At 68.7% G+C, this 110,907-nt stretch carries 112 protein-coding genes and 1 pseudogene (2 of these 113 running past the window's edge); 51 read left to right on the forward strand and 62 right to left on the reverse strand.

What is annotated here, in order from left to right; all coding sequences use genetic code 11:
- On the reverse strand, positions 1–2,395 hold the 5' portion of the coding sequence (locus ACGFH6_RS27355) for a BTAD domain-containing putative transcriptional regulator (RefSeq protein ID WP_393389437.1). The gene continues 1,685 nt to the left of window position 1, outside the view; 2,395 of the gene's 4,080 nt are visible here — the first part of the coding sequence; it begins with the start codon at positions 2,393–2,395; the stop codon falls past the left edge of the window.
- Positions 2,396–2,619: 224 nt separating this feature from the next.
- The gene (locus ACGFH6_RS27360) at positions 2,620–3,915 is read right to left on the reverse strand and encodes a hypothetical protein (protein WP_393389440.1); all 1,296 of its coding nucleotides are present in this window, start codon (positions 3,913–3,915) and stop codon (positions 2,620–2,622) included.
- Between the two features lie 135 nt (positions 3,916–4,050).
- On the opposite strand from ACGFH6_RS27360, the gene ACGFH6_RS27365 reads away from it, so the two are divergent.
- Positions 4,051–4,884 (forward strand): carbonic anhydrase, encoded by an 834-nt coding sequence (locus tag ACGFH6_RS27365; protein WP_393389443.1) that lies wholly within the window; start codon positions 4,051–4,053, stop codon positions 4,882–4,884.
- On the opposite strand, the gene ACGFH6_RS27370 is transcribed toward ACGFH6_RS27365, so the two are convergent.
- Genes ACGFH6_RS27370 through ACGFH6_RS27380 form a run of 3 tightly spaced genes read right to left on the reverse strand, consistent with a single transcriptional unit; the run spans position 4,877 to position 6,740 of the window.
- Positions 4,877–5,491 carry a hypothetical protein gene (locus ACGFH6_RS27370; protein ID WP_393389446.1) on the reverse strand — a complete coding sequence of 205 codons (615 nt, stop codon included), beginning with the start codon at positions 5,489–5,491 and terminating at the stop codon, positions 4,877–4,879. The two genes, ACGFH6_RS27365 and ACGFH6_RS27370, sit on opposite strands and share 8 nt — an antisense overlap.
- 2 nt (positions 5,492–5,493) lie before the next feature.
- Entirely contained in the window at positions 5,494–6,114 is a 621-nt protein-coding gene (locus ACGFH6_RS27375; protein ID WP_393389449.1) for a hypothetical protein, read from the reverse strand.
- Positions 6,111–6,740, reverse strand: a complete 630-nt coding sequence (locus ACGFH6_RS27380; RefSeq protein ID WP_393389452.1) for a TetR/AcrR family transcriptional regulator — start codon at positions 6,738–6,740, stop codon at positions 6,111–6,113. Before ACGFH6_RS27380 ends, ACGFH6_RS27375 begins: the two co-directional genes overlap by 4 nt.
- A 60-nt stretch (positions 6,741–6,800) precedes the next feature.
- Here ACGFH6_RS27380 and ACGFH6_RS27385 point away from each other — a divergent pair, with 60 nt between their 5' ends.
- Positions 6,801–7,097, forward strand: a complete 297-nt coding sequence (locus ACGFH6_RS27385) for a hypothetical protein (protein ID WP_393389454.1) — start codon at positions 6,801–6,803, stop codon at positions 7,095–7,097.
- On the opposite strand, the gene ACGFH6_RS27390 is transcribed toward ACGFH6_RS27385, so the two are convergent.
- The 8 genes from ACGFH6_RS27390 to ACGFH6_RS27425 all read right to left on the reverse strand — a co-directional run bounded on the left by ACGFH6_RS27390 (position 7,094) and on the right by ACGFH6_RS27425 (position 18,315).
- Positions 7,094–9,142 (reverse strand): beta-L-arabinofuranosidase domain-containing protein, encoded by a 2,049-nt coding sequence (locus tag ACGFH6_RS27390; protein WP_393389457.1) that lies wholly within the window; start codon positions 9,140–9,142, stop codon positions 7,094–7,096. The genes ACGFH6_RS27385 and ACGFH6_RS27390 overlap by 4 nt on opposite strands.
- Complete coding sequence (locus ACGFH6_RS27395) at positions 9,142–9,639, reverse strand: beta-class carbonic anhydrase (RefSeq protein ID WP_393389460.1); 498 nt, start codon at positions 9,637–9,639, stop codon at positions 9,142–9,144. The genes ACGFH6_RS27390 and ACGFH6_RS27395 overlap by 1 nt, the downstream gene beginning before the upstream one ends.
- Complete coding sequence (locus tag ACGFH6_RS27400) at positions 9,636–10,577, reverse strand: sucrase ferredoxin (RefSeq protein WP_393389463.1); 942 nt, start codon at positions 10,575–10,577, stop codon at positions 9,636–9,638. Before ACGFH6_RS27400 ends, ACGFH6_RS27395 begins: the two co-directional genes overlap by 4 nt.
- A 46-nt stretch (positions 10,578–10,623) precedes the next feature.
- Positions 10,624–12,321, reverse strand: a complete 1,698-nt coding sequence (locus ACGFH6_RS27405; RefSeq protein WP_393389466.1) for an MFS transporter — start codon at positions 12,319–12,321, stop codon at positions 10,624–10,626.
- Entirely contained in the window at positions 12,318–13,025 is a 708-nt protein-coding gene (locus ACGFH6_RS27410; protein WP_393389469.1) for an LppX_LprAFG lipoprotein, read from the reverse strand. The genes ACGFH6_RS27405 and ACGFH6_RS27410 overlap by 4 nt, the downstream gene beginning before the upstream one ends.
- A 4-nt stretch (positions 13,026–13,029) precedes the next feature.
- The gene (locus tag ACGFH6_RS27415) at positions 13,030–15,492 is read right to left on the reverse strand and encodes a DNA topoisomerase (ATP-hydrolyzing) subunit A (protein WP_393389472.1); all 2,463 of its coding nucleotides are present in this window, start codon (positions 15,490–15,492) and stop codon (positions 13,030–13,032) included.
- A 133-nt stretch (positions 15,493–15,625) separates the two neighbouring features.
- Entirely contained in the window at positions 15,626–17,548 is a 1,923-nt protein-coding gene (locus tag ACGFH6_RS27420; RefSeq protein ID WP_393389476.1) for an FtsX-like permease family protein, read from the reverse strand.
- The gene (locus tag ACGFH6_RS27425; protein ID WP_393389479.1) at positions 17,548–18,315 is read right to left on the reverse strand and encodes an ABC transporter ATP-binding protein; all 768 of its coding nucleotides are present in this window, start codon (positions 18,313–18,315) and stop codon (positions 17,548–17,550) included. The genes ACGFH6_RS27420 and ACGFH6_RS27425 overlap by 1 nt, the downstream gene beginning before the upstream one ends.
- A 121-nt stretch (positions 18,316–18,436) precedes the next feature.
- On the opposite strand from ACGFH6_RS27425, the gene ACGFH6_RS27430 reads away from it, so the two are divergent.
- From ACGFH6_RS27430 to ACGFH6_RS27445, 4 genes are read left to right on the forward strand one after another with little or no spacing between them, the layout of a single operon-like run.
- Positions 18,437–19,714 (forward strand): sensor histidine kinase, encoded by a 1,278-nt coding sequence (locus tag ACGFH6_RS27430; RefSeq protein WP_393389481.1) that lies wholly within the window; start codon positions 18,437–18,439, stop codon positions 19,712–19,714.
- A complete protein-coding gene (locus ACGFH6_RS27435) occupies positions 19,696–20,349 on the forward strand; it encodes a response regulator transcription factor (protein WP_131357711.1) in 654 nt (217 codons plus the stop codon). The genes ACGFH6_RS27430 and ACGFH6_RS27435 overlap by 19 nt, the downstream gene beginning before the upstream one ends.
- A 21-nt stretch (positions 20,350–20,370) precedes the next feature.
- Positions 20,371–20,772 carry a CoA-binding protein gene (locus ACGFH6_RS27440; RefSeq protein WP_360448890.1) on the forward strand — a complete coding sequence of 134 codons (402 nt, stop codon included), beginning with the start codon at positions 20,371–20,373 and terminating at the stop codon, positions 20,770–20,772.
- A gap of 18 nt (positions 20,773–20,790) precedes the next feature.
- A complete protein-coding gene (locus ACGFH6_RS27445) occupies positions 20,791–21,213 on the forward strand; it encodes a TIGR03667 family PPOX class F420-dependent oxidoreductase (RefSeq protein ID WP_393389485.1) in 423 nt (140 codons plus the stop codon).
- A gap of 48 nt (positions 21,214–21,261) precedes the next feature.
- Here the strand turns inward: ACGFH6_RS27445 and ACGFH6_RS27450 are convergent, their stop codons facing one another.
- From ACGFH6_RS27450 to ACGFH6_RS27465, 4 genes are all read right to left on the reverse strand, one after another.
- The gene (locus ACGFH6_RS27450) at positions 21,262–21,510 is read right to left on the reverse strand and encodes a DUF2630 family protein (RefSeq protein WP_393389488.1); all 249 of its coding nucleotides are present in this window, start codon (positions 21,508–21,510) and stop codon (positions 21,262–21,264) included.
- Entirely contained in the window at positions 21,507–22,274 is a 768-nt protein-coding gene (locus tag ACGFH6_RS27455; RefSeq protein ID WP_393389491.1) for an ABC transporter permease, read from the reverse strand. The genes ACGFH6_RS27450 and ACGFH6_RS27455 overlap by 4 nt, the downstream gene beginning before the upstream one ends.
- A gap of 43 nt (positions 22,275–22,317) precedes the next feature.
- A complete protein-coding gene (locus tag ACGFH6_RS27460; RefSeq protein ID WP_393389494.1) occupies positions 22,318–24,039 on the reverse strand; it encodes an AMP-binding protein in 1,722 nt (573 codons plus the stop codon).
- 91 nt (positions 24,040–24,130) lie between these two features.
- Positions 24,131–25,174 (reverse strand): SLC13 family permease, encoded by a 1,044-nt coding sequence (locus tag ACGFH6_RS27465; RefSeq protein WP_393389496.1) that lies wholly within the window; start codon positions 25,172–25,174, stop codon positions 24,131–24,133.
- A 43-nt stretch (positions 25,175–25,217) separates the two neighbouring features.
- Between ACGFH6_RS27465 and ACGFH6_RS27470 the strand changes: the two genes are divergently transcribed.
- Positions 25,218–27,917 (forward strand): GNAT family N-acetyltransferase, encoded by a 2,700-nt coding sequence (locus ACGFH6_RS27470; RefSeq protein ID WP_393389499.1) that lies wholly within the window; start codon positions 25,218–25,220, stop codon positions 27,915–27,917.
- On the opposite strand, the gene ACGFH6_RS27475 is transcribed toward ACGFH6_RS27470, so the two are convergent.
- Positions 27,918–28,427, reverse strand: coding sequence for a DUF2087 domain-containing protein (locus ACGFH6_RS27475; RefSeq protein ID WP_393389502.1), 510 nt, complete (start codon positions 28,425–28,427; stop codon positions 27,918–27,920).
- Positions 28,428–28,500: 73 nt separating this feature from the next.
- Between ACGFH6_RS27475 and ACGFH6_RS27480 the strand changes: the two genes are divergently transcribed.
- The 5 genes from ACGFH6_RS27480 to ACGFH6_RS27500 all read left to right on the forward strand — a co-directional run bounded on the left by ACGFH6_RS27480 (position 28,501) and on the right by ACGFH6_RS27500 (position 33,813).
- On the forward strand, positions 28,501–29,556 hold the full coding sequence (locus ACGFH6_RS27480) for a P1 family peptidase (RefSeq protein WP_393389505.1): 1,056 nt from the start codon (positions 28,501–28,503) through the stop codon (positions 29,554–29,556).
- A gap of 108 nt (positions 29,557–29,664) precedes the next feature.
- Positions 29,665–30,375, forward strand: a complete 711-nt coding sequence (locus tag ACGFH6_RS27485; protein WP_393389507.1) for an ABC transporter ATP-binding protein — start codon at positions 29,665–29,667, stop codon at positions 30,373–30,375.
- The gene (locus ACGFH6_RS27490) at positions 30,372–32,021 is read left to right on the forward strand and encodes an FtsX-like permease family protein (protein ID WP_393389510.1); all 1,650 of its coding nucleotides are present in this window, start codon (positions 30,372–30,374) and stop codon (positions 32,019–32,021) included. The genes ACGFH6_RS27485 and ACGFH6_RS27490 overlap by 4 nt, the downstream gene beginning before the upstream one ends.
- 57 nt (positions 32,022–32,078) lie before the next feature.
- The gene (locus ACGFH6_RS27495; RefSeq protein ID WP_393389514.1) at positions 32,079–32,687 is read left to right on the forward strand and encodes a DUF5998 family protein; all 609 of its coding nucleotides are present in this window, start codon (positions 32,079–32,081) and stop codon (positions 32,685–32,687) included.
- 4 nt (positions 32,688–32,691) lie between these two features.
- Positions 32,692–33,813, forward strand: a complete 1,122-nt coding sequence (locus ACGFH6_RS27500; protein WP_393389516.1) for an alkaline phosphatase family protein — start codon at positions 32,692–32,694, stop codon at positions 33,811–33,813.
- Here the strand turns inward: ACGFH6_RS27500 and ACGFH6_RS27505 are convergent.
- The gene (locus tag ACGFH6_RS27505; protein WP_393389519.1) at positions 33,810–35,453 is read right to left on the reverse strand and encodes a S8 family serine peptidase; all 1,644 of its coding nucleotides are present in this window, start codon (positions 35,451–35,453) and stop codon (positions 33,810–33,812) included. The two genes, ACGFH6_RS27500 and ACGFH6_RS27505, sit on opposite strands and share 4 nt — an antisense overlap.
- A gap of 114 nt (positions 35,454–35,567) precedes the next feature.
- On the opposite strand from ACGFH6_RS27505, the gene ACGFH6_RS27510 reads away from it, so the two are divergent.
- The 3 genes from ACGFH6_RS27510 to ACGFH6_RS27520 all read left to right on the forward strand — a co-directional run bounded on the left by ACGFH6_RS27510 (position 35,568) and on the right by ACGFH6_RS27520 (position 38,214).
- Positions 35,568–36,221 carry a thymidine kinase gene (locus ACGFH6_RS27510; protein WP_360448853.1) on the forward strand — a complete coding sequence of 218 codons (654 nt, stop codon included), beginning with the start codon at positions 35,568–35,570 and terminating at the stop codon, positions 36,219–36,221.
- Entirely contained in the window at positions 36,218–37,036 is an 819-nt protein-coding gene (locus ACGFH6_RS27515) for a sulfurtransferase (RefSeq protein WP_393389522.1), read from the forward strand. The genes ACGFH6_RS27510 and ACGFH6_RS27515 overlap by 4 nt, the downstream gene beginning before the upstream one ends.
- A 116-nt stretch (positions 37,037–37,152) precedes the next feature.
- Positions 37,153–38,214 carry a DUF4185 domain-containing protein gene (locus ACGFH6_RS27520; RefSeq protein ID WP_393389525.1) on the forward strand — a complete coding sequence of 354 codons (1,062 nt, stop codon included), beginning with the start codon at positions 37,153–37,155 and terminating at the stop codon, positions 38,212–38,214.
- Here ACGFH6_RS27520 and ACGFH6_RS27525 read toward each other — a convergent pair.
- Both ACGFH6_RS27525 and ACGFH6_RS27530 read right to left on the reverse strand, forming a co-directional pair.
- Positions 38,211–38,687: a GNAT family N-acetyltransferase gene (locus ACGFH6_RS27525; RefSeq protein WP_393389528.1), complete on the reverse strand. Its 477-nt coding sequence runs from the start codon at positions 38,685–38,687 to the stop codon at positions 38,211–38,213. The genes ACGFH6_RS27520 and ACGFH6_RS27525 overlap by 4 nt on opposite strands.
- 37 nt (positions 38,688–38,724) lie before the next feature.
- A complete protein-coding gene (locus ACGFH6_RS27530; protein ID WP_393389531.1) occupies positions 38,725–39,105 on the reverse strand; it encodes a VOC family protein in 381 nt (126 codons plus the stop codon).
- Between the two features lie 63 nt (positions 39,106–39,168).
- Between ACGFH6_RS27530 and ACGFH6_RS27535 the strand changes: the two genes are divergently transcribed.
- From ACGFH6_RS27535 to ACGFH6_RS27570, 8 genes are all read left to right on the forward strand, one after another.
- Positions 39,169–39,945, forward strand: coding sequence for an alpha/beta fold hydrolase (locus ACGFH6_RS27535; RefSeq protein WP_393389534.1), 777 nt, complete (start codon positions 39,169–39,171; stop codon positions 39,943–39,945).
- Between the two features lie 130 nt (positions 39,946–40,075).
- Positions 40,076–41,458 carry an ABC transporter substrate-binding protein gene (locus tag ACGFH6_RS27540; protein ID WP_393389537.1) on the forward strand — a complete coding sequence of 461 codons (1,383 nt, stop codon included), beginning with the start codon at positions 40,076–40,078 and terminating at the stop codon, positions 41,456–41,458.
- Between the two features lie 4 nt (positions 41,459–41,462).
- On the forward strand, positions 41,463–42,389 hold the full coding sequence (locus ACGFH6_RS27545; protein WP_393389539.1) for a carbohydrate ABC transporter permease: 927 nt from the start codon (positions 41,463–41,465) through the stop codon (positions 42,387–42,389).
- Positions 42,386–43,267, forward strand: coding sequence for a carbohydrate ABC transporter permease (locus ACGFH6_RS27550; protein ID WP_393389542.1), 882 nt, complete (start codon positions 42,386–42,388; stop codon positions 43,265–43,267). Before ACGFH6_RS27545 ends, ACGFH6_RS27550 begins: the two co-directional genes overlap by 4 nt.
- Positions 43,264–44,139 (forward strand): NAD-dependent epimerase/dehydratase family protein, encoded by an 876-nt coding sequence (locus ACGFH6_RS27555; protein ID WP_393389545.1) that lies wholly within the window; start codon positions 43,264–43,266, stop codon positions 44,137–44,139. Before ACGFH6_RS27550 ends, ACGFH6_RS27555 begins: the two co-directional genes overlap by 4 nt.
- On the forward strand, positions 44,140–45,393 hold the full coding sequence (locus ACGFH6_RS27560; protein WP_393389548.1) for an enolase C-terminal domain-like protein: 1,254 nt from the start codon (positions 44,140–44,142) through the stop codon (positions 45,391–45,393).
- Between the two features lie 56 nt (positions 45,394–45,449).
- The gene (locus ACGFH6_RS27565; RefSeq protein WP_393389550.1) at positions 45,450–46,730 is read left to right on the forward strand and encodes an ROK family transcriptional regulator; all 1,281 of its coding nucleotides are present in this window, start codon (positions 45,450–45,452) and stop codon (positions 46,728–46,730) included.
- Positions 46,727–47,284, forward strand: a complete 558-nt coding sequence (locus ACGFH6_RS27570; RefSeq protein ID WP_393389552.1) for a GNAT family N-acetyltransferase — start codon at positions 46,727–46,729, stop codon at positions 47,282–47,284. Before ACGFH6_RS27565 ends, ACGFH6_RS27570 begins: the two co-directional genes overlap by 4 nt.
- A gap of 74 nt (positions 47,285–47,358) precedes the next feature.
- Here the strand turns inward: ACGFH6_RS27570 and ACGFH6_RS27575 are convergent, their stop codons facing one another.
- On the reverse strand, positions 47,359–48,447 hold the full coding sequence (locus ACGFH6_RS27575) for a Gfo/Idh/MocA family protein (protein WP_393389554.1): 1,089 nt from the start codon (positions 48,445–48,447) through the stop codon (positions 47,359–47,361).
- Positions 48,448–48,454: 7 nt separating this feature from the next.
- On the reverse strand, positions 48,455–52,273 hold the full coding sequence (locus ACGFH6_RS27580; protein ID WP_393389556.1) for a discoidin domain-containing protein: 3,819 nt from the start codon (positions 52,271–52,273) through the stop codon (positions 48,455–48,457).
- Positions 52,274–52,404: 131 nt separating this feature from the next.
- Between ACGFH6_RS27580 and ACGFH6_RS27585 the strand changes: the two genes are divergently transcribed.
- Together ACGFH6_RS27585 and ACGFH6_RS27590 are read left to right on the forward strand one after the other, a co-directional pair.
- Complete coding sequence (locus ACGFH6_RS27585) at positions 52,405–53,277, forward strand: helix-turn-helix transcriptional regulator (RefSeq protein ID WP_393389559.1); 873 nt, start codon at positions 52,405–52,407, stop codon at positions 53,275–53,277.
- A 39-nt stretch (positions 53,278–53,316) separates the two neighbouring features.
- On the forward strand, positions 53,317–54,294 hold the full coding sequence (locus ACGFH6_RS27590) for a zinc-binding alcohol dehydrogenase family protein (protein WP_393389562.1): 978 nt from the start codon (positions 53,317–53,319) through the stop codon (positions 54,292–54,294).
- Here ACGFH6_RS27590 and ACGFH6_RS27595 read toward each other — a convergent pair.
- Positions 54,284–55,651, reverse strand: coding sequence for an MDR family MFS transporter (locus tag ACGFH6_RS27595; RefSeq protein WP_393389565.1), 1,368 nt, complete (start codon positions 55,649–55,651; stop codon positions 54,284–54,286). The two genes, ACGFH6_RS27590 and ACGFH6_RS27595, sit on opposite strands and share 11 nt — an antisense overlap.
- Positions 55,652–55,745: 94 nt before the next feature.
- On the opposite strand from ACGFH6_RS27595, the gene ACGFH6_RS27600 reads away from it, so the two are divergent.
- Positions 55,746–56,306 (forward strand): TetR/AcrR family transcriptional regulator, encoded by a 561-nt coding sequence (locus ACGFH6_RS27600; protein ID WP_393389568.1) that lies wholly within the window; start codon positions 55,746–55,748, stop codon positions 56,304–56,306.
- Here ACGFH6_RS27600 and ACGFH6_RS27605 read toward each other — a convergent pair.
- Positions 56,299–57,117, reverse strand: a complete 819-nt coding sequence (locus ACGFH6_RS27605) for an NAD(P)H-binding protein (protein ID WP_393389570.1) — start codon at positions 57,115–57,117, stop codon at positions 56,299–56,301. The genes ACGFH6_RS27600 and ACGFH6_RS27605 overlap by 8 nt on opposite strands.
- Positions 57,118–57,206: 89 nt before the next feature.
- Here ACGFH6_RS27605 and ACGFH6_RS27610 point away from each other — a divergent pair, with 89 nt between their 5' ends.
- Positions 57,207–57,590: a winged helix-turn-helix transcriptional regulator gene (locus ACGFH6_RS27610; RefSeq protein ID WP_393389573.1), complete on the forward strand. Its 384-nt coding sequence runs from the start codon at positions 57,207–57,209 to the stop codon at positions 57,588–57,590.
- A 14-nt stretch (positions 57,591–57,604) separates the two neighbouring features.
- On the opposite strand, the gene ACGFH6_RS27615 is transcribed toward ACGFH6_RS27610, so the two are convergent.
- From ACGFH6_RS27615 to pepN, 4 genes are all read right to left on the reverse strand, one after another.
- Positions 57,605–58,045, reverse strand: a complete 441-nt coding sequence (locus ACGFH6_RS27615; RefSeq protein WP_393389574.1) for a VOC family protein — start codon at positions 58,043–58,045, stop codon at positions 57,605–57,607.
- 88 nt (positions 58,046–58,133) lie between these two features.
- Positions 58,134–58,547, reverse strand: coding sequence for a hypothetical protein (locus ACGFH6_RS27620; RefSeq protein WP_393389577.1), 414 nt, complete (start codon positions 58,545–58,547; stop codon positions 58,134–58,136).
- Positions 58,548–58,747: 200 nt separating this feature from the next.
- A complete protein-coding gene (gene sepH / locus ACGFH6_RS27625; protein WP_393389580.1) occupies positions 58,748–60,115 on the reverse strand; it encodes a septation protein SepH in 1,368 nt (455 codons plus the stop codon).
- Between the two features lie 188 nt (positions 60,116–60,303).
- On the reverse strand, positions 60,304–62,760 hold the full coding sequence (gene pepN / locus ACGFH6_RS27630; RefSeq protein WP_393389582.1) for an aminopeptidase N: 2,457 nt from the start codon (positions 62,758–62,760) through the stop codon (positions 60,304–60,306).
- A gap of 34 nt (positions 62,761–62,794) precedes the next feature.
- Between pepN and ACGFH6_RS27635 the strand changes: the two genes are divergently transcribed.
- The 4 genes from ACGFH6_RS27635 (at position 62,795) to ACGFH6_RS27650 (ending at position 66,231) form a co-directional block, all read left to right on the forward strand.
- Complete coding sequence (locus ACGFH6_RS27635; RefSeq protein WP_393389584.1) at positions 62,795–63,739, forward strand: aldo/keto reductase; 945 nt, start codon at positions 62,795–62,797, stop codon at positions 63,737–63,739.
- On the forward strand, positions 63,739–64,497 hold the full coding sequence (locus ACGFH6_RS27640) for a YaaA family protein (protein ID WP_393389587.1): 759 nt from the start codon (positions 63,739–63,741) through the stop codon (positions 64,495–64,497). Before ACGFH6_RS27635 ends, ACGFH6_RS27640 begins: the two co-directional genes overlap by 1 nt.
- A 163-nt stretch (positions 64,498–64,660) precedes the next feature.
- Positions 64,661–65,473, forward strand: a complete 813-nt coding sequence (locus ACGFH6_RS27645) for an MBL fold metallo-hydrolase (protein WP_393389590.1) — start codon at positions 64,661–64,663, stop codon at positions 65,471–65,473.
- Positions 65,474–65,601: 128 nt separating this feature from the next.
- Positions 65,602–66,231: an HNH endonuclease family protein gene (locus tag ACGFH6_RS27650; RefSeq protein ID WP_360448784.1), complete on the forward strand. Its 630-nt coding sequence runs from the start codon at positions 65,602–65,604 to the stop codon at positions 66,229–66,231.
- A 1-nt stretch (position 66,232) separates the two neighbouring features.
- Here the strand turns inward: ACGFH6_RS27650 and ACGFH6_RS27655 are convergent, their stop codons facing one another.
- Positions 66,233–67,180: a transcriptional regulator TrmB gene (locus tag ACGFH6_RS27655; protein ID WP_393389593.1), complete on the reverse strand. Its 948-nt coding sequence runs from the start codon at positions 67,178–67,180 to the stop codon at positions 66,233–66,235.
- Between the two features lie 348 nt (positions 67,181–67,528).
- On the opposite strand from ACGFH6_RS27655, the gene ACGFH6_RS27660 reads away from it, so the two are divergent.
- On the forward strand, positions 67,529–68,944 hold the full coding sequence (locus ACGFH6_RS27660) for an APC family permease (protein ID WP_393389596.1): 1,416 nt from the start codon (positions 67,529–67,531) through the stop codon (positions 68,942–68,944).
- On the opposite strand, the gene ACGFH6_RS27665 is transcribed toward ACGFH6_RS27660, so the two are convergent.
- Positions 68,886–70,115, reverse strand: coding sequence for a Cmx/CmrA family chloramphenicol efflux MFS transporter (locus ACGFH6_RS27665; protein ID WP_393389599.1), 1,230 nt, complete (start codon positions 70,113–70,115; stop codon positions 68,886–68,888). The genes ACGFH6_RS27660 and ACGFH6_RS27665 overlap by 59 nt on opposite strands.
- A gap of 82 nt (positions 70,116–70,197) precedes the next feature.
- Between ACGFH6_RS27665 and ACGFH6_RS27670 the strand changes: the two genes are divergently transcribed.
- On the forward strand, positions 70,198–70,821 hold the full coding sequence (locus ACGFH6_RS27670) for a rhomboid family intramembrane serine protease (RefSeq protein WP_393389602.1): 624 nt from the start codon (positions 70,198–70,200) through the stop codon (positions 70,819–70,821).
- Here ACGFH6_RS27670 and ACGFH6_RS27675 read toward each other — a convergent pair.
- Positions 70,814–71,734: a threonine/serine dehydratase gene (locus tag ACGFH6_RS27675; RefSeq protein ID WP_393389605.1), complete on the reverse strand. Its 921-nt coding sequence runs from the start codon at positions 71,732–71,734 to the stop codon at positions 70,814–70,816. The genes ACGFH6_RS27670 and ACGFH6_RS27675 overlap by 8 nt on opposite strands.
- A gap of 51 nt (positions 71,735–71,785) precedes the next feature.
- On the opposite strand from ACGFH6_RS27675, the gene ACGFH6_RS27680 reads away from it, so the two are divergent.
- On the forward strand, positions 71,786–73,663 hold the full coding sequence (locus ACGFH6_RS27680; RefSeq protein ID WP_393389607.1) for a propionyl-CoA synthetase: 1,878 nt from the start codon (positions 71,786–71,788) through the stop codon (positions 73,661–73,663).
- Here the strand turns inward: ACGFH6_RS27680 and ACGFH6_RS27685 are convergent.
- Positions 73,657–74,427 carry an alpha/beta fold hydrolase gene (locus tag ACGFH6_RS27685; protein ID WP_393389609.1) on the reverse strand — a complete coding sequence of 257 codons (771 nt, stop codon included), beginning with the start codon at positions 74,425–74,427 and terminating at the stop codon, positions 73,657–73,659. The two genes, ACGFH6_RS27680 and ACGFH6_RS27685, sit on opposite strands and share 7 nt — an antisense overlap.
- 42 nt (positions 74,428–74,469) lie before the next feature.
- Between ACGFH6_RS27685 and ACGFH6_RS27690 the strand changes: the two genes are divergently transcribed.
- A complete protein-coding gene (locus ACGFH6_RS27690) occupies positions 74,470–75,120 on the forward strand; it encodes an SDR family oxidoreductase (protein WP_393389611.1) in 651 nt (216 codons plus the stop codon).
- 30 nt (positions 75,121–75,150) lie between these two features.
- Positions 75,151–75,585 (forward strand): OsmC family protein, encoded by a 435-nt coding sequence (locus tag ACGFH6_RS27695; protein ID WP_393389614.1) that lies wholly within the window; start codon positions 75,151–75,153, stop codon positions 75,583–75,585.
- On the opposite strand, the gene ACGFH6_RS27700 is transcribed toward ACGFH6_RS27695, so the two are convergent.
- The 3 genes from ACGFH6_RS27700 to ACGFH6_RS27710 are packed head-to-tail and all read right to left on the reverse strand — an operon-like array spanning position 75,582 to position 77,695.
- Positions 75,582–76,358 (reverse strand): SDR family oxidoreductase, encoded by a 777-nt coding sequence (locus ACGFH6_RS27700; RefSeq protein ID WP_393389617.1) that lies wholly within the window; start codon positions 76,356–76,358, stop codon positions 75,582–75,584. The genes ACGFH6_RS27695 and ACGFH6_RS27700 overlap by 4 nt on opposite strands.
- Positions 76,355–77,200, reverse strand: a complete 846-nt coding sequence (locus ACGFH6_RS27705) for a hypothetical protein (RefSeq protein ID WP_393389620.1) — start codon at positions 77,198–77,200, stop codon at positions 76,355–76,357. The genes ACGFH6_RS27700 and ACGFH6_RS27705 overlap by 4 nt, the downstream gene beginning before the upstream one ends.
- A 33-nt stretch (positions 77,201–77,233) precedes the next feature.
- Positions 77,234–77,695, reverse strand: coding sequence for an Lrp/AsnC family transcriptional regulator (locus tag ACGFH6_RS27710; RefSeq protein ID WP_393389623.1), 462 nt, complete (start codon positions 77,693–77,695; stop codon positions 77,234–77,236).
- 94 nt (positions 77,696–77,789) lie between these two features.
- On the opposite strand from ACGFH6_RS27710, the gene ACGFH6_RS27715 reads away from it, so the two are divergent.
- Positions 77,790–78,641 (forward strand): TIGR03619 family F420-dependent LLM class oxidoreductase, encoded by an 852-nt coding sequence (locus tag ACGFH6_RS27715; RefSeq protein WP_393389626.1) that lies wholly within the window; start codon positions 77,790–77,792, stop codon positions 78,639–78,641.
- Positions 78,638–79,063 (forward strand): nucleoside deaminase, encoded by a 426-nt coding sequence (locus ACGFH6_RS27720; RefSeq protein ID WP_393389629.1) that lies wholly within the window; start codon positions 78,638–78,640, stop codon positions 79,061–79,063. The genes ACGFH6_RS27715 and ACGFH6_RS27720 overlap by 4 nt, the downstream gene beginning before the upstream one ends.
- A 30-nt stretch (positions 79,064–79,093) precedes the next feature.
- On the opposite strand, the gene ACGFH6_RS27725 is transcribed toward ACGFH6_RS27720, so the two are convergent.
- The gene (locus ACGFH6_RS27725; RefSeq protein WP_393389632.1) at positions 79,094–80,050 is read right to left on the reverse strand and encodes a toxin-antitoxin system, toxin component; all 957 of its coding nucleotides are present in this window, start codon (positions 80,048–80,050) and stop codon (positions 79,094–79,096) included.
- Between the two features lie 93 nt (positions 80,051–80,143).
- On the opposite strand from ACGFH6_RS27725, the gene ACGFH6_RS27730 reads away from it, so the two are divergent.
- Entirely contained in the window at positions 80,144–80,578 is a 435-nt protein-coding gene (locus ACGFH6_RS27730; protein WP_393389635.1) for a GNAT family N-acetyltransferase, read from the forward strand.
- Here the strand turns inward: ACGFH6_RS27730 and ACGFH6_RS27735 are convergent.
- Positions 80,563–81,507, reverse strand: a complete 945-nt coding sequence (locus tag ACGFH6_RS27735) for a helix-turn-helix transcriptional regulator (RefSeq protein ID WP_393389638.1) — start codon at positions 81,505–81,507, stop codon at positions 80,563–80,565. The two genes, ACGFH6_RS27730 and ACGFH6_RS27735, sit on opposite strands and share 16 nt — an antisense overlap.
- A 40-nt stretch (positions 81,508–81,547) precedes the next feature.
- Positions 81,548–82,084, reverse strand: coding sequence for a DinB family protein (locus ACGFH6_RS27740; protein WP_393389640.1), 537 nt, complete (start codon positions 82,082–82,084; stop codon positions 81,548–81,550).
- Positions 82,085–82,136: 52 nt separating this feature from the next.
- On the opposite strand from ACGFH6_RS27740, the gene ACGFH6_RS27745 reads away from it, so the two are divergent.
- On the forward strand, positions 82,137–83,108 hold the full coding sequence (locus ACGFH6_RS27745; RefSeq protein WP_393389643.1) for a helix-turn-helix transcriptional regulator: 972 nt from the start codon (positions 82,137–82,139) through the stop codon (positions 83,106–83,108).
- 35 nt (positions 83,109–83,143) lie between these two features.
- A complete protein-coding gene (locus ACGFH6_RS27750; RefSeq protein ID WP_393389646.1) occupies positions 83,144–83,695 on the forward strand; it encodes an isochorismatase family protein in 552 nt (183 codons plus the stop codon).
- On the opposite strand, the gene ACGFH6_RS27755 is transcribed toward ACGFH6_RS27750, so the two are convergent.
- On the reverse strand, positions 83,688–83,897 hold the full coding sequence (locus ACGFH6_RS27755) for a hypothetical protein (RefSeq protein WP_393389648.1): 210 nt from the start codon (positions 83,895–83,897) through the stop codon (positions 83,688–83,690). The two genes, ACGFH6_RS27750 and ACGFH6_RS27755, sit on opposite strands and share 8 nt — an antisense overlap.
- Complete coding sequence (locus ACGFH6_RS27760; RefSeq protein WP_393389651.1) at positions 83,894–84,760, reverse strand: LysR family transcriptional regulator; 867 nt, start codon at positions 84,758–84,760, stop codon at positions 83,894–83,896. Before ACGFH6_RS27760 ends, ACGFH6_RS27755 begins: the two co-directional genes overlap by 4 nt.
- Positions 84,761–84,834: 74 nt before the next feature.
- Between ACGFH6_RS27760 and ACGFH6_RS27765 the strand changes: the two genes are divergently transcribed.
- A complete protein-coding gene (locus ACGFH6_RS27765; protein WP_393389653.1) occupies positions 84,835–85,344 on the forward strand; it encodes a hypothetical protein in 510 nt (169 codons plus the stop codon).
- Here the strand turns inward: ACGFH6_RS27765 and ACGFH6_RS27770 are convergent.
- Complete coding sequence (locus tag ACGFH6_RS27770; protein ID WP_393389656.1) at positions 85,335–86,177, reverse strand: aldo/keto reductase; 843 nt, start codon at positions 86,175–86,177, stop codon at positions 85,335–85,337. The genes ACGFH6_RS27765 and ACGFH6_RS27770 overlap by 10 nt on opposite strands.
- A 173-nt stretch (positions 86,178–86,350) precedes the next feature.
- Between ACGFH6_RS27770 and ACGFH6_RS27775 the strand changes: the two genes are divergently transcribed.
- Entirely contained in the window at positions 86,351–87,187 is an 837-nt protein-coding gene (locus ACGFH6_RS27775; protein WP_393389658.1) for a phosphotransferase, read from the forward strand.
- Here the strand turns inward: ACGFH6_RS27775 and ACGFH6_RS27780 are convergent.
- Together ACGFH6_RS27780 and ACGFH6_RS27785 are read right to left on the reverse strand one after the other, a co-directional pair.
- Complete coding sequence (locus tag ACGFH6_RS27780; protein ID WP_393389661.1) at positions 87,176–87,634, reverse strand: NUDIX hydrolase; 459 nt, start codon at positions 87,632–87,634, stop codon at positions 87,176–87,178. The genes ACGFH6_RS27775 and ACGFH6_RS27780 overlap by 12 nt on opposite strands.
- A 41-nt stretch (positions 87,635–87,675) precedes the next feature.
- Positions 87,676–88,398: a VOC family protein gene (locus ACGFH6_RS27785; protein ID WP_393389664.1), complete on the reverse strand. Its 723-nt coding sequence runs from the start codon at positions 88,396–88,398 to the stop codon at positions 87,676–87,678.
- Positions 88,399–88,539: 141 nt separating this feature from the next.
- Between ACGFH6_RS27785 and ACGFH6_RS27790 the strand changes: the two genes are divergently transcribed.
- Entirely contained in the window at positions 88,540–89,112 is a 573-nt protein-coding gene (locus ACGFH6_RS27790) for a DinB family protein (RefSeq protein ID WP_393389667.1), read from the forward strand.
- A gap of 3 nt (positions 89,113–89,115) precedes the next feature.
- Here ACGFH6_RS27790 and ACGFH6_RS27795 read toward each other — a convergent pair whose 3' ends face one another.
- The 4 genes from ACGFH6_RS27795 to ACGFH6_RS27810 all read right to left on the reverse strand — a co-directional run bounded on the left by ACGFH6_RS27795 (position 89,116) and on the right by ACGFH6_RS27810 (position 93,360).
- A complete protein-coding gene (locus tag ACGFH6_RS27795) occupies positions 89,116–90,357 on the reverse strand; it encodes an RNA polymerase sigma factor (protein WP_393389670.1) in 1,242 nt (413 codons plus the stop codon).
- Positions 90,358–90,536: 179 nt separating this feature from the next.
- The gene (locus ACGFH6_RS27800; RefSeq protein WP_393389673.1) at positions 90,537–91,358 is read right to left on the reverse strand and encodes a MarR family transcriptional regulator; all 822 of its coding nucleotides are present in this window, start codon (positions 91,356–91,358) and stop codon (positions 90,537–90,539) included.
- 102 nt (positions 91,359–91,460) lie between these two features.
- Positions 91,461–92,639, reverse strand: coding sequence for an amidohydrolase (locus tag ACGFH6_RS27805; RefSeq protein WP_393389675.1), 1,179 nt, complete (start codon positions 92,637–92,639; stop codon positions 91,461–91,463).
- A 223-nt stretch (positions 92,640–92,862) separates the two neighbouring features.
- Positions 92,863–93,360 (reverse strand): GNAT family N-acetyltransferase, encoded by a 498-nt coding sequence (locus ACGFH6_RS27810; RefSeq protein ID WP_393389676.1) that lies wholly within the window; start codon positions 93,358–93,360, stop codon positions 92,863–92,865.
- 74 nt (positions 93,361–93,434) lie between these two features.
- Here ACGFH6_RS27810 and ACGFH6_RS27815 point away from each other — a divergent pair, with 74 nt between their 5' ends.
- Positions 93,435–94,193 carry a class I SAM-dependent DNA methyltransferase gene (locus ACGFH6_RS27815; protein ID WP_393389678.1) on the forward strand — a complete coding sequence of 253 codons (759 nt, stop codon included), beginning with the start codon at positions 93,435–93,437 and terminating at the stop codon, positions 94,191–94,193.
- Positions 94,194–94,310: 117 nt separating this feature from the next.
- Here ACGFH6_RS27815 and ACGFH6_RS27820 read toward each other — a convergent pair whose 3' ends face one another.
- Positions 94,311–94,973 carry a hypothetical protein gene (locus ACGFH6_RS27820; RefSeq protein WP_393389680.1) on the reverse strand — a complete coding sequence of 221 codons (663 nt, stop codon included), beginning with the start codon at positions 94,971–94,973 and terminating at the stop codon, positions 94,311–94,313.
- Between the two features lie 155 nt (positions 94,974–95,128).
- Between ACGFH6_RS27820 and ACGFH6_RS27825 the strand changes: the two genes are divergently transcribed.
- Entirely contained in the window at positions 95,129–95,941 is an 813-nt protein-coding gene (locus tag ACGFH6_RS27825; RefSeq protein WP_393389681.1) for a class I SAM-dependent methyltransferase, read from the forward strand.
- A gap of 458 nt (positions 95,942–96,399) precedes the next feature.
- Here ACGFH6_RS27825 and ACGFH6_RS27830 read toward each other — a convergent pair whose 3' ends face one another.
- Positions 96,400–97,107: a class I SAM-dependent methyltransferase gene (locus ACGFH6_RS27830; RefSeq protein ID WP_393389684.1), complete on the reverse strand. Its 708-nt coding sequence runs from the start codon at positions 97,105–97,107 to the stop codon at positions 96,400–96,402.
- A 222-nt stretch (positions 97,108–97,329) separates the two neighbouring features.
- Between ACGFH6_RS27830 and ACGFH6_RS27835 the strand changes: the two genes are divergently transcribed.
- Positions 97,330–97,884 (forward strand): dihydrofolate reductase family protein, encoded by a 555-nt coding sequence (locus ACGFH6_RS27835; protein ID WP_393389686.1) that lies wholly within the window; start codon positions 97,330–97,332, stop codon positions 97,882–97,884.
- Positions 97,885–97,921: 37 nt separating this feature from the next.
- On the opposite strand, the gene ACGFH6_RS27840 is transcribed toward ACGFH6_RS27835, so the two are convergent.
- Together ACGFH6_RS27840 and ACGFH6_RS27845 are read right to left on the reverse strand one after the other, a co-directional pair.
- Positions 97,922–98,590 carry a class I SAM-dependent DNA methyltransferase gene (locus ACGFH6_RS27840; RefSeq protein WP_393389687.1) on the reverse strand — a complete coding sequence of 223 codons (669 nt, stop codon included), beginning with the start codon at positions 98,588–98,590 and terminating at the stop codon, positions 97,922–97,924.
- 48 nt (positions 98,591–98,638) lie between these two features.
- Positions 98,639–99,154 carry a putative immunity protein gene (locus tag ACGFH6_RS27845; protein ID WP_393389690.1) on the reverse strand — a complete coding sequence of 172 codons (516 nt, stop codon included), beginning with the start codon at positions 99,152–99,154 and terminating at the stop codon, positions 98,639–98,641.
- 127 nt (positions 99,155–99,281) lie between these two features.
- Here ACGFH6_RS27845 and ACGFH6_RS27850 point away from each other — a divergent pair, with 127 nt between their 5' ends.
- Both ACGFH6_RS27850 and ACGFH6_RS27855 read left to right on the forward strand, forming a co-directional pair.
- Positions 99,282–99,629: a YciI family protein gene (locus ACGFH6_RS27850; protein ID WP_393389693.1), complete on the forward strand. Its 348-nt coding sequence runs from the start codon at positions 99,282–99,284 to the stop codon at positions 99,627–99,629.
- Entirely contained in the window at positions 99,623–100,840 is a 1,218-nt protein-coding gene (locus tag ACGFH6_RS27855) for an RNA polymerase sigma factor (protein WP_393389696.1), read from the forward strand. The genes ACGFH6_RS27850 and ACGFH6_RS27855 overlap by 7 nt, the downstream gene beginning before the upstream one ends.
- A 221-nt stretch (positions 100,841–101,061) precedes the next feature.
- Here ACGFH6_RS27855 and ACGFH6_RS27860 read toward each other — a convergent pair.
- The 8 genes and pseudogenes from ACGFH6_RS27860 to ACGFH6_RS27895 all read right to left on the reverse strand — a co-directional run.
- Positions 101,062–101,433, reverse strand: a pseudogene (locus ACGFH6_RS27860) (class I SAM-dependent methyltransferase); the annotation flags it as partial.
- Positions 101,433–101,771 (reverse strand): putative quinol monooxygenase, encoded by a 339-nt coding sequence (locus ACGFH6_RS27865; protein ID WP_393389699.1) that lies wholly within the window; start codon positions 101,769–101,771, stop codon positions 101,433–101,435. The gene ACGFH6_RS27865 and the pseudogene ACGFH6_RS27860, both read right to left, overlap by 1 nt.
- Positions 101,772–101,785: 14 nt before the next feature.
- Positions 101,786–102,772: a serine hydrolase domain-containing protein gene (locus tag ACGFH6_RS27870; RefSeq protein WP_393389701.1), complete on the reverse strand. Its 987-nt coding sequence runs from the start codon at positions 102,770–102,772 to the stop codon at positions 101,786–101,788.
- A gap of 49 nt (positions 102,773–102,821) precedes the next feature.
- A complete protein-coding gene (locus tag ACGFH6_RS27875; protein WP_393389704.1) occupies positions 102,822–103,217 on the reverse strand; it encodes a tautomerase family protein in 396 nt (131 codons plus the stop codon).
- 27 nt (positions 103,218–103,244) lie between these two features.
- Positions 103,245–104,318 (reverse strand): HAD family hydrolase, encoded by a 1,074-nt coding sequence (locus ACGFH6_RS27880; RefSeq protein WP_393389706.1) that lies wholly within the window; start codon positions 104,316–104,318, stop codon positions 103,245–103,247.
- A 91-nt stretch (positions 104,319–104,409) separates the two neighbouring features.
- Positions 104,410–106,785: an ATP-binding cassette domain-containing protein gene (locus ACGFH6_RS27885; protein WP_393389708.1), complete on the reverse strand. Its 2,376-nt coding sequence runs from the start codon at positions 106,783–106,785 to the stop codon at positions 104,410–104,412.
- Between the two features lie 61 nt (positions 106,786–106,846).
- Positions 106,847–107,257, reverse strand: a complete 411-nt coding sequence (locus tag ACGFH6_RS27890; RefSeq protein ID WP_393389711.1) for a VOC family protein — start codon at positions 107,255–107,257, stop codon at positions 106,847–106,849.
- A gap of 5 nt (positions 107,258–107,262) precedes the next feature.
- Positions 107,263–107,712 (reverse strand): helix-turn-helix transcriptional regulator, encoded by a 450-nt coding sequence (locus tag ACGFH6_RS27895; protein WP_393389714.1) that lies wholly within the window; start codon positions 107,710–107,712, stop codon positions 107,263–107,265.
- A gap of 80 nt (positions 107,713–107,792) precedes the next feature.
- Between ACGFH6_RS27895 and ACGFH6_RS27900 the strand changes: the two genes are divergently transcribed.
- The gene (locus ACGFH6_RS27900; protein WP_393389716.1) at positions 107,793–108,497 is read left to right on the forward strand and encodes an alpha/beta fold hydrolase; all 705 of its coding nucleotides are present in this window, start codon (positions 107,793–107,795) and stop codon (positions 108,495–108,497) included.
- A 28-nt stretch (positions 108,498–108,525) separates the two neighbouring features.
- Here ACGFH6_RS27900 and ACGFH6_RS27905 read toward each other — a convergent pair whose 3' ends face one another.
- Both ACGFH6_RS27905 and ACGFH6_RS27910 read right to left on the reverse strand, forming a co-directional pair.
- On the reverse strand, positions 108,526–108,846 hold the full coding sequence (locus ACGFH6_RS27905) for a hypothetical protein (RefSeq protein ID WP_393389718.1): 321 nt from the start codon (positions 108,844–108,846) through the stop codon (positions 108,526–108,528).
- A gap of 19 nt (positions 108,847–108,865) precedes the next feature.
- Positions 108,866–109,876 (reverse strand): saccharopine dehydrogenase NADP-binding domain-containing protein, encoded by a 1,011-nt coding sequence (locus tag ACGFH6_RS27910; RefSeq protein ID WP_393389719.1) that lies wholly within the window; start codon positions 109,874–109,876, stop codon positions 108,866–108,868.
- Between the two features lie 96 nt (positions 109,877–109,972).
- Here ACGFH6_RS27910 and ACGFH6_RS27915 point away from each other — a divergent pair, with 96 nt between their 5' ends.
- On the forward strand, positions 109,973–110,907 hold the 5' portion of the coding sequence (locus tag ACGFH6_RS27915; RefSeq protein WP_393389721.1) for a helix-turn-helix domain-containing protein. 7 nt of this gene lie beyond the right edge of the window; only the first 935 of its 942 coding nucleotides appear in the window; it begins with the start codon at positions 109,973–109,975; the stop codon falls past the right edge of the window.

A 110,907-nucleotide genomic window follows, 5' to 3' on the forward strand; every position in this document is an offset into this window, starting at 1 on the left:
GACTGAACCGGGGGCGGGTGGAGACGAGCGCGTCGTCGGCGACCGGAGACAACGTGTGCGAGTCGAGCACCCGGCCCGACGCTGCGTCGTACAGCTGGAAGGTGGCACGGCTGTCGCCGGAGACGATCCGCGTGCCGTCCGGGGAGATGTCGACGTTCTCGGTCCGGCCCAGCGGTGCGGAGATCGATCGGATCAGGGACGGATGCCGGTTGATCGCGGCCACCAGGTTCGCCCGGGTGTCGGGGGAGTCGTCGAAGCGGACGCCTTGGGCGGCCAGCAGGAGGGACGGGCTGATGTCCTCGGTCACCAGCGCGCGAGCACCTACCTGGCGGGCCAGTTCCTGGTCGGCGGCGACTTCGGCGCGTCCTGCCTGGCGTACGGCGACGAAGCCGGCGATGAGAGCGCCGACCAGAAGGACGGCCGCGGTGGCGAGGGCGGCGCGGAGGCGGCGGTTGGCCCTCGACTGGAGCCGGGCTCTGGTCTCGGCCGCGCGGAGTTCGGTCTCGGATAGTCGTTTGCTCGCGGCAAGGAAGTCTTCCTCGGTCGCAGTCAGCGCGGGCGTCGTACGCTCACGCCAGTCCAGCGCCTTGGCCAGGCGCACGCCACGATAGAGCTCACTGCCGGGCCGGTCGAGGTCGTTCCAGGAGTCGGCGGCGACCGCGAGATGATGCAGGATGCGCTGGCCTTCCAGGTCGTCCTCGAGCCAGCCGCGGAGCCGGGGCCAGGCCCGGACCAGAGACTCGTGGGCGATCTCGACGACTCCGGCGTCACTGGTGAGCAGCCGCGAAGCGACCAGCAGGTCGATCATCTGGTCGTCCTCGGGACGCGTCACGACCAGGCGACGCGGCAAGCGGCTGCGGGTCGGTTCACCCTCCGGTCCCGGCGCGACCAGGCGCAGCAACAGGCCGTGCAGGACCGTGCGTTGCTCCGGTGAGAGCCGCTCGTGGACCGCTTCGGCGGTTTGCGCGACCGCACTCCGGATGCCGCCGGAGGCGTTGTAACCGGCGACCGTGAGAGTGCGTCCCTCGCGACGTTGCCAGGTCTCGCGCAAGGCGTGCGACATCAGTGGCAACGCGCCCGGCTGGTCCGCGATCTCGTTGACGAGCAGGTCGACCAGGCCCGGTTCGACGACCAGCGATGCCAACCGGGCGGGTTCCTCGATCGCCGCCCTCAGGTTGTCCGGTGTCATGGCCGGCAGCAGGTAGAGGCCGCGCTCGACCAGTCGCGCGAAGGTCGGAGACTCCGAGACATCGGCCAGGCGGTCAGTGCGGATCGAGATGATCAGTGGTGCCTCATGGGCTACCAGCGCGGTCAGAAAGGCGACACGCTCGGCCTTGTCCTGGCACAGCGAGAACACCTCCTCGAACTGGTCCACGAGGAGTACCGGCGCCGTCGTACCGGACAGGGCCGCTGCGAGCGCTGCGACCGGATGCGGCCCCGGTGTCATCACCACGACCTGCCGGCCGTCTCGGCGCAACGTGGCGGCGACGCCGGCGCGGATCAGCGAGGACTTGCCGCAGCCGGAGGGTCCGGCGACGGCCAGCACCGATTCGTCGGCGAGTCTGCGCAGGCCGGCCGCGATGTCGGCGTCACGACCGAAGAAGGAGTCCGCGTCGTCGACGTCGTACGGCTTGAGCCCCGGATACGGGCAATCTGGGCTCGGCTGAGGCAGGATGCTCTCCGCGACGAGCGACGAGTCCTCGCGCAGGATCGCTTGCTCGAGTGCGTCCACCTCCGCAGTGGAGCCCACGACCGCCTTCGAGCGACGGATCGTCCGCAAAGCTTCACCTTGCCGGCCGGACTGGTACTGCGCGGTGGCGAGCAGGATCCAGCGTCGTTCGCGCAACGGCTCCTCGGCCACCAAGGCCTGTGCCTCGGCGAGGACCTGCTCGTGCCGGCCGGATCGCAGCGCCGACTCGACGTACAACTCGTCGGCCGTGTGCCGCAACTCGATCAGTCGCGACGCCTCGATGCGGGCGGTGTCCCAGCCGCCCACCTCGGTGAGGGGCCGGCCACGCCACAACGTGAGAGCCTCGGCGAGGACCATCGCCGATCGCTCGGGTTCGTACGACGCGAGCAAGGCCCGCGCTCGGACCACGGCACGATCGAAGCGCTGAGCGTCGATCTCGTCGAGTGGTACGGCGAGCCGGTACCCGAGCGGCTGCGTCTCGATCGCGTGCGTGCCGAGGACCTTGCGGAGCCGGACCACGCATCCCTGGACGACCTTCTGCCATGACGGCGGCGGCCGCTCGCGCCACAGCACGTCGGCCAGCTGCTCTGCGCTGACGACCTCCCCGGGGTGGACGGCCAGCGCTGCGACCACGATCCGATCACGTCGCCCGAGAACCTTCTGATCGCCCTCGACCGTGAGCGGACCGAGTACGTCGATACCCACCTCTCGACTCTCGTGCCCGGCCGGGGCCCCGTCAATGGCGGCGCTACCGCCGGGATACGCCGACCCCCTGCCCCGGCGCCGCTCGTTTCGGTTGATCGAGCGACTGCTCTCGACACCAACTCCGTCGCGCTGGGCGCACTGGGTGGTATCTCCCTGGGCGCGGTCGCGCTCGGCGTCACGCTGATCGTTCTACGCCGCCGCGACCAGCACGGCCTCTCTGAGTCCTAACGCAGGGCTTGACGGAGTACGGCCTGGGCGCCGCGGACGATGTCCTCGCGGTTCGTCTCGTACGTCGGGTCGGTGATCTCGGTCTTGTTGGCCGGGTCGAACGACAGCACCGGGACATGCAGGTGACCGGCGGGCATCGACGGGTCGAGCAGGTCGCGCTGGAGAGTGTTGCGGTAGGCAACCTCGTTCGACAGGTAGCCGCCACCGGTGCCTTCCGACGCGATCGAGCCGGGTGTCGGGCCCAGCGGCTGCCGCACCGGCGCGGTCTGCCCGGCCGGGATCTCCAGCACCGAGGTGTTCACACGGGTCCGGAACGGTGTGACATCGGCCTGCGCCATCCGTGCCAGCGGGAGGCTCGAGGTCAGCCACTCCGGGCCGGCCGGCATGCTGGGGGAGACGACCGGGGCGTTGATGGTGCCGCCACCCCAGAGGTTGTTGTTGTCACCGATCGAGCTGACCGACCGGCGCCGGCCGTTGTAGACCTCGAGGTCGAAGATGCCGACCCGGCCCTGGCTGGCCGTCATCACCAGGTCCGCGCGCTGCGGGCCGGGGCGATAGTGCGGGGCGAGGGCGTTCTCGACCATGTTCTCGTCGAAGTCTGTGTAGCGGACCGGGAACATCACGGTCTGGATCTGGTAGGTCGTGCCGTTGATCGTCCAGCGCTGCCCGTCCAGCGTCAGTGCGTTCGCTCCGGACGGGTTGCCGATCCGGATGTCCGCGTTGAGCGTGAACGGATCGAAGCCGGTGACCAGGATCTTCCGTACGCCGGGGGAGAAGCGGCTACTGGTGATGCCGCGTGAGGTGTACTCGAGCGATCGGATCAAGTCGGCGCGTTCCGTCGTACCGAGGCCGAAGCGGGGTTGCCACTGGCGGAGGGCCAGGGCCATCGAGAGGCGGGCCCAGTACAGGCCGCGGTCGTCGGTGGCCGGCAGTGCGTCAGTGCCGGTGACCGGGTGCTGGGCACGGTGGGTCGCCGTACGCCAGAGAGCCTCGCCCTGTGCGTGGACGAGGATCGCGGCGGCCCGCGAGTTCGGCGTCGTGCAGAGCAGGCGGGTGAAGAGCGCGACCTGATGGTCGAAGCCGGATCGCTGCAGGATCTGGGCCGGGACCGACGGACCGCCGGCGACGCCGTTGTCCAGGCGTTGTTCCTCGACGCTGCCGGTGACGGACTGGTCGAGGCAACCGGTGACGACCGGCGCCGCGTGCACGATGGGCGCGCCGGACAGGACGGTGGTCAGGGCCACGGCGCCGACGAGCAGGGATCGGGAGAATGAGCTGGGGCGGAGTCTCATAAGGGGTATCTATCAGATTTCGGCCCGGGAACCGAGAGATCCGAACATGTCGCGGGTATTGCAGACTGTATGCAATCAGCTACCTTCGGAACAGGCGGCGTCGCCCCACGCCGCACTCCTGTGAGGAGCTCTCCGTTGAACACACCGCCCCATCTGTCCTTGCGCACGCCGTCCGCCAGCACGCCATCCGCCGGTACGCCGTCGCGGAGTCGGCCGTCGCGTCGCCGGATGCTGGGTCTGCTCGCGGCCGGAGCTGCCGGCGCGGTCTTCACCGGCTGCGCGGACGACGCCGCGCCTGAGGTGACGCCTGCCGCCGAGCAGATCCCCGGCGGGACGGTGCCCCCGGCAACGGGTCCGGCACCCTCGCCGCCTTTGCCAGTTGTTGATGGCAACCAAGCGCTGCAGCGGCTGCTGGACGGCAATGCCCGCTTCGTGGCTGAGCGGGACGAGGATCTCGACGAGGGAATCGCGCGCAGGGTCGCGGTGAGCAAGGCGCAGCATCCGTTCGCGACCGTGCTCGGGTGCGTCGACTCGCGGGTCCCGATCGAGCTCGTCTTCGATCAAGGGCTCGGCGATCTGGTCGTCGTACGCAGTGCGGGCGAGGCGCTCGACCACTCCGTCACCGGCAGCGTGGAATTCGGGGTCGCGGAACTGCACACTCCCCTTCTCGTCGTCCTGGGCCATCAGCGCTGTGGTGCGCTCGACGCGACGATCAAGGCGCTGGACTCGCGCCGGCGAACTGCGGAAGCCGGCGAGCTGGGGTACATCGTCGATACCCTGGCGCCGGCTGTCCGTCAGGTCGCCGGGAAGGCGGGCGACCGCCTGACGAACGCCGTCCACGCGAACGTCGACCTGGTGCTGGCGAGGCTGCGCCAGTCGCCCGTGATCGGTCCGCTGGAGAAGTCCGGCAAGGTCAAACTCGTCGGCGCGTACTACGAACTCGACACCGGAAAGGTCACCGTCAGGTAGGCGGCGCCTGGAAGAGCGGCAGCAGGTAGCGCGTCCAGACGGCGTGCTGGACGACGAGCACGGTGACCCACACTGCGGCCGGGACCAGTGCGCGAATCCACCACGCCAGCCGGTTGACGAGCAGAGCCATCACGATCATCACGATCGCGGTCAGCACGCCTGGTGCGAGGTTCGCGGCGATCTGTTGGTGCAGTGGCCAGCAGGAGGTGTACGTGCAGCGATCGTCCGGGCCCCAGAAGTACATGCTGGTGAGCGCGGTGCCGGCCAGAGCCCAGAAGGCGACGGCCAGGCCCCCGATGACCTGGGCAACTGCGCCTGGGAGCGAACCGCGCCCGGCCAGGCGGCCGACGGGGAGTCCGGTGACGAGCATCAGGAGGAGTGCGGAGAGCAACGCCTGCGCGATCCACCGGTGATCGATGCCTGAACCCGAGTAGGTGACTCCGTGCCCGAGTTGGGAGGGATCGACCTGCGGGAGCGCGTCTATGAGGACGAAGGTGGGATACACGAGGACCACCAGTCCGATCGCGCCGAGCAGCAGAAGAGCAGCTTCGCTCCAGCGACGTGCGCGAGTGGCAGTCGGTTCTGCCGCGCTGACTTCGGCGGGCACGCTCACCTGGGCGGGCCCTGGAAGATGTCCAGCAGGTACAAGGTCCAGGCCCAGTGCTGGATCAGTACGGTACCGAGCCACACCACCACCGGGACGAGCGCACGGATCCACCACGCCAGTCGGTTGACGAGCAGAGCCATCACGATCATCGTGATCGCGGTCAGCACACCCGGCGCGAGAGTGGCGGCGATCTGTTCGTACATCGGCCAGCAGGATGCATAGGTGCAGGCCTCGTCGGGAGGGTTGAACAGGTTCAGGATCGCTGTGCCCGCGAGCGCCCAGAAGCCGACAGCGAGCCCACCGATGCCCTGGGCAACTGCACCCGCGAGCGAACCAGAGCCGGTCGGGCGGCGAACGGGCAGGCCCGCGACGAGGATCAGCAGCAGCGCGGAGATCAGGGCGTTGATGATCCACCGGGAGTCGATCTCTGGCGGTCTGGCCGCATAGACGTTCCCGTGCCCGGCCAGCCGGGGATCGACCTGTGGCAGGTACTCCAGGAGAACGAAGGTCGGATACACGAGGCAGATCAGGCCGATCGCGCCGAGCAGCAGGAGGGCGGCTTCGGTCCAGCGTCGGGCTCTGGTGGCGGTGGATGCGAGAGGTCCGCTGACGTCGGTCGTCACGCGCAGAGCTGGGTCCGGAGGGTCTGGGTGGCCCATTTCACCCAGCGGTCGTGGAACCAGCCGCGGTCGCGGACGAAGAGCAAGTAGAGCTCAGGGCTGAGGATGCCGTAGAGCAGATCAGCGGCCTCGTCGACAGTCAGGCCTCTCCTGCGGCCCGACTTGGTGACGAGAGCCTCCGCGGCCGCGCGTTGTACGACGTACCGCAGGTCCTCGTCGGGTGGCCAGAGGGCGGAGACCTCCGGATCGTTCGCGACGGCGGACTCGAGGACGCGCATGATCGGTGCGACCCGGGCGAGGACGGCGCTGGAGCCGGGGACGTATTCAGCCAGCATGTCCGGGGCCGTGCGCATCGCGACCGCGTCGGTGAACCAGGGGCGCTCCATGGTCGCGACCGGCTCGGTGTCGCCGGCGATCGTGACGTCGACCAGTTCCTTCAGCAAAGCCCGCTTGTTGCCGAAGACGAAGTAGATCGTCTGAACCGCGACACCGGCCCGGTCGGCCACGTCCTGCAGGTTGGTCGCGCCGTATCCGTCGGCGACGAAGAGCTCTGTCGCGGCCTGGATGATCCGGCGGCGGGTCTCCTGCGCTTTCTCGGTCCGCTTGCTCGGTCGCTTGACAACGGTCATGACTAGAGTCTATCTCTAGATTCGTTCGCTATAAGGCAACTCTAGAGAAGGGCACTAGTCATGTCGCTGATCGCGATCACGAAGTTCGAAGCTGTGACGGAGGACGCGGGGGAGGTGCTGGACCGGCACAATGCGCTGGTCGATGCGGTCCGGGCGTCGATCCCGGGGCTGACGGAGGCACGTCTCGGCCGGGTCGGGGAGAACCAGTGGGCCGGCGTGTGGCGCTGGGAGTCGGCCGACGACCTGAAGGCCGCGCGCGAGCTCGCGCCCACCCTGGCGGAGACGAAGGCAGCCTTCGCGCTGGTCCGCGAGGGCACGTCGGCCGTGGACGAGATCGAACTGATCGAGGAGCGCTAGACCGCCGGCAACTCGGTCACCCGAAGCGTCGTACACCCATAAGGAATGAAGGTGAGCTCCTCCACCTCCAACCCAACCGAGCTGCGCAGGCCGGCGGAACCCGGCGTGACCGGGTCCGGAGTGGTCTCGGCCTGTGCGGTCTGGTGGCGGGTGTGGGTGGGTGGGGGTGCTGCTGCGGCGCCGTGTTCTAGGGGCCAGGGGATTTGGTGGGCCTGGACTTGGAGGTGGAGTGGGGCGGTGGTGGGGGAGAACGGGTTGGAACTGATCGGTTTCCGGAAGAGGTGGGTGTGCTCGGGGTCGATCGCGTAGTTCCAGGCGGTGGTGGGGTGGATCTCCCAGGTGGCGTGGGGTTCTTCGCCGCCGATCTGGCGCCAGTCTTCGCCGATGGGGAGTGAGAACACCAGGGGACCGCGCTCCAGGGTGATCGCTCCACCCGAGCGAGGTACTGCCTGGACGTTCGCGCCGAGATGCAGACGCAGGGTCTGATCGCCCGACACCTCGACCTCATGCACGGATCCAGGGACAAGTGCAGCCGCCTCATGGGCGGATCCGGGGGTGGTCCCAGTCGCGTGCTGGGCGGAATCGCGGGTGGGTCCGGCCGTGTCCTGGGTGGGGGTGGGGTCGGTCGCGTGGTGGGGGGCTGGGTTGGGGTTGGTGGGGGTGGCGATGGTCAGGGTGGGGTTGGTTGCCCAGGTGGGGATTCGGAGGTGGAGTCGGCCGGTGCCTCGGGTGGTGATTTCGATGTCGTCGGAGAAGGGGTAGGCGCCGACTACGGAGACCGTCAGGCCGTCGGACTCGAAGGAGCAGGGGGCGTAGGAGAGGGCGGTGAAGGCGCCGTCAGGTGAGCGCATCCAGAGGTGGGAGGTGAAGCGGGGCCAGCCTTGGTGGCGGTTGGCGGTGCAGCAGCCGAAGTGGGGTTCGAGGCCGAAGACGTTCGCGTCCGGGCCGTTGTTCGTGTAGATGCGATCGTCGGTGACGTGGCAGATCACCTGGTTGGCCTGCTGGACGTACTGATGGGTCCACTCGTCGGGCGTCGTACTGGCGGGCAGCGCGTTGAAGGCGAGCCGTTCGAGGCGGTCGGCGAGCGGCTCGACCGGACCGAAGGATTCGAGTGCGACCTCGAGCGAGGCGAGGTACTCGACGACTGTGCAGGTCTCGGTGCCCTGGCTCGGATGACGGCCGGCCAGGTGTTCGTCGCAGCTGAAGAGTCCGTTCGCCTGGCCGTGGCAGGCGTCCAGCTGAGCGATCAGGTGAAGCAGCCGCGCCTGCTGGTCGACCGACGTGTCATGACGTTGCCACACCGGCATCGCCTTCAGGCCCATGGCGACGTTGACGCCGTGGGACGACAGGTGGCCGTCGTTCATCCAGTTGCCGTCATGCTGCGCCTGGAACGCACGTAACGTTGCCTCAGGCACCTTCCCGGTGAACGGCAGCCGATCGGCATACCCGAACCAGTCGAACCCCTGCTCCTTGCACTTCGCGGCCAGCCCCAGCAGCCAGTCCTCACCAGTCAGGTCGTGGAGCTGGTTGATCACCCACACGACGTCGGTCCACCGAGACCGCGCCCACTCCCGCAGCGGCCACTCGTCCAGCATCCCGTCGAGCAGGCGAAGGAACCTCAGCGCAGCCGGGACAACGCGCGGATCACCCGTCGCGTCGAGGTGCTGCAGCAGCGCCTTGAGCACAATGATCCGCGGCCAACTGTCGTGATCGGCGTACGTCGCCTCGCCGCTGCGCGGACCGAACCACCCGTCCTCGTGCTGGTGCTCGAGGATGTAGTCCACCCAGCGCCGCACCTTCGCCTTCAAGCGGTCATCGTCCAGCAGGTAGGCGACGCCGACGATCCCGTCGAGCCAGTACGGACCGCGCTCCCAACCCTCCGCATCGCCGCCGATCCAGCCACTGCGGGCCACGTCCGGCCAGAATTCGTCCAGATGCCCGGCCATCCCGTCCGCCTGCAGTCGCAGCCGTTCCAGCAACCACCCCTGTGGGCGGAGGGTTGCCAGCGGCAACGGCCGGAGCGCGGGCCCGGTCAGCCCCGGCATCAGTCGATCTGGGTGAGGCGGCCGGTGTCGACGTCGTACATGAAGCCGCCGACCAGGATGTCCTCGCCGATGAGCGGGTGCTCACGGACGGCGGCGACGTCGCGGCGGAGCGCCTCGAGCTGGTCGGGGATGACGTTGATCGGCAGGTAGCCGGCCGGCTTGCCGGCAGCCTTCTCCACCTGGGCGCGCAGGTCGTCCTCGGACATCGCGGCCATCGCGCAGCGGGTGTGCGGGATGACCATGATCCGGCGGACGCCGAGCAACTGGACGCCGAGCACCAGCCCGGTCATGGTGATCTCGGTGACCCGGCCACCGGCGCTGCGCAGGACCTTCGCGTCGCCCGGCTTCAGCCCGAGCATCTCCAGCGGTGGGATCCGCGAGTCCATGCACGTGACGACGCCGATGCCGGCGTGGGCCAGACCGTCGAAGCCGCCGTAGTGGAAGTCGGCGGCGTACTCGGCGTTGGCGGCCAGCAGGTCCTCGAACCCGGTGTTCATCGGGCCTCACCTGGCACAGGGGTTCCGGCTTGCAGGATCGACATCGCGAACGGCTCCTTTCCGCAGGACTCCGGACGGGGTGGATCGGCGGCGACGCTGGTCACCGGAACAGTCCAGGACCGGCCGTCGCGATGCCACACCGTCACGGCTTCAGGGTCTTCGCCCGCGACTCTGAGGGCATCCAGTGAGACTTCGCCGATCAGACGGCGTACGGCGATCTCCGCGGCCTGACCGTGCTTGGTCCAGGTCGACCGGCCACGCAGTCCGGTCAGGACGGTCTCGCCGCGATCCGCGGCCGCGAGCACGGTGACGGCGGCCTCGGCGGTGAGGTGTCCGTGCATGGTGCCCGCGGGGAGCACGGTTGCGGTCGGCGCGAAGCGGTGGCCGCCCAGGTGGTTCGCCTCCCAGACCCGGCCCGGCGCGGCGGCGGACAGTGCGTTCACCAGCGGCCGTCCGAGCAGCGCGCAGCACTCGTCACGCCTGCCATTCGTGCAGACCAGCATCACCGGATGGTCGACCAGGCTCAGCCCGGGCAGCGAGGCAACGACCGCATCCCGATCGCCGCGGGCAACCGCATCCAGGTCCAGCGTCCGCAGCTCGTCCGGATCGTCGACCAGGCCGCCGAGCAACCAACTCCGCCCGGGCATCGTCGAGGCGACGTACACCTGGTGGGACCGTTCGGGAAAGTCCGAGTGCCGGCCGGGAGCGCGGATCAGGCCGAACCTGACGTCCGCCTTCTTGCAGGCGTCGTCGAACTTCCCACCGAACTCGGGATCGAGGTGACTGTGCGTCGGTGCCTTCGCACCCCACGGACCCGGCTGCTCGACGACGACCCAGCCGCTCGCGACGACCGCCGTACCGGCGAGCGGCTCGCGCAACTCCCGGCAGAACGTCGAGCACAAGCCGGGCATTCCGGTCGCGTCGGGTCGAACAGTCACGTGATCACGGTACGCGAGGTGAGACGGCTGTCCGGCGTGATGCTCATCATCTGTGCACAACGCCACGTCGGCCGAGCAGCAGGACGGCCAGGATCGCGGCGAGGAACGCGCACACGGCGGCTCCGGCGAAGATCGCGTGAACTTGTGAAATTGCCGCGTCGCGGAGCGCGTCCACGAAAGGCCGGCAGGAACCGGGCGCCGACGGGCACAACTCATTGGGAGACGGGATGTCGTCGGCGATCGAGAAGTACCGCCGCAGTCCGATCGCTGTCAGCGCGGACACCCCGACCAGCATGCCGACCATGCGCGCCACCACGACGAGCGCGCTGACCAGACCGTGGGTGTCTGCGGGGGTCGCGCCGAGCATCGCCGTGTTGACCGGCGACAACGCCAGCCCGAACCCGAAGCCGCACAGCAGCAGTACGACGGTCGCCGGGAAGTGATCGAGCGCGTTCCGCCCCCAGAAGGCCATGACGACGAACATCGCCCCAGCCAGCGCCAGACCAGCGCCGGTGATGAGACCAAGCCCGAAGCGCCGGGTGAGCCACCCGCCGACGACCGCGCCCACGGGCAATGCGATCAGGAACCGCAGCAGTACGAGCGCCGCGGCCAACTGCCCGCCGCCCTGAGTGGTCCGCGCGAAGACCGGTACGTCGACCAGCGCCGCGATCAACGCACATCCGACCAGGAAGCTGACCGCCAGCGAGCCCCACGCCGGCCGGGCACCCAGCAGATCTCGCGGCACGATCGCTCGCGTCGTACGGCGTTGCCAGATCGCGAAGCCGACCGCAAAGGCCGCGGCAGCTACCAGCAGCCACGGACCGGCAGGCGCCATCAGTTCACGCTCGGGGTCAGCAGTGGCGAACGCCAAGACCACTCCGGCCAGCGCGAGAGCCAGCAGAAGAGCACCGACGAGGTCCACCTGCGACAACACAGCGCTCAACTGACCGCGAGTCCGCCACAACACCAACCCAAGCCAGAGCAGCGCCAGGACGAGCGTGACCACACCGATCGGCGTGAGCAGGCGGGACGACCCGGTGAACGGTACGAAGGGCAAGCCCAGCGTGACTCCGGTCGCGAGTCGCTCAGGCGCGGTGATGGTCAGCCCGAGTGCAATGCAGGCGAGAACGCCGACCGCGGCTGACAGCGGTGGAGGCTTGAGGCCGCGGAGGAGGAGCGCGAGAAGAACCGCGACGGTCAGATTGAGCCAGAAGATGTAGCGCCAGTCCGCGACCGCCAGCACCGCCGCACCGAGCAGCGGCCCGAGCACCGCCCCCAGTTCCTGGACCGCGCCGACGACGCCGAGGGGGAGTCCACGCCGGTCAGCCGGCCACAGGTCGGCGACCAGGGCCAGCGTCGCGGGCACGAGCCCACCACCACCCACACCCTGAAGAAACCGACCGGTTACCACCAGCGAGAGGTCGTACGCCCCGGCCGTGATGAGTGATCCGACCGCGAACAGAATCAGCGCGCCGACGAGCACCGGCGTACGCCCGACCACGTCGGCGATCCGCCCGATCAGCGGCAGTACGGCGATGTAGCCGAGCAGGAACCCCGAGATGATCGGCGCGGCCCGCTGCAGTTCGTCCACCGACAGCCCGACGCCCGCCATCATGTCCGGCAGCGCCAGGACGACGACGTACGTGTCGGCCGCGGCGAACGCCACCGCGATCGAGGCCAGGGTGAGCCTGGTCCTCGGGCTGCTCACCGGCGCCGCACGGCCGACGGGCGAGTCCTCGCTCACGGCTTGGTGATCTCGACCGTCTCGCCGTACTTGTCCAGGGTGACGTCGTAGCTGCTGGTGGCGCCGTCGTAGAACGGACCGGTGATGGTCGCCGCGACCAACTGCTTGGTGTCGTTGTCGATCTTGAACGAGCTCGGGAAGTCCTGGTCGGCGGGCGCCTTCGGGAAGATGCCCTGCAGTGACTTGCCCTGCACCGTGCCGGTGATCTCGGTCAGGACCTTGGCGCCGTCCCGGGTCTCGCCCTTGATCTTCGGGTCCTTCACCGTCGGCAGGATCGAGGTCAGGCCCTTGGCCGGGTCGAGCAGGATGGCCGGGTCGGGCGCGCCGAGGCCGGCCAGTTGGGACGGGGTCAGCTCGAGGAACCGGCCGGTGAGCGGGAGCTTCGCGTAGACCTTGCTGCCGACCGCGACGACCTCCGCGTCGATGGGCGAACCGGCCGCGCGCACGGTCAGCTTCCCCTTGAACGCCGGGGCATGGGTCGCGACGCCGTCACCGGACGCCAGCGTTTGCGCGGTCTCCGGCAGGTCCCGGCCGGTCAGCACGATGTGCACGCTGGCCGCCTCGTCGATGGCCTTCTTGGCCGCCGTGAGCATCGCGACCGGGTCGTCACCGGACTGGCCGCCGCCGTCCCCGGAATCCTTCTTGTCGCTGCACCCCGCCAGCGCCAGTACCAGCACCGCGCCGAGCGCGACGAGTCTCTTCATGGGGTCAGCCTGCCATGTAACTGACACTGTCTGGAGCACACGCGGCAATCGGTTGGGCCACGGGTACGCCGGAGCCGTCGCGCCGTGGGTCGATCGGAGGCAACTCGACCGGCGCACCGCTGCTCGCACTGGCCCGGACCGGAGCCGCCCCGACGAATCCGAGCAGCAGCCCGTCCTCACCCTTGAGCAGCCGCTGGCACCGCACACCACCAGTGCCGCGACCCTTGCCCGGGTACTCGCTGAACGGCGTCACCTTCACCGCACCGACCTCGGTCCCCGGCAGCGCCGACGACGAGCCGGCGATGGTGACGACCTGCGCGTCGCGACCAGCGTTCACCGCACCGAAGAAGACCACCTTCGCGCCGGCGGCCAAGCGGACGCCCGCCATGCCACCCGCCGTTCGTCCTTGCGGCCGAACCGCGGACGCCGGGAAGTGCAGCAACTGGGCGTCCGACGTGATGAAGCACAGCTCCTCGTCGCCGGTGGTCAGCTCGACGGCACCGATCACCTCGTCACCCTCCTTGAGGCCGACGATCTCCCACGAGTCGCGGTTGCTCAGGTGGTCCGGGACGACCCGCTTGACCACGCCACCCGTCGTACCCAGGGCGACGCCGATCGAGTCCGGGTCCATCGTGGTGAGCGCGAGCGCCCTCTCGCCGGGCTCGAGCGACACGAACTCGGCCACCGGCGCGCCACCCTGCAGGTTCGGCGCGTTCGCGGTCGTCGGTACGGCGGGCAGGTCCAGCGACTCGAGCCGGATCAACCGGCCCGCGCTGGTGATCAGGCCGTACTGACCGCGCGCCGTGCTCTTCACCGCGGACACGATCGCGTCGTGCTTCGCCCTGGTGTCGCCGGTCCCGAACGGCTCGACGCCGTTCGTCCGGGCGAGCAGGCCGGTCGAGCTCATCAGGACCCAGCACGGGTCGTCGCTGACCTCGAGCGGCACGGCCGCGGTCTTGGTCGCACCCGACGACTCCAGCAGCACGGTCCGCCGCGGCGTGCCGTACGTCTTCGCGACCTCGGCCAGCTCGTCCGAGACCGTCTTCTTCAGCAGCGCCTGGTCCTCGAGGATCGCGGTCAGTCGCTCGATCTCGCGCTCCAGTTCGCCCTTCTCGGTCTCCAGCTCGATCTTGGAGAACTTCGTCAGCCGGCGCAGCGGCATGTCCAGGATGTAGTTGGTCTGCACCTCGGTGAGGTCGTAGATCTCCATCAGCCGGGTCCGGGCGGCGGGCGCGTCGTCGCTGGTCCGGATGATCTGGATGACCTCGTCGATGTCCAGGATCGCGATCAGCAGGCCGTCGACGATGTGCAGCCGGTCCTGCGCCTTCTTGCGGCGGAACTCGCTGCGCCGCCGCGTCACGTCGTACCGGTGGTCGAGGTAGACCTCGAGCAGGGCCTTCAGACCGAGGGTGCGCGGCTGGCCGTCGACCAGGCAGACGTTGTTGACGTGGAACGCGTCCTCGAGCGGGGTCAGCTTGTAGAGCTGCTCCAGCAGCGCCTCGGGCACGAAGCCGTTCTTGACCTCGATCACCAGCTGGGTGCCGTGGGTGCGGTCGGTCAGGTCCTTGACGTCGGCGATGCCCTGCAGCTTCTTGGACTGGACCAGGGTCTTGATCTTCTCGATCACCTTCTCCGGGCCGACGGAGTACGGCAGCTCGGTGACGACGATGCCCTTGCGCCGCGGGGTGACGTTCTCGACCCGGGCGGTGGCGCGCATCTTGAAGCTGCCGCGACCGGTTGCGTACGCGTCCTTGATGCCCTCCAGGCCGACGATCTTGCCGCCGGTCGGCAGGTCCGGGCCGGGGATGAACCGCATCAGGTCGTCGAGGTCGGCGGCCGGGGTCTTGATCAGGTGCCGCAGGGCCTGGATCACCTCGACCAGGTTGTGCGGGGCCATGTTGGTCGCCATCCCGACCGCGATGCCGGAGGCGCCGTTGACGACCAGGTTCGGGAAGGCGGCCGGCAGCACCGACGGCTCTTCCTCCTGGCCGTCGTAGTTCGGCTTGAAGTCGACGACGTCCTCGTCCAGGCCGGTCGTCATCGCCATCGCCGGCGGCGCCATCCGGCACTCGGTGTACCGCATCGCGGCGGGACCGTCGTCGAGCGAGCCGAAGTTCCCGTGGCCGTCGATCAGCGGGACCCGCATCGACCAAGGCTGCGCGGTCCGGACCAGCGCGTCGTAGATCGCGCCGTCGCCGTGCGGGTGGTACTTACCCATGACCTCACCGACGACGCGGGCGCTCTTCACATGTCCGCGGTCGGGGCGGATGTTGTTCTCCGCCATCGAGAACAGGATCCGCCGCTGGACCGGTTTCAGCCCGTCCCGCGCGTCCGGCAGCGCCCGGGAGTAGATCACCGAGTAGGCGTACTCCAGGTAGCTCGCGCGCATCTCGTCGGAGACATCGACGTCGAGGATGTGCTCCTCGAAGTCCTCGGGCTCGGCGGTGGTGCTGGAACGGCGTGCCATGCGGGTTTTACTGCTCCTCGATCGAACCGGTACGGCGCCGCGACGGTCCGGCGCCGTGCCCATTGTCGCTGGTGAACGGCCTTTTGCCTGGCCACGACCCACCGTTGCGCCGGTCGATCCGCCCGATACCGGTCTATTCCACCGCAGCGGACGGCTGCGACCGGCGCAGGATGTACGTCGTCGGGGCCAGAGCGGACCCTACCGCCAGCGTCAGACAAAGTCCGGCGATACCCAGCAGCACACCCCACGGCACCGTCACCGGTACGTCGGTCATGCCCGACGTCATGGCGTGCCGGAGAAGTATCCCGACGGTGACGGTGATCGCCGTACCGAGGCTGAGGGCGGCCGCGCCGACCAGCGAGGACTCCCACAGGACCATCCGGCGGATCTGCGCCGGCGTGGCCCCCAGCAGCCGCGAGGTGACGAATTCGTGGCGCCGCTGCAGGCTGCCCATCAGGAGCGTGTTGGCGATCGCGATGGCGCTGTACAGCGCGGCCGGGCCGAGCAGCATGATCAGCCCGAACTGGTTGCCCTTCCGTACGCCCTCGGCCTGCTCCGCTTCCCACTCGGCCGCCGGTACGGCGTGGTCGACCGTGCCGAGCAGATCGACACCGGGAGCAGGCAGAACGAAGCTCCGGTCGGGTACGGCGGACGGAGCGTGCTTGCGGGCAAGGTCGAGCGGGATCAGGAACGACGGGTTGACGCCGAAGGCGTCCGGGACGATCGCGACGATCCGGAGCTTGGCGGCGGTCTTGTCCAGGAACGTCACCGGCAGCTCGTCGCCGACCTTGTAGTGCTCGAAACTGGATATTTCCTTGCTAATAGCAACAGTATTTCCGGTGAGCTTGCCCAGATCACCGGACAGCGGGGTGAGATTGCGGGTCTGCGTCGCGATCGCGGGGACGATCCCCTCGGCGTCCTCGAGTTCGGCGTAGTCCTGGCCGATCCGGATGAATTGAACCGGCAACCCGGCGTCCACCGTGCCCACACTGGCGTCGAGCTCGGCGGCACCAGTTACGACGATCGGTGCACGAACGTAATCGCGGATCGTCGCCTCGGCGCTGTCGGCGGCGAAGCTGAGGCTGAGCACCATCGACCCGGCGACCGCCGAGATCGCCAGAATCGGTGCTGCCAGCGACGCGCTGCGCCTCGGCGCGGCGACCACGTTGCTGCGCGCGAGACTCCCGGACACCCGGGTCCAGGCGGTCAGCGGAAGCGCCCACAGCCGGCTGATCCACGGGACGACCAGCGGTGCGAGCAGGGTCAGCCCGATGACCAGGAGCATCGGCGTGAACATGGCCAGCGGCATCACGCCCTCGCCGGTCGACGGCCGGATCAGTGTCAGCAGCGTGATCGACCCGGCCATAAAGAGCAGCCCGAACACGATCCGGACGGGCCCGATCCGCGGTGGCTCCAGTGCGGACTCCCGCAGTGCGTCGATCGGCCCGACCCGTCCAGCCCGCCGGGCGGCGGACCGGGCGCCGAGCATGGCCACGAGCAGTCCGGCACCGACCGCGATCGCCAGCGGCACCCACGGCGGGGCCGGCTCCAGTTTCACCGGCGCCAGTTCGGTGTACGACGCTTTGCGCAGCAGCAGGGGAGTCGCCAACTGCGCCAGCACCGCACCGGTCAGCGCGGCCACCAGCGCGACCGCGAACGCTTCGCCGAGGATCATCCGCCGTACCTGCCGCGGTGTCGCGCCGATGAGCCGGAGCAGACCGAGCTCGCGGCGCCTGGACGCCACCGCGAAGGCGAACGTGCTGGCGATGACGAAGATCGTGATGAATCCGCTGATCGTCCCGACCATGCTGAGGACGACCTGCAGCCCGGACGTGTCCGCGGCCGACGTCGGCACCCGGACCTGCGTCGGTGCGGTGTCGTTGCCGCCCAGCGTCGTCACGGTGATGCTGTCGGCGAGCGGGCCGCGGTAGGCGATCGTGGCGGCCGTCGCGGTGGCTGCGAGTCCGAGGAGGAAGACCCCGACGGCCAATGCCACGAACGAACCGGCGTACAGGGAGCGGTGACGGCTGACCGTCTGGCGGCTGAGGTAGAACATCAGCGTTCCAGGTCGCTCATGGCGGCGGAGATCTGGCCCGGCGTGCCGCGGTCGAGGTGACCCGCGATCAGCCCGTCGGACAGGAACAGCACCCGCTCGGCGTACGCCGCGGCCACCGGATCGTGCGTGACGATCACCACCGTCTGCCCGGCCCGGTCGGTTGCCTCGCGCAACAGCCCGAGGATCTGCCGGCTCGTCCCGCTGTCCAGCGCACCGGTCGGCTCATCGGCGAAGAACACCGATGGCCGGGTGATCAGCGCTCGCGCGATCGCGACCCGCTGCTGCTGCCCACCGGACAACTCAGCCGGCCGGCGCTTGGCCTTCCCCTCCAGCCCGACCTGCTCGAGCACCCGATGGACGTCGCCCCGGCTCGGGCGGCGACCGGTCAACCGCAGTGGCAGTGCCACGTTGTCGTACACGGTCAGCGAAGGGAGCAGGTTGTACGCCTGGAAGACGAACCCCATCTCCTCACGCCGCAGCTTGGTGAGCGCGACCTCGTCGAGCCCGTTCAGCTTGGTCCCGCCCAGGACGACGGTCCCGCCGGTGGGCTGGTCGAGTCCCGCCGCGCACTGGAGCAGGGTCGACTTGCCGGAGCCGGACGGACCCATGACGGCCGTGAACGAGCCGCGGGCGAAGTGGTACGTCACGCCTCGCAGCGCGTCGACCGCCCCGGCTTTGGAGCGGTAGGTCTTGGTGATGCCGTCCAGCAGCAAGGCCGGCGCTTCGGTGGGTACGACGCTCGGATACGTCGGCGCGGTAGCGGTCATGGTTCCAGCCAACCGCCGGTACGGCGTTTCCACCCTGGCCTGTGGAGGAGACCTGTAGTAGCGCACACGCTACCGTCCGGCGGGCCACGCCGGACCTAGGGTTGGCAAGGTGAACGGACCCGTGACGACCAGGCCGATGACGCCGTGGGCAGCGCTCGCGTCACCGAGCTACATGGTGTCGTCCTGGCCGTGGCGCAGCTACGCCTATCTGTTCACCTCGGTACCGGTCGGTGTACTGACCATCGCCATCCTCATCGTCGCGGCCGCGGCCAGCATCGTCCTGAGCCCGATCCTGATCGGGGTGCTGCTGCTGACGGCGTTCCCGCTGATCGGCGTCGCGATCGGCAGGGTCGAGCGGTGGCGTGCCGGACTGGTGCTGGTCGACGGCATCAAGACTCCGCACGCGGACATGCCCGCGTCGCTGTCGGTGCGGGAGAAGCTGAAGTTCCGCCGTCGCGAGCAGGCGTCGCTGCGGTCCGTCGGGTACGGGTTCGTCCTCGGCGTCTTCGTCTGGCCGCTCAGTCTGGCGGTGGCCGGGCTGAGCGCGGCCACCCTGCTCACCACGCTGGCCGCGCCGATCATCGCCGGCATCGACGAGATGGGGATGGGGCCGTGGATCCTGGACTCGACCCAGGAAGGGCTCATCTTCCTGGTCGCGTTCGGGCCGCCGTTCTTCGTCGTGAGCTCCTACCTGGTTGGTGTGGTCGCCGGAGCGGAAGCGTCGCTGGCGAGGGCGATGCTCGGTCCGCGGCAGGACGAACTGCGGCGGAACCTGGCCGAGTTGCGGCGGTCGCGGCTGGATCTGGTGGACGCGTTCGAGACCGAGCGGGCCCGGATCGAGCGGCATCTGCACGACGGCGTACAGCAGCGGCTCGTCGGGCTCACGATGACGCTCGGACTGGCCGAGCTGGACGTGCCCGAGGGGGAGGGCCGGCGGCTGGTGGAGAAGGCGCATGCCGAGGCGGAGGCGGCGCTGGCCGATCTGCGCGAGGCGGTCCGCGGGATCCACCCGCGGGTGCTGGTCGACCACGGGCTGGAGGCCGCCGTACGGGAGGTGGCGGACCGAAGTCCGCTGCCGGTGACTGTGCAGATGGCGTTGCCCTCGCGGTTGCCGTCGCCGATCGAGGCGGCGGCGTATTTCGTCGTCAGTGAGGCGCTCGGGAACGTCGCGAAGCACGCTCAGGCCACGCACTGCGAGGTGGCCGGGTGGGTCGATCGGCAGCAGTTGGTCATCACGGTCACCGACGACGGGATCGGCGGCGCGCGGGTCGGTACCGGGACCGGACTGACCGGGTTGGTGACCCGATTGGACGCGTTGGGAGGCACACTCGTCATCGACAGCCCATCCGGTGGGCCGACGCGACTGAGGATGGAGTGCCCGTGCCGACTCGGCGACTGAGCATCGTGCTGGCCGAAGACTCGCTGCTGTTGCGGGAGGGGCTGGCCAGCATCCTGGATCGCGCCGGGCACGAGGTACGGGACACCGTCGGAGACGGGGACACCCTGCTCGCCGTCGTCCGCAAGGACCCTCCGGATGTGGTGATCACCGATGTCCGGATGCCGCCGGGGCACAGCGACGAGGGGCTACGGGCGGCCGCCGCGATCCGGGCCGAGCTGCCGTCGATCGGGATCCTCGTGCTGTCGCAGTACGTCGCGGATGCGTACCTGTCATCGTTGCTCGAGACAACGACCGGCGGGATCGGCTACCTGCTGAAGGACCGGGTCGGGCATGTCGCGGAGTTCCTCGAGTCGCTCGACCGGGTCGCCGACGGCGGGATGGTGGTCGACCCCGAGGTGGTGCGTCAGCTGCTGGCCCGGCGCCGGAACGACGGGCCGCTGTCCGCGCTCACGCCGCGGGAGCTGGAGGTGCTCGCGCTGATGGCCGAGGGCCGGGTGAACGCGTCGATCGCGGAGCAGCTGGTCGTCAGCGAGGCCGCCGTACGCAAGCACGTCGGCAACATCTTCGCGAAGCTGCAGCTCGACGAAGGACTGGACCGGCGCGTCTCCGCCGTCCTCACCTACCTGCGGGGTTGAAGCTCGCGAGAGGATCTAGGTATGGACAGTGATATCCGGAAGATCCTGGCGGACTGCCAGACCTGGGCCGTGGTGGGGTTGTCGAACAACACGAGCCGGGCGGCGTACGGCGTGGCGCGGTTCCTGCAGGGGCACGGCAAGCGGATCGTGCCGGTGCACCCCGCGGCCGAGACCGTGCACGGCGAGCAGGGGTACGCGACGCTGGCGGACATCCCGTTCCCGGTGGACTGCGTGGACGTGTTCGTCCGGTCCGAGCTGGCCGGCGACATCGCGGACCAGGCGGTGGGAATCAACGCCAAGGCGGTGTGGTTCCAACTCGATGTAGTGGACGATGACGCCTACGCCCGGACGACGGCCGCGGGACTCACGATGGTGATGAACCACTGCCCGGCCATCGAGTGGGGGCGCCTCGGTCCGTCCTGACCAAACCCAAGGGGCCTGATGTTCACGATCGACACTTCCACCGACTTCGGCAAGCGGATCGCACGGCAGCTGGACGACGAGATCGTGGTGTGGCTGACCACGGTCGGCACGTCCGGTACGCCGGCGCCGACCCCGGTCTGGTTCCTCTGGCACAACGGCGAGCTGCTGATCAGCAGCCAGCCGAACAAGGCCAAGCTGCGCAACATCGCCGCCCGCTCGCAGGTGGCGCTGAACTTCAACGCCACCCACACCGGGGGAGACGTCGGCGTCATCTCCGGTACGGCGGTGATCGACGATCAGCCGATCTCCGGCGACGCCCTGGCCGCCTACAACGCGAAGTACGCCGACGACATCGCCGGCCTCGGGATGACCACCGACGGCTTCCACCAGGACTACTCGGTCCTGATCCGCATCACGCCCGAGAAACTCCGCGGTTTCTGACCCTCAGACCAGCGGTAGCAGGCACCGTCGCCAGGAACCCCCAGGTGTTCAGTTGAGGTAGCCCTCGACGGTGTCGGCGGAGCGGGGCTGGGCGGTGTCGGGGTTCTCGCCGAACTCGCGCTTGGCGCGGCGCTGCCGGAGGAGGTCCCAGCACTGGTCGAGCTCGACCTCGAGGGCCCGCAGGCGGGCGTGCTCGTCGGCGTCGTTGATCTTCCCACCGGCGTGCTTGGTGCGGAGCTCGTGCTCTTCGGCGACCAGCTCGTCGATCCGGCTGAAGAGGCTCTTGTCATCGGTCATGAGGAAACCGTACGCCCGTCCGGAAGCCGGGCGCGGGCGAGGAGTTCGGTGATGGCCAGGATCGCGATCGACTCGGACGCGATCAGGCCGAGCAGGACCACGAGCTGCAACGCGGCGGCCTCGGTGGGCGACGCGCCGCCGAGCACCATCCCGACGAACGCCCCGGGCAGCGACACCAGCCCCACGGTCCGGGTCTGGTCGAGTGCGGGCAGCAGCGCGTCGCCCGCCACCGGGCCGACCACCAGCTTGAACGCGTCCGGCGGGAGCAGCCCGATCGACAGCCCGGCCTCGAACTCGCCGAACCGGGTCCCGTACTCGCTCAGCATCCGGCGTCCGGCCAGCGTGGTCGCGGTCATCGTGCCGCCGATGATGATGCCGCCCATCGGCAGGATCGTCGCCGGGTTGCGCGGTACGACGCCCGGCCCGATCAGCAGCAGGAGTACGACGAGCGCACCGAGACCGATCGCGGTCCCGCAGTACATCCACTGCTGTGGGATGACGGCGGTCTGATGGAGCCGCCGCGTGCTGGTGAAGGTCGCGACCACGAACATCACCAGCACGAACGCGATCGCCCCGAGCGTGTGCTGCAGGGCGACCCCGACCACCGCGCCGACGGCGGCCAGCTGGACGACGGCGCGCAGGGCCGCGGTGACGATCCCCTTGTCGTGCCGGGTTCCGGCGTACCGGGACGCGGCGACGCCGATCACGATCAGCAGCGGCAGGACGACGACCGCGGCGAGGCCCAGGCCGGTGTCGAGGGACATCCGCCCATTTCAGCACGCACCCCCTCGTCCGGGGTGCGCTGACTCACCCTTGCTTGAAGTCGGCCTCGTCGTACGTGTGCTCGCCGCCGGACCCGCTCTCCACCTTCGACGCCTCGTCCGCGCGCAGCTCGACCCGCCGGATCTTGCCCGAGATCGTCTTCGGCAGCTCGGCGAACTCGATCCGCCGGATCCGCTTGTACGGCGCCAGGTGCTCGCGGCAGAACCGCAGGATCTCGCCGGCCAGCTCGCGCGACGGCTGGTGGCCGGCGGCCAGTACGACGTACGCCTTGGGCACCGCGAGCCGGACCGGATCCGGCGACGGTACGACGGCCGCCTCGGCCACGGCGGGATGCTCGATCAGCACGGACTCCAGCTCGAACGGCGAGATCCGGTAGTCACTGGCCTTGAACACGTCGTCGGAGCGCCCGACGTACGTGATGTAGCCGTCCTCGTCCCGGCTCGCGACGTCGCCGGTGTGGTAGTAGCCGCCGCGCATCACCTCGTCGGTCAGCTCCCGGGCGTCGCGGTAGCCGCGCATCAGCGGGACCGGCGCCGGGGCCAGTTCGATGGAGATCTCGCCGTCGTCGCCGATCTCGTCGGTGGTCGGGTCGATCAGCGCGATGCTGTAGCCGGGCAGCGGGCGGCCCATCGAACCGAGCTTGACCGGCTGACCGGGCGGGTTGCCGATCTGGGCGGTCGTCTCGGTCTGGCCGTACCCGTCCCGGATGGTGATGTCCCACGCGGTACGGACCTGCTCGATCACCTCGGGGTTGAGCGGCTCGCCCGCCGAGATGCACTCGCGGATCTGTACCTTCACCGCGGACAGGTCCGCCTGGATGAGCATCCGCCACACCGTCGGCGGCGCGCAGAACGTGGTCACGCCGTACGTCGGCAGGACCCGCAGCATCTTCTCGGCGTCGAAGCGGGTGTAGTTGTACAGGAACACGGTCGCGCCGGCGTTCCAGGGCGCGAAGACGTTGCTCCAGGAGTGCTTCGCCCAGCCGGGGGAGGAGACGTTGAGGTGGACGTCGCCGGGCTGGAGACCGATCCAGTACATCGTCGACAGGTGACCGACCGGGTAGCTGACCTGCGTGTGCTCGACCAGCTTCGGCTGGCTCGTCGTACCCGAGGTGAAGTAGAGCAGCAGCGAGTCGTCGGCCGCCGTGTCGACTTCGGGGACCGGTCCGTCGTACGTCGCCGCGTCGTCGTACTGCAGCCAGCCCTCGACCGGTGCGCCGACGGCGACGCGGATGCAGTGGTCGGCGATACCGGCGTACCGGCCGGCCTCCGCACTGCTGGTGACGACAGCTCGAACACTGCCGCGGGTGATCCGGTCCGCTAGATCGGCGTCGGTGAGCAGCGTGGTGGCGGGGATCATGACAGCGCCGGCCCGGATGCAGCCGAGCATGGTCTCCCAGAGCGGGACGGTGTTGCCGAGCACGATCAGCACCCGATCGCCCGGCTTCAGACCGGCCTCGGTGAGCCAGCCGGCGACCTTGCGGGACTGCTCGGCCATCTCGGCGTACGTCCGTGAGTTGACCTCGCCGTCCTCCTCGACGATGGTCAGCGCGGCCACCTCGGGCTGCTCGACCGCCAGCGCGTCGAACCAGTCCCGGGCCCAGTTGAACCGCTCGAACCGCGGCCAGCTGAAGTCCCGGTACGCCGTCTCGTAGTCCTCCCGATGCGCCACCAGGAAGTCCCGCGCCGCCCGGAACTCCCGCGTCACGTCCGCCGTGCTCTGCTCACTGCTGTCCGCTGGGCTCATGACCGCACTATTGCCCAACCACTACCGCCCGGTAAACCGTGCCACTCCGGGTGTCTGACCTGCGGACACGCCGCTTCGAACCCTGGGACCGTCAGCCGAGCGCCAGCACTGCGCCCGTGACTACGAGCGGGGTCAGGATCAGGCCGCGCCACAGGAACGACCACCAGGTGATGTCGACGCGGGCGGCGTCGCAGCGGGCTCGCCACAGCAGAGTGGCCAGGGACCCCCAGAGGGTCAACAGGCAGCCGCAGTTGACGCCGATGAGCAGCGCCATCATCCGGTGGGCGTCGTTCGACGCGACCGGCTCCATCGCCAGGTACGCCGGGAGATTGTCGACCAGGTTGGCCCCGAGGGCTGCGGTCGCACTCAGCCGGAGCTGGGACGTGGTCCCGGCGACCCGGTTCAGCAGGTCCTCCAGCCCGTGGTCGGTGAGGAATCCGACGACGGTGAACAACACCACCACGGTGATCACAAGCTTCGCCGGGATCAGCGACCACCTGAGCGTCGACCGTCGCCGTACCGCGAACAGCACGACAAGCACCACCGCTCCGATACTCGCGGGCACTGCCACCTCGATCCCGGACACGAACGCCGGTCCGAGCAGCACGCACACGCCGGCCGAGCCCCAGAACAGCACCTTGTCGTCCACCTGAGGAGTCGGCGGTACGACGTACGTCCGGCCGAGATCCCGGTGGAACAGGATCGCGAGCACGGCGACCGTGATCACGATCGCGGCGATCGCCGGCCGCCAGCTCACCGAGAGGTAAGCGACGTCGAGCTTGCGGAACTGATGGAGCGCGAGCAGGTTGGTCAGGTTCGACACCGGCAGTAACAAGGAGGCGGTCCCGGCCAGCCAGACGGTGGTGAACGCGAACAACTTCGGCGGGACGTCCAGCTGCCGGGCCATCGCGAGCACGACCGGCGTGAGCAGGACCGCGCACGTGTCGAGGGACAGCACGATCGTCAGCCCGGTGGCGAGCACGACCACGAGCAGCCACAGCCGCCAGACCTTGCCCCGGGCCAGGTGGGCCGCCTCCCGGGCCGCGACGTCGAACAGCTTCGCCTCGTCGGCCAGCTCGGCGATGACGGTCACCGCGATCAGGAACACCAGCACAGGCGCGATTCGCGCGATCAAAATGCACGACCTCCCGCCGGGCTGGTTGAGTAGGCTGGGCCGGGTGACCCCGCCGGAGCAGGACCTCCACCACCCGGCCGGATACCCCGACGGCTACGAGGCGGACGTCGTACTCCGGGACGGCGCTACCGCCCATCTGCGGCCGATCACTCCGGGTGACGCCGAGCTGCTGGTGGCGTTCTACGCCCGCGTGTCCGAACAGTCGAAGTATTACCGCTTCTTCGCCCCGTACCCCCAGCTGTCGGACCGGGATGTGGCGCGATTCACGCAGGTCGACTACCACGACCGGCTGGCACTGATCGTCACCGTCGGTAGCGAGATGATCGGCGTCGGGCGGTACGAGCGGACCGGCCGGCGGACCGCGGAGGTCGCGTTCCTGATCGAGGACGCGCACCAGGGCCGCGGCCTCGGGCAGCTGTTACTCGAGCATCTGGCCCAGGCCGCCCGGGAGAACGGGATCCACCGGTTCGTCGCCGAGGTGCTGCCGGACAACCGGAAGATGATCACCGTCTTCGCCGAGGCCGGCTACAAGGTGGCCCGGGAGTTCGAGGACGGCGTGATCGTGGTCGAGTTCGACATCGCGCCGACCGACACCTCGTTCGGCGTGATGCAGGCCCGGGAACAGCGCTCCGAGGCCTTGTCGATCGCGCGATTGCTGACGCCCAACGCGGTCGCGGTGATCGGTGCGAGCCGGCGCGAGGGCACGATCGGGAACGCGCTGCTGCGCAACCTGCGCGACGGCGGATTCCCCGGCCGCCTGTACGCCGTCAACACCGACACGAAGGCCACCGAGATCGAAGGCGTTCCGGCGTACCCGACGATCCGGGACGTAGACGACACGGTCGACCTCGCGGTGGTCGCAGTACGCGCGGAGTTGGTGGCGGACGTCGTACTGGACTGTGCCGCGAAGGGTGTGCGCGGGCTCGTCGTGGTGTCGAGCGGGTTCGCCGAGATCGGTGGTGAAGGCCGGAAGCTCCAGCGGTACCTGGTCGGTCTGGCCCGGTCCTACGGGATGCGGGTGATCGGGCCGAACGCGCTCGGTCTGATCAACACCGCGCCCGGGGTGTCGCTGAACGCGACGTTGTCACCGTTGATGCCGAGCAAGGGCCGGGTCGCCTTCTTCTGCCAGTCGGGTGCGCTCGGCGTGCCGATCCTGGCCGACATGGTCGGCCGTGGCCTGGGGTTGTCGACCTTCGTCTCGGCCGGCAACCGGGCCGATGTGTCGGGCAACGACCTGATGCAGTTCTGGTATTCCGACGAGGCGACCGAGGTCGTGCTGCTGTACCTGGAGTCGCTGGGCAACCCACGCAAGTTCAGCCGGGTCGCGCGCCGGCTCGCCCGCCGCAAGCCGGTGATCGCGCTGAAGTCCGGTCGCGCCACGCAAGGAGTGCCGCTGGGCCAGATGGTCCGGCGCAGTCAGTTGCCTGCCGCCACCATCGAGTCGCTGTTCCGGCAGAGCGGGCTGATCGGCGTGGACACCACCGGCGAACTGTTCGACGTCGCTCAGCTGCTGGCCCACCAGCCGTTGCCGAAGGGCCGCCGGGTCGCGGTCGTCAGCAACTCCGATGCCCTGACTCTGCTCGCGCTCGACACGATGGCGGGGTGTGGGCTGGATGTGGCGGGGGAGCCGCGCAACCTCAGCGCGGACGCGACCGCCGAGGACTTCGGGCTGGCACTGTCGGAGGTGTTCGACGACGACCGGGTGGACTCGGTCGTGGTGATCTACACCCCGCCGGTGCAGTCGAACGGCGCCGAGGTCGCTCAGGTCCTCGCGGCGGCCGCGGCCGGATCGGACAAGCCCGTGGTCTCCACGTTCCTCGCCTCGCGCAGCGTGCCCGAGGCGCTCCGCGTCCCGGACGACCACGGCGGTGCGGCCCGCGGTTCGATCCCGTCGTTCCTCAATCCGCAGTACGCCGTGGGTGCCCTGGCGAAGGCGACGCAGTACGGCGAATGGCGGCGGCGGTCGGACAGCCGGATCCCGGACCTGGCGGACGTGGACACCCCTGGGGCCGAGGACTTCGTCGCCGAGTTCCTGCAGCGGCATCCGAGTGGCGCCGACCTGGACGACGCGGACCGGCAGCGGCTGCTCAGTTTCTACGGGATCAACGTGCTTCCCGCGTTCCCGGTGCTGAGCGCGGACGAGGCCGTGGCGCGCGCGGCGGATCTCGGGTTCGAGGTGATCCTGAAGGCGACCGCGGAGCAGTGGCGGATGCGGCCGGACCTGGCCGACATCTGGCGCCACATCCACGACGAGGACGACATGCGCGCGGCCTGGGCGGAGATGACGCAGATGTTCGGGGTCGCCGCCGATCCGGGCCGGGCCCAGTTCGTCGTACAGAAGATGGCGCCGCCCGGCGTACCCGTGGTCATCTCCGCGCTCGAGGACGTCTCGTTCGGACCGGTCGTGACGTTCGGCCTGTCCGGGGTCGCGACCGACCTGCTCGGCGACCGCTCGTACCGGATGCCGCCGCTGACGACGCGGGACGCCGCGGAGATGGTCCGCGAGGTTCGCGCGGCGCCGCTGCTGTACGGCTACCGCGGCTCCGACCCGGTCGACATCGCCGCGATCGAGAGCCTCCTGCACCGGGTGTCCCGGCTGACCCTCGACCTGGAGGAGGTCGTGCGCCTGGACCTGCGGTCGGTCCTGGCCGCCGCCGAGGGCGCCACGGTCCTGGACACCACGATCCGCATCGCCCCGAACGAGAAGCCCCGCCAGGACGCCCCGGCCCGCCGCCTGACCTGATCAGGTCCGCGTGTAGATGCTGTCGGTGCGGCTGAGCAGGCGCGCGTCGACCAGTTCGCGTCGAAGCGCCGCGTGGTCCGGGTGCCAGCGGTTCAGGATCTCGTTGACCTCGGACTCCGGGTAGCTGCGGCCGGGTTCGAAGCTCGTCACCAGATGCTCCAGCACGACCCGGAGCTTCTCCGGGAAGGTCGGGAAGTGGGTCAGCCGGCCGTCGCGGACGAAGGACCTCAGTACGGCGTCCCGCTCCGGATCGGGATCGAGCGGCACCCACTCCGGACGGCTCTCGCGGACCGCGTCCTTGAACGCCGACTCGTCCGCCTGCAGACGGTCTCCGTCGGCCGTGACCAGGCCGCCCTTGAACAACCGCTGCAGGGCTTTGACGACGACAGGCTGGGCCAGTCCGGTGCTCCCGGCAACCTCGTCCGCGGTGGTCGCGCCGAGGACGACGGCGGAGTACGTCCGCAGCCTCGACGGTTCGGCCAGGAGCCCACAGAGTTGGTCGGCGTTCATGCCTTCCACGCTAATGTCGGCCGCAACCCGATTTCGCCGCCGTGTCGACCGGCTCCGTGACAGGATCTGGGTCATGCAGCCTGGTCCGCACAATGCGATCACCGATGTCCCTGGAGTTCTCGTCGGCCAGGTCGAACGCGTCGACGCGCCGTACCTGACCGGTACGACGGTCGTCCACGTGCCCGGTACGGCGGTGGCCGGTGTCGACGTCCGCGGTGGCGCGCCCGGCACCCGCGAGACCGACCTGCTCGACCCGGTGAACTCGAACGCCGGGGTGAACGCGATCGTCCTGACCGGCGGCAGCGCCTACGGTCTCGACACGGCCGGCAGCGTGATGCGCTGGCTGGAGGAGCGCGGCGAGGGAGTGCGGGTCGGGCTGGGCGACAACGAGGTGGTCCCGATCGTCCCGGCCGCAGTGATCTTCGACCTCGGGCGCGGCGGCGACTTCCGCGCCCGGCCCGAACCCTCCTGGGGTGCCGATGCGATCGCCGCCGCCACCGATGGACCGGTTGCCCTGGGCAACCACGGCGCCGGCGCGGGCGCACGAGCCAGGTCGTTGAAGGGCGGCGTCGGCTCGGCCAGCGTCCGGCTCGACGACGGCTCGACGGTCGGTGCACTGGTGATCGTCAACGCGGCCGGCTCGACGGTCGACGGCGACGGCAACCTGTACGGCGCTCGCTACGGCATCGGCAACGAGTTCACGCACCTGCGGACGCCGACCGAGGCACCACCGCCGGCCGCGCCCGGACGCAACCTGATCCCCGGTCCGCCGATGAACACGGTGATCGCTGTCGTGGCGACCGACGTACCGCTCGAGAAGGCGGCGGCGAAGCGGATGGCGATGGTGGCGCACGACGGACTGGCTCGGGCGCTCGACCCGATCCATACGCTGGTCGACGGCGACAGCATCTTCGCCCTGTCGACCCGCCTGCCTGACGACGACCGGCCGCGGTTGAGCGTCACCGATCCAACCGCACTCGGGCAGTTGGAGACGGTCTTCGCGGCCGGGTCCCGCACGCTGTCTCGTGCGATCGTGCACGCGATGCTCAACGCCCAGACCGTCGAGACCTCGGCCGGCGCGATCCCCAGCTACCGCGACGCCTACCCGTCAGCCTTCCGGACCGAGTGACGTACGACTCCAGTACTACGTCGGGCTGACGAAGGACGCCTGAAGGCGACGGCAAGACCGGTCCGCGGGCCGACGAACTCCGCCGCCGTCCGCGACAGGCTCTGGGGTATGAGCTTCCAGAGTCCCCAACCCACGCAGCCGCAGATCGTCCTCAGCGGCCATGGCCTGGTCAAGTACTACGGAGAGGTCGTCGGGCTGGCCGGCGTGGACGTCGCCGTACGGTCCGGCGAAGCCCTCGCCGTCATGGGCCCCAGCGGCAACGGCAAGACCACACTCCTGCACGTGCTCGCCGGCATCCTCACGCCCGACCAGGGCGAGGTGTGGCTGGGCGGCGAGCGGGTCGACCAGCTGAACGACGCCGCACGGACCGTGCTCCGCCGCCGGCGGCTCGGGTTCGTCTTCCAGGACAACCAGTTGCTTGCCGAGCTGCCCGCCGACGAGAACGTGGCACTGCCGCTGATGGTGGACGGCATGAGCCGGCGCGACGCCGTCGGCCGGGCGCGGATGATGCTCGCCCAGGTCGGTCTGGCCGCGGAGGCGGGCCGCCGTCCGGGTGAACTCTCCGGTGGTCAGGCGCAGCGGGTCGCCATCGCGCGGGCGCTCGTCGGCGAGCCACAGGTGGTGTTCGCCGACGAGCCCACCGGCGCGCTGGACGCGGCGACCGGCGCGCAGGTCATCGACCTGCTGGTCGGCGCCGCCACGTATCGCGGTGCCGCGGTGGTCGTCGTCACGCACGACAACGCCGTGGCCGCCCGCTGCCACCGCGTCCTGCGGATCGTCGACGGCCGGGTGAGCGAGTCGCTGGGGGCGAACCGATGAACCCGATGACCGATCTCGGCCTGCGGTTCGTCCGCCGACCGGGTCCCGGCGGACGGGCAGCCAACCTCGCGGCGCTCGGCGCCACCGCCGTCGTCGCGCTGCTGGTCACCTTCCTGATCGCCGGCTCGCTCGGTCTGGCTCACCGCTCCGACCGGATCGGCTGGCGGAGCGCGGATCACGCGGACCCGGCGACCGCGATCGGCGCCATCGACCAGACCGACCGCGAGAGGGTCGATGGCCACCCGATGATCCGCCTCGACCTCGCCACGCTGCATCAGAACGAACTCCCGCCCCCTCCAGGCCTCGACCACACGCCCAAGCCCGGCGAGGTCTTCGTCTCGCCCGAGGTCGCCAAGCACTGGTCCAGCCTCAGCAAGCAGTACGGCGTCGCGCAGCCGACCGGAGTGATCAGCGACAAGGGGCTGTCCTCGCCGCAGGAGTTCATCGTCATCCGTGGCGTCGACTCGATCAGTCCCGACGAGCACCCGCAGTACGTGAGCAGCTGGAACGAAGACGTGATGGACAGCCGGATGTTCGGACTGCTGATCGCCGTGGCGTTCGGCATCGTTCTGGTGCTGTTCCCGATCCTCAGCCTGGTCGGCCAGGCAGCCGGTGTCGCAGCCAAGCGCCGGGAGCACCGGCTGGCCGCACTGCGCCTGGCCGGAGCTACGAGGACTCAGGTGCTCTGGCTGAGCGCTGTCGAGCAGGCCGTGCTCGGTCTGGCCGGTGCTGTCGTCGGTCTCGTCGGCTACACCGTGCTGACTCCGCTCATCGCGCGTATCCCGCTGGGCGGCGGGCGCTGGTTCGTGCACGACATCACCGCTAGCTGGTGGAACGTGCTGATCGTGCTGGCCGCCGTACCTGTCCTATCGGTCATCAGCGCGCTGATCGGTCTCGGCCGGGTCAGCATCACGCCGCTGGGCGTCGTACGCGGGCAGACGCGTAAGGCGACCAGTGCCCTGCGGCTGGGGCTGCTGGCAATCGGTCCGATCATCCTGGCTGCCTACGGCATGCAGGCGGCCGTCGTACCGCTGCTGATCGGGATCGGGTTCGCCGCGCTCGCCGTACGAGTGATGGGGCCGTGGGCGGTGCAGTTGATCGGCAAGACGCTGGCGAACCTCGCCAACGGCCCGGTGGCGCTATTGGCCGGCCGACGGCTCGTGGACGACCCGAAGGGAGCGTTCCGCCCGGTGGCTGCGCTCGTGCTGAGCGGCTTCGTCACCGGATTCATCTCCGTGTTCATGCCGTCCGGGGACGACGACCCGTCCTTCCAGGACATGCGGATCGGCGTAGCGCTCCTGCTCGCGCTGGTGTTCCTGACCGTGGCAGCCTCGACGGCGGCTGGTGCGGTCGGTACGGCGCTCGACCAAGCGACCCCGGCACGCGCGCTGCGCCGGTCCGGAGTGCCGCTGCGAGTCATCGAGCGGTCGTCGCGGTTGGCGGCTCTCATTCCTGTGATCGGAGTCGGGCTGCCGGTGGTCGGCTTCGGTGCGCTGTGCGGCCTGGCGCTCAGCGGCGGCAAGGTCATCACCGAGGGCAGCTCGGGCCTCTTCCTGCTGATCGGGCAGATCGTGGTCGGGCTCGTCCTGGTAGCGGTCGCCGGAACCGCCGGAGCACCGGTCCTGCGGAAGGCAAGTGCGAACTGATCGCGGTTGTCCACAAGGGGCGATCGGGCCGCGGCGTGTCCGTGCAAGGATGAGGGCATGCGTGACCTGAATGTTCCGGAGCTCGCGGATGTCTCGGCGGACCTGCGCGAGGCGATCGACCGCTGCGGCTACTACCCGGACGTGGTGACGGACTCCCTCGCGGTGGCGATCGCGGGCGAGCCGATCCGTGCGTTCGTGCTGCAGCACGAGCCGACGTTCGATCGGGACGAAGTCCGGCGGCACATCACGATCCTGGCCCTGACCCCGTCCCGGCTGATCGTCGGGCACACCGACGAGCATGCCGCCGACGAGCTGATCCGCGCGCCGTACGCGTCGACGTCGACCGAGGCCATCCCGCTGCCGCGGGTGAACGCGGTGGTCGTGAACCGGGTGGTTCCCAATCCGGCCGGCTACGCCTCGGGTAAGGCCGACCCGGCCTCGGGCGGCGGCGAGGTGGTGCTGACCATCGGGTGGGGCATGGTGAACCGGATCGACCTCGAGCCGGCCGTCTGCGCCGACCCGAACTGCGAGGCCGACCACGGCTACACCGGCTCCGTTGCCGCCGACGACATCTCGCTGCGGATCAGTGCCGCCGCGGACGGCCCGGCGGGCATCCAGCAAGTGCTCGACTTCGCCCAGGCGCTGTCGTTCGCCACCAGTCGGTAGTGCCGTGATCGCGTCCGTGGCCCCGCAGTACGGCGGTGGTTCGCTTGCCGACGTACTGCCCTCTGTGGCAGGTGCGCTGTCGGTCCCCAATGAGCACAACCTCCTCGGCCTGCCGCCTGCCTCGCGGTACGCCGTACTGCTGCTCGACGGACTGGGGTGGAATCTGCTGCGACGGAACGCGGACGCGGCGCCGTACCTCTCGTCGTTGGTGCCGACCGGGCGCAGTCTGACGGCTGGTGTGCCGTCGACGACCGCGGTGAGCCTGACCAGCCTCGGGACCGGGCTGCCACCGGGTGCACACGGGATCGTCGGCTACACGTCGATCGTGCCCGAGTCCGGTGCCTTGCTGAACGCGCTCTCGTGGGATGCGCCGGTGGACCCGCGGCGGTGGCAGCCGCACGGGACGGTCTTCGACCGGATCGCGGCCGCCGGAGTTGCCACGCGCAACGTGAGCAAGGCGCGCTTCGACACGTCCGGGCTGACGGCGGCAGCGTTCCGGGGGAGTGCGCACCGGGGCGCCGACACCGTCGAGGACCGGCTGGACGCGACCCGGTTCGCGAGCCGGGAAGGCAGCTCCTCACTGGTCTACGTGTACGACTCGCAGCTGGACTACACGGGTCACAACCAGGGCTCGGAGTCGTGGCAGTGGCGCAAGGAGCTCGGAGCCGCGGACCTGTTCGCCCAGCAGGTCCGGTCCGCGTTGCCGCGGGACGCCGTACTCGTCGTCGTCGCCGATCACGGCATGATGGACGTCGCGCCGGAGGACCGCGTCGACCTGGATGCCGAGCCCGCGCTCACCGACGGCCTGCGCCTGATCGGTGGTGAGTCGCGCTTCCGTCATCTCTACTGCTTAGAGGGCGCCGAGGCCGACGTACTGGCGGCGTACCGGGAGCGGCTGGGGGACGACGCGATCGTGCTCAGCCGTGAGGAGGCGGTCGCGCGTGGGTGGTTCGGCGGCGTGGAAGACCGCGTGTCACCGCGGCTGGGTGACGTGATCGTCGCCGCCCTGGGGCAGATCTCGCTGGTCGCGAGCCGGCGCTATCCGCACGAGGCCGGACTGATCGGCCTGCACGGATCGCTGACCGAGGACGAGATGGCGATCCCGCTGCTCGTCGACGCCGGCTAGAAGCTCCAGACGTCCCAGAAGAAGCTGGTCTGCGCGGTCTTCGCCTCGCCGTCGCGGGCGACCACGGTCACCTTGTAGCGCCCGGCTCCGGGCGTCAGGACGCCGGTGATCCAGCCGCGCTCGGGGTCGATGCTCAGGCCCGGCGGCAGGCCGTGGGCGGTGTAGCTGATGTCACCGGTGCCGCCCGTACCCTTCATCAGCAGCGGAACGGCCGGCACACCGCCGAACCCGATCTGCTCCGACGGTTCGGTGATCGCGATCGCGCCCTGCGGCTGGGCGGCGGCCTCCCCGACGGCCTCGGCCGCATCGACCATGCCCTCGCCGTAGTAGGAGTTGTTCGCCTGGGTGCCGATGCACTCACCGGACGAGCCCGCCGGGCAGGCCAGGTCGTTCGCCTGCTCGGCGAGCTTCCCTCGCACCTGCGCGGCCGTGAGCTTGGGATCGACACTGCGCAGCAGAGCGGCGACACCGGCGACGTGTGGCGATGCCATCGACGTACCGCTGTTCTGCTGGTAGCCGCCGCCCGGGATGGTGGAGTACACGTTCTCGCCCGGGGCGGCGAGGTTGATCTTGTTCTCACCGAAGTTGGAGAACCGGGACTTGGCGCCGGTGGCGTCGACGGAGGCCACCGTCACCATGTTCGGCAGCTCGCCCGGAAGGTTCAGGCAGTCGGTCGTCACCTGGCGCGGAGCCGGCTCGGAGTCGTTCGGGCTCGTGTCGTCACCGGACTTGTCGGCCAGGTTGTAGTCCTCGTTGCCGGCCGCGCTGACGTTCACCACACCTTTGCTGTCCGAGTACGCGACAGCCCGTCGGATGCCCTCGGCGATCGCGTCCTGGTCCGGGTCGTTCGGGCAGAGGAACAGCCAGGGGTCGGTGTAGTAGCTGTTGTTGGTCACCGAGACGCCCTTGTCGGCGGCGAACATGAACGCGCAGACGGTGGCCTCGGGGAAGAACAGTTGACTGCCGGCCTCGGCGACCCGGATCGACGACACCTTCACGCCCGGCGCGACGCCGATCATGCCGATGCCGTTCTTCGCGGCGGCGATCGTGCCGGCGACGTGGGTGCCGTGTTCTCCGACCGGGCGCCAGGCGCCGGGCCGGGTGTCGACCTTGCCGTAGGCGCAGGAGGCCGACTTGGTGGCGTCGAAGTTCGCCTTGAGGTCCGGGTGCTGGTCGTCCACACCGGTGTCGAGCACGCCGACCGTGACGGTCTTCGCGCCGAGGGTCTTGGTCCAGGCGCGGTCGGCACCGATCTGCATCATATCGGCGCGGTCGGTCTCCGGCGCGTTCGTCGGTGACTCGGGCACGGCCGGCGGGATCGCCGGGTTGCCGACATCGCCCGGCAGATCCGAGGTACGGGTCGCCCCGGCCTTCTGTACGCCGCTGACGCCGCGCATCTTGCCGATGAACTCCGGGGAGGTCGAGTGCGCCACGATCACGCCGATGGCGTCGTACGTCGCATAGACCGTGCCGCCGTTCGAGGTGATCGCGTCGGTGACCTTGGCGGTCTGCCGCGGCTCGGTGATCACGAAGTACGCACGCAGCCCTGCCTCGGCCCGCAGCGGCGTCGCGGCGGCCGGCAATCCGGCTGTGACGGCCGTCAGACACGCCGTGAGGAAGAGGATCAGAGCTTTGCGCACGATCCATTCAAACCGGCCGGAGGCACAGAACCCAAGCCGACGCCCGGAATTGCTCCCCGAACCGACACACCCCGGCGTGCGACCCGGACCGTTGACTTGGCAGGATGAGCGCCCGTGGCTGAGCTGACCTACTTCACGGGGACCATGGACTGCGGAAAGTCCACGCTGGCGCTGCAGATGGATCACAACCACAAGGCGCGCGGACGGATCGGCCGGATCTTCACCAGCCATGACCGGGCCGGCGAGTCGGTGCTCTCGTCCCGGCTCGGGCTGTCGGCCGACGCGATCGAGGTGCGGCCCGAGTTCGACTTCTGGGACTACGTCGTCAGCGAGCTGACGCACGGTGGACGGATCGACTACGCGGTGTGCGACGAGGCGCAGTTCTACAGCTCGCTGCAGATCGAGCAGCTGGCCCGGCTGGTCGACGAACTGCAGATCGACGTGTTCTGCTTCGGCATCCTGACCGACTTCCGGGCGTCGCTGTTCCCCGGATCGGCGCGATTGGTCGAGCTCGCCGACCGGCTGGAGGTGCTGCAGGTCGAGGCGCTGTGCTGGTGCGGTGAACGCGCCACCCACAACGCCCGTACGATCGGTGGGGAGATGGTGACGGAAGGCGAGCAGCTCGTGGTGGGCGACATCGTGTCCCACGACCACGAGGTCTCGTACGAAGTGCTCTGCCGCCGGCACCACCGGCGCCGGCTCACCCAGGCGCGCGCCCGCGCCACCCTGTCGCCCGAGGTACTGCCGTTCGGAGGAGCCGCGTCATGAGTCCCTTGATCACCGTCGACGAGTTGCGCGCCCTGGCCGAGCGGCCGGTGCTGATCGACTCCACGTGGAATCTCGCCGGCCCGGCCGGCAAGGAGGCGTACGACGCCGGCCATCTGCCCGGCGCGTACTTCGTCGACCTGGACACCGAGCTGGCCGGCCCACCCGGTCCCGGCCGCCACCCGTTGCCCGCAGCAACGACCGTGACCTCGACCTTCCGGCGTACCGGCATCACGGCGGACACGCCGGTCGTGGTGTACGACGCGTCGAACTCGACGGCGGCCGCGCGGGCCTGGTGGATCTTCCGGTACTTCGGTGTCCGCGACGTACGCGTGCTTGACGGGGGACTGGCCGCCTGGCAGGCGGCCGGGGGAGAGGTCACGACCGACGTCCCTGCCGACGGTGTCAGCAACTTCACCGCTACGCCCGGACACATCCCGATGCTCGACGCCGAAGGCGCCGCTGCGGTCGCTGCCTCGGGCGTGCTGCTGGATGCGCGAGCACCCGAACGCTTCGCCGGCGAGGTCGAGCCGATGGATCCGGTCGCCGGCCACATCCCCGGCGCGGTCAACGCCCCCACCACCGCCAACGTCGACTCCACCGGTCACTTCCTCCCGACCGCTGACCTCCAGGCCCGCTTCACCGGCCTCGGCGTCGACAACACCTCCGAGGTGGCCGTCTACTGCGGCTCCGGCGTCACCGCGGCCCACGAAGCCCTGGCCCTCGAAGTGGCCGGCATCCCTTCCACGGTGTACATCGGCTCCTGGTCCGAATGGATCACCGACCCCGACCGCCCGGTGGCCACCGGCAAGGACTAATCCGCCGGCGCCTCCGCGCACGGACAGCGAGGTCTTGACTTCGGTTGGTGCATTCGGGACAGTGAGCCAGAAATCGATTTCCCACACCGCCCCGAACTACCCCTGGGAGTCAGTCGATGGTGATCAAGCGATCTACGTTCTTGCGTGCGGCCCTCGGTGCCGGCGCCTTGGCAGCCGTTCCTGGTACTTCGGCCTGGGCGAGCGCGCAGGTGGTGACCACGAACAAGGTGGCCGACCTGACCGGGCCCGGGCTGACGGACCGGTTCCGGATGGCGGCGACGGATCTCGGGATCCCGGCGCGTACGCCGGACGGGCGGTTGCTGTTCATGTTCGGAGATACGTTCGAGCAGCCGACGGTCGGTGGCGGGTGGTGGCGTTCGCCGGTTGCGTTGTGGTCGACGACGACGAACCTCTCGGGCGGTGTGCAGTGGTCCGGTGCAGTCGGCGGAGCAGCGGCCCAGCAACTGTGGGACTACCCGCACGACAACCCGACGTTCTCGACCGTGCTCCCGTCGGATGTGATCACGATCGGCGGGTCGATGTACCTGCACGCGATGGTGAACAAGGGCCTCGGCAACGTGGTGTGGACCGAGATCTGGCGTAGCGACAACTCCGGTGCGAGTTGGTACCACACCGGCGCGAAGTTCGACCCGAACATCGACGGCGGGCTGTTCCAGTGCCTGACGTGGGGTGAGGGAAACGACGGCTACGTGTACGTCTACTCGACCGGTTTCCAGCGGAACAAGCCGATCATCCTCAAGCGGGTCCGCAGCGACCAGATCGCGAACCCGGCGGCGTACGAGCCGTGGGGCTTCCGCGACGGCGTGTGGGCCTGGGGCAACCCGGCCACGCCGATCCTGACCGGCAGCTTCGGCGAACTCTGCCTGCGCCCGCTCGGCGGCAAGTGGGTGCTGACCTGGTTCAACGCCGGCGACTACCGGATCGACGGCATCATCATGGACACCCCGACCTCGAACCTGTTCACGGCGTACCGCCAGACCCTGATCTACGGCGGCGCCTGGGGCCAGGAGAACGACAACCACGTCGCCCAGCTGTACGGCGGCTACATCATCCCCGGCTCGACTCTCAGCGACCTGCACCTCTCGGTCAGCCAGTGGAAGACCGACGCCGGCTGGCCCTACCGAGTCATGCAGTTCCGCGTCCGCGGCTTCGGCTAGACGTCGAGCACCATCGTGTCGGAGGTGCCGTTGACGGCGACCTTCTGGAAGCCGAGGGACCGGTAGAGGCTGGCTGCCGGGTTGCCCGGGTCAACACTCAAAGCCAGCCGCTGGTACGACGCTTTGCCGGCCATGGCAATGAGCTCCGTGAGCAACGCGCGGGCGATGCCCTGACGGCGGAAGGCCGGCGCCACGCCGAGCGTCAGTTCGGGTAGGTCGTCAGCGATGTAGCCGTATCCGGGACGGTCCGCCGTCAACTGGCGCGCCCAGGTCGCGCCGGCCAGGGCGCCGTCGACCTCGGCTACGACGCCGAAGTCGGTGGCCCGTGGCCAGCCGGCGACGTACCGCCAGGCGCTGTCCTCGGCCCGGAGCTTGTCCAACGTGAACCAGGGCGTCCCCTCCCAGTTGTATGCCTCCAACAACATCTCGGTCAGGAACGCGAAGTCGTCGGCCGTCGCCGGTCGGAGGATCATGCGGCCATCCTCGCCGACCGGCGAACCGGCCGCGACGCTATTTCGGCCCGGCCACCCCGACGAGGTTGCCCTCCGGATCGGTGAACTGCCCGACCACGAGCTTCCCCGGTACGCCGTCAGGCCCGAACACCCGGCGGCCACCCAGCTCCTCGGCCCGGTCGAGCGCCGCCCCGACATCGTCCACGCCGACGTAGAACAGCGACTTCGGCTGGAGACCGGGCCCGCCTCCGACGCCGCCGTTCAGCCCGGGCGCGCCCGTCGTACTGCCGTCCACGAAGCCGTAGTTGCCAGGCTCGGAAACCTGCCCGGACACGGTGTCGCCGACCTCGTACTCCCAGCCGAACAACTCGCCGTAGTACTCCCGGAGCCGGACCGGATCGGTCCCGATGATCTCGAAGTGCACGACCGCATCAGTCATGGGTCCTCCTCGTCGAATCTGTGTCACTGGGAACGTCGGAAGCCCGCTGATACGTTCGACGTCATGGAGATCGACGCGGGGGGAATCCGGATCTACTACGAGACACAGGGGACCGGTGAGCCGGTGATCCTGATCCACGGTGGTGCGACGACCGGGGAGAGCTGGAGGGCTCAGGCGCCGGCGCTCGCTGAGCGGTATCAGCTGTTCATCCCCGACCGCCGCGGGCACGGCCGGAGCCCGGATGTCGAGGGACCGGCGACCATGGACGGTTACGCCGAGGACATGATCGCGTTCATGGCGGCGCTCGGACTCGAGTCGGCGTACGTGATCGGCTGGAGCGACGGCGGCAAGGTCGCCGTACGGATGGCGTTGAGCCGTCCGGAGCTGGTCCGGAAACTCGTCATGATCGGCACCGAGCTCACCAGGGCCGGCGGAACGTCCGCGAACGACCGCCTGATGACGACGCCCGAGGGCCTCGACTCACTCGCGACGTTGGCCCGCGAGGACTACGAGCGGTTGTCGCCCGACGGGCCCGGACACTTCGGCGTCGTCTTCGCCAAGTGGACCGAGATGTGGAGCTCGATCCCCGACATCCAGCCCGCCGACGTCCAGCACCTGCCGATGCCGGTCCTGCTCATGCAAGGCGACGACGACTGCGTACGGATCGAGCACAACGTCGCCGTCGCGAGGGCGATCCCGGACGCGCAACTCGCCGTCATCCCCGGCGCCTCCCACGCCGTACCGCTGGAGAAGCCCGCCCTGGTGAACGGCCTGCTGCTCGACTTCCTCGGCGACACGCCGTCGCCGAAGTACATGCCGATGGGCGATCTGGGCGGCTGAGCGAAACCGTTGCAGGAATCGGTAGCTTGTAGGCATTGAATTAGTAACACGCTTGGTTTAACTTACTCGGGACCTGGCCGGTGTGTGGCTCAGAGCACATCGGCGGCATGCGGAAACCCGAGGAGTTCCGATGACGAGAGTGAGCAGGTGGAGCGCCGGCCTGGGCGTGGCGGGGCTGGTGCTCGCGGTGGCGGGCTGCGCCGACGGTACGACGCCGTCCTCCGGCCCGGCGGCCGGTGGGATCGACGAGAACGCGCCGGTCACCATCACGATCGGGGACCGTCCGACCCCCGACAAGCCGAACGACATCAAGGCGTTCGAGAAGAAGATCAAGGACTTCACCGCCGCCCACCCCAACATCACGGTGAAGTCGACCGAGACGAAATGGGACGCGCAGACCTTCCAGGCGCAGGTCGCGGGCGGCTCGCTGCCGACGGTGATGAACATCAGCTTCACCGAGCCGGCCAACATGATCCCGAACAGGCAGCTCCCGGACATCACCGACGAGCTCAAGCTGGTCGACCTGACCAAGGACCTGAACCCGAACGTGCTGAAGATCGTCCAGGACGACAAGGGCCGGATCTACGGTGTCCCGATCGACGTCTTCTCGGTCGGTCTGGCGTACAACCGGGCGTTGTTCACGCAGGCCGGCCTGGACCCGGACAAGCCGCCGACGTCCTGGGACGAGGTCCGGCAGTACGCCAAGCAGATCACCGAGAAGACCGGCAAGGCCGGCTACGCCCAGCTGACCAAGGACAACACCGGCGGCTGGATGCTGACCACGATGACCTACAGCATGGGCGGCACGGTCGAGAGCCAGGACGGCAAAAAGTCCACCTTCAACGACGCGCCGACCAAGAAGGCGCTGCAGTTGCTGAAGGACATGCGCTGGTCCGACAACTCGATGGGCAGCAACTTCCTCTACAACCAAGAGGAGATCCGGCAGGACTTCGCGGCCGGGAAGATCGGCATGGTCCTGCAGGCGCCGGACGCCTACGACATGGCGGTGAAGAACTTCGGCATGAAGCCGGCTGACTACGGTCACGCCGCACTCCCGCAGGACGGCGGCCCGCACGGCACGCTGACCGGCGGCTCGCTGAAGATGATCAACCCGAAGGCGTCCAAGAACGAGATCGTCGCGGCGCTGAAGTGGATCAAGTTCGACCAGTTCGACAAGTACACGACCGAGTCGGTCGCGGTCGCGGACGCCAAGACCACGATCGCCGACAAGGGTTTCGTCGGCCGCCCGGGGATCTCGCCGCTGAGCCAGGAGACCTACGACCAGTTCAACAAGTGGCGTGAGCCGTACGTGAACGTCCCGGTGCAGCAGTTCCAGGGCTACATCGACTCGACCAAGTCGCTGAAGCTGCTGCCGGAGCCGTCGAACAAGGGCCAGGAGGTCTACGCCCTGCTCGACCCGGTGGTCCAGCAGGTGCTGACGAAGAAGGACGCGGACATCGACAAACTGCTGACTGACGCCGCCTCGAAGATCGACGCGCGCCTGGCCCGGTAGTCCGATGCTCTTTCAACGTACGCCGAAGTCCAACCGGAGCAGTGCCAGGTCCTTGGCCACCTGGTACCGCTCCGGCGGACTGAGCAGCGTCATCTTCGCCGTGCCCCTGGTGCTGACGTTCCTGTACTTCTCCTGGGGCCCGATCGTCCGCGGCCTGGTGCTGAGCTTCCAGAAGAACAACCTGGTCACCGCGCCGGAGTGGGTCGGGATGGCCAACTTCAGCTACGTGCTGACCGACCCGCAGCTTCCGCAGGCGGCGCTCAACACGCTGTACTTCTGCCTGCTGGCGCTGATCTTCGGCTTCCCGGTCCCGTTGTTCCTGGCCGTCTTCATCAGCGAACTGCGCAAGACCGGCTGGCTCTACAACGTGATCTCCTACCTGCCGGCGGTGGTTCCGCCGGTGGCGGCGATCCTGTTGTGGAAGTTCTTCTACGACCCCAGCGGCGCGGGCGTCTTCAACTCCATCCTCGGCTGGTTCGGTCTCGGGCCGTTCGCCTGGCTGAACTCGCAGAGCCTGGCGATGCCGGCGATCGTGCTCGAGGCCACCTGGGCCGGGGCCGGCGCCACGTCGATCATCTATCTGGCCGCGCTGACCGGCGTCCGGACCGAACTGTACGAAGCGGCCGAGCTGGACGGGGCCGGGGTCTGGAAGCGGGTCTGGCACGTCACGCTGCCGCAGATCCGCGGAATCATCCTGATCATGATGCTGCTGCAGCTGATCGGGACGTTCCAGGTGTTCACCGAACCGTTCCTGTTCACAGGCGGTGGGCCGAACAACGCGACCACCACGATCCTGCTGCTGATCTACCGCTACGCGTTCATCAACGGCGACTTCGGTGCCGCGACCGCGCTCAGCGTGCTGCTGGCCGGGGTGCTGTGCGTGCTGTCGGTCGTCTACCACCTCCTGACCCGTCGCTGGAGTACCACATGAGCCACGAACGCGGCATCATCTCGACCGCGGACCGGAAGCGGTCGGTGGTCCGGTACGCCCTGCCCACGATCCAGGTGCTGCTGTTCGTCGGCGTCGTGATCGCCGGAGTCGGGCCACTGCTGTGGCTGCTCAAGTCCGGCCTGTCGACCAGCCAGGACATCCTCCGCGGGCCGATGCAGCTGTGGCCGTCCGGGATCCAGTGGCAGAACATCCCGGACGCCTGGAACCGGGTCCAGATCGGCTCGTACCTGGGCAACACCGCGATCATCGCGATCGGCTCGATGATCTCCACCCTCTTCGTCTGTACGACGGGTGCCTTCGTGCTCAGCGTGCTCCGGCCGAAGTGGGGACCGATCATCACCGGTGCGGTGCTGGCCACCCTGTTCCTGCCCGGCGTCATCTCGCTGGTCCCGCTCTACATGACGATCCTCAAGATGCCCCTGCTCGGGGTGAACCTGCAGAACACCTTCTGGGCGGTCTGGCTGCCGCAGGCGGCCGGGGCCTTCAACATCCTGGTGATGAAGCGGTACTTCGACGCGATCCCGCGCGAGCTGATCGAGGCGGCCCGGATCGACGGGGCGGGCAACCTGCGGCTGTTCACCTCGCTGGTGCTGCCGTTGTCGAAACCGATCGTCGGGGTGGTCGCCCTGCTGACCGTGATCGGCTCCTGGAAGGATTACCTGTGGCCGCTGCTCGTGCTGCCGGATCCGCGCCTGCAACCGATCTCGGTGGCGCTGCCCCGGGTGGCCGAGACCACGGAGATCTCACTGCAGATGAGCGCGCTCTTCCTGGCGGTGCTGATCCCGGTGGTGCTGTTCTTGGTGTTCCAGAAGCAGTTCCTGAGAGGTGTGGGGATGTCGGGAGGGATCAAGGAGTGAATGCACTCAACGGCCGGCGGGTCGCGGTCACGGGGGCCACCGGCCGCATCGGGCTGGTCACGGTCGAGCACCTGACGGCGCTCGGCGCGGTGGTGACCACCCTGTCGAACGGCGAACATCCGGACCTGAAGGCCGACCGGGTCCTGGTCGGTGACACCCGCTCCGAGACCGATGTGGCCCAGGCGCTGGAGGACGCGGACCTGGTCGTGCATCTCGCGGCGCTGGCTCACCCGTCGGCAGGCACGCCGTACGACGTGTACAGCGTCAACGTGGTGTCGACGTTCAACGTGCTCGCCCAGGCCGGTGCCCGGGGCATCAAGCGGGCGGTGATCGCGAGCAGCATCAACGCGACCGGTCTGCCGTTCAACCCGCACGACATCAAGCCGGCGTACTTCCCGTGGGACGAGAAGATGGCGACCGACGTCGCCGATCCCTACTCGCTGTCGAAACAGAACGACGAGAACACCGCGCGGATGGTGTGGCGGCGGTGGGGGATCGACGTGGTCGCGTTCCGGTTCCCGCATGTGAACTCGGGCGAACTGCTGCAGCGGCAGGCCGATCGCGCCCGCGAGGACCCGGCCGGCGGATTCCGGGAGGCCTGGAGCTACCTGGACACCCGCGACGCGGCGTACTCGATCGAGCTGGGGCTGACGGCTCCGCTGTCCGGTGCGCACACGTTCTTCGTCGCCGCCGGCACCACGAACGCGCCGTACGAAACCGAAGCCCTGCTGGATGCCTTCGCGTCCGACGTGCCGCGACTGCGGCGGTTCATCGGGCGTGAGGTGCCGATCGACCTGTCTGCCGCGCGGACCGTGCTCGGCTTCCAGGCCCAGCACGAACTCGACCTACCGACACTTCCCTTGGAGCTCTGAATGCCCTCGACCTTCGACCAGCCCTGGCCCGTACGCGACGACGTCCGGATCAGCGCGGTCCAGGCGATCGTCACCGCACCGCAAGGCATCCCGCTGGTGGTGGTCAAGATCGACACCACCGAGCCTGGCCTGTACGGCCTCGGCTGCGCGACGTTCACCCAGCGGTGGAAGGCGGTGCAGACGTTCGTCGACGAGCACCTGGCCCGGCTGCTGGTCGGCCGCTACCCGGGTGACATCGGCGACCTGACCCGGCTGGCCGGGTTCAGCGGCTACTGGCGCGGCGGTCCGGTGACGAACAACGCGATCTCCGGCATCGACCAGGCCCTGTGGGACATCGCCGGCAAGCGCGCCGGCATGCCGGTCTACGAACTCCTCGGCGGCAAGGTGCGGGCGGCCGCCGACACCTATATCCACGCCAGTGGCCACACCATCGAAGAGACGCTCGAGCACGCGCACAAGCTGGTCGCTCAGGGCTGGCGGCACATCCGGCTGCAGATGTCGACGCCGGGTGGCGGCGGGTACGGCGCTCCGCGGGTGCCGACGCTGTACCCGGACGCGCCGTACCACAACGGCTGGTCGGCGCGGGACTACCTGCGCGCGACTCCGGAGCTGTTCGCCGAGGCGCGGCAGGCGCTGCCGGACAACATCGAACTGCTGCACGACGTCCACTCCCGCCTGACGCCGAAGGAGGCCGTGCTGCTGGCGAGGTCGCTCGAGCCGTACGGTCTGTTCTTCCTCGAGGACGTACTGCCGCCCGAGCACTGGGACCGGCTGCCCGAGGTCCGCGCCGCCTCTCCGGTGCCGCTGGCGGTCGGTGAGCTGACGACGTCGATGGGTGACGCTGTCCGGCTGGTCCGCGACCTTGGCGTGGACTTCATCCGCTCGCACGTCTCCGACATCGGCGGTCTGACCCCGGCCCGGAAGCTGGCCGACCTGGCCGAGCTGTGTGGAGTCCGTACGGCGTGGCACGGCCCGGGCGACACCTCCCCGATCGGCGCCGCCGCGAACGTCGCCCTCGACGTCAGCTCTGTTGCCTTCGGCATCCAGGAGGGTCACCTGTACAACGAGGCGACGCACGAGGTGTTCCCCGGCACGCTGCGGATCGAGGACGGCTGGCTGCGGCCGAACGAGGCGCCCGGCTGGGGGATCGACCTCGATCTCGAGGCGGCCGCACGTTATCCCGCGCAACTGTCCGGACACGACGAGTGGGCGGCCGGCGTACGGCGCCCCGACGGTGCGCTGGAAGCACCGTGACAGCTGCTCACGCGCAGTACGATCGCGGCTAATCGGGACAGACGGGGAGGTGGGCGATGAGCACGGACGACCAAGCAGGCGAGAAAGCGGTGCTGACGGAGCTGCGGCGCGCGGGTGCGAACCAGTACGACCTGGGCTCCTTCAACGAGGCCGTGATCATCGAGACGATCCGGCTGGCCGGCACCATCAGCCGGACCGAGATCTCCCGCCGGACCGGCCTGACCCAGCAGTCGGTGTCGCGGATCCTGCGCATCCTGCTGCAGCAGGGACTGCTGGTGGAGGAGGCGCAGGAGCGCGCCGAACGGCTCGGCAAGCCGCGGACGCCGGTCCGGATGCGCTCCAACGCGGCCCACGCGGTCGGCATCCACATCGATCCCGAGCTGCTCACGGTCGCGGTGGTCGACCTCGACGGCACGATCGTGCGGCGCGAGACCGTCGACCTCGCCGATGACCTCGACGCCGGCCGGCTGGTCGATCTGACCGCGGCGACCGTGACCGCGGCGCTGAGCATCAGCCAGGTCGACCTCGACTCGATGCTCGGCGTGGGCGTCGCCGTACCCGGGCCGATCGACGCGGACGGCTCGCTGCTCGCGCTGCCGCTGCAGCCGGCCTGGCGCGGGCTGAAGATCCGCCAGTTGCTGCAACAGAAGCTCAACCACCCGGTCCTGGTCGAGAAGGACGGTACGGCGGCCGCCATCGGTGAACGCTGGATCGGCCGCTCGGCCAGGGCCCGCGACTTCGCCTACCTGTATCTCGGCACCGGCGTCGGCAGCGGCCTGATCCTGAACGGCTCGATCTATCGCGGCGGTACCGCGAACGCCGGGGAGTTCGGCCAGATCGCGGCGCTGCGGATGGGGGAGTGGGACGCGGAGAACGGGCCGCGGATGGTGCCCGAGTGCAACCCGACCGCCTCACTGCCGGTGATCGCGGCGGAGTACGGGTACGTCGAGACCGACCCGAGCGCGACCGACGAGGCCAAGCGGTACAAGGCGGTGTGCAAGGCCGCGGCCGACGGTGACGAGGCGGCCCGGAAGGCGGTCACCCAGGTCGCGCGGGTGGTCGGTCAGGGCGCGGTCGGGCTGGTCGACCTGCTCGACATCGACCTGATCGTGCTCGGCGGGCCGGCGTTCGGCAAGGAGATCTCGGAGATCTTCCTGGCCGAGATCGGCCGCGCGGTGAACGCGCATCCGGTCGCGCGGGAGACCCGTCCCGTCGAGGTCGAGGAGTCGATGCTGCAGACCGACGCGGCCGCGGTCGGCGCCGCGTCGACGATCTTCCACGACGCGTTCACCCCTCGGGTCAGCGGATCCAGTCAGGCACGTAGGCTGCCGAAGTGATTTCACCGCGCCAACTCACCCCGGAAGTCCAGCTCCGCATCGCCTCCCTCGACGACGCTCCCGCCCTCGCCGACGCCTACACCCGCAGCTGGGACCACCTCAGCAAATGGGAGCCCGCGCGGCCCGAGAAGTGGTTCACTGTCGCTGGTCAGGAAGAGCGGCTCACCGCGCAGCTGGAGCGGTACAAGAACGGCCAGGTGGTGCCGTGGCTGCTGGCCGAAGGCGACCGGATCATCGGTGCCGCGACCCTGAGCGACCTGGTCCCTGGGCCGTTCCGCAGTGCGAGCCTCGGTTACTGGCTGGCCGGCGATGTGGTCGGTCGCGGTCTGGCGACCCGTGCGGTGCAGACGGTGGCCGAGATCGCGGACAGCGAGTTGAAGCTCCACCGGATCGAAGCCAGCACGCTGACGAACAACGCCGCCTCGCAGCGCGTCCTCCAGCGCACCGGCTTCACCCAGATCGGCCACGCGCCGACGTACCTGCACATCGCCGGCACCTGGCAGGACTGCAACCTCTACCAGCGCATCCTCAACGACCGCGAGCCCGGCGCCTGACCACTGGCCGGTTGTGTCACCGCTGACGCGTTGATTTCACGCCGGCGGTGAAACAACCTGCCATCGACGGCCGGTCAGGTGGGTGGGAGGCGGATGCCTCGGGAGACCTCGACGTCGTCGTAGCGGCCTTCGAGGACGTCGAGGAACTTGACCGGCCGTTGCAGGGTCGACGCGATGTAGACCGCACGGACCGTGGCGAGTGCGTCGATACCGTCCTGGACCGTGAGCCCGGGCTGTCCGCCTTCCGCGATCGCCGTCAGGATGTCGTCGTACTGCGCCTTGTGGCCGCCGGGCGGACCGGCGTCGACGGGCGCCTCGTCCTTGATGCCGTCGACGTTGAGGCGCCGCAGCAGGTCGTCCTCCACCTCGGCACCACCCTCCGTGCCGTGCACCGACACCCGCGTCCGGCCACCGGGAAAGGCCGCGGTCGTCGCGTGCAGGGTGCCGATGGCACCGGACTCGAAGGTCAGCGTCGCGACCAAGGTGTCCTCGACCTCGATCGCGTGGTGCGTCGACCGCACCGCCTGCGCCTGGATCTGCACCGGCCGGCCCATGAACCACAGCATCAGGTCGACCGTGTGCACACCCTGGTTCATCAGCGCGCCGCCACCGTCCTGGGCCCACGTCCCACGCCAGTCCGCGGAGGCGTAGTACTCGTCGCTGCGCCACCAGGCCACCGTCGCGACGCAGGACGTGAGCTGACCGAACCGGCCGGAGTCGATCGCCTGCTTGACCACGACGCTGCCCGCGTCGAAGCGGTGCTGGCTGATCACCGACACGACCACACCCTGGCTCGCCGCCCGGGCCGCCGCCGCGCCGAAGCGGCGGGCCCGGGCCGGGTCGACGTCGAGCGGCTTCTCGACCACCACGTGCTTCTTGTCGTTCAGCGCCTGCTCGGCCAGGTCGGCGTGCGTACCGCTCGGTGTGCAGATCGCGACCAGCGAGACCTCCGACCCGCTGAGCGCCGCGGGCAGGTCGTCGTACACCTCGGGCTCGGGCTCGCCCGCCTCCTTCAGCCGGGCCGCCAGCGCCTCCCGGGCACCGGCGTCGACGTCGACGAGGGCGGTCACGGTCGCGTCGGGCCGTGCCGCGATGGTGTCCGCGTGGGTGCGGCCGATGATGCCGCAGCCCACGATCGCGACCTGATGTTGTGCGTCAGCCATCTCGCTCCTACTTGGCCTGGAAATTCGCGGTCAGTACCTGGTCCGTGGCGACGGTGAAGGTGTACGACGTATCGGTCGAGACCACCACGCCGTCGACGCTCCAGTTCTGGAAAACGCTATCCGATGTTGCCGCCGCCGTCACTGTGACCTGCGCGCCGACCTCGTAGGTACCCGGTTCGGACTCGTTTCCGGCGATCGTCGCGGTACCTGGACCACTGGCCTGGACCTTGATGCTGCGCTGGACGACGTTGATCACCATCACGTTGCGTAGCGTGGCCGGCCCCGACAAGGTGGCGCCGTTGTAGCGGGCCAGGTTGGTGGCCTCGACATCGCCGCTCACCACCTTGACGGTGTGACCGTCGGTGCCGAGGTTGTCGGTGCCCAGGTTGAACGCGTTCACCTGGCCGCTGTTCACCACGAGCCCGTCGTGGAAGCCGTACGCGAACACGTTCAGCAGCGTCAGGCCGCGGGCGCCGTCGACGGTGACGATCTTGGCGGTCTTGCGCATGTACTTGTCGATGACGAGTTCGAAGATGCTGCCCTCGTTCATCCAGTACGGCTGCTGGTAGCCGACCCGGGTGACCGCGTTCCCGTTCGACAGCACGCCCTCGATCCGGCCGTTGTCGCCGGGGCCGATCGCGATCGCGTGGTCGAAGAATGCCCCGGCGATCTTGCGAATGACGATGTCGTCACCACTGAGGTCGATCCCGTTCCAGGCGTTCGGGAAGCCGGCGTTGATCACGTAGTTCCCGCCGGCGTGACCGCGGATCGCGTACGGGTAGGGCACGACGCCTTCGGCCTTGGCGGGATTGTTGTCGGGGTAGAAGACCCGCAGCCCGCGCACGCCCGCGCGGTTCTGCAAGGTGATCAACGCAGTCTCGGTGTCCTTCTCGAAGGCCTGCAGAACGGTCCCGCCGCTGGCGCCGCCTTGATCCCGGTTCGGTACCGCGGACGCTCCGCGCAACTCGACCCTCGCGGGGACCTGGAGATGTGTGCTGATCCGGTACCACCCGGCGGGCAGATAGACGATGCCGCCGCCGTTCCGCCCAGCCTTGTCGAGGACCTTCTGTACGGCGCTCGTCGCGTCGGCTGCCGGTAGATACCCGACCCCGTGCGGCGCGTCGACGACGTACAGGGACTGCTTCGGTTTGGGCAGTGGTTCCTGCGAGTACGTCGGCGCCGTGCCGGACATCCTGTGCACGATGCCGTCGACCGCGCCGGTGAGCGTGGTCCCGGTGACCTTCACATAGCCGCGCGAGTTGTTCTGGATCGCGTGGTCACTGCCCTCGATCCTGCCTGCCGCGAGCGTCATGCCCCAGCGGTCGTCCATCACGTCGACGAGCACGCCGATGTCGGTACGGCGTACGTCCGGCTGGAGGAAGCTGCCGGTGAACTGGGCCCGCTGACCGGCGACCACATGTATCCCGACGTGGTAGTCGGTGAGCGAGATCCGGTGGAACTGGTCCCACTCGAGGTCCCCGAGGACGAGACCGGTGCCGTTGGCCCGCGTCCACGCGTCGAGTGTGGCCCGCGCCGGCGGGTGGTAGGCGGCCGGCGCGTCCGCCCAGAAGGAGTTGCTGAACGCAACGTTCTCCCAGGTGCCGACGTCGGCGCCGTTGTACGCACGGGCTCCCTCGAAGAGGGCGGTGCCGCGGATGTTGCGGATCGTGCTGGACTCGTGCACCTGGCCGGAGCTCGGTGCGTTGCCGTGGTCGTTCGGCATCGTGCTGATGCCGATACCGCGGTACGAGTTGAGCATCGTGACGTCGGCGACGGTCGCCATCATGTAGTTCTCATTACCGATCCAGGCGCCGCCGGGGATCTCGAAGGTGTAGTTGTACGGGACCGGGTCGGTGGCGTTCTGGTTCGGGTAGTACGTGGTGACGCCGAGGACGCCGGCGCTGCCGCCGATCCGGAACAGGCTCGGCCCGTCGTTGCCGGAGGCAAGGTCCGCGACGATCACAGTCCCGGTCCCGAGCTTCTCCCCGTGGTCTCCGCGCAGCGTGCAGAACGCATGCACCTCGATGGTGTCGGTGACCTTGTACTGGCCGGCCGGCAGCCAGACGGTCCCGCCGCCCGCGTCCTGGCACGCGTAGATGGCCTGCTGGATCGCCTTGGTCGAATCGCGTCGGCCGGAGCGGTCGGCGCCGTACTGGGTGGCGTCGAAGTCGGCGATCACGCCGTCCTCGGTCGGGTTGGCCGTCTGCACCAGCCGCGGCTCCGGGGTGACGACCGGGCTCAGCCGGAGCTGGAGCTCCTTGACGGTGAACGAGTCCGCGCCGGTCATCGCGACCCGGACGTACCGGGCCGTGGTGGTCGCGAAGCGGGTCCGGCTGATCTGGTTGCCACCGGGTGACCCGATGCGTCCGACGGCGGTGAACGTCCGGCCGTCCTTCGAGACCTGGACGGTGTAGTCGGGGGAGTACGCCTCGGCCCATTCGACCCGTACGTCGTTCACGGGTCGCGGCTTGCCCAGGTCGAGTTGGAGCCACGAGTCGCCCTGGCCGCTGGTCCAGGCGGTGTCGTGGTTGCCATCGTTGACGTTTGTGGCACCGGTGCCTCCGCTGGCGGACGCCGTAGCGCTGGCTGCGAAGTTGGTCTCGACAGCGGACGCCGTGAAGGCGTCCAGCTTCACCTGCAGCGTCTGCAGTGCCGCCTTCACCTGTACGTCGGTCACACCCGGAGTGGCCGCGACTGCGCGGGCGTCGTCGATCGCGGCCCGGAAGGTGGCACGGCTGCCGGCTGGGAACTGGCCGTCGCGGGTGCCTTCGCGGGCAGCCTTCTCGACCCTGGCGGCCTCGTCGATCAGGTCGAGCAGGCCCTCGGTGACATCGAGAGTGGTCGCGACCTTGGCGACGCGGACGGCTGCGACCTTGAGGTCGACCGAGCCGTCGCCGTTGTGGATGCGGAAGTCGCCGCCGTTCGAGCGATTCGTCATCACGGCGTCGGGGAGCGCGAACGTGTGCGTCTTCCAGGTCTTGGTGTCGCCGTACCGGACCACCTCGGAGTTCTTGAACTTCTCCGGGATCGTCTCGCCGGGGGAGTCGTAGTGCAGGCCGAACTGCCCGTTGCCCGCGTCGAAGTAGTCGACGCTGATCAGCACCAGGCTCTGGTTGTCGTACAGGTAGGTGTCGGCGACGTTCATGTAGAAGAAGTTCGTGCCCGGAGACGGCGCGGAGTGGTCGGTCTGCCAGTACGGGCGGCCGTCCTGCACGCCGGTGACCAGGTTCTCCGGCCGGTCGCCGGCGCGAGGGCTGATGCCGGACTGGATCGGCGACGCCCCGAGCTGGACCGAGGCTCCCGCCGTACTGATCCGGAGGCTCGAGATAGTGATGTCGGCGCTGCCGGACAGGCGGACGTCGGCGTCGCCGAGGCGGTCGGTGAAGCCGATGCCGGTGAGCTCGAACGTGCCGGTCCGCCACTGACCCGTGTTGGTCAGCTGGACGTCGGTCGCGTCGGCCTGCGGGTTCGTGGCGGCGTCGTACTGGAGCTCGAGGGTGCCGGAGCCGGTGTCGAGATACGTCACCGTCACCAGGACGTCGTCGGTGCCGATCTCGTCGACGTAGTCACGGTCGACGTCGAACTCCAGGTAGCCGGTGCCGGCGGCCTGGTCGGTCTGCCAGTACGTGCGGCCCTGTTCGGTGCCGGTACGCAACCCGGTGGGGTCGTCGCCGGCGGCGGGCTTCACGCCGAGCGTGGTCGGGGTCGGTCCGAGGTCGGCGCCGACGCCGCTCGGATACATGGTGGCGGCATGAGCCGCCGGTACGGCGATGACGCTGGCGAGCAACACGGCGGGAAGGACCCGCGCGAGCAGGCGTCTGGACATGCTGAAACCTCCAGGTGGCGGGCCGGAAGTACATGCGAGAGCAGCTGCGCGGATAAGTTAAACCAAGCGTGTTACTTATTCAAGAGCCCAGCATCCGGCTCCGGAAAGGGGCTTCCGGTAGCGTTGCGCGGGTGGGGACGGATCAGCGTGGAGGCGCGGCGCGCAGCCGCCGGCAGACCGAACTCCGTGAGTACCTGCGCAGTCGACGGGAGCGGTTGACGCCGTCACAGGTCGGACTGCCCGCGGCCGGGAACCGCCGTACGCCGGGCCTGCGCCGCGAGGAGGTCGCTGTCCTCGCCGGGGTCGGGGTGTCCTGGTACACCTGGCTGGAGCAGGGCCGTGACATCAAGGTCTCCGAAGAAGTCCTCGACTCGGTGGCTCGGGTGCTGCTCCTGGACGATGTGGAACGCGCCCATCTCTACCGCCTGGCCGGGCTGAACCCACCGCAGCGGGAGGCAGCGCCGACGGTGCCCGCCTCGCCCGAGATGCGGCGGCTGCTCGACGCCTGGTCGCCACGCCCCGCCTACATCCGCGACCGGCACTGGAACTTCACCGCCGTCAACGACGTCGCCCGCCGAGTCTTCGGGTACGGCGAGACCGACCACAACTGCCTGGTCTCGTACTTCACCAACGCGCGCTTCCGCGGACTGCACGAGCACTGGGACGAGGCGGCGCCGGACGTAGCCGCCGGCTTCCGGGCCGACGCGGCTCGCTATCCCGACGACCCGGAGTTCGACCGGATCGCGACCGACCTCGCGGCGGTCAGCCCGGAGTTCGCCGAACTGTGGGCGCGGCACGACGCGGCCGAGCACCTCAGCGCGGTGAAGGCCGTGGCGCATCCCGAGGCGGGGCTGCTCGTGTTCGACGCGACGATGTTCCCGGTGCTCGAACATCCGGGTCATCACCTGATCCTGCACAACCCGCGCCCGGGCACCGACACCCAGGAGCGGATCGAGCGGCTGATGGCGTCGCAGCCTGGTGGTGACACACCCACCATGAACTGACACTGCCTGTTCGTCCGCCCGGCTCGCAGGATCGATGCCATGAGCGAGAACACGCAGATGACAGCAGTCACCATCCCTTCCTTCGGCCCAGCCGACGTACTGCGCCTGGCCACCGTCCCGATCCCGGTCCCGGCCGCCGGAGAGGTGGCGATCGACGTCGCCTACGCAGGTGCCAACTTCGCGGAGGTCCTCTACCGGCAGGGCGTCGTGGACGTCCCGCTGCCGTTCGTGCCCGGCATCGAGGTGTCCGGACGGATCCGGGCTCTCGGCCCCGGTGTCGAAGGGCTCTCGGTCGGGCAGCCGGTCGCGGCGCTGACGATTGTCGACAGCGGCGGGTACGCCGAGGTCGTCACGACCGCCGCCGAGCTCGTCGTACCGCTGGACGACTATGGACTCAGCCTGGAGCTGGCGGCGGCGCTGCCGTCGAACAGTACGACGGCGTTCCTGGTGCTGGACCGGGTGGCGCGGATCGAGCCTGGTGAGAGCGTGCTCGTGCACGCCGCGGCAGGTGGTGTGGGCAGCCAGCTCGGTCAGGCGGCTCGCCTGCTCGGGGCAGGCCGGATCGTCGGGACCGTCGGCCGGCCAGGGAAGATCGCGGCCGCGAAGGCGTTCGGCTATGACCAGGTGATCCTGCGCGATGATGTGGCAGATGCGGGGGAGTTCGACATCGTCGTCGACATGGTTGGCGGCGCGAGTCGGCGGACGAGTCTGGATCGGTTGGCGCCCATGGGACGCCTGGTCGTGATGGGCAATGCCTCCGGCGCCGACGATGTCGGCATCTCGGCCAACGAGCTGTGGTTCACGAACAAGACGGTGTCCGGGTTCAACCTCGCCGCGTTCGCCGCCGCGAACCCGGCCGCGGCCGGCGCGGGGTTGCGGCGGGCCGTCGAAGCGGCCGCCCGCGGTCAGCTCCAGGTCCGGACCGAGACCCTCTCCCTGCAAGAGGCCGCCGACGCGCATCGGCGGATCGAGTCCGGCGTCACCACCGGCAAGCTTCTGCTTCGGGTCACCGCCTGATGGCCGGCAGGAAGAGTGCGGGTACCGCGGCGATCGCAGTGAAGGCGATCGCCCACCAGAAACTGGTCGCGTAGGCGGTCGACGCCGGGTGCCCGATGAGGTTGCTCTGCAGGACCACGGCCAACGTCGCGGCACCGAAGGCGCCACCCAACTGCTGCATGATCCGGGTCGTGCTGCTTCCGTCTGGGATCTGCCGCGGCTCCAGATCGCGGAAGGCGCCGACCATCACCGACAGGCTGACGGCGCTCAGCCCGGCGCCGCGCACGACGAGCGCGACCGCCAGCAGCCGGTACGCCGTACCCGCGAAGGCGAACGGGATCGTCCCGGCCACGGTGAGGAGAAGGCCCGCGAACACCACCGGTCGAGGTCCGAACCGGTCGGTGAGGCCGCCGGCGGTGCGGGCGAGGAGACTGCCGATGCCCTGGGGCACGAGGACGAGTCCGGCCGCGACCACGCTCTCGCCGCGCGCCTGTTGGTAGAACAGCGGCAGCAGGAGCATCGCGCCGTACAGGGCGAAACCGGTCAGGAAGAGCAGGGCGGTCGACGCGGCGAAGGATCGCGTTCGGAACAGGCTGAGATCGATGAGCGGCTCGGTGGTACACCGGACCGCGAAGACGATCAGGAGGACGATGCCGAGGCCGATCGGCAGCAGGACATCGGCGTGGCCGAAGCCGCCGTGGGTGCCGACCTGGGTGAGGCCGTAGATGATGCCGGCGAGCGCGGGGGAGACGAGCAGGAGCCCGGTCACGTCGAGCGCGGCCGCGGTCGGCTGCGGGTCAGGCTTCAGTACGCGGACGGCAAGGGTGATCGCGGCGAGGCAGATCGGCACGTTGACGTAGAAGATCCAGCGCCAGTCGAGGTGGGCGATCATCAGGCCGCCGATCACCGGGCCGAGGATCGGTCCGATCAGTGCGGGCAGGGTGACGACGGCCATCAGGCGGCCCATCCGCTCGCGGCCCGCAGCCCGGAACAGCAGGGTCTGCAGGATCGGGAGCATCAGCCCGCCGCCGAGGCCCTGGATCACCCGGAACGCGATCAACGACTCGATGTTCCAAGCGGCTCCGCACAGCATCGAGCCGGCCAGGAACAGGGCCAGCGCGATGATCCACATCCGCTTGGCGCCGAACCGGTCGGCCGACCATCCGGTGATCGGGATCGCGATCGCCAGCGCCAGCAGGTACGCCGTACTGACCCATTGCACTGTGGACACGCCCGTGTGCAGTTCGGTGCCGAGGGTGTGGATCGCGACGTTGACGATCGTGCTGTCGAGCAGTGGTGCGAGCGCGCCGAGCACGAGGACGCCGGCGAGTTTCAGCACCGCGCGATCCAGGCGGTCGGGAGTGGTCGTGGTGGTCACCCGAGAGTCTCCTTAGAGACGGTTCGTCTCTTACGGGTTTCAGAGTAGACTCGGGTCGTTAGGAGACGCAAGGTCTCTTGTTGGGAGTCGAGCAATGGAGCAGACGCAGCGCCGGCGGGGTGCCGAACTCGAGGCTGTGCTGCTCGACGCTGCGTGGGACGAGCTGCTGGAGTCCGGCTACGCGGGGTTGACGATGGAGGGCGTCGCTGCGCGGGCCCACACCGGCAAGCAGGTGCTGTACCGGCGGTGGAAGAACCGGGCGGCGTTGGTGATCGCCGCGATGCGGTATCGCACCGGCTCGATCGTCGAGGACATCCCCGACACCGGGAGCCTGCGCGACGATGTGCTCGCCGTCCTGCAGCGGATGGCCGACCGATTCGCCTCACTCGGGCCCGACATCGTCCATGGGCTGCTCGCCGAGGCGCCGGATCTGGATCCGGAGGTCTCCACCCGGATGACCGGCGTGATGGCGACCATCGTGCGGCGGGCCGCGGCGCGCGGCGAGATCCCGACCGCGGACGTTCCCAACCGGGTGCTCACCGCGCCCACCAATCTGCTGCGCCACGAGATGCTCTTCACCAGCGAGCCGGTGGCCGCGTCGACGCTGACCTCGCTGGTCGACGACGTCTTCCTGCCGCTCGTGCGTGCTACCTGAAGGCCGCGACGTTGCGGGTGGCCCAGTCCGCGAAGGTCCGTGCGGGTCGGCCGAGTACCTTCTCGACGTCCGGGGTCACCTGCTGCTCGGCGGCGTACGGCGTACCGAGGATGTCAAGGGTGCTCTCCGCGACCTGCTCGGGCATGTAGCCGAGCATCCGGTTGCGCGCTTGTGTTCGGCTGAGCTCGACGAATCGCACCGACTCACCCAGAGCGGCACCGATGGCGGCGGCCTGGTCTCTGGGGGAGACCGCCGCTGGCCCGGTCAAGGTGTACCTGGCGCCCGCGTGGCCAGGCTCGCGAAGGGCGACCGCGGCGACCTCGGCGATGTCGTCCGGATCGACAGCCGGCAGCGCCACGTCGCCGAACGGCGCGGAGACCAGCCGCTCAGCCCGGACTGACTCGGCCCACTGGAACGCGTTGGAGCTGAAGTTGCCGGGTCGCAGCAAGGTCCACTCCAGGCCTGACTGGACGACGGCGTCCTCCAGGTTCGACGGGTGGCGCTGGGTGCCGACGCCTTGCGACGACAGCAGGACGATCCGCTCGACGCCGGCACCCTGCACGACCCGTACGACATCGGTCAGGTTTCCCCGTGCCACGAAGTCGCCGGAGGTGAGCAGGAAGATCGCCTTGGCGCCGTCGAGCGCCGGCTTCAGGCTCTCAGGCTCGGCGAGGTCGACCTGGTGGCGACGTACTCCTGCCGGTGCGTCGGTGATGCTGCGGGTCACGGCGGTCACCTGCTCGCCGGCTTCGGTGAGTGCCCGGACTAGCGGACGGCCGACGTTGCCGGTGGCTCCGGTGATCACGATCATGTTCGCTCCTCGTTCGGTTGACTGACGAGGACGCTACTTGCTGTGGAATAGTAGGTACCTAGAGGAAAGTACTGGCGGGAGGCGGGTTTGTGAGCGAGCGCACAGCGGTGGAGCCGGTCCAGGCGTGTCCGATCGCGCCGGTGGTCGATCTGGTCTTCAGCCGGTGGACGACGCCGATCCTGTGGACGCTGAACGAGTACGGGCGTCAGCGGTTCGTCGAGCTCGAGCGGCGGATCGGGGTGATCACGCCGAAGGTTCTGACCCAGCGGCTCCGTCAGCTCGAACGCGACGGGCTGGTGCAGCGCACGTACTACCCGGAGGTGCCGCCACGGGTCGAGTACGAGATCACCGACCTCGGCCGCAGCCTCGCCCCGCTCTTCCACTCCCTTGCCGAGTGGTCCCCGAACCTCGCGAAGGTCGAGGAGGCCCGCGCGCACTTCGACACCCACGCGCCCGCCCACCGCCGCCCCTAACCCGCACCGATCGCTCAGCTGAGCTGCTCGGCCAGCCCGATGAGGATCCCTTCAGGGCCGCGGACGTAGCAGAGCCGGTAGAAGTCCTCGTACTGAACGATCTGATCGACGAGTTCGGCGCCGTGAGTGCGCAGGCGGGCCACAACGTCGTCGATGTCGTCGACGGTGAACATGATGCGATGCATGCCCACCGTGTTGTGCGGCGGATTCTGCGGTGTGGCGGCGATCACCGCCGGAGTGTGGTACTTCGACAGCTCGAGCCGGGCGTGGCCGTCCGGGGTCCGCATCATCGCGACGTCGCAGCGGACGCCGTCGAGTCCGACGGTGTGGTCCGCCCAGGGGCCTTCGATCTGCGCTCTGCCTTCCACTTCCAGGCCGAGTTCTTCGAAGAACGCGACGGCAGCCTCGAGGTCGTCGAAGACAATGCCGACGTTGTCCATCCGTTGAATCGTCACCGTGGTTCTCCTCCTTGGTCGTGCGGCCTGTCCTGGCCACTGATGTACCAGGGACGAAGCCGGTACCGCGTTCTCGACAAGCGGAGGGTCAGGCGACGCCGACCAGTTCGCGGGTGGGGGTCCGCAGTTGGTCGAGGAGGGTGAAGAAGTGAGAGGCGGCGTCGGGTAGGCGGAGCAGGCCGGCTTCGTGGTCTCGCCAGCCGAAGAGGAGTTCGCCGTTGAGGGTGTGCTCGTCGAGCGGTACGGCGTACCTGCTCAGGGTGACGCGGGCCGGGCCGGACTGCGGGTGGTGGTCGCCGCAACCGCACTCGGCGGCGATCGTGATCGCGGTGAGCGCGTCGGGGGAGAAGCGGCGCAGGCGGAGCGTCGTACCGCGTGCGGTGAACGTGGCGATCGTTGCGTCAGGCAACTGAACGAGCAGCTCGACCGGTACGGCGTGGGAGCCGGGCAGCAGCCGGAGGCCGCGGGACGCGAGCAGGTCGGCGAAAGCCGGGAGATTCATGGCGAAAGATCCTGTGAGTGCTGGTGTCGGCGGGCGGGCCACGGAAAGGGGCAGGGCCTCGTGCGCCGGAGACGGCGCGCGTCAGCGACAACAGCAACACAGCAGGAACATGCCGAAGATCATGACAGAGCTCGAAGACCCTGCCAAACACGGTCCGCCATCTGGGACAACAGTCCGTGATGTGTCAGGCGACGGCGGGATCAGTCGGCTTTCTTGCCGAACATGATCTCGTCCCAGCTCGGGACGCTGGCGCGCTTGGCGTTGCGGCGGGCCGGCTTCTTCTTCGGCTCCGCCGGAGCTTCTTCCTTCGCCGCAGGCGCGGCGTCGGAGGCGGCGGAGGCCGCGGGAGCGGCAGGCGGCTCGGTGGTGGCCGGCTGCTTGGGCGCGGGCGCCTCGACCGGCGGCGGAGTCGGCTCGGCAGCTGCCGGGGTGGTCGGCGCTGAGCGGTGATCGGCCGGAGCGGGACGCTCCTCCGGAGCAGTGCGAGCAGCCGGGCGCTCGGCGGGGCGGGACTCGGGTGCCTGGCGCACGGGAGCCGGGGGAGTGCGGTCCGGAGTGGCGCGGCGTTCGGTGAACGGGTTCTCGCGCGCGGCAGCACGCTCCTCGGGCGGACCCATCGAGGCAGCCTCGGCCGGGAGCTGAGTGGGACGCTCGACGGCACGCACGGCCGGACGCAGCGTCGGCGGCTGCTCGACCGGTACGTCGATCAGCGTCGGCTCCTCGTCCGGGTCCGGCACAGAGTGCACCCGGCGCGGACCACGCTCGGCGTCGCGCGTGGTGTGGCCGTCATGCCCGGCGTCCCGGGAAACCGGCTGGTTTCGCCGTGGCAGGCTGACGGTGTCCTCGAAGCCGGCCTCGTAGCTGTCGGCCCCGTGGTCGGGCGCGATGGACAGGTCGATGTCGGCCACCGCGCTCAGCCGGCGCTCGCCTGGCTGGTGCGCGGGCTGGACCGGCGGCGGCATCACCTGCGCCTGCTCACCCACCAGCCACCGGGCCTCGTCGTCGTCCGGGACCGCGAACCGACCAGGAGCGTCGTACGCGAACATCGCGATCTTCTCTTCCTTCTGCTCCTCCGCGTCGTCGGCCGCGACGAAGTAGGAGACCCGGACCGCCCAGCGGCCGTCGTCGCGCCGCCAGGCATCCCACTCGGCCGACGCCGGGTCGACCTGGCGGGTGCGGAGCCGCTCGGTGACCCAGGCGCCGAGGTTGCGGGCCGGGGCGTCGGCACCGCCACGGCGACGGACGGAGGCGCGCTGCGCGAGGCTCGCGATGTGGTCCCGCTCGGCCAGGACCGGACCGGCGAACGCCATCACGCGTTCCATCGGCATCTGGGCGACGGCCGCCACCGCCTCGGGACTTTCGCCGGCGCGGATACGAGCCTGGATGTCTCGTGGGCGCAGCGCGCTCTCCATTTGAATCTCCAGCTGGCCGAGTCGGGCACGGTCGCCGCGCAGGGCCGCACGCAACCGGTCGTCGACCGGAACGGCGAACTCCTCACCCGTCTCTGCCATCGCCAGGATGAGTTGCTTGCCATCCTCGCTCAGACCGACGAGCCTCGCCTCGCGCATTGCCTTTGTTCTCCTGTGCGGTTCTCGACAGTCTCTCCCGTGACGTGCTGCCTGACCAAGACCGGCGCGCCGTGCCGCCCGGTCATTGTGGAGGTTCTGTCACGAAATCACATCTTGCCTGCTCACAAGGGTCCTTGTGATCACACCAGTCACAGTAGTCACAACACGGTGTGACCGCGACTCAGTACTCAGTCACCGAACGCCGAACGGACCGCCAGAGCGCGCTTGATGTCGTCGGTGTCGTCGCCGACAGCACGCTGGATTCCGGCCGCGACCGAATCGTCGGCGGCCAGCTCACCGGCCAGCCGGACCACCCGCTCGTCGATCGCGTACCGCGGGAACGACGTGTGCGCGCTGCTCGCGATCACCCAGCCGGAACGGAACTTGGCGGTGCCGGCGATCTCGGCGAAGAACCGGTCGACGTACGGCGCGGTGAGCTCGGCCTGCGCCGGGTGCCAGAAGCCCGTCCCGGCGGCGTACAGCTCGTAGTTCGCGACGTCGGCGTCGGCCATGATGATCGCCCAGGCTCGCTCCTTGGCCTCCGGCGTCGGCAGCGCGGCCCGGCACTCGGTGGCGTGCACGACACCCTCGGAGGTGTTGTCGCGGGCGAGCTCGGCGTCGATGTCGGCATCGCCGATCGCACCGAGGCGGGCCAGTTGCAGCGTCACCATCCAGCGCAGCTCGGCGTCGACCGGGAGTCCTTCGGGGACGTCGCTGCCGCTCAGCCAGCCCTGCAGCAGGTCCACGTCGTCGGTCAGCTTGACCAGGCCGCGCGCCGCCGCGAGCTGCAGGCTGCTGCCCGCCGGTGCCGACCGGAGCCGCTCGGCCAGTACGTCGGCCAGCCGGCCGCGGTACGGCTCGTAGGGCAGGTAGACGCCGAGCAGCCGGCTCTGCGCCCAGCCGACCATCGACGAGACCGCGATGTCGCTGGTCTCGCCGGGCAGCATGCTGAGCAGGACCTCGAAGCCGAGCTTCGGGTCGAGCTCGGCGTCCGCGACCGCGTCCCGGATGCTGTTGAGAACGACGGCCCGGGTCACCCCGCTCTCGATCTTCGGCAGCACGTCCGCGAGGTTCGCCAGGCTGTCCGCGTCGAGCCGGATCTTCGCCCAGGTGTCGTCGCCCGCGTCCGGGATCACCACCGCGGCCGAAGAGTCGAGCGCCACGTCCACCTCGTCCGCGTCCAGCAGTACGTCGACCGTGGTCGCGCGCCCGTCCGCGTCGTACCCACCGACGGTCAGCTTGTGCGGTCGGGTCGCCGGGTGTGCGGTCGGCGCGACGCGGCGTAGCTTGATGCCGGTCTCGGTGCGGACAGCGCTGATCGTGTCGAGACCCGGGGTACGGAGCCAGTTCTGCGCCCACGTGTCCAGGTTGACGGCACCGGCCTCGGTCCACTTCGCGAGCAGGTCGGCGAAGGTCGCGTTGGCGAACTCGTTCGCGACGATGTGCGCCTTGACGCCGGCCAGGAAGATGTCGTCACCGAGGTAGGCGGCGAGCTGCTTCAGCACCGCCGCGCCCTTGGCGTACGAGATGCCGTCGAAGTCGTCGAGGGACGCGAGCGCGTCCTTCACCGCGTCGGCCGCGACCGGGTGTGTCGACGAACGCTGGTCGGCCTGCAGACCCCACCACTTCCGGATGAAGGCGAAGTCGATCCAGTTGTCCTGGTAGTCGGTCGCGGCGGTCGACACCCGGTGCGCCATGTACTCGGCGAACGACTCGTTCAGCCACAGGTCGTTCCACCACTGCATCGTGACGGTGTCGCCGAACCACTGGTGCGCCATCTCGTGGACGATCGTCCGGGCCCGTTGGCTGCGCTCGGCGTCGGTCGCCGCGGACCGGAACACCATCGAGTCGCGGAACGTCACGCAACCCGGGTTCTCCATCGCGCCGGCGTTGAACTCCGGCACGAAGGCCTGGTGGTACTCGCCGAACGGGTACCGGTAGCCGAACATCCGGTGGTACTCGTCGAAGGCCTGCTTGGTGACCCGGAAGATGTCCTCGGCCTCGCGGTCCAGCGCTTCCTTCAGCGACTGCCGCGACACCACGCTCAGCGCGATCCCGTCGTGGGAGTCGGTCAGCTGGTGGTACGGTCCGGCCACGACGGTGACGAAGTACGTCGACAGCGGCAGCGTCTCGGTCAGCTCCCAGCGGCCGGGGGAGACCTGGGTCGCGGCTCCGTTGCCGAGCACCAGCCACTCCGGCGGCGCGGTCACCTTCAGCCGGTACGGCGCCTTGAGGTCGGGCTGGTCGAAGCACGCGAAGATGCGCGGCGCGGCGTCGAGGAAGGACATCGCGTAGGTGTAGACGAGACCGTCGGCGGCGTCGACCGCGCGGTGCAGTCCCTCACCGTCGTGGGAGTACGCCATCGAGGCGGCGACGACGAGCTCGTTGTCCGGCTGCAGGCCGGTGAGCTCGAGCCGTCCGTCGTTCAGCCCGGCGACGTCGACCGGTGCGCCGTTCAGCGTCACCGACAACAGCTCGTCGGGTTGCACGTCCAGCCACGTCGTCTGCTCCGACGCGGTGAACCTGATGGTGGTGGTGGACCCGAACGTGCGCTCGCCCTGGGTGAGGTCGAGATCGACGTCGTACGACTGGACGGAGAGTGCGGCGGCCCGAGTGCGGGCGCCGTCCACGGTGAGACTCGGCATGAGGGCCACTGTATGCCGTGATTAGGCTGAGCACATGAGCGAGATGGAGTACCGGCAACTGGGTGACTCAGGGCTGACTGTGAGCGTGGTCGGACTCGGCTGCAACAACTTCGGGCGGCGGCTGGATGCCACGCGTACGGACGTGGTGGTGAACGCCGCGGTGGACGCGGGCATCACCTTGTTCGACACCGCGGACGTCTACCACGGCGAGCACGGGTCCAGCGAAGAGCTGCTCGGCAAAGCCCTCGGTGGCCGGCGCGACGAGGTGGTGATCGCGACCAAGTTCGGCGGCGACATGCACGGGGCGAACGGTCCGGACTGGGGTGCCCGCGCCTCCCGCCGGTACATCCGCAAGGCGGTCGAATCGAGTCTGCAGCGGCTCGGCACCGACTGGATCGACCTCTACCAGCTGCACCTGCCGGACCAGGTCACCCCGATCGAGGAGACCCTCGCGGCGCTGTCCGAGCTCGTTGCCGAGGGCAAGGTCCGGTACATCGGCAGTTCCCAGTTCGCCGGCTGGCAGGTGGTGGACGCGGACTGGGCCGCCCGGACCGCCGGCCTCGAGCACTTCATCAGCGCCCAGAACCGGTACTCGCTGCTCGAGCGCGAGGTCGAGGACGAACTGGTGCCCGCGTGCGAGCACCTCGGCATCGGCGTCCTGCCGTTCTTCCCGCTCTCGTCCGGCCTGCTCACCGGCAAGTACAAGCGGGGCGAGGAGGCACCCGCCGGGACGCGGCTGGCGACCCAGCCAGACCGTCTGGCCACCGCCGACTTCGACAAGATCGAGGCGCTGGAGACGTTCGCGGCCGAGCGCGACCTGACCATGATCGACGTCGCGATCGGCGGCCTCGCGGCCCAGCCCGCGGTCGCCTCGGTCATCGCCGGCGCCACCACAGCGGAGCAGATCGCGCAGAACGTCGCGGCCGGGATGTGGGAGCCCACCGCCGCCGACCTGGCCGCCCTGGACGAGCTCACCTGATGCTGATTCTGCTGCCGCCGTCCGAGGGCAAGACCGGACGGTCTCGCGGTCGCGCCGTCGACTTCTCGACTCTCTCGTTCCCGGAGCTGAACCCCGTCCGCGAGCAAGTCCTGGAGACGCTGGCGAAGGTGTCCGCGTCTTCCGACGCGTACGACGTCCTGGACGTGGGCGCCTCGCTGCAAGGTGAGGTCGACCGCAACACCCGCTGGCGTACCGAGCCCGCGGTGCCGGTGTCCGAGCTGTACTCCGGCGTCCTGTACGACGCTCTCGGGTACGCGAGCATGTCCGCGGGCACCAAGCGCCGCGCGGGCAGCCGCTTGCTCGTGGTGTCCGCGGCGTGGGGCGCGTTGCGGCCGGCCGACCGCGTACCGCCGTACCGGCTCTCGATGGGTACGACGCTGCCCGGTCATGGACCGCTGGCGTCGGTCTGGCGCGATCCGCTGGCGGCCGCGCTGTCGGAGACCAGCGGTGTGATCGTCGACTGCCGCTCCTCGACGTACGTCGCCGCGTGGCGCCCGAGCGGTGACCAGGCAGCCAAGTGGGTCTCGGTCAACGTCGTCCGTGAACGCGACGGTGTTCGGACGGTCGTGTCGCACATGGCCAAGCACACCCGCGGCCTGGTCGCGCGGCACCTGCTCGAGTCCGGCAAGGACCCCGGAACCCCGAAGTCCCTGCACAAGCTGGTCAGCGAACGCTGGAACGCCGAACTCGACCGCACCGGCGCCGGCTGGACACTCACCGTCGTCGAGCACGACTGATCGTTGCCGCTGAGGCCTTTCGAGACCGGAAAGCCTTGCAAACAGGGGATGTGGGCACCTGCTCCGGCGCTTGACAGGGTGCCGACCGCGGCGGACGCTCCGAAGAAGACCGGTTCCGGCGGTCTTGCTGTGGGTGACAGCGAGACTCCAAGGGGGAAGCATCATGCGGATCAATCGTGTCGGCGCTGACATCAGCGTTCTGAGTGACCAACTGCCGGTGCCCGGCATCGGCTTCCTGCCCGTGAACGCGTTCGTCCTGCTCGCGGCCGAGCCGCTGGTGGTCGACACCGGGTTGAGCCTGCCGGACCGTGGCTTCATGGATGCGCTCGGCTCGGTCGTCGATCCGGCCGACGTGCGGTGGATCTGGCTGACCCATCCGGACCGCGACCACACCGGCTCGCTGTTCGACCTGCTGGAGGCGGCTCCGCAGGCGCGGCTGATCACGACGTTCATCGGCGCGGGGATCATGTCGACCGAGCGGCCGCTGCCGATGGACCGCCTGTACTTGCTGAACCCGGGCCAGTCGCTGTCCTTGGGCGACCGGACGGTGACTGCCTTGCGGCCGCCGTTGTACGACAGTCCCGCGACCGTGGGCTTCTACGACGACCGCTCGCGGGCACTGTTCAGCTCCGACTGTTTCGGCTCGCCGATGCCGACGCCGGAGCTCGCCGACTGCGGAGATGTCGGTGACGCTCCGCGGGACGCGCTGCGCGGCGGGCAGCTGCTCTGGGCAACGATCGACAGTCCCTGGGTGCACAACGTCGACGCGGAGGCCTTCCGGCGTACCGTGCAGCCGATCCGGGAGATGGATCCCGACGTCATCCTCAGCAGCCACTTGCCGCCGGCGCCGGGACAGACGGCCGAGTTCCTGGATCTGCTCGAGACGGCGCCGCGGGCGGATGCCTTCGTCGGACCGGATCAGCAGGCCTTGGAGGAGATGCTGGCGAGCTTCGAGCCGGCGCCCTCGCCGGGGTGATCCGGTCCGCGCATCGGCGGGCGTTCATTCGGCTTTCATCCGTGAGTGGTTTCTTACTGCGTGTGATCGGGGAAGGCTGAGGGCAGTACGTCAGGGGGGAATCCGCCCCACCCTCGGAGGCCTGACCTATGCGACGTTCGATCACCGCTGCACTGACAGCAGTCGCCGCGACCGCGGCGTTCACCCTGAGCGCCGGACCGGCGCTCGCCTACCCACCGGACCCGCCGTCGGCCGGTACGGCGGCCACCCAGCTGGCGAGCCTCACCGTGAAGACGGAGGGCTCGACGAGCGGGTACAGCCGCGACCTGTTCCCGCACTGGATCACGCAGTCCGGTAGCTGCGACACCCGGGAACAGGTGCTCAAGCGGGACGGCACCGGCGTCACCGTCGACAGCAGCTGCCAGCCGACCACCGGTCGCTGGTACAGCGTGTACGACGCCACTTACGTGAACGACTCTTCGGGCGTCGACATCGATCACATCGTCCCGCTCGCTGAAGCCTGGAAATCCGGTGCGAACGGCTGGACCACGGCCCGTCGCCAGCAGTTCGCGAACGACCTGAGCATCGCGCAGCTGATCGCGGTGTCGGCGTCGAGCAACCGGTCCAAGGGCGACAAGGACCCGTCCGAGTGGAAGCCGACCAACGCCTCGGTGCACTGCATCTACGCCCGCGAGTGGATCTGGGTGAAGTACACCTACGGCCTCTCGCTGCAGTCGGCCGAGAAGACCGCGCTGCAGCAGATGCTGGCGGCCTGCTGACTCAGTCCTCGAGGAGATGGCGACGCTGGGCGTGGATGCCGGCCTGGAACCGGGTCCGCGCACCCAGCGTCTCCATCAGCTCGGCGACCCGGCGGCCGACCGTGCGACTGCTCAGCCCGAGCTGCCGCGCGATCGCGTCGTCCTTGAGGCCCGCGCCGAGCAGCGTCATCAATCGCGCGTCGAGCGGGTCTGTCTTGACCACGGGCACTACCGGAACTGCCTGGTCCCACAACAGCGTGAACATCTCGACCAGCGCGTCGAGCAACGCGCACGGATGGACGACGAGAGCGCTGTCGACCAGTTGGTCGACGTCCAGCGGCATCAACGCGGCCCGGCGGTCGAAGACGGCGAGCTTCATCGGCAGCTGCGGATGGATCCGCGAGGTCTCCCCGGCGTCCGCCGCGCTGTAGGCCTGGTCGACGCCGCCGGGACGGTCGAGTGAGTCGGGGGAGTAGATGCCCCGGACAACCACACCGTCGCTGAGCAGCCTGTGCACCCGCGGCTCCGACTCCCCGGTCTTCGACGCGTACGGCGGCCGGTCGAGCACCAGCAGCTCTTCGCGGGTCCCGTTGAGCAACTGCGCGAACCGGGCCGCGATCGCCTCCTGACCGACGATCACCTCGACCAGGTTCTCCGGCCGGTGCTGCTCCTGCGCTCGCAGCTCCGTCAGCAACACTCTTGCCTCGGCGCGAACCCGGTCCAGCTCGGCACGCCGTACCGCGACCAAGGCGTCGACGGCCACGTCGGGGCGGGTCGGCAGCAGCCGCATCGGATGGTCCGACGTGGTGGTGAGCAGTCCGAGGGTCTCCAGCCGCTCGACGGTCGCGGCAACCTCGTGCTCGTCGCGGTCGAGGAGCTTGGCCAGCTCCGCGATCCCGCACCCGGACGCGGTCAGCAGGGCGCGGTACGCCTCCTCGTCAGGCGGATCGACCCCCACCGACTCCAGCATCCGTCCCTCCCATCGCCCGGATCCCGGACAGGCTATCTCGTCTCCTGGATGCAGGTGGAATCGTTTTCCCGTTGGTGGCGACTTCGCGCCATGTCCGGCATACGTCAGGCGGTCCGCAGGTGCGAATCCACCCCGAGTGGGGTACGACTGTGTCTGCCGGGCGCGCGCGGATCGGACAGGGGACGTCTGGTCAAGCCTCAACGCGCGCGCCCGCCTACTTGGTGCGACGATGAGACGAAGGTGCAGCGCGAGCCGGCGGGTCACCTTCGAGTTACAGCTCGGTCGCAGGCTGTGGCGAATGCACCCCGGAATGTGGTCGACTGACGCACCGAATTCCTGGGAGGCACGATGAGCGAGAGCATGAGCGCCGCCGCACCTCAGACGGGCGAGCGTCCTGAACTCAAACGGGTCATGGGACCCGGCCTACTACTGCTGTTCGTGGTCGGGGACATTCTCGGTACCGGCGTGTACGCGCTGACCGGGAAGGTGGCCGGCGAGGTCGGCGGGGCGGTCTGGCTACCGTTCCTGTGCGCGTTCGTGGTCGCACTGCTGACCGCGACCAGCTATCTGGAACTCGTCACGAAGTACCCGAAGGCCGGCGGCGCGGCGGTCTACACGCACAAGGCGTTCGGGATCCACTTCCTCACCTTCCTGCTCACGTTCGCGGTGATGTGTTCCGGTCTCACCTCGGCCTCGAGCGCGTCGAAGGCGTTCGCCGCGAACTTCTTCAGCGCCGCCGACATCGACCCCGATCGCGGCTCACTGCTGATGATCACCGCGCTGGCGTTCATGACGCTGATCGCGCTGGTCAACCTCCGCGGCGTCGGCGAGAGCGTGAAGGCGAACGTCGTCCTGACCTGTGTCGAGTTGAGCGGTCTGCTGATCGTGATCGGCATCGGCGCGTGGGCGCTGGCCGGCGGCGACGGCGACACCGCGCGGCTGACCGAATTCAACGTCCCGTCCGGCGAGTCGCCGTTCGGCGCCGTCACCGCGGCGACCGCGCTGGCGTTCTTCGCGATGGTCGGCTTCGAGGACTCGGTGAACATGGCCGAGGAGACCAAGGACCCGGTCCGGATCTTCCCGAAGATGATGCTGACCGGCCTCTGCATCACCGGTGTCATCTACGTGCTGGTCGCGATCTCCGCGGTCGCGCTGGTGTCGCCGGAAGACCTGAACGAGGGCGCGACACCGCTGCTGAAGGTCGTCCAGGCCGGTGCGCCGGGCTTCCCGCTCGAGGTGTTCGCCTGGATCACCATGTTCGCGGTGGCCAACTCGGCGCTGATCAACATGCTGATGGCGAGCCGCCTGCTCTACGGCATGTCGCACGAGAAGGTCCTGCCCGGTCCGCTCGGCCGAGTACTGCGCCGGCGCCGGACGCCGTGGATCGCGATCCTGTTCACCACGCTGCTCGCGTTCGTCCTGATCGGGTACGCCGATCTGGCCGCGCTCGGTGGTACGACGGCGTTCCTGCTGCTGTGCGTGTTCGCGATCGTGAACGTGGCCGTGCTGGTACTTCGCCGGGACCCGGTCGAGCACAAGCACTTCCACGCCCCGACCGCGCTCCCGCTGCTCGGTGTGATCCTGTGCGTGTACCTGGCCAGCCCGCTGTCAGGGCGCGACTCGGCGGACTACAAGATCGCCGGCTGGCTGATGCTGATCGGTGTCGCGCTGTGGGCGATCACCTGGCTGCTGAACAAGTACGTGTTCAAGCGGCACGCCGAGTTCGATCCGAGCCATATCGACCCCGGTGGTCCAGTGAACTGACCGGCAGGAAGGCTGCGACCACCACCGTCGCGAGGGCCGCGAGCCCGGTGGCCACCGCGATCCAGCCGAGTGCCGGGTAGCCGGCGCCGGCGCCGATCGCGAGGCCACCGAGCCACGGCCCGGCGGTGATCCCGACGTTGAACGCGGAGAAGTTGGTCGCGGTCGCCAGGGTCGGTGCGTCGCCGGCCAGGCTGAAGACGCGGGCGTTGAGCGCCGGGTTGGTCGCGAAGCCGAAGCCGCCGAGAAGGACGACCACTGCGAGGGTGACGACGGGATTCGTCGCGGTGAGGGCGAGGACCGCGGACAGGATGCCCAGGCCGGTGATACCCACGAAGAGGGTGTGGAACGGCAGGGCGTCCGCGGTCCGCCCGCCGAGCGTGATGCCGATGAACGAACCCAGACCGTAGAGGGCGAGGACGCCCGGTACGGCGCTCGGCGTCAGCCCGGTCGTGTTGATCAGCAGGGGAGCGAGGTAGCTGAACACCACCAGGATCGTGGATGTGACCAGCGCGGTCGTGCCGAAGGCCAGCCAGAGTCGGGCGTGGAGCAGAGCACGAAGTTCCTCGCGCAGCTGCGGTGCACTCTCCGGATCCGGCCTGCCGGCGGGAATGGTCGCAAACACACCGGCCATCGCGAGCACACACAAACCGGCGACCGTCCAGAACGCCGATCGCCAGCCGAGGTTCTGCCCGAGCACCGTGCCGATCGGGAGACCGACGATGGTGGCGATGGTCAGGCCGCCGGTAACCACGCTCATCGCGCGAGCCCGCCGGTCGACAGGCACCAGCGCGACCACGGTGACGGCCGCGACCGACCAGAAACCGGCGTACACGAAGGCGCCGACGACGCGGGTGGCCAGGAGGATCGCGTAGTTCGGGGTCAACGCTCCCGCGACATGGGTGGCCGCGAAGATGCCGAGGAACACCAGCAACGCCGTACGCCGGGACCACTTGAGCGTGACCACCGCCAGGATCGGCGCACCGAGCAGCATGCCGACCGCGAACGCGGAGATCAGCAGGCCGGCGGCCGGGATGGAGGTCCGCAGATCGCCCGACAATTCGGGCAGCAGACCGGCGAGCATCAGCTCCGACGTTCCCTGCGCGAAGATGCTCAAGCCCAGCACATAGACGGCAACCGGCATCGCGTTCCCCCACCTCACCTCGATAGCCACCGGGAGTATCGCAGAGATCACTGTGTGCTGTCGCCGCGCCTGTCAAGGACTGAGACTTGGCCGGATACGGCATCGTTGATACATGAGCTCCCAGATACCTGCGAAGCGGACGGGCGGGGCGGTGGACGCTGCCCGGATCGGGAGCGGGCTGAAGCTGCTCGGTGTGCTGGTCGGGCTGATGTGGCTCAGCGAGATCATCGACGCGGCGACGAACGGCGCGCTGGATCAGTACGGGATCATCGCGCGTGATCCGCAGGGCTTGGTCGGCATCATCACCGCGCCGTTCCTGCACCTCGGCTTCGGCCACCTGATCTCGAACACGCTGCCGCTGGTGACACTCGGCCTGTTGATCGCCGTCGGCGGTGCGGCCCGGCTGTTCGCGGTGACGGCCATCGTGACCGTGATCGGCGGATTCGGCACCTGGCTGATCTCACCGCCGAACACGATCACCATCGGCGCCAGCGGTCTGGTCTTCGGGTACGCCGCCTACCTGATCATGCGCGGACTGTTCAACCGCCGGATCAGCCAGGTGCTGCTCGGCGTCGTGGTCGTCCTGGTCTGGGGGAGCGCCCTGCTCGGCGGGCTGCTTCCGCAGGACGGGATCTCCTGGCAGGGACACCTGTTCGGCGCGATCGCCGGTGTCCTGGCCGCCTGGATCCTGGCCGACGACCGGCCCAAGCGCAGGCCGGCCAGACCGGTCAGCTGAGCGTCGCGGGGTCCGTGTTGGCTCCGCAGACCACCACGACCACGCGCTCGCCGTCGGCCGGGCGATAGACGCCCGACTTCAGCGCGGCGTACGTGACGGCCGCGCCGTGCTCGACGGCCAGGTGGTACTCGTGCCAGAGCTCGTTGCGAGCAGCAACGATGGCTTCCTCGTCAACGAGCAGCGACCGTACGCCGTACTCCCGGGCGGCCGCGAACGCGAGATCACCGAGCCGCCGGGCACCGAGCGAGTCCGCAGCCACGCCGCCGACCGGCCCGTCGACCGGCTCGCCGGCCTCCAGTGCGCGGTGCAGGGTCGCCGACAACTCCGGCTCCACACCGATCACCTGCGCGTTGTCGCCGATCGCCGTCGCGATGCCCCCGATCAGCCCGCCACCACCGACCGCGACCAGGACGGTGTCGAAGGATCCGGCCTGCTCGAGCAGCTCCAGCCCGATGGTGCCCTGACCTGCCACGACTTCGGGCTGGTCGTAGGCATGCAGCAGCAGCGCGTCGCCCTGGTCCCGCGCTTCGACCGCAGCCTGATACGCCTCGGCGTATTCGTTCCCGACCTGGACCACCTCGGCGTCGAGCGTGCGCAGCTTGGCGACCTTCGGGGCGGGCGCGTTGACCGGAACGAAGATCCGCGCCGGTACGCCGAGTTCGCGGGCGGCATAGGCCGCGGCCAGACCCGCGTTGCCGCCGGACGCCGCGACGATGCCCTGCCCGGTCAGCTCGCCGCGTTCCTTCGCGACCAGGAGCCGGTTGAAGGCGCCGCGCGGTTTGAACGAGCCGGTGTGCTGCAGCAGCTCCAGCTTGAAGACCAGGCCCGGCGCCACCTCGATCACCGGAGTCCGTCGTACCCGTCCGGCGATCCGCTCCGCCGCCGCCCGCACCTCATCGACCCTTACCGTCATGCCCCAACCCTGCCACGATGAGAGAAGCCGACGGTTGGGAGGCCATCAGAAATGGGTGCGTACGACGAGAGCTACCGGCGGAGTCTCGCTGATCCGGAAGGGTTCTGGCTGGAGGCCGCGGAGGCGATCTCCTGGACCCGGCCACCGACGCGGGCACTCGACGACTCGGGCGCACCGCTGTACCGGTGGTACCCGGACGCCGAGCTCAACACGTCGTACAACGCACTCGACCGGCACATCGAGGCGGGGAACGGCGACCGCGTCGCGCTGATCTACGACTCACCGGTCACCGGCACGGGCCGCTCGTACACGTACGGCGAACTGCGGGACGAGGTCGCGCGGTTCGCCGGGGTGCTCGCATCGCTCGGTGTGGGTACGGGGGATCGTGTCATCGTCTACATGCCGATGGTGCCCGAGGCCGCCGTCGCGATGCTCGCGTGTGCGCGGCTCGGCGCGATCCACTCGGTGGTGTTCGGTGGGTTCGCACCCCGCGAGCTCGCCGCACGGATCGACGACGCGACGCCGAAGGTGATCGTGGCCGCGTCCTGCGGCATCGAGCCCACGCGCGTGGTCGAGTACAAGCCGATCATCGATGCGGCTCTCGAACTCAGCCGGCACCAGCCGGAGCGCACCGTGGTGCTGCAGCGGGAGACCGCACTGGCCGAGCTGGGCGAGCGCGATCTCGACTGGGCCGAGCTGGCCGCCGCGGCAAAGCCGGCCGATCCGGTCCCGGTCGCCGCGACCGATCCGCTCTACATCCTCTACACGTCAGGTACGACGGGGAAGCCGAAGGGCGTGGTCCGCGACAACGGTGGCCACGCGGTCGCGCTGTCCTGGTCGATGCGGGCGATCTACGACATCGGTCCGGGTGACGTGTGGTGGACCGCCTCCGATGTCGGCTGGGTCGTCGGACACTCGTACATCGTGTACGCGCCGCTGCTGGTCGGCGCGACCACCGTGCTCTACGAGGGCAAGCCGGTCGGTACGCCGGACGCCGGTGCGTTCTGGCGAGTCATCTCCGAGCACGGCGCGAAGGCCCTGTTCACCGCGCCGACCGCGATCCGGGCGATCAAGAAGGTCGATCCTGAGGCCGAGCTCGCGTCGAAGTACGACCTGAGCGCCTTCGGGACGCTGTTCCTGGCCGGCGAGCGGCTCGATCCCGAGACGTATCACTGGGCTCACGAGCATCTCGGCGTACCGGTGGTGGATCACTGGTGGCAGACGGAGACCGGATGGCCGATCGCCGCGAACCCGCGGGGACTCGAGGCGCTCCCGACCAAGCCGGGTTCGGCGACGGTCCCGGTGCCAGGGTGGGACGTGCAGATCCTGGACGCCGTGGGGATTCGGCAGCCCGCGGGCGAGGAGGGAGCGATCGCGATCAAGCTCCCGCTGCCGCCGGGTGCGCTGCCGACGCTGTGGGGTGACGACCAGCGCTACATCGACAACTACCTCAGCCGGTACGACGGCTACTACCTGACCGGCGACTCCGGGTACCTCGACGAAGACGGCTACATCTTCGTGATGGGCCGCACCGACGACGTCATCAACGTCGCCGGGCACCGCCTGTCGACCGGTTCGATGGAGGCGGTTCTGGCGGCTCATCCGGCGGTCGCCGAGTGTGCTGTGATCGGCGTACATGACGCGTTGAAGGGCCAGGTCCCGCGCGGTCTCGTCGTACTCAAGGCCGGTGCCGACATCCCGGAGGATGTCCTGCGGGACGAGTTGGTGACAGCGGTACGGCGGGAGATCGGGCCGGTGGCGGCGTTCCGGGACGTATCGGTGGTGGACGGCCTGCCGAAGACGCGGTCGGGGAAGATCCTGCGCAAGACGATGCGTGGAATCGCCGACGGGCGGGACGAGGCGGTGCCGTCGACGATCGAGGACGCGAGCGTGCTCGACGCGCTGCGTCCGATCCTGCGCCGTCAGTGAGCCAGGAACTCCAGTACCAACGGACCGGCGACTGCCCGGAACTCGTGGAAGTACGCGTGCCGAGCGCCTTGGATGAGTTCCGCGCGGGCACTGGGGATCCGGTCCGCGAGGAGCTGCGCGTTGGCGACCGGGCTGAAGATGTCGTCGGTCCCGTGCAGGATCAACGTCGGCGCACTGATGCTCGGCAGCCCGTCCCACGCGTCGTGCCTGTTGCTCGCGACCAGATGCCGCCGCTTCGCGTACGCCGGCATGTCAGGGTCACCGAGCACCGGGTGCGGACCAGGGTTCACGGCCAGCCAGGTCGGCGTGTACATGAGCTCGAGCAGCACGCTGTCGGTGCGTTGCGGGTCGGCCAGAGCGCGGCGGATCTCCTGACTCCGCTCGTAGCCGTGTTTGGCACCGGGTGACGTGCACCCGAGCACCAGCCTGTTGACGCGATCCGGATGGTTGATCGCGATCCACTGCGCGACCCGGCCACCCATCGACGTGCCGTACACCTGCGCGGCCGGCAACCCGAGGTCGTCGAGCACCGCGATCACGTCCTCGGCGAAGCCGGGTGTGCTGTAGATCTCGTCCGGCTTGTCGCTGTCCCCGGTGCCGCGCCAGTCCAGCGTGATCGTCCGGTACGTCGCCTCGAAGTCGGCCCGGACCGGGTCCCACCAGGTGTGGTTGTTGGCCTGGCCGGCCAGCAGGACGAGTGGTTGCCCCTCGCCACGGACCTGGTACGCGATCCGGTTCCCGTCGGGGGCTGTTGCGTGCGGCACGGGAGCAGTCTGCCTGATTCGGCGGCGAGTTAGGCTCGGGGTATGCGAGTGGTGATTGCGGGTGGACACGGACAGATCGCCCTGCGGCTGACCAGGCTGCTGGCCGGTGACGGTCACGAGGTGGTCGGGCTGGTCCGCAACCCCGATCACGAGGGCGACCTCACCGCGGCCGGTGGGCAGGCCGCCGTACTGGATCTCGAGCAGGCTGATGCCGCGGCCGTCGCAGGGGTCCTGTCCGGCGCCGACGTGGCGATCTTCGCCGCCGGTGCCGGCCCGGGCAGCGGGAACGCTCGCAAGGACACGGTCGACCGTGGTGCGGCCGCGCTGTTCGCCGACGCGTCCGAGCAGACCGGCGTACGGCGGCACATCCAGGTCGGCTCGATGGGCGCCGACCGGGCACCCTCGCTGACCGACGACGAGACCTTCACCGTCTACCTGCGGGCCAAGTGGGCTGCCGAGGAAGATCTGCGGTCGAGGGACCTCGACTGGACTGTCCTGCGGCCGGGCAGTCTGACCAACGACCCCGGCACCGGTCAGGTGCTGCTCGCCGACAAGACGGGCAACGGCAGGATCAGCCGCGACGACGTGGCGCTGGTGCTGGCGGGTCTGTGTGACACCCCGGCCTCGATCGGCCGGACCCTCGAACTCGTCGCCGGACAGACCCCGGTGGCCGAGGCCTTGACGACTCTTTGACGTTGCCACGAGCAACAGATTGTGACGGTTATGAGCGACACACTGCGGCAGGTGCAGTTCGAACGCCTGGCGAACAGCAGCTACGAGGTCCGCAACGCGCGCGGCGGCAGCATCCGGGTCGGCTCCGGCGGTGCGGACACCGACTTCACCCCGGTCGAGCTGCTGCTGGCCGCGATCGGCACCTGCTCGGCGATCGACGTCGACATCGTGGTCAGCCGGCGGGCCGAGCCGACCGAGTTCCGTGCCGAGGTGCGCGGCGACAAGGTCCGCGACGCCGAGGAGGGCAACCGGATGGAGAACCTCGCGGTCGAGTTCACCATCCGCTTCCCCGAGGGTGAGGACGGCGACAAGGCCCGGGAGGCCCTGCCGCGCGCGGTGAAGATGTCGCACGACCGCCTCTGCACGGTCAGCCGCACGGTCGAGCTCGGCACACCCGTCACGACGACGGTCGACGAAACGACCTAGGTCGTCAGGAACTCAACGACTGGGCGGAGGCGGGTCGTGAGGAGCTTCTGTGTCTTGCGGCTGTCGAGGCGAACGTCCGATGGCTGGCCCGGCACGAACGGCAACGTGTTCGGGTCCAGGCCGTCGCGAGCGGCGATCATCCGGCCGAGTTCCAGTCGGCTGACGGCATCCGGGCCGGCCACGTGAGCCGTGCCGGTGTGGTCTGATTCCAGCAACTCGAGCAGCGCGGTGGCCAGGTCGCTGACATGCACCGGGCACCGGATGTTGCCGGCGAACAGTGCTCCCGGTTGCCCGCTCGCCAACGCGTGCACGAGGCGTTCGCTGGCCGACGTACCGTCGCTCCCGACGATGATCGACGTACGCGCGATCACCGCGGACGGATCGACCGCGCGGATCGTCGTCTCGGCGGCCGCCTTCGCCGCGCCGTACGGCGTCACCGGGCACGGCGCCGCATCCTCGTCGTACAGCTGGTCGCCTCCGCCGAACACCACATCCGTCGACACGAACACGAGCCTGGCACCTCTTGCGGCAACGGCCAGATTGGCGGCTCCGTCAGCAGTGGTCTCCCAGTCGGACTGCCGGAACGCCGCGTGAATGATGCCATCGGGACGGACCCGGCGCAGCACGTCCGCGACCTCGCCGCGGTCCCGGACATCCATCCGAACCCCGCCCGCGACCGCAGCCGTGTGGTACGTCGGAACGACGTCATGCCCAGCCAGCCGCACGACCTCACGCCCCAGGAAGCCGGCGGCCCCAGTGACGAGAAGCCTCACACCGACAGCCTACGACGCTCCAATCGCCAGCCGGCAGTCCTCGTACTGCGCTTCACCTCCGCGACCGTGCGGATCTTGCGCGGTGTCATCCACGACTGCGACGGCTTGTGCAACATCCAACCGCCGCCGATCGTGATCGCCGCGTGCTCCACGAGACCATCCAGGTTGCGCCAGACGAACACAGTCCCCGGTACGTCGTCATGTCCGCGCGGGACTGTGTTGCCGGCGAGCCACTCCTCGAAGGGCTCGCGCACCATCCAGACCTGGTCCGCTCCGTCGACGCCGGCCGCTGCCATGACGGTCCCGAAGCAGTTGGGTCCGCTGCCCGCGGCGAATGTCCCGGCGAGCTCGCGGACGCGCGGGAGCGTGGACGGCCACTCGCGGACTTCGGCGTGCCGACTCGGTCCGATGTCCTCGCTGACGACGTGTGGGAGCACGCGCTCGGCCCGATCCTCGAGCAACGACTTCCACCAGACGAACCGATGGCCGTCGGCCTGCCGGCGGATCTCCGGACCGAGGATCGCGTGCCACCGGCGCACGGTCGGCACGGCGCCACGGTCGTGTCGGACCTGCGCGCGGACCAGTGCGGCTCGCGTCGGCTTCGGCAGCGCGGCGTACGTCGCTTCATCCAGCCAAGCCACGTGCGTCGCGGAGCTGTCCAGCCTGTAGACGCGATAGGTGTCGCGCTGCTCCCGCGTCGGCTCACGGTCATCCGTCACGAGGCCCCAGTCCTTCGCCTGCTGCCTGGTGACGTAGAACGGCTGGACCTCGGGCGCGAGCCAGTCGACCCAGTGCGCGAGCAGGGCGGGGGAGACCTCGATGCCGAGGACCGTCAGAGTCACCCGGCCAACGCTCTCAACTCCCGCAGCTGACCGCTACCGGGTTTCGCCGGGCGCGGCCTGCGGGCCGCGGTACGGCTGGGTCTGCGTGTAGACGAGGTTGGTCGTGGTGCTGCCGAACTCGGTGAGCTCGTTGACGAGTTCCTCCAGGTGCGGCATGGACCCGGCGGCGACCTTGAGCGTGTAACAGTCGTCGCCGGTGGTGCGCAGGCATTCGAGGATCTCGTGCCGCTCCTTCAGCAACTGGCGCAGCGGCTCGTGCTTGTTGCCCGGATACTTCAGCCGGACGACGGCGAGTACGGCGTACCCGACCTTGGTCAGGTCGACGTCGGCACGGTAGCCGCTGATGACGCCGGTCGACTCGAGCCGGCGGACCCGCTCGGTCGCTGCGGAGGCGCTGAGGTTCACTCGGCGGCCGAGCTCGGTCAGCGACATCCGCGCGTCGTTCTGCAGCTCGACCAGGATGGCCCAGTCGGTCGGATCGAGAGTCTCGGTCATACCGCGATATTACCGGTGATTCCCCGGCCGATGCCGCCGTACGCCGGGAGGAATCCCTTCAAAACAGCACGTTCGCCTCGATAGCCTGGATGGCGTGGAACTTGGTGTGAATGTCCCGAACTTCGGTCCCGGCACGAATCCGGACCGGCTGCGTGGCTGGGCCCGGACGGTGGAGGGTCTCGGCTACGACCTGTTGATGGTGTCCGATCATGTCGTGATCACGCCCGATGTCGCCGAGCAGTATCCGGCGCCGTTCTACGAGCCGTTCACCACGTTGAGCTGGCTGGCCGGGATCACCGACGGGATCAGGCTCGGCACGACCGTGCTGATCGCGCCGTACCGGCACCCGTTGCTGGTGGCAAGGATGGCGGCGAACCTGCAGCAATTGAGCGGCGGCCGGCTGGTGCTCGGCGTCGGCGTTGGCTGGGCGAGGCAGGAGTTCGAGGCGCTGGGGGCGGACTTCGCTCGCCGCGGCAAGGACACCGATGAGCTCCTGGTCGAGCTCCGCCGGGCCTGGGCGGACCAGAAGGACTACGGCGGTGGCGAGCAGCCTCCGCTGTGGATCGGCGGACGCAGTACGGCGGGTATGCGGCGCGCGGTCCGGTACGGCGACGCGTGGCATCCGCTCCGGGAGCGGGTCGACTGGATGCGTGACGCGGTCGACCGGCTGCGGGCGATCGCCGCCGAGGAGGACCGGCCAGTGCCCGGCTTCGCGCCGCGGATCCTGCTCCGGCTGACCGACGATCCGCTGCCCGACGACGAGAGAGCCGCGGGCGAGGGCTCGCTCGAACAGATCCTCACCGACATCGACGTACTCCGTGATCTGGGCGCGCGGAGCGTCGTACTGGATCCCTTCCTGGGGGATCCTGCCGAGACCGAACGGCCCGAGGTGGCCTGGCAGGCGCTGGCGACGATCGCCGCGCACCGACGATGGGAGAACACGTGACCCCCGAAGCAGAAGGCTTCCTCCGCCGCGCGATCGAACTGGCCGCGGCCGCGCGCCAGTCCGGCAACCCGCCGTTCGGGTCGCTGCTGGTCGGACCGGACGGGACCGTCCTGGCCGAGGAGCAGAACACGAGCATCACCGAGGGCGACATCAGCTTCCATCCCGAGCTGAAGCTCGCCGTCTGGGCGGCGCGCAACCTCGACGCCGACGCGGCCGCGGGCACGACCATGTACACGAGTTGCCAGCCGTGCGGAATGTGCTCCGGCGCGCTCGCCCGGTCCGGCCTCGGCCGAGTCGTCTACGCGCTGTCCGGTGAGCAGTTGGACGGACTCAAGTCGACCGGCAGCTTCCCCGCCGTACCGCAGGAAGGACCTGCCCTGTACGACGAGGCGCGCGTGCCGGTCGACGGGTACTACTCGTAGGGGCCGGCCGCACCGGCCGGCCCCTCGCCATCAGAGCGGTGCGAGGCAGAGCGTGTACTTCGAGGAGCTCTCCTCCACCGTGTACGACGCCTCGACACCCTCGAACTGGTCGCACTGGGAGTCGTCGGTGCTGTCGTCGAGCTTGCCGACGATCTTGTAGGCCGCCTCGGACGACGTGCAGTCGACGACCTTCACGTCCGGGTCGTCGGCCGTGCCGTTGTTCACCACGCACTGACCGACCGCGGCCTCCGAGGTGGTGGTCGTGGTCAGGTTGCCGATCACGATCGCCGCGATCACCAGGATCGGGAGCAGCAGACCGAGGATGGCCGGGCGCCGGAACAGCGGCTTGCCCGGATCCATCGGCCGGCCCGGCGCACCAGGCGCCGGCTCGGGCAGACTCTTGAACTTCTGCATCGGGCCGATGTTCATCAGCATGGTGATCGGGTTGACGATCGACGACCCGATACCCCACCAGCCCTGCCACAGGCTCTTCGCCGTCATGTCCCGCACGGTCGCGATCCCGCAGGTCCGGCAGAACGGTCCCTGCAGCTTCAGGAACCGCATCAGGATGATCAGGCCCTGGTGCCCGCGCACGGTCGCGTCGACCGCCGGGAGCGAACCACAGAACCGGCACTGCAGCCCCATCTGCGCACCGGGGTACGCCGGCAGCGGCTGCTGCCCGAACTGGCCCTGCTGATCATGCTGACCCTGGTGGCCGAACTGGTCCTGCTGGCCCGGCGGCGGGAACTGGCCTTGCTGGGGGAATGACTGGCCCGGCTGGCCCGGCTGCGGCGGGGCCTGGTGGAACGGCTGCTGCTGGTAGGCCTGGACCGGCTGCTGGGACTGCGGCTGGCCCGGGTACTGCCCAGACTGCTGGCCCGGCTGCTCGGGCTGGGTGTAGTGGGGGAACTGCTCCGGCGGAGGTCCGTAACCGCCCGGCTGACCGGGGTACGGATTCTGCGGCGGTTGCGGTGGTGATGTGGTCACGGACGCATCCTGAGAATCGAGAGGGACACCAAACCACGGCACCCTACTCACCCCACCGGGCCATCCGGACCATCGGTGTGGCAGCGTGCCGCCATGCTCACCATCGGCCCGCTGGAACCTACCGACCGTGACGACTGGCAGCGACTGTTTGCCGGGTACAACGAGTTCTACGGCCGCACCATGCCGCCGGAGTTCTTCGACCAGGCCTGGACGCGGTTCCGGCGTACCGAGGAGATCCACGCGCTCGGCGCGCGGCTCGACGGGCAACTGGTCGGCATCGCGCACTTCCTGACCCACGCGAGTACGACGGCGCCGGACTCCTGCTACCTGCAGGATCTGTTCACCGCTCCGCAAGCGCGGGGCAAGGGCGCGGCCCGGGCGTTGATCGCCGCCGTCACCGATTGGGCGAAGGAGCGGGGGTGCGGCCGGGTCTACTGGTCGACCCACGAGAGCAATGCGACGGCCCGCCGGCTCTACGACCAGGTCGCCGAGAACCGCGGCTTCATCCTGTATCAGATCCCGCTGTAGCGGTCGGCGAGTTCCTGGCCGAGTCGCGCCAGCTCGGCCTGCACCGACGGAGGATCGACCACCTCGATCGACCCACCCCAGCCGGCCAGATGTTGCGCGATCATCAGGGGTGTCGGCGCGGTGACCTTCAGCCGCGCGCGGTCGCCCTCCATCCCGTCGACCTCGCAGTTGCGCCCGAGCCGGTCCTGCATGACCCAGACGAACCGCTCGTCCATCAGTACGGTCGCCGTCAGACCGGACCGCCGTTCCTCCATCCGGTCGACGATCTCTTCCCAGGCAGCGGACAGATCGAAGTCGGCCGGCCGCTCGAACCCCGTAGCGGTCACCTCCGCCGACAGCACCCGATCGACCCGGAACGTCCGCTGCCCCTTCTCGGTCCAGGCGATCAAGTACCAGACGTCGTCCTTGTCCACGAGCCCGAGTGGATCGACCACTCGCGCCGACGCGTCACGCCCGCGTCCGGCGTACTCGACCCGCACCTTCACCCGCCGTACGACGGCATCCTGCAAGCGGCGTACCAACTCGGGCCGTTCCTTCACGTGCTCACCCCAGCGCGCCGGGTCGATCACCACCGCCTCGGCCGCTGCCTGCGCGTGCTCTCGGAAGGTGTCCGGCAGCGCCCGCACCAGCTTCCGCAGCGCCGCCTTCGCATCAGGGGCGATCGACGCGGCCGGCCCAACCAGCAGGAACAAAGCCTGTGCTTCCGTCGCGGTCAGCCCGCTGAGGTCGGTGCGGGCGCCGCCGATGAGCTGCCAGCCACCATTGCGTCCAGGCTGTGGGTAGACCGGGATGCCCGCGGTGGACAGTGCCTCGAGGTCGCGGCGCGCGGTCGCGACCGAGATCTCGAGTTCGCCGGCCACCTCGGCCGCGGTCACCCGGCCCCGGGCCTGCATCAGCAGCAACACAGCCACCAGTCGATCCGCGCGCACGCCCTCATCGTCGCAGAGAAAGCGCTCACCGAGTGAGCACTTACTGTGGCAGCGGTTGGCCTTCTCCGACCAGGCCGTCGATCGACTCGCGGATCAGATCGGCGTGGCCCGTGTGCCGCGCGTACTCCTCGATCATGTCGGCCACCATCCGGCGCAGGTTCTGCCCGTCGTCGGTCTTGCCGACCTTGTCCATCCCGCCCTCGGCCAGTGCCTCGGCCACCGACGCGTGTGCGCGCTCCACAGCGCCCTCCCACAAGGCCTGCAGTTCCTCGCGGGAGTCGTCGGCCGCAGTCCGCCACTCCCAGTCGGGGTCGGCGTCCCAGTCCACGGCGTTCCACGGCACGCCCGGATCCCGTCCGAACAGGCGGTTCGAGAACATGTCGTCCTCGACCAGCGCCAGATGCTTGACCAAGCCGCCCAGCGTCATGGTGGACGGTGCGAGTCGCGTGTTCATGCCGGCCGCGTCGAGCCCGAAGCACTTCCAGGCGAAGGTGCGGCGATTGCGGTCGAGTACGCCGAGCAGCGTCTGGATCTCGTCGCCGGCGGCGGGCAGTTCCGTCATGGTGTTCAGGTCCATGCGCGGCACGCTACCCTCGGTTCCGGACGGACTACTTCCGGAATGGTGACGTATGGCGTACGACGTGAGTCCGACGGCCCGGACCCTGATGGTGCTGGAGCTGATCCAGAACAGCCCGGGCATCACGGCCGACCAGCTGGGGGACAAGCTCGGTGTCTCCGAGCGCGCCGCCCGCCGCTACGTCGCGATCCTGCGCGAGGCCGACATCCCGATCGAGTCGGTCCGCGGCCCGTACGGCGGTTACCGGGTCGGCCGCGGCCTGCGACTCGCGCCGCTGATGTTCAGCCAGACCGAGGCGCTCGGGCTCGTGATGGCGGTGCTCGAAGGTCCGCGCGGCGCCGATGACCCGGTGGAGGTCGCGCTCGGCAAGATCATTCGTGTTCTCCCGGAGCCCATCGCCCGCTCGACCGACGCCGTACGCCGGGTCAGCGCCCGCGGACCGGATCCCGGCGCACGCACTCCGGATCCGGCGATCACGGCTCAGCTGGTGTCGGACAGCGCGGACTGCCGGCGGGTCGTCCTCCGGTACGAGCGCTGCCCGGGCGAGGAATGGTCGATGGAGGTGGATCCCTGGGCGGTCGTCGTCCGCCGAGGCCGCTGGTATCTGCTCTGCTGGTCGCTCGCCAAGAACGCTCGGCGCATCCTCCGCGTCGACAAGATCCGCGGCGTCGAGACCGGGACAGAAACGTTCACCCCGCCGCCGGACCTTGATGCGCTGGCGCTCGTCGAGGAGCACCTGGCGATGGGCTGGAAGTACAAGATCGAGGTCGTCATCGACGCACCGCTGGAGCAGGCCAGGTGCTGGATCTCACGCAGTATGGGCCGCCTGGAGGCCATCGACGCCGGTCACACCAGGCTCACCGCGAGCACGGACGAGCCCGACTGGTACGCCTCCCAGTTGACCGCGATCACGACGCCGTACCGCGTGATCGGATGCCCGGAACTGGTCGAGGCGACCGAGGAGCTCGCCCACCGGCTGTTGCGGGCGAGCGGGGCGACGGAAACTGTCGGTGGGCAGGTCTAGCGTCATCGATCTAGTCGCACAGAGGGAGGGACATCGTGTCCACGTTGTCCGACAGGCCGAACACGGCTCTGGTAGTGATCGACGTCCAGAACGGCGTCGTCGAAGGAACTCATGAGCGCGATCAGGTCGTCGCGAACATCAGCAGCCTGGTCGGCAAGGCGCGCGCGGGCGGTGTGCCGGTCGTCTGGGTGCAGCACTCGAGCGAGCACCTGGTGAAGGACAGCGACGAGTGGCAACTCGTTCCTGAGCTCGACCGCGACGAGGCCGAGCCTCTGGTCCACAAGACCTTCGCCGATTCCTTCGAGGACACCGACCTCGAGGACGTCCTGGCCAAGGGCGGGATCGGCCGGCTGTTCGTCAGTGGCGCGCAGACCGACGAGTGCATCCGCTCGACGATCCACGGCGCCTTCGTCCGTGGGTACGACGTGACCCTCGTCGCCGACGCCCACACCACCGAGGACCTCTCCGAGTGGGGCGCTCCGCCCCCGGACAAGGTCATCGCGCACACCAACCTCTACTGGGAGAACCACTCAGCCCCCGGCCGCACCGCCGGCATCCAACCCACCAAGGAAGTCGACTTCACCTAACCTCCACGACCCCGCACAACGACCGAACCCGCCGGACCTCGTCGCTTGCGTTGAGGTCGAGGAACTGGCGCGCACGGTTTCGGCGCCGGTCGGGGAACGTGAGCTCGCGGCGTTGATACCGCACGTGGTGCCGGTCGGCAGCTGCTGAGTCCTGTTCGACGAGCGTTCCGTCCAGGTCGAACAGCACTGCCTTCAGCGTCATGGAGTGGCCGTTTCGGTGAGGGCGGTGAGGAGGGCTGCGATCGCGGGTGGGTCCGGTGGTTCGCCGTAGGTGGCGGCGTACACGTGCCGTCGAGATCCGGGCAGTTCGGTCGCGATCACGCCGTCCGCGTGGTGAGTGCGAAGAGCGAGCCCGGGCATGGTCGTGACGCCGAGGCCGGCCGCGACGAGCGCCTGCATCACCACCATGTCGTCCGAGGTGTAGCCGATCTGCGGCTCGTAGCCTTCCTCCGCGCACAACGACACAAGATGACTCCGGCAACGATCACAACCCGCGATCCATGTCGCGTCACGCAGCCCGGACAGCTCCACCTCCCGGCCCGACGACAACACGTACAGCGGGTCGTCGAGCAAGTGATGCAACCGGATCCCGCTCGGCTCCGGCGCCGTCTCGTCGTATCGGAAGATGATCGCGACGTCGATCCTCCCGACCCGGAGCAGCTCGAGCGCCTCGGGTGGATGCGTGTCGATCAGGCTGATCCGCAGGCCCGGATGCTGCGCGGAGAGCGCTGCCACCGCTCCCGGGACCAACGCCCCGATCGCCGACGAGAAGCCGGCGAGGCGGACTCTGCCCGCGGTCAGTCCGACGTGGGCCGCGAGCTCGGCGTCGACCGCATCGATCCGCCCGATGATCTCCGCGGCCCGAGCCGCCAGCATGCGTCCCGCCTCGGTGAGCCGGATCCCGCGCCCCACCCCCCGCAGCAACTGCGCGCCGGTCTCCGCCTCCAGCCGGGACAGATGATGCGTGACGGACGGTTGCGAGTAGTGCAGCTCGCGCGCTGCCGCGGTGACAGAGCCGTGGCGCGCGACGGCGTCGATCACGCGCAGCCTGGTGACATCGAGCATGTATCAATTCCATCTATGGATGACCTAAAGACTTGGCATTAGACGTTATGGGTTGGCGGGGGCACGCTCAATACATGACTACGACAACGCTTCCGACCAGCCAACTCACCGACCTCGTGGCGGGCGTCCGCACCGCCATCGCCCAGCACGCCGACTGGAACGACACGGCCCAACTCGTGGCCGAGGAGCTCCGCCAGAACCTGCCCACTCCCGACGTACTGACGCCCGAGCAGCGGCTCGGCTCACCCGACCGCTACATCAGCCACACCCTGCACGTAGAACCGGACGGCTCGTTCTCGATCATCGCCCTGGTCTGGCGACCCGGCCAGGTGACGCGGATCCATGACCACGTCACCTGGTGTGCGTTCGGCGTCATCCAGGGCGTCGAGCACGAGGACCTGTTCGACGCCGAACTCCGGATCGTCGGCCAGAGCGACAACCACGTCGGCGACGTGAGCGGCTTCGCTCCGCCCGGTGACATTCACCGGGTGCACAACACGACGGACAGCACCGCGATCTCGGTCCACATCTACGGCACCGATGTGACCGCGATCGGCGGCAGCGCCCGCCGGTACTACGACTGAGGCAGAGCGTCCAGCGCCTCGAGCTGGGCGGGGGAGAGGCGGATCGAGCCGGCCGCCAGGTTCTCCTCCAGGTGGTGCGCGTTCCCCGTACCGGGGATCGCCAGGAGGTTGTCACCACGACTCAACGTCCACGCGAGCCGGATCTGAGCCGGCGTCGCACCGTGTTCCGCGGCGATCTCGCGAATCACGTCGGTCTGCTTCAGACCGCCGGTCTCGCGGGAGTCCGCCGTCAGTGTGAAGAACGGGACGAACGCGATCCCTTGGTCACCACAGGCCTTCAGGATCGCGTCATTGACCCGGCCGAAGTCGACGCTGTACCTGTTCTGTACGGCGACGACCGGCGCGATCTCCTGGGCCTGCGCGACGTGCTCCAGCCGCACATTCGACAGACCGAGGTGCCGGATGAGTCCTTTGGCCCTCAACTCGGCCAGCACACCGAAGTGCTCGGCGATCGAGTCGAGACCGGCCTGTCGCAGGTACACGAGATCGAGCGAGTCCCGGCCGAGTGCGCGCAGATTGTCCTCGACCAGTGCCGGCAAGTCATCCGGCCGCGCCAGCCCGGTGATCGTCGGCCCGACCTTCGTCGCGATCACGAGGTGGTCGTCGTACGGCGCGAACGCGCGGAAGATCGCGTCGTTCGCCCAGTTGAGCGGTTCGAACGAGCGGCTGTTTCCCTCGTGCCCGTAGGTCGGGTAGAAGTCGGCGGTGTCGAAGTGGTTGACGCCCAACTCGGCCGCCCGGCGCAGCAGCGCGATCGCCTTCTCCCGCACGTCCGCCCCGCCACCATCGCTTCCCGCGAGCCGCTTCGTGCCGAATCCGATGCGGCGGACCACGCGGTCGCCGAGCCGCCAGAATTCCGTGGACTTGATTTCCGGAATTTGTGATGATAGGTTTGTTGGTAGAGTGTTATTCTGTGGTGATTTCCGCATTTGGTCAGGATAAGGCCTCCAGTGCAATTCGTCCAGGTTTTCGATGAATTTCTGTGCGCTGCGCTAGGCTTCGGCGGGTGATTCCGCAACTCAGTGACCGCCAGCGTGAGGTCCTCCAGGAGTGGATGCCGGCTGCCGAGGTCGTGACCGACCACAGTTGGGGTCTGGTCGGGACCGCTGTCCTCGAGCTCCACCTCGACGGCGAGCGCTACATCGCCAAGGCCGGCGATGCGAGTGACGGTCACATCGCCCGGGAGATCCGCGCCCATCGCGAGTGGCTGGCGCCGTGGACCGCGCGGGGGAGAGCACCCCGACTCGTCCACGCCGACGAGGAGGCCAAGCTTCTCGTCACGCAGTTCTTGCCGGGCGTGTTGGTGCAAGGCACCGAGCAGGAATGGGATCCGGACGTCTACCGCCAGGCCGGTGAACTGCTCGCGGCGTTCCACGCCCAGGTCGCCGTACCGGACGCAACCCACGAGGCGCGGGAGAACCAGCGATCCCTTGCCTACCTGGACAAGAAGCACACCATTGCGCCCGAGTTGACTGCGCGGTTGCTTTCAGAGATCGAATCCTGGCCGACCCCTGCGGCACTGCTGGTTCCGACCCATGGCGACTGGCAGCCGCGCAACTGGCTGATCGACGATGGCACTGTCGGCATCATCGACTTCGGCCGAGCCGATCTCAGGCCCGCGGTCACAGACTTCGCCCGGTTGGCTGTCCAGCAATTCACCACCGACCCAGCTCTGGAGCCCGCCTTCTTCGCCGGCTACGGCTCGGACCCCCGCGACCCTGCCACGTGGCACCGCGTCCAACTCCGCGAGGCCATCAACACCACTGTCTGGGCTCACCAGGTAGGCGACGAACCCTTCGAAGCACAAGGCCACCGCATGCTCGCCGCCGCCCTACGCGAGTAATTCGGCCAGCCGAACCTGTACGTCGGCGGGATGCATTCCTAGTTCGCCGAGCTGATCCGGTGACGTCCAGCGCAATTCGAAACTATTGCGCTCAGAGTGCTCCGCCGCTTCGTCCCCGGACAATTCAGCGACCCCTTCCACGTTCTCCATCAGGAAGTAATAGGCGGGTCGTCCGTTGTGCGTCCCGGTCCACAGCAGCCGGTCGACCGTCGCCGTCAGCGTCGTCTCTTCCCACAACTCCCGTAGCGCGGCCTCGTCCGGTGTTTCACCCGCCTCGACATGCCCGCCGGGCAGCACGGCGTACTCATGTCCCTCGCACTTCGGGCCGGACGCGCCGAACGCCTCGCACATCACGCACTCATCGGCCCGCTCGTGGCGCAGGTACCGCTTGATCACCAGCACCTTGCCCGCATCCGTCACCACTGCGGCCGCTCTAGGAATCGCCATGCCCAGGACCCTCCCACCTGCCCCGGACAGTTTCGCGCGGACTACGCCGCGGGCAACACACAGAACTCGTTGCCGTCGGGATCGGCCATTACGACCCAGGCGACGTCACTCTGGCCGATGTCGATGCGCTTCGCCCCGAGGGAGACGAGGCGGTCGACCTCGGCTTGCAGGTCGCCACCGTCCGCTGGGGCAAGGTCGAAGTGCAGCCGGTTCTTGCCCGTCCTCGGATCGAGCGGGGGACCGCCCCAGGTGATCTTCGGACCACCGTGTGGGGAGCGAATCGCGGTCTCCTGGTCCTGGTCCCAGACCAACGGCCATCCGAGCGCTTCGCTCCAGAAGTACCCGACCTGCTGCGATCCGTCGCTCGAGAGCGCTCCGATGAATCCACAGTCGGCAAGGAAGTTGTTGCCCGGCTCGATGACGCAGAACTCGTTGCCTTCGGGATCGGCGAGGACGACGTGCTCTTCCTCGGGAAGCTGACCGATGTCGATGTGCCGGCCACCGAGCTCGAGCGCCCTGGCCACGGTCTCCTGCTGCTGCTCGAGGGACTGGCTGGTCAGATCGAAGTGCATCTGGTTCGGCCCGGTCTTCTGCTCCTCGCTCGGAACGAACCGCAGCCGGAACCCGGTGTCATCACTCGGCAGGAGCGCCACACCGCCGCGAGCGTCGTCGACCATCTCCCAGCCGAGAACGCCGGACCAGAAACGCGCGACACCGGCCGGATCGTTCGCATCGAACGACAACGCGAGAAGCTGAGAACTCATCCTGATCGCATCTCCGATCCGCACCCGCCACGAGACAGCAACGCTAGGCCGCCCGGCGACCGCCCGCAACGCGATTAACTCCGCCTCGGCAGTACGCGCCGAGGCCACACGGGAGGGGTCGGGTGTGACACTGTGGCTCGCGTGATCGACGACTTTGCCAAGGAGTACCTGCACGACGACCTGCGCTGGGTCCGCGAATCGTTGCTGTACAAGGTGGAGGGGTTGTCCGAGTACGACGTACGGCGGCCGCTCACGAGGACCGGGACCAACCTGCTGGGTCTGGTCAAGCACCTGACGTTGTCGGAGGCGCGGTACTTCGGCGAGATCTTCGGCCGCCCGTTTCCCGAGCGGTTGCCGCAGTTCGACGACCCTGGCTACGCGAACCACGACCACATGTGGGTCAGCGAGAACGAATCACACGCCGACATCATCGAGGGGTACAAGCGCGCCTGGCGCCACGCCGACGCCACGATCGAGGCGCTGCCGATCGACGCACCCGGCTTCGTCCCGTGGTGGCCGCGGCCGAACGTGAAGCTGTTCAACGTGATGGTCCACGTCCTCACCGAGACGAACCGTCACGCCGGCCACGCCGACATCCTGCGCGAGCAACTCGACGGCGCGGTCGGCGCACGGCCGGCCACAACTGCGGACGACACCGACTGGGAGGCACACCGGTCGAGGATCGAGAAGGCAGCCCGGGAAGCCACCACCTGACAACTACCCCAGCTGGTCGCGGCGGCGGGTCAGGTGCGCGGTCTCGGCGGTGTTGCCCGCCAGCTCGATGGCTCGGTCGTACGCCGCGCGCGCCTCCTGACTGCGGCACAGCCGGCGCAGCAGGTCGGCGCGGGTCGCGTGGTACGCGTGGTAGCCGGCCAGCTTGTCGTCGAGACGGTCGACAGCCGCCAGCGACACCTCCGGGCCGTCGAGCTCCGCAACCGCGATGGCCCGGTTCAGGGCGACGATCGGCGAGGGATCGATGCGGATGAGTTGGTCGTACAGGGCGACGACCTGCGACCAGTCCGTGTCGCGGATGTCCCGGGCAGAGGTGTGTACGGCGTTGATCGCGGCGAGGATCTGGTAGCGACCCGGAGCAACCCCGGCGGCGGCAGCGGCGAGGCGCTCGCGCACCAGCCGATGGCCTTCGGCGATGAGTGCCGCGTCCCAGGCTCCACGGTCCTGCTCGTCGAGGGGGACCAGCTCACCACTGGCCGACACCCGGGCGGTACGGCGGGCCTCGGTGAGGAGCATCAGCGCGAGCAACCCGGCCACCTCGCCGTCCGTCGGCATCAGAGCACGGATGAGACGGGTGAGCCGGATGGCCTCAGCGGTGAGCTCATGACGTACGGGATCGGTGTCGGGGCCGGTTGCGAGGTAGCCCTCGTTGAAAACGAGGAAGAGCACAGAGAGTACGCCGGAGACGCGCGCCGGGAGATCTTCCGCGGACGGGACCCGGTAAGGGATCCGAGCCGCCTTGATCTTCGCCTTCGCCCGGGTGATCCGCTGACCCATGGCGGATTCCTGCACCAGGAAGGCACGGGCGATCTCGGGCATGGTCAACCCGCCGACCATCCGCAGCGTCAGCGCCACCCGGGTCTCCAGCGAGAGCGCGGGGTGACAGCAGGTGAAGATCAGCCGGAGCCGGTCGTCATCGATCGCACCGAGGGGCTCAGGCGGGTCGTCGTCGTACACCATCTGAGCCTCCTTGTGTTTGTCGTCGCGCTTGCTCTCGCGCCGGATCCGGTCGATGGCCTTGCGGTTGGCGGTGGTGGTCAGCCAGGCGCCGGGGTTCGGGGGTACGCCGTCGGCCGGCCACCGCTCGACCGCGATCGCGAACGCCTCGGCGGCCGCCTCCTCGGCGATGTCCAGGTCGCCGAAGCGCCTGGTCAGGGCGGCGACCACTCGCGCCCACTCCTCGTGGTGGACCTGGATGATCGCCTGCTGGGCGTCGACCGCGCTCACCGGAACGGCCGCACCTCGACGTCGGTCTTGTCATCGATCACAGAAACCAGATACTGCATCTCGGAATCTCCTGCGGTTCGGGTGGCGCCCCTCGTGGGCACCCGCTGACGCTGCAACGCCAACTCTGCCCTGATCCGACACTGCCGGACGGCATTTCTTCAAGGACATTCTGGGGCTGCTCACCGGGAGCCGGCTGCGTCGAGCGTTGTGGAGATGGGCTCGAGGTCCGCGATGAGCTGGTCGAGCTCGCTCGGCTCCAGGCCGTCGTACGCCGGTGCGGCGAGGTCGTCGGTGAGTGACTCGATCTGCTCCTTGGTCTTCCGGCCGACGTCACTGAGCCAGCCGGAGTCGTCGATGAGGCCACGGGCGCGCATGCCGTCCACGACCGCGGCCAGCTGGGCCGCGGGGAGATGGTGGACCCGGCCGAACTTCTCCGCCGGCATGTCCACGGAGAGCGCGTGAAGTACGTGCGCCTCCGTCCCGCCGATGCCCGCGGCGACCAGAGCCGCGATGTGACCGTCGCCCCGGTGCTCGCGGAGCAGGGTGGCCGCATGCCAGAGCTTGGCCACGGGCTCCTCGGGAACGGGGAGCGCTCGGAGCCCGGCGTACAGGATCCGTCCCTCCGTCGGAGCGCTCGTCGCTGCTTTGGTGGCGAGGTCCGCGGCACGCGCGAGGCCGGGGGAGTCGGAGAGGTCGCCGAGAATCCGCCTCAGCGCGGCGGCGCAGCCCTGCTCACGAGCGGCGAGTGCTGCCTCGGGAGTGGCGGTGTCCCAGACGCGGGGGATGTGACGGGCGACCTCACCGTCGGCGAAGTTGTAGAAGATCGCATGGACCACCTCGGCCGGGACGCGTCCCAGCGGTGCGGCCCGTCCGGCGAAGTAGCCGTCCCAGTAGTTGCGGTGGCCGAGCGCCATGAGCGCCTCGGTCGGCTCCTCGGACATGTAGGTGACCATGTGGATCGGCTCGACGAGCCGGTGCAGGTGGCGGGCGGTGGACTCCATGATCGCTCCTCGGGGTGGACAGCTGCTCACCTCTGCTACGAACACCTGTGCCCCGATCCGACACTCGTCGCTCGGATTCCTTCTTCTCGTACGACGTACGAGTCAACAGAGCACAGTGTCGGCGCAGTACTCCGCCCGTCCGCCGACGATGGTTGCGAGCACTTGAATGTCCAGTAACGCGTCTACCGCGACAGTCGTCGGGTTGTCCGAGAGGATCACGAGGTCGGCGTACTTGCCGGGGGAGAGGCTGCCTTTCACGTCCTCCTCGAAGGTTCCGTACGCCGCGTCGATCGTGAACAGTCGCAATGCCTGATCGACCGTCAGGCGTTGCGCCAGCTGCCAGGCTTCCGGCGTACGGCCGAGAGGACTCTGTCGGGTCATCGCCTGCTGGATCGCTTCAAGAGGTGAACCGTGGGGCATCTGGTTGCCCACAGCAAGCACCAGCCACGGCGTGTCGGTGCTGCCGATGGTGCGAACGTCGCTGTCGACCAGATCTCGCCACCGGGTGATCCAGTGCGTGTCGCCTCGGGCCAGCAGTTCCGGGAATCCGGCTTCGGCCACCAGATCTCCCGGCATCCCGGGCTGGATCGATGCGATCATCCTCAACTCGCTCATCTTGGCGAGCTGATCGTCGCGGAGCTGGACGACGTGCTCGACGCGGTGGCGTGCGTCCGGGTTGGGGGAGTCGGCCAGTGCCCGCGCCACCGCCGTCAGATACTGGTCGATCGCCCGGGCGCTGATCGCGTGCGCCGACACCTGCCAGCCGAGCCGGTGCGCGGTCAGCACGTACTCGTCCAGCTCGGCCTGGGTCCAGTGGAACTTCGTGCCCCAGTCGTGGTCGAGGAACAGCTTGATGCCGGCCAGCCGAAGGTGCGGGCTGTACTCGTGGTGCGGCTCGAACGCGCGGAACCAGTGGCCGAACTTCTCGTCCTCGAAGTTGACCGGGAGGTAAGCGTTCACCCGCAACCGGAGGCCACCGTCCGCGTCGAACGCACGCAGTGCCTCCAGTCGCTCCAGGTTGACGAACTGCTCGGTGATGCTGGTCCAGCCCCGGCTCAGAGCTGCATCGACCGCCAGATCGGCGTTGTAGCCGGCCATGCTGCCGTCGCCGATCCAATGCGCGTGCGAATCGATGAAGCCCGGCAGCACCGTCCGCCCGCGCAGATCTACTACGCGCGTAGTAGATCCACGCAACGCCAGCACTGCGTCGTCGCCGCCAACCGCCAGAATCCGTCCGTTGCGCACGGCAACCGCCTGAGCCCGCGGCTGCGCGTCGTCCATCGTGAGCACAACGCCGTTGTGATAAATCACCCCAGGCGGAACGGGACTCGGCTCAGGAACCACCACCAGCAGCCCCACACAGCCGGCCAAAACCACCCCAAGCCGCCAAGACAACCCCACGCCCGATAGTCCCACCAAGGAGGGGCGAGAAACCCACTAGTTGACATAATGTCGCTTATCGGCGCTTGTTCCACGGGAGGTGCATCTAGTGCAGAAGCTCCCGTTACGGCAGGTGTACGAAGCCGACGTAGTCCGCCCCCGCTGGGCCCGGACGCGAAGTTCCGTCGCGGGTCCAGCCGTGTCGCTCGTAGAACCGGATGGCACGAGAGTTCCGTTCCCAGACATCCACCTCGCCCACAGCGTCAGCCTGGCGTGCGATGGAGACGAAGCGTGCCATCAGGGCGCTACCAACGCCGCTCGACCACCGGCCTGGCTCGACGAAGATCCCGACGAGCCGGACGCGCGTCTCATGAGGCGCATTGGTCGGAAACACTCCGTTGGCATCCAGCGTGATCACACCGACGATGTCATCGTCCAAGACAGCTACCAGGACGGTGACTCGATGATCGTTCACCATCTTGCGCCACGTCTCCCGGTATTCCTCGTCAGGAAGCGCTGCCACGTCATGGCCGCCGGCACCGTAGTACACAGCCCGCGACCGGGCATGCAACTCCGCAAGCGCATCGCCCTCGCCGGGTGCTGCGTCTCGAATGCGGACCACCTGAGTTGGCTCTGTCATGAGCCACGAGGCTATTGGATAACCGGCTTGGAACTGCCCGCTGGCAGACTGAGCCGGTGAACTCTCGATCAGCGAAGATCACCTCCGAACGGCCGTTCTACGACCTCCATGCCGAGGCGTACGACGCGCTGATCACCGATCCGGTCGAGCCGTGGGTCGAGTGGATCGACCAGCATCTGCGAGACGTGGGACACGAGTCCGCGTCGGTTCTGGATGCCGGCTGCGGCACCGGGCGGCACGCGGCGGCCTTGATCGACCGTGGACATCGCCTCACCCTGATGGACGCCGCCCCGAGGCTTCTCGCCATCGCCGCCGACCGCTGCCCTGGCTCGCGCGCGATCCTCGCCGACATCTGCGCGCCGAGCCTCACCGAGACATTCGACGCCGTCACCTGTCGTGGAGTTCTCAACGACCTCGTCGAAGACGCTGAGCGCGACCAGGCACTCGACGCCTTCGCGATGCTCACCTCTGCCGGCGGAGTTCTCGTTCTCGACGTCCGCGAGAGCGAAGCATCGCGATCGCGGGCCGACGGTGCGTGGCACACCAAGGATGCCGAGCTCGCCGACGGCGGCCGGCTGAAGTTCTCAGGCCGATCGACCTGGCGTGCGGGACGGCTTGTGGTCGAGGAACGCTACGAGCTCGCGGACACCACCGGAGTTGCGTCACCGACTCGTGAGTACACCTTCGAGATGCGCCCGTGGACAACAGCCGAGCTAGAGAGTCGTCTGCGACGAGCGGGGTTCCAGAGCATCGAGATCCAGCCAGGGATCGGCAGGCGAACCACTGACCGGTTACTCGCCACCGCCAGAAGATGACCCCTGAGCGACTCCCCCGGTTACTCTTGCCTCAGGCAACCTACAGCTTCGTCATGGCGCCCGATGGCTGGATCAGACCGCCCAGCATCACCTGGGCGAGGCGAGTCGCTCAACCATCTACTCCCCCGCCAGCCAAGGACCTGGTCCGGCGATAGCTCTCACAACTTCCAGATAGCGACGAACCGCGGCAGAAGGTGCCTCGTGTCCTTCAACCCGCGAGAGTACGACGGACAGCCCGGCGCCGACTCCGACGTCGGAGGGCGCATTCAGCATCGACGCCATCGCCGCGGCCTTCTCGAAGTCGCCTCGAGCGATGTGCTTCGCCGCCAAAGGCAGCATGGCGAGGGCGAACACGTCTGGGTCCGGTGCAGACCCTGGCAGACCTCGGCCGACCAGCTCGAGCGTCTCCGAAAGGTCGAGGCTCCCAGCTGTTCCGGCACCGGCCAGCAGCCGAGATTCTCGAGGTATTGGTGCATCCGACGGCCACTGGTACCAGTCAACCCACAGCGGGAGGTGTCCAACGTCGTACATGGCTCCGACATACCCACCGCCCGCCGGTCCGTTGCCCGGCATCTCGAGGGTCAGCAGGTTCCCGTCGAGCAGGCAGTCTCCCCCGACAACGATGACGTCCACATCACTCCACTCATCGCCCCTGCCGGACCCGAGTGAACCAACCAGCCAAACGCCCTCGGCCCGCACCGCCGACACAGTCTCGGCCAACCACCGCGCCCGCCCACGAGCCAGCTCCGCCACCATGCTCCGCGCCTCATCCCACATCACGCCACGGAGGCTATCCACCCCGCTGCCTGACGGACGACCCAGTTTCAGCCGTCTCAACTACTCGGCACACTCCATTGAGCTGACGAAGCTCTGGTTGCCGGAGGCACCTGGGAGACTCAACTAGATGTATGGGCAGAGGCTGGAAGGGAGTGGAGTTGAGTTCTTCGACTACGGGAGGCCGACCCGATGATCGCCACGCGCGGCTGGTTCTTGGTTCGTCGTTCGGAGGTGCCGCGGCGACGTACGCCGAGCATCGGCCGGACTATGCCCAGGCCGCCGCGCGCTGGGCGCTCGAACACGCGCCCGGTTCGAGAGTGCTCGACCTAGGCGCTGGGACCGGGAAGCTCAGCGCGACGCTGGTCGCGCTCGGCGTTGACACGGTCGCGGTCGAGCCCGACCCGGGGATGCTTGCCGAGCTCCGCCGCGGACTGCCGGCCGTCCATGCGCTGGCGGGTAGTGCTGAGGCAATTCCCCTCCCAGACAACTCCGTCGATGCCGTACTGAGTGGCAACGCCATGCACTGGTTCGACATGGACGTCGCCGGTCCGGAGATCGCCAGAGTCCTCGTGCCCAACGGCATCCTGGCCGGTCTCTGGAACGTGATTGATGACCGGGTCCCCTGGGTCGACGGACTCGCGCAGGCCAGCGGACCTGCGGCCATCGGACCGCGAGACACACTCAGCAGTTGGCGTGCCGCGACGGCTGACATACATCTGCCGAGCGCCAGCCTGAGCAGCCCGTTCGGATCACTGGAGCAGGCCGAGTTCCCCCACGGGCAGCGCCGCACCGCCGAGTCGCTCGTCGCGACTCTCACGACGCGGGCGGGGATGCTGGTCATGCCGGCTCAGGAAAGAGAAGCCGCGCTCGGCCAGATCCGGGCATTCCTGGCGAGCAGGCCGGAGACGTCCAGCGGCGAGTTCACCCTCCCGATGCTGACTGGCGTACTGCGCCCCCGCCGACAAGGGTGACCATGATCCCTGATGCACCTTTGCCGCAGTTCGACAGAGCGTGGCCCGAGTGGCTGTGGACGGTGCCTTACGTCGGCGCCGCGCATCCGCAGGCCAGTCCCACCAGACCCTTGGCAGAAGGCGCGAACTGTCAGCGCTATGCGTACGCCGTACTCCGCCACTTCGGACGAGTCGTCCCGCCGCACCGCTCGAGCGAACTATGGGACGACACAGCATTCAGCCACCCCGAAACACCGGACCAGCTCGAGCCTCTCGACATGGTCCTCTTCAACCGCTCCATCGCGTCCTTCGGATCTCACGTCGCGGTGTGGATTGGCGAGGGTCGACTCATTCATCTATGCGCCGAGATCGGAACACCGGCCGTGTGGGAACTGTCGGACTTCTCTGCACGTGAGCGATACCGCCACGTGATCGGCGCCGTCCGGACACCACCGACCGCATGATGATGCTGGTTCGGGTCAGCAGGCCTCGAGGGTGAAGAAGATGAAGCTGATGAATCTCGGCGGGTGCTTCAGATGCTTCAGCTGCTGCGGAATCAGTTCGCTCGGCGTGTCCGGGGCGATCGGCGGCTCGCTGATTACCGAGATCCGGAAACCTGCCGCCGTGAAGGCGTCGCTCATCGCCTGAAGCGGCCGGTGCCAGTTCGTGTAGACGACCGTGCGGCCGGCGTGCTCGGCGTCATAGGTGAACTCGGCGACGTCGAAGTACTCGGCGTCGGGGTTCAACGCCGTGTAGAGGATCGGGTGGTTCACCGACAGGATGAGGCGTCCGCCCGACTTCAGCACCCGGCGGAGCTCTGCGAGCGGTTCGGTCCAGTCCTCCAGATAGTGCAGGACGAGGGAGGCCACGACGTCATCGAACGCGGCGTCGTCGTACGGCAGCGGCTTGGCCAGGTCGGCGACGGTCAGGTCAGCGTCCTCGCCTAGCCTTCGGCGGGCCAGATCGATCATCGCCGTGCTCAGGTCGAAGCCGCTCATGATCGCGCCCCGGTCACGGAGCGCCGCTGACAGCGGACCGGAGCCACAACCGGCGTCGAGGATGCGACGGCCGGCCACGTCACCAGCAAGGCTCAGCATCGCCGGCCGTTCGTAGTGGCCGTTGAGCAGATTGGCCTCGTTGTCCGCGGAGTACGCCTCAGCGAACTCGTCGTAGTCGGTCTTCGGCACCGAGCGCTCCTTCTGTCGGCAAGCTCGCACCATCGGTGCGACTGGTCAAACCACCCGATCCAACAGCACCGCCCCACGCGCTGTCGAGACTCGCCCCGTTCCTACCACCGTTGCCAGAAGCAGTTGCCCGGCGCGCATCCACCCAGAACTGGCGTTCAGAGTGCTCAGCGCCAGTCGTTCGACCGATGCGGCGGTGGTGGGGCGGCTCTTAGCCTCGCTGGCATGGGAAAGGTCATCATCCACAATCAAGTCACCGTGAACGGCGCGTTCGAGGCGCCTACGCCCGAGGACTGGCTGGAGCTCGACGCCGACAGCGGCGACGCCGGCCTCGAGCAGCTGATGCTGGCCGACGCGCTACTCCTCGGCCGCAAGACCTACGAGGGACTGGCCGCCGTCTGGCCACACCTCGGCGAGGATCCGGCGATGGGCCACTACGCCGAGCGGGTCAACGGCATGCCGAAGTACGTCGCCTCGCGGACTCTCACCGGACCGCTGGAGTGGAACGCCACTCTCATCGAGGGCGAGGTCGCGCAAGCCGTTCCCGCACTCAAGGAGAAGCACACAGGCAACCTGATCGTCTCCGGCTGCGGGGAGCTGGCGGACACCCTCGCTCAGCAGGGTCTGGTCGACGAGTTCTGGTTCTGGGTGAATCCGCACCTCTGGCCGGCCGGGCCGCGGATCCTCGACGGAGTCGGCCCGATCCGCCTGCAGCTGGTCACGGCCACGACCTACCGATCCGGAGTCGTCTGGCTGCGCTACCGGCCTGGGGACAGATGATCACGTACGCTCTCGTATCGGGCCGACGAAGCCGGGGTCAGTTGTCGCGGCGGGCTTGGAGAATGACGAGGGGACCGTATTGCCCGTCGGCCGGGATCCGCAGGTCCGCCACAACGCGTAGTCCGGCGTCCTCGAGAAGTCCGGTCAGCTGCTCGGGCCGCCATTGGTACGTCGTCCAGGTCACCGCGACACCGCCGTACGCCTCGGTCCGAGCGACATCCTCATCGCCCCCGTGCGTCGCGATCATGAAGTGCCCGCCGGGCACGAGTGCGTCATGGAAGGTGGCGAGGACGTTCGGCAGGATCTCGCGTGGCAGGTTGAACAGCGACCACCAGCCGAGAATGCCGCCGAACGAGCTGGGCTCGAGATCGAGTTCGGTGGACGAGGCAACGGCGAAGCTGCACTCGGGGTGCAGTCGCTTGGCGTGCTCGATCATCCGGGGCGACAGGTCGACACCCGAGACCTCGATCCCCCGCTCCTGCAGGTACGCCGTGACAGTCCCCGGACCGCAGCCGACATCGAGCACAGGGCCGAGACCGCGGACCGAGCAAGCGAACGCGTCGACGGCTGCCTGCAGCCACGGCTGGGTGCGAATATCCCCCATCCCCGTGGTTTCGAGCAGGTCGACATAGTTGTCGGCCACTCGGTCGTACGACGCGCGCACGACCTCGAGATCCGCCGGCTGAACACTCGATGAAAGGGTCACCGGACCGACCCTATCGACCACCTCTCCCCCGTCCCGGCACCGCCGCGCTCAGCAGTCGAAGACCGACCAGCAGATGGTGTTTCGTCGATGCTGGTCGTCGATGACGAGGGCCCGGATCGCCTTCGGGAGCTGGGCGCGCTGCCACTGGCACTCGGCTCGACGTACTGCCTCGGCCTCTTCCTTGGGCGCGGCAGCGACTGCGGCCTTGATGGCGTAGGCGGCCGCACCCAGGTCGTGCTCGGCGACGTGAGCGACCGCTCCAGCTTGACCGGCTGCGTAGGCGGCGTGCCGTGCTGCTCCACTCAGGTCTCTGGCCGCGCCCATCGCGTGGCCGCCGGCTGCGCGAGCCTCCATCATCTTGACCTCGCCACGCACCCAGGCACGGGCATGCTCGATCGCTTGACGCGGTCGGGTGTCCTCCGGCCGAACCGACTCGAACAGGAGCAGGACATGCTCCGCGCACGAGGCCGCCCACAGAGCCAGGAGGTGGTGATCCGCATCGGTGAGCGTCCCACCGCGGCGGATCGTCACGAGGCGCGGGTCTCGGACCTTCGGAAGGATCATGGTCGGCACACACCTCCGTACGGTGGCCGGGCAAGATTCTGGTGTTGAGGTGTCGATTTCCCGGATGGCTGTTCGTCTTACTGCGACGATTCGATGTGACGAGTCCGGTCATCGGAGGAGCCAGGCAATGAAGTACATCATGCTGATCTACCAAGGCGGCGCGCTCGAGCAGCAGGCCGCGCTGCCCGAGGACGAGCAGAAGCAGGTCTACGCCGACTACCAAGGGATCAATCAGACGCCGGGCGTCACGCCCGGACTGCCGATGGGTCGACCCGAGAACGCGACGACCGTACGGGTCGAGGCCGGCAAGACCCTGACCACCGACGGGCCGTTCGTCGGGATGAAGGAGTCAGTCGGCAGCTGGTTCATCCTGGAGGCCGACAACCTGGACGCGGCGATCGAGATCGCCGCCCGCGTCCCTGCGGCACGCTACGGTGGCGCGGTCGAGATCCGCCCTTCGGAGGTGTATTGGTAGCCACGCTGGAGCAGGTCTTCCGCGAGGAGTGGGGTCGCGTGCTGGCGACTCTGATCGGCATCGTCGGCGACTTCGACCTTGCCGAGGAGGCGGCGGCCGAGGCGTTCGCCATCGCCGCCGCCCGCTGGCCACGCGACGGCATCCCCAGCAACCCGCGCGCCTGGCTGATGACGACGTCGCGCAACCGAGCCACCGATCGCATCCGCCGCGACCAGGCCCTTGCCACGAAGCTCGGTCTGCTCGTCATGCCCGATCCCGGTGAGGTGCCGATGGACACCACGACGTTCCCCGACGAGCGGCTGGAGCTCATCTTCACCTGCTGTCACCCGGCGCTCGCGATCGAGGCACAGGTGGCGCTCACCCTGCGCACGCTGGGTGGGTTGACCACCGACGAGATCGCTCGCGCCTTCCTGGTGCCGGAGCGCACGATGGCGCAGCGGCTGGTGCGGGCCAAACGCAAGATCAAAGCGGCGCGGATCCCGTTTCGCGTGCCTCCACCTCATCTGCTGCCCGAGCGGCTCGACGCCGTACTGGCCGTCGTGTACCTGATCTTCAACGAGGGGTACGGCGGCCGCGACGACCTCGCGTCCGAGGCGATCTGGCTGGGCCGGGCGCTCACCGAAGTACTTCCGGACGAGCCCGAAGTCCATGGATTGCTGGCGATGATGCTCCTGAACGACTCCCGCCGGGAGGCGCGATTCAGCGGCGGCGAACTGGTGCTGCTCGCCGATCAGGACCGATCCCGCTGGAACACCGCGCAGATCGCGGCAGGACGCGCCGAGCTCGACACCGCGATCGCTCTCGGCGGTCACGGGTCCTACGTACTCCAGGCCGCCATCGCCTCATTGCATGCCGAAACGCCGAACGACTGGGCACAACTGGCGGCGCTGTACGGCGAGCTGTACCACCTGACCGGATCACCGGTCGTCGAACTGAACCGCGCCATCGCCATCGCCGAAACCGAAGGCGCCGAGGCCGGCCTGCGCATCGTCGACGGTCTCGGTCTGCACGACTTCCGCTACCTGCACTCGACCAGGGCCGAACTGCTACGCCGCCTCGGCCGGATCGACGAGGCGCGCGACACCTACCGACGCGCCAGAGAACTCACAGAAGACGGCCCCGAACGCCGCTTCCTGGAACGCCGACTCACCGAACTGGCAGCCACCACGATGCCCCACGGGACGGGCTCCTCGTCGGGCTCGGACACGTGATCGATCCGCAGTCCGGCAGCGATGAAGGCGTTGAGGAAGTCGGCCAGCGACAGGTGTCGCATGCCACCCACCTTGGTCCTGATGCCGTCGGTCCCCCACCACGGAGCCGACAGATGCCGTCGAGCCTCGCGGTACATGGTGTGTACGAGCCGGCTGCCGTCCGGACACGCCTCGACATGCGGGCCGTTGAAGCACGGATGCACGCCGTAGAAGAGGAATCGGCCGCCGGGCACCAGGACGCGCGCGACCTCGGACAGCATCCTGTCGAAGTGTTCGACATCGGTCGAGGTCCAGGAACTGACAGCCATCGGTACGACGGACGACCTGATCGGAAGCCGTTCGACATCGCCCTGGACCAAGCGATTCGACCGCCGGCGCGCCAGTCTCAGCTGATCGGTGGAGAGCTCGACACCGACAGGCGTCCAGGCGGACTCCGCGATCACGGCCAGGTCCCGGCCTGTCCCGGAGCCGATGTCCAGGCAGAGACCTCGACCAGTCGGCAGGTTGGCTCGCAGTACGTCGTGCCGATGCGGAGCCGTGTCCAGTTGCGCGTCGTACCAGTCGGCCACACCGTCGTACCGGGCCGTCGCCATCAGGCCAACGGCGGAAAGGTCTTGGTGCCTGGCATGTTGTCGGCGAACGCCTGGAGCTCCGGTGAGATGTCGCCGTGCAACTGCATCGCCGTCAACTCGCCGAGCTCGAAGGCCCGCTTCAGAAGTTCGTCGCAGTGCTCGTTGTGGGCAAACGCCGCGGCGCTGTCGACGTACTCCTCGATCACAACGAAGCTGTCTGGATCTGCGTCCTGATACCAGTCGTACCTGAGCGTCCCAGGCTCGTCCCGAGTCGCCGCAGCCAACGCCTTGGCAGCCTCAACGAACTCTTCCCGCCGCCCTTCACGAGCAGTGAACTCAACACGCGAAGTGAGGGTCATCGTCAATCCTTCCGTCAGAACAACAGATCGTCGTAAAGAGCGTCGAGTTGGTCCGTCAGGCGCCGAGCTTGGGTGTCCGCGTCGGCCATCCCGTTCCAGTAGACGGCAACCACCAGGTGCTCGGCCGGATCCGCGAAGCCGAGACTCCAGGTTCGCCCGCCGTGGCCGAAGCTGCGGGGTGACGCACGCGACCCGTAGCCGTGGGCCGGGTTGGACGAACCGAGCATGAACCCCAGCCCGCGGTCAACCGTCTCCTGCAAGTACTCGTCCCACCCGTCGCTCACCTGGCGGGCCGTCATCGCGTCGAGCGTTCCCGCAGACAGCAGGCGCTCGTCGAGAAGGGCCTCGTAGAAGTGGCCGAGTTGGGCGATCGGGCCGTGTCCTCCGCCGGTCGGGCGGCCCCAGGTGACCCAGGCTTCTGTGCCGGACGGACCGAAGCCCGGGATGACGGCAATCCGGTCTCGGTGAACCTGGTACGAATCGGCTGACATTCCGATCCAGCAGTCGTGCATGCCGGCCGGCCGAAAGATCTCGCTGCAGACGAACTCCGAGAACTGCCGGCCGCTGATTCTCGAGACCAGCTCAGCGACGATCCACATCGCGACCGAGTTGTAGGCATTGCGCGTGCCCGGGATCCAGCCGTCCGCCAACGGCGCCGCGCAGATGTCGGTCACCATCTCCTCCGGCGGCGCGATGCCGGTGATGGTGCTGGTCAGACCTCCCGTGTGGGTCAGCAGGTGCCGGATCGTGACAGCCTCCTTGCCGGCCGCGGCGAACTCGGGGATCTGGAGACAAACCGGATCATCCAGGTCGAGCAAGCCCCGCTGCCACAAGAGTCCGATCGCCACCGATGGGATCGGTTTGGTAGCGGAGGCCCACTCGACGATGGTCGAGGTCGTCATCGGTACGCCGGGGCGTGCTTCGCCGACGGCCAGGTCGACACGCGTCTGCCCGTGCACCGAGGCGTACACCTGCGCGCCGGTGTGCCAGCCCTTGTCCATGCCGTGCTGTACCTCGGCGAGGGTCCGCCTCGGCGCCGAGAGGAGCCCTCTAGACATGGACTTCGAAGCCGAGGTCGAGGTCGGAGGCTGCTTGGCCGCCGCGGATGCCCCAGTTCTCGGTGGCGCTTTCTCTGAGCGTGATGAGGACGTGGTCCTGGGGGATGCCGAGTGGGGCGAGGCGGTTGACGATCTCGGCGTACAGGTTGCGCTTGGCCTGAACCGAGCGGCCGGCGAAGCAGTCGATCGTGACCAGGGTGAAGAATTCGGGGTGGGTCCGGTTCGGTGAGCAGGCGAACCGGTGCGGCTCGTGTGCGATCAGACGGATGTTCCTGTCCTCCGGCGGGATGCGGAATGCCGCCACCAGCGCGCCGTGGACCGCGTCCATGATCGCGACCTCCTCGGCCTCGGAGTACCGGCGGCGAACCTCGACGAGCGCGGTGGGCATGACGCGAATCCTTTCATCCGGCACGAGTCAGCGTTGGTACGCCGGGGTGACCTCGATACCGTGGTTGGCGAGGAGGGTTCTGAGGGTGTCGTGGCCCTGGGGGAAGTCCCACAGCTCAGCGGGGAGGCCGACCGATCGGGCAGACGCGACGTTGTCGGGGTTGTCGTCGATGAACAGGATGGTGGACGGGTCGGCTTCGATCCGGCGCGCGGCCTCGGTGAAGAAGGCTGGGTCGGGCTTGGCGGCACCGAGGTCGTACGAGTAGCAGCTGACGTCGAAGATGTCGTCGTACCCGAGCGCCGTACGCATGTGTGCGCCGCGATACTTCTCCTGATTCGTGCCCAGGTGTACGCCGTACCCGTGGCGCCGGAGTTGTTCCACGATCGCGAAGGACTCTTCGATGCGGTCGATGCGGTGCCACACGTCCTGGTAGACGACGTCGACTGGTGTCTCGACGCCGTACTCCGCGAGTGTTGCCGCCAGCAACGGCATGTAGTCCCCCTCGCCCGCCAGCATCGGCAACTCGTCCTTCCAGGTCCGATGCAGGAACTCTCGCGTCCGCTCACCGAGGTATGGCTCCATCGCGGCGTACCACCCGCCGGGGAGGTCCTGCAGTACGCCGTCCGCGTCGAACAGCACATGCCGGATCGGCGATGCGGCGACCCCACGCTTGGATCCCGCGCTGGTCGGCGCCAGGACCACGCCTTCCGGCAGCGGCGTCGGTTCACCGCGCTCGGCCGGGATGACGCCGATCTGGTACGCGTCCTCGTAGATCACCTCGCCGGGGATGTCGGAGTACACGACATCGAACGGGACATCGTGGGCGGCAAGGACCGCACACAACCGGTCCACTCGCGTCTGCATCTCTGCGGGCAGCGGAGTCTTGAACCACGTCACCGCGCCGGCGGTGTTCCCATCGGCGTAGAAGCCCGGCTCGGGAAGACGCTCGAGAAACCAGTCGTCGATGTCGAGATACAGGGCCACCTGCCCGTCAGTCAGCCGCCCAGCCCGCCGCAGATGATCCACCGCCACGAACAGACCCACCTCCACGCCGAGCCGTCCCCGATACCGAGCCTGCACGCGCAGATACGTTCCCGTCATCGCCACATCATCACCGAACCAGCCCACGAACCACGACCAAATATCAACCCCCGGCCTGGCGCCGTACGGCGCCGGGCCGGGGGTTGACTGCTCAGGCCACGTAGTCGGCCAGGTGTTTACCGGTGAGGGTTGTCGGGTTGGCGATCAGCGTGGCTGGGGTGCCCTCGAAGACGATCTGGCCGCCGTCGTGGCCGGCGCCGGGGCCGAGGTCGATGATCCAGTCGGCGTGAGCCATCACGGCCTGGTGGTGCTCGATCACGATGACCGACTTGCCCGAGTCGACGAGGCGGTCGAGCAGGCCGAGCAGTTGCTCGACGTCCGCGAGGTGGAGGCCGGTGGTCGGCTCGTCGAGGACGTAGATTCCGCCCTTGTCCCCCATGTGCGTCGCCAGCTTGAGCCGCTGCCGCTCACCACCGGACAGGGTCGTCAGCGGCTGGCCAACGGTCAGGTACCCGAGGCCGACGTCCGCCAGCCGATCCAGGATCTTGTGCGCGGCCGGCGTGCTCGCCTCGCCGGAGCCGAAGAACTCCAGCGCCTCGGCCACCGACATCGCCAGCACCTCGGTGATGTCCTTGCCGCCGAACTTGTACTCCAGCACCGACGCCTGGAACCGTTTGCCTTCGCACTCCTCACACGGCGACTCGACCGTCGCCATCACGCCGAGGTCTGTGTAGATGACGCCGGCCCCGTTGCAGGCCGGGCACGCACCCTCGGAGTTCGCGCTGAAGAGCGCCGGCTTCACCCCGTTGGCCTTCGCGAACGCCTTCCGGATCGGGTCGAGCAGACCCGTGTACGTCGCAGGGTTGCTCCGGCGGGACCCACGAATCGCGCCCTGGTCGACGGTGATGACGCCATCCAGGTCAACCACCGACCCGTTGATCAGCGAACTCTTGCCCGAGCCGGCCACACCAGTGAGGACCGTGAGCACGCCGAGCGGGATGTCCACGTCGACGTTCTGCAGATTGTGAAGGTCGGCACCGCGGATCTCGAGCGCGCCCGACGCCTCGCGCACCGAGTCCTTCACCGAGGCCCGGTCGTCGAAGTGACGCCCGGTCAGCGTCTTGCTCGTCCGCAGCTTGGCGACCGTCCCCTCGAACACCACCTCGCCACCGCCTGAACCAGCACCCGGGCCGAGGTCGACGACGTGGTCGCCGATCGCGATCGTCTCGGGCTTGTGCTCCACGACGAGCACGGTGTTGCCCTTGTCGCGCAGTTGCAGCAGCAACTCGTTCATCCGCTGGATGTCGTGCGGGTGCAGTCCGATGGTCGGCTCGTCGAAGACGTACGTGACGTCGGTGAGCGACGAGCCCAGGTGACGGATCATCTTGGTGCGCTGCGCCTCGCCACCCGACAGCGTCCCGGCCGGGCGCTCGAGCGAGAGGTAGCCGAGCCCGATGTCCACGAACGAGTCGAGCGTCTCCCCCAGCGCCTCCAGCAGCGGACCGACCGACGGCTCCTTGAGCTCACGCACCCAGGCCGCGAGATCGCTGATCTGCATCGAGCACAGGTCGGCGATGTTCTTGCCGTGGACCTTGGACGCCCGCGCCTCCGGGTTGAGCCGGGTGCCGTCACAGTCCGGGCAGGTGGTGAACGTCACGGCCCGCTCCACGAAGGCGCGGATGTGCGGCTGCATCGCGTCCACGTCCTTGGACAGGAACGACCTCTGGATCGCGGGAATCAGCCCGCTGTAGGTGAGGTTGATGCCCTCGACCTTGATCTTGGTCGGCTCCCGGTAGAGCAGGTCGTGCAGTTCCTTCTTGGTGTACTTCTTGATCGGCTTGTCCGGGTTGAAGTAGCCGGAGCCGCGGAAGATGCGGCCGTACCAGCCCTCCATGCTGTAGCCGGGGATCGTCAGCGCGCCCTCGTTCAGCGACTTGCTGTCGTCGTACAGCGCGGTCAGGTCGAAGTCCGTGACCGAGCCCATGCCCTCGCAGCGCGGACACATGCCGCCCTGGTAGACGGCCTTGCGTACGACGGTCTTCTCGCCGGCACCCTTCTCGGCGACCATCGCCCCGGTCGCGATCCGCTTCGGGACGTTGAAGGAGTACGCCTGCGGCCCACCGACATGCGGCGTGCCGAGCCGGCTGAACAGGATCCGCAGCATCGCGTTGGCGTCGGTCGCCGTACCGACCGTGGAGCGCGGGTTCGACCCCATCCGCTCCTGGTCGACGATGATCGCCGTCGTCAGCCCGTCCAGTACGTCGACGTCGGGGCGCGCCAGCGTCGGCATGAAGCCCTGGACGAACGCGCTGTACGTCTCGTTGATCAGCCGCTGCGACTCCGCGGCGATGGTGCCGAACACCAGCGAGCTCTTGCCGGACCCGGACACACCGGTGAACACGGTCAGCCGCCGCTTCGGGATCTCGACGCTGATGTCCTTCAGGTTGTTCACCCGCGCGCCGGTGACGCGGATCAGGTCGTGGCTGTCGGCGGCGTTCTCGGTCCGCGACCGCGTGGCCTTGCTCATGGTGTCTCCATCTGTCAGGCGGAGCCGCGGTGGCGGCCTCCGTCTGGCACGGTCGTCGGGGTCAGGAAACCTGGTTGATCCGGATGTGGTTGCCGGCCGGGTCGCGGAACGCACAGTCGCGGACGCCGTACGGCTGGTCGGTCGGCTCCTGGATCACCTCGGCCTCGGTGGCCTGCAGCCGGTCGAACAGGCCGTCGATGTCCTTGGTGGCCAGCACGATGGTGGCGAAGGTGCCCTTGGCCATCATCTCGGTGATGGTACGGCGCTCGTCCTCGGTGATGCCGGGGTCGGCGCCCGGCGGATACAGCACGATCGACACGCCGGGCTGGTCGGCCGGGCCGACGCTGATCCAGCGCATGCCGCCGTACCCGACGTCGCTGCGCACCTCGAAGCCGATGATGTCGCGGTAGAAGGCCAGGGAGGCGTCCGGGTCGTTGTGCGGAAGGAACGTGGAATAGATGTTGAGGTCCATGACGGTCACGCTACGTGCTGATCGCCGGCCGGTGCTTCTCGATTCCTGATCGGTCTGGTCACCTGCTTGGCCACGCACGACGGGATGCCCAGGGTCGAGTCCCCCGCACGCTCCTTGTAGACGCTCGGCGGCATCCCGACCAGCTCGGTGAACCGGGTGCTGAACGTGCCCAGCGACTGGCAGCCGACCTCGAAGCACACGTCGGTGACGCTCAGGTCGCCGCGGCGCAGCAACGACATCGCCCGCTCGATGCGTCGCGTCATCAGGTATCCGTACGGCGACTCTCCGTAAGCGCGTTTGAACTCGCGGCTGAGGTGACCGGACGACATGTGTGCACCCCGGGCCAGCGCCTCGACGTCCAGCGGTTGCGCGTACTCCCGATCGATCCGGTCCTTGACCCGCCTCAGGCGTGCCAGATCCGCCAACCGCTGCGCCTCGTCCGCCTTACTGGTCACCCCAAAAATCCTGCCACGCCCCACCGACGTTTACCTAACCCCCAACCACTTGACGTCGTCCGTGGGATAGACATGCCTCCATGCGGCTCAGGACTGTCGAGTGGGGTGAGGGCGGGCGGGTTGCTGTGTTGTTGCATGGGATGTTGGGGGCTGGGGAGCAGTTCTGGCGGGTTGGGGCGGCACTTGCGGAGCGGGGGTATCGCGCGGTTGCGGTGGATCTGCCGGGGCACGGCGGGTCTCCTGCGGCTCCAGATGCGGACCTCGGGATGTTTGCTGCGTCGGTGGTGGAGACGGTGGGTTGTGAGCCTGAGTTGGCGATCGGTCACTCGTTGGGTGGGGTCGTGCTGGCCGAGGCGTTGCCTGTGCTGCGGCCGGCCAGGGCTGTGTACGTCGACATTCCGCTAGCTGATGACGGGGCTCAGCGCACGGCGGACGATCTGACGTCAGGCTTTCTAACCGCGCGGGCTGGGCGGACGGTCGAGGCGCTCCGGATCAGTAAGCCGGCGTGGTCGGAGAAGGATCGTGAGGTGGAAGCGTCGGCGGCCGAGCGGTTTGATGTCGCGACCGCGGTTGCGCTCGAGTTGTCACACGGCGCATCGCAGCCGCCTACCGCCGACATCCCGTCACTGGTCATTCGTGCCGAGCCCAGTCGCTATGTGTCGAAGGCCAGGGCAGCCGAGTTGGTGGCCCTCGGCTTCGAGGTCCGCTCGGTGCCAGGCGCGGGCCATTCCATCTGGTACGGCCATTTCCCCGAGTTCATGGACGCCCTCGAGGGATGGATCTGAAGGGGACGAGCGGCTGCCGATCAGGTCGTCAGGTGCGGTGCTTTGCGGACCAGTTCAGGTAGGCGACGTTGGCCAGGAGCCAGCCGAAGCCGATCGCCTGCTGGCCGTCGTGTTCGGGGGTTGGCTGGTAGCGGTTGTAGAGGGCGAGACAGTGGGCGTGGATCTTCGGGTCCCACGCGGTGGCCTGCATCCAGCGTGGCGCCTGGTGTGCGACCGCGGCGGCGCCAATGGTGCCGCCGGCAACCGTTGTTTGACGGCCGGCAGACCGTCGGGGTCGGTAGTGGCGACCTTCTGCGTGAAGGTCCGGGCGATCCGCGTCATGGGCGGTGACGTGCTGCAGGGGATCCACCAATTCTCCCGCATCCGGACTAGTCCGGCAGCTCGACCTTCAGGTACGGCGACAACGTGTCGAGGAACTCACGGGCGTCGAACATCGCCCCAGCGGATGCCAACCCCGACGTCCGTGTCTGTCCGGCCAGGATCCGCCGTACAGCGCCGACCGCGAGCGGAGCCGTGATCGCGTAGATGTCCTGCCCACTCGCTGTCGCGCGCAGCTCCTTGTTGCCGATCCGGATCAGCGTGTCGACCACGAAGGTCTGGTCGGATCGTCCGAGCTTGTCGACCGGCACCGGTGGCGGCGTGTCCTCACCCAGCAGGTCCTGAGCGGCCTCGACGGTCATGTCCGTCCGTACCTCGGGCACGTCCAGGTGGCTCGGCACTGTCACGACGTCGGTCATCGTGAACTCGGTGATCACGCGACGCCGGCCGAGCGGTTCCGGGAAGTCCCAGTCCTGCACTACGGGCTTGTCATCGTGATGCTGCAGCGCGCCGTTGGTGAACCGCAGGCGACGACCGCCACGACGGTCGTGCGAGACCTGACCGGCCGCACGTGTGCCCGGTGTGGGATGCCAGCTGCTCAGACCGTAGGCGACGCGGACCTCGTCGGCTGCGGTCCTGTCCCCCAGCGCTGCCGTGACCAGAAGATCACCCAGCCCGCCGTAGAACGCCATCGCCGGCACGACCGGGGTCCGAGCTCCCCTGTGGTTGGCGAAGGTCGCCACATTGGCCTCGATCTCGGCGGCCACATCGACGTACGGAATGCCCGCCCGAACAGCCGCGTCGACCAGCGGGCCGCCTGTGACGGCGAAGGGGCCGGCGCAGTTGAGGACCACGTCCGCGCCGGCGAGCGCGGCGCCCAGCGAACGCGCGTCGTCGACCGCGGCCGGGCGTACTCCGACGTCTCCCCACTTGGCCGCCAGCGTTTCCAGCGCGCTGCCATCACGGCCCGACGCGACTGTTGCGACCCCACCACGCAGCAGTTCCTCGACCACGAACCGACCCGTGTGCCCGGTCGCTCCGTAGACCACGACTGCACCCATCGTTCCTCCGATCAGACTGTCTCTGGCATCGAGTCTCGCCGTCCGGCAGGTGGAATCGTGAGAGTCCGGAACGACACCATGCGTACACTTTCGGACATGCACACCGTCGCCCTCGCGACCGCCGGGGAGCTGCTGCACTTCGAGTTCGGGGTCGCGTACGAGATCTTCGGCAACCCGCCGCCGGGTGAGCCGTGGTACGAGGTCCTGCTCTGCGGACCCGAGTCGATCCAGGTCGGTCCGTTCACGGTCAAACCGGACCACAGGCTGGATCGGCTGGTCGAGGCGGACACTGTGATCGTTCCGGCGTGCGCGGATGTCGACGTACCGCCGCCGAAGGAGCTGGTGGATGCGGTGCGGGCGGCGTACGAGGCGGGTGCTCGGGTTGCGTCGTTGTGCACGGGAGCATTCGTGCTGGGTGCGGCCGGGCTGCTGGATGGTCGGCGGGCGACGACGCACTGGGGGCACGCGAAGGCGCTGAGCGCGCGGTTTCCGCTGGCGGATGTTGATCCGGACGTCCTCTACACCGACAACGGCAGCGTGCTGACGGCCGCGGGGAAGGCCGCCGCAGTAGATCTCTGTCTGCACCTGGTGCACCTCGACCACGGTGCGGCCGTCGCGAACGCCGTCGCCCGGCGGCTCGTCGTACCGCCGCATCGGGATGGCGGGCAGGCACAGTTCGTCGCGACGCCCGTGCCGGTGTCGGGTGACCACATGCTGTCCCAGCTCCTCGGTTGGGCGCAGGAGCGGCTCGATCAGCCGCTGACCGTCACTGACCTCGCCCGGCGCGCGAACACCAGCTCACGCCATCTCACCCGGCTCTTCCGATCGATCACCGGTCAGACCCCGCTCCAGTGGCTCCTGACCCAGCGCGTACGCCGCGCCCAGGAGCTTCTCGAGTCGACCGATCAGAGCATCCACTCGGTCGCCATCGCCACCGGCATGGGCACAGCCACCACCCTCCGCCGCCAGTTCAAGCGCGTCGTAGGCGTCCCACCCGACACCTACCGCCGCTCCTTCCGAACCCCCGCCTC

The organism is Kribbella sp. NPDC049227 (assembly GCF_043197265.1).
Taxonomy (GTDB): domain Bacteria; phylum Actinomycetota; class Actinomycetes; order Propionibacteriales; family Kribbellaceae; genus Kribbella.

Excerpts from the sequence above, each read along its gene's own strand:
- ACGFH6_RS27360 (WP_393389440.1), bottom strand. The coding sequence starts at position 3,915 with ATGAGACTCCGCCCCAGCTCATTCTCCCGATCCCTGCTCGTCGGCGCC.
- ACGFH6_RS27380 (WP_393389452.1), bottom strand. The coding sequence starts at position 6,740 with ATGACCGTTGTCAAGCGACCGAGCAAGCGGACCGAGAAAGCGCAGGAG.
- ACGFH6_RS27385 (WP_393389454.1), top strand. The coding sequence starts at position 6,801 with ATGTCGCTGATCGCGATCACGAAGTTCGAAGCTGTGACGGAGGACGCG.
- ACGFH6_RS27390 (WP_393389457.1), bottom strand. The coding sequence starts at position 9,142 with ATGCCGGGGCTGACCGGGCCCGCGCTCCGGCCGTTGCCGCTGGCAACC.
- ACGFH6_RS27395 (WP_393389460.1), bottom strand. The coding sequence starts at position 9,639 with ATGAACACCGGGTTCGAGGACCTGCTGGCCGCCAACGCCGAGTACGCC.
- ACGFH6_RS27410 (WP_393389469.1), bottom strand. The coding sequence starts at position 13,025 with ATGAAGAGACTCGTCGCGCTCGGCGCGGTGCTGGTACTGGCGCTGGCG.
- ACGFH6_RS27415 (WP_393389472.1), bottom strand. The coding sequence starts at position 15,492 with ATGGCACGCCGTTCCAGCACCACCGCCGAGCCCGAGGACTTCGAGGAG.
- ACGFH6_RS27420 (WP_393389476.1), bottom strand. The coding sequence starts at position 17,548 with ATGTTCTACCTCAGCCGCCAGACGGTCAGCCGTCACCGCTCCCTGTAC.
- ACGFH6_RS27425 (WP_393389479.1), bottom strand. The coding sequence starts at position 18,315 with ATGACCGCTACCGCGCCGACGTATCCGAGCGTCGTACCCACCGAAGCG.
- ACGFH6_RS27440 (WP_360448890.1), top strand. The coding sequence starts at position 20,371 with ATGGACAGTGATATCCGGAAGATCCTGGCGGACTGCCAGACCTGGGCC.
- ACGFH6_RS27445 (WP_393389485.1), top strand. The coding sequence starts at position 20,791 with ATGTTCACGATCGACACTTCCACCGACTTCGGCAAGCGGATCGCACGG.
- ACGFH6_RS27450 (WP_393389488.1), bottom strand. The coding sequence starts at position 21,510 with ATGACCGATGACAAGAGCCTCTTCAGCCGGATCGACGAGCTGGTCGCC.
- ACGFH6_RS27455 (WP_393389491.1), bottom strand. The coding sequence starts at position 22,274 with ATGTCCCTCGACACCGGCCTGGGCCTCGCCGCGGTCGTCGTCCTGCCG.
- ACGFH6_RS27460 (WP_393389494.1), bottom strand. The coding sequence starts at position 24,039 with ATGAGCCCAGCGGACAGCAGTGAGCAGAGCACGGCGGACGTGACGCGG.
- ACGFH6_RS27475 (WP_393389502.1), bottom strand. The coding sequence starts at position 28,427 with ATGAACGCCGACCAACTCTGTGGGCTCCTGGCCGAACCGTCGAGGCTG.
- ACGFH6_RS27480 (WP_393389505.1), top strand. The coding sequence starts at position 28,501 with ATGCAGCCTGGTCCGCACAATGCGATCACCGATGTCCCTGGAGTTCTC.
- ACGFH6_RS27485 (WP_393389507.1), top strand. The coding sequence starts at position 29,665 with ATGAGCTTCCAGAGTCCCCAACCCACGCAGCCGCAGATCGTCCTCAGC.
- ACGFH6_RS27490 (WP_393389510.1), top strand. The coding sequence starts at position 30,372 with ATGAACCCGATGACCGATCTCGGCCTGCGGTTCGTCCGCCGACCGGGT.
- ACGFH6_RS27495 (WP_393389514.1), top strand. The coding sequence starts at position 32,079 with ATGCGTGACCTGAATGTTCCGGAGCTCGCGGATGTCTCGGCGGACCTG.
- ACGFH6_RS27515 (WP_393389522.1), top strand. The coding sequence starts at position 36,218 with ATGAGTCCCTTGATCACCGTCGACGAGTTGCGCGCCCTGGCCGAGCGG.
- ACGFH6_RS27520 (WP_393389525.1), top strand. The coding sequence starts at position 37,153 with ATGGTGATCAAGCGATCTACGTTCTTGCGTGCGGCCCTCGGTGCCGGC.
- ACGFH6_RS27525 (WP_393389528.1), bottom strand. The coding sequence starts at position 38,687 with ATGATCCTCCGACCGGCGACGGCCGACGACTTCGCGTTCCTGACCGAG.
- ACGFH6_RS27530 (WP_393389531.1), bottom strand. The coding sequence starts at position 39,105 with ATGACTGATGCGGTCGTGCACTTCGAGATCATCGGGACCGATCCGGTC.
- ACGFH6_RS27535 (WP_393389534.1), top strand. The coding sequence starts at position 39,169 with ATGGAGATCGACGCGGGGGGAATCCGGATCTACTACGAGACACAGGGG.
- ACGFH6_RS27540 (WP_393389537.1), top strand. The coding sequence starts at position 40,076 with ATGACGAGAGTGAGCAGGTGGAGCGCCGGCCTGGGCGTGGCGGGGCTG.
- ACGFH6_RS27545 (WP_393389539.1), top strand. The coding sequence starts at position 41,463 with ATGCTCTTTCAACGTACGCCGAAGTCCAACCGGAGCAGTGCCAGGTCC.
- ACGFH6_RS27550 (WP_393389542.1), top strand. The coding sequence starts at position 42,386 with ATGAGCCACGAACGCGGCATCATCTCGACCGCGGACCGGAAGCGGTCG.
- ACGFH6_RS27560 (WP_393389548.1), top strand. The coding sequence starts at position 44,140 with ATGCCCTCGACCTTCGACCAGCCCTGGCCCGTACGCGACGACGTCCGG.
- ACGFH6_RS27565 (WP_393389550.1), top strand. The coding sequence starts at position 45,450 with ATGAGCACGGACGACCAAGCAGGCGAGAAAGCGGTGCTGACGGAGCTG.
- ACGFH6_RS27575 (WP_393389554.1), bottom strand. The coding sequence starts at position 48,447 with ATGGCTGACGCACAACATCAGGTCGCGATCGTGGGCTGCGGCATCATC.
- ACGFH6_RS27580 (WP_393389556.1), bottom strand. The coding sequence starts at position 52,273 with ATGTCCAGACGCCTGCTCGCGCGGGTCCTTCCCGCCGTGTTGCTCGCC.
- ACGFH6_RS27590 (WP_393389562.1), top strand. The coding sequence starts at position 53,317 with ATGAGCGAGAACACGCAGATGACAGCAGTCACCATCCCTTCCTTCGGC.
- ACGFH6_RS27600 (WP_393389568.1), top strand. The coding sequence starts at position 55,746 with ATGGAGCAGACGCAGCGCCGGCGGGGTGCCGAACTCGAGGCTGTGCTG.
- ACGFH6_RS27605 (WP_393389570.1), bottom strand. The coding sequence starts at position 57,117 with ATGATCGTGATCACCGGAGCCACCGGCAACGTCGGCCGTCCGCTAGTC.
- ACGFH6_RS27620 (WP_393389577.1), bottom strand. The coding sequence starts at position 58,547 with ATGAATCTCCCGGCTTTCGCCGACCTGCTCGCGTCCCGCGGCCTCCGG.
- sepH (WP_393389580.1), bottom strand. The coding sequence starts at position 60,115 with ATGCGCGAGGCGAGGCTCGTCGGTCTGAGCGAGGATGGCAAGCAACTC.
- pepN (WP_393389582.1), bottom strand. The coding sequence starts at position 62,760 with ATGCCGAGTCTCACCGTGGACGGCGCCCGCACTCGGGCCGCCGCACTC.
- ACGFH6_RS27635 (WP_393389584.1), top strand. The coding sequence starts at position 62,795 with ATGAGCGAGATGGAGTACCGGCAACTGGGTGACTCAGGGCTGACTGTG.
- ACGFH6_RS27640 (WP_393389587.1), top strand. The coding sequence starts at position 63,739 with ATGCTGATTCTGCTGCCGCCGTCCGAGGGCAAGACCGGACGGTCTCGC.
- ACGFH6_RS27645 (WP_393389590.1), top strand. The coding sequence starts at position 64,661 with ATGCGGATCAATCGTGTCGGCGCTGACATCAGCGTTCTGAGTGACCAA.
- ACGFH6_RS27650 (WP_360448784.1), top strand. The coding sequence starts at position 65,602 with ATGCGACGTTCGATCACCGCTGCACTGACAGCAGTCGCCGCGACCGCG.
- ACGFH6_RS27655 (WP_393389593.1), bottom strand. The coding sequence starts at position 67,180 with ATGCTGGAGTCGGTGGGGGTCGATCCGCCTGACGAGGAGGCGTACCGC.
- ACGFH6_RS27660 (WP_393389596.1), top strand. The coding sequence starts at position 67,529 with ATGAGCGAGAGCATGAGCGCCGCCGCACCTCAGACGGGCGAGCGTCCT.
- ACGFH6_RS27670 (WP_393389602.1), top strand. The coding sequence starts at position 70,198 with ATGAGCTCCCAGATACCTGCGAAGCGGACGGGCGGGGCGGTGGACGCT.
- ACGFH6_RS27675 (WP_393389605.1), bottom strand. The coding sequence starts at position 71,734 with ATGACGGTAAGGGTCGATGAGGTGCGGGCGGCGGCGGAGCGGATCGCC.
- ACGFH6_RS27680 (WP_393389607.1), top strand. The coding sequence starts at position 71,786 with ATGGGTGCGTACGACGAGAGCTACCGGCGGAGTCTCGCTGATCCGGAA.
- ACGFH6_RS27690 (WP_393389611.1), top strand. The coding sequence starts at position 74,470 with ATGCGAGTGGTGATTGCGGGTGGACACGGACAGATCGCCCTGCGGCTG.
- ACGFH6_RS27695 (WP_393389614.1), top strand. The coding sequence starts at position 75,151 with ATGAGCGACACACTGCGGCAGGTGCAGTTCGAACGCCTGGCGAACAGC.
- ACGFH6_RS27710 (WP_393389623.1), bottom strand. The coding sequence starts at position 77,695 with ATGACCGAGACTCTCGATCCGACCGACTGGGCCATCCTGGTCGAGCTG.
- ACGFH6_RS27730 (WP_393389635.1), top strand. The coding sequence starts at position 80,144 with ATGCTCACCATCGGCCCGCTGGAACCTACCGACCGTGACGACTGGCAG.
- ACGFH6_RS27740 (WP_393389640.1), bottom strand. The coding sequence starts at position 82,084 with ATGGACCTGAACACCATGACGGAACTGCCCGCCGCCGGCGACGAGATC.
- ACGFH6_RS27745 (WP_393389643.1), top strand. The coding sequence starts at position 82,137 with ATGGCGTACGACGTGAGTCCGACGGCCCGGACCCTGATGGTGCTGGAG.
- ACGFH6_RS27755 (WP_393389648.1), bottom strand. The coding sequence starts at position 83,897 with ATGACGCTGAAGGCAGTGCTGTTCGACCTGGACGGAACGCTCGTCGAA.
- ACGFH6_RS27760 (WP_393389651.1), bottom strand. The coding sequence starts at position 84,760 with ATGCTCGATGTCACCAGGCTGCGCGTGATCGACGCCGTCGCGCGCCAC.
- ACGFH6_RS27765 (WP_393389653.1), top strand. The coding sequence starts at position 84,835 with ATGACTACGACAACGCTTCCGACCAGCCAACTCACCGACCTCGTGGCG.
- ACGFH6_RS27780 (WP_393389661.1), bottom strand. The coding sequence starts at position 87,634 with ATGGCGATTCCTAGAGCGGCCGCAGTGGTGACGGATGCGGGCAAGGTG.
- ACGFH6_RS27785 (WP_393389664.1), bottom strand. The coding sequence starts at position 88,398 with ATGAGTTCTCAGCTTCTCGCGTTGTCGTTCGATGCGAACGATCCGGCC.
- ACGFH6_RS27800 (WP_393389673.1), bottom strand. The coding sequence starts at position 91,358 with ATGGAGTCCACCGCCCGCCACCTGCACCGGCTCGTCGAGCCGATCCAC.
- ACGFH6_RS27805 (WP_393389675.1), bottom strand. The coding sequence starts at position 92,639 with ATGGACGACGCGCAGCCGCGGGCTCAGGCGGTTGCCGTGCGCAACGGA.
- ACGFH6_RS27835 (WP_393389686.1), top strand. The coding sequence starts at position 97,330 with ATGGGAAAGGTCATCATCCACAATCAAGTCACCGTGAACGGCGCGTTC.
- ACGFH6_RS27845 (WP_393389690.1), bottom strand. The coding sequence starts at position 99,154 with ATGATCCTTCCGAAGGTCCGAGACCCGCGCCTCGTGACGATCCGCCGC.
- ACGFH6_RS27850 (WP_393389693.1), top strand. The coding sequence starts at position 99,282 with ATGAAGTACATCATGCTGATCTACCAAGGCGGCGCGCTCGAGCAGCAG.
- ACGFH6_RS27865 (WP_393389699.1), bottom strand. The coding sequence starts at position 101,771 with ATGACCCTCACTTCGCGTGTTGAGTTCACTGCTCGTGAAGGGCGGCGG.
- ACGFH6_RS27870 (WP_393389701.1), bottom strand. The coding sequence starts at position 102,772 with ATGGACAAGGGCTGGCACACCGGCGCGCAGGTGTACGCCTCGGTGCAC.
- ACGFH6_RS27875 (WP_393389704.1), bottom strand. The coding sequence starts at position 103,217 with ATGCCCACCGCGCTCGTCGAGGTTCGCCGCCGGTACTCCGAGGCCGAG.
- ACGFH6_RS27880 (WP_393389706.1), bottom strand. The coding sequence starts at position 104,318 with ATGACGGGAACGTATCTGCGCGTGCAGGCTCGGTATCGGGGACGGCTC.
- ACGFH6_RS27885 (WP_393389708.1), bottom strand. The coding sequence starts at position 106,785 with ATGAGCAAGGCCACGCGGTCGCGGACCGAGAACGCCGCCGACAGCCAC.
- ACGFH6_RS27890 (WP_393389711.1), bottom strand. The coding sequence starts at position 107,257 with ATGGACCTCAACATCTATTCCACGTTCCTTCCGCACAACGACCCGGAC.
- ACGFH6_RS27900 (WP_393389716.1), top strand. The coding sequence starts at position 107,793 with ATGCGGCTCAGGACTGTCGAGTGGGGTGAGGGCGGGCGGGTTGCTGTG.
- ACGFH6_RS27910 (WP_393389719.1), bottom strand. The coding sequence starts at position 109,876 with ATGGGTGCAGTCGTGGTCTACGGAGCGACCGGGCACACGGGTCGGTTC.